Source organism: Acinetobacter sp. ANC 4173 (assembly GCF_004331255.1).
Classification (GTDB): Bacteria; Pseudomonadota; Gammaproteobacteria; order Pseudomonadales; family Moraxellaceae; genus Acinetobacter.
In genome coordinates, this window is sequence record NZ_SJOF01000012.1 from 1 (window position 1) to 115,343 (window position 115,343).

At 40.4% G+C, this 115,343-nt stretch carries 105 protein-coding genes (1 of these 105 running past the window's edge); 32 read left to right on the plus strand and 73 right to left on the minus strand.

The window, feature by feature from the left end; translation table 11 throughout:
• Both E0H94_RS13515 and E0H94_RS13520 read right to left on the minus strand, forming a co-directional pair.
• Positions 1 to 446: electron transfer flavoprotein subunit beta/FixA family protein (locus tag E0H94_RS13515; RefSeq protein WP_131326999.1), on the minus strand; the 446-nt coding region annotated here is incomplete at its 3' end.
• Positions 447 to 943: 497 nt separating this feature from the next.
• Positions 944 to 1,549, minus strand: a complete 606-nt coding sequence (locus E0H94_RS13520) for a LysE family translocator (protein ID WP_131327000.1) — start codon at positions 1,547 to 1,549, stop codon at positions 944 to 946.
• 115 nt (positions 1,550 to 1,664) lie between these two features.
• On the opposite strand from E0H94_RS13520, the gene E0H94_RS13525 reads away from it, so the two are divergent.
• Entirely contained in the window at positions 1,665 to 2,159 is a 495-nt protein-coding gene (locus E0H94_RS13525) for an Lrp/AsnC family transcriptional regulator (RefSeq protein ID WP_131263855.1), read from the plus strand.
• Positions 2,160 to 2,167: 8 nt separating this feature from the next.
• Positions 2,168 to 2,728: a GNAT family N-acetyltransferase gene (locus tag E0H94_RS13530; protein WP_131327001.1), complete on the plus strand. Its 561-nt coding sequence runs from the start codon at positions 2,168 to 2,170 to the stop codon at positions 2,726 to 2,728.
• Here E0H94_RS13530 and E0H94_RS13535 read toward each other — a convergent pair.
• The 9 genes from E0H94_RS13535 to E0H94_RS18930 all read right to left on the minus strand — a co-directional run bounded on the left by E0H94_RS13535 (position 2,708) and on the right by E0H94_RS18930 (position 10,749).
• Positions 2,708 to 3,076 (minus strand): hypothetical protein, encoded by a 369-nt coding sequence (locus tag E0H94_RS13535; protein WP_131327002.1) that lies wholly within the window; start codon positions 3,074 to 3,076, stop codon positions 2,708 to 2,710. The two genes, E0H94_RS13530 and E0H94_RS13535, sit on opposite strands and share 21 nt — an antisense overlap.
• A 224-nt stretch (positions 3,077 to 3,300) precedes the next feature.
• Positions 3,301 to 4,224, minus strand: a complete 924-nt coding sequence (gene xerA, locus E0H94_RS13540; protein ID WP_131327003.1) for a site-specific tyrosine recombinase/integron integrase — start codon at positions 4,222 to 4,224, stop codon at positions 3,301 to 3,303.
• A gap of 10 nt (positions 4,225 to 4,234) precedes the next feature.
• On the minus strand, positions 4,235 to 4,849 hold the full coding sequence (locus tag E0H94_RS13545) for an alpha/beta fold hydrolase (RefSeq protein ID WP_131327004.1): 615 nt from the start codon (positions 4,847 to 4,849) through the stop codon (positions 4,235 to 4,237).
• A 104-nt stretch (positions 4,850 to 4,953) separates the two neighbouring features.
• Positions 4,954 to 5,799 (minus strand): diaminopimelate epimerase, encoded by an 846-nt coding sequence (gene dapF / locus E0H94_RS13550; RefSeq protein WP_131327005.1) that lies wholly within the window; start codon positions 5,797 to 5,799, stop codon positions 4,954 to 4,956.
• Positions 5,800 to 5,812: 13 nt separating this feature from the next.
• Positions 5,813 to 7,057: a diaminopimelate decarboxylase gene (lysA, locus tag E0H94_RS13555; protein ID WP_131327006.1), complete on the minus strand. Its 1,245-nt coding sequence runs from the start codon at positions 7,055 to 7,057 to the stop codon at positions 5,813 to 5,815.
• A gap of 24 nt (positions 7,058 to 7,081) precedes the next feature.
• Positions 7,082 to 7,306 carry an LPS translocon maturation chaperone LptM gene (lptM, locus tag E0H94_RS13560; protein WP_131327007.1) on the minus strand — a complete coding sequence of 75 codons (225 nt, stop codon included), beginning with the start codon at positions 7,304 to 7,306 and terminating at the stop codon, positions 7,082 to 7,084.
• A 133-nt stretch (positions 7,307 to 7,439) separates the two neighbouring features.
• The gene (locus E0H94_RS13565; protein ID WP_131327008.1) at positions 7,440 to 8,843 is read right to left on the minus strand and encodes an amino acid permease; all 1,404 of its coding nucleotides are present in this window, start codon (positions 8,841 to 8,843) and stop codon (positions 7,440 to 7,442) included.
• Between the two features lie 297 nt (positions 8,844 to 9,140).
• Positions 9,141 to 10,649 (minus strand): alanine/glycine:cation symporter family protein, encoded by a 1,509-nt coding sequence (locus tag E0H94_RS13570; protein ID WP_131327009.1) that lies wholly within the window; start codon positions 10,647 to 10,649, stop codon positions 9,141 to 9,143.
• The gene (locus E0H94_RS18930; RefSeq protein ID WP_264757561.1) at positions 10,627 to 10,749 is read right to left on the minus strand and encodes a hypothetical protein; all 123 of its coding nucleotides are present in this window, start codon (positions 10,747 to 10,749) and stop codon (positions 10,627 to 10,629) included. The genes E0H94_RS13570 and E0H94_RS18930 overlap by 23 nt, the downstream gene beginning before the upstream one ends.
• Positions 10,750 to 10,999: 250 nt before the next feature.
• On the opposite strand from E0H94_RS18930, the gene radA reads away from it, so the two are divergent.
• The 3 genes from radA to tehB all read left to right on the plus strand — a co-directional run bounded on the left by radA (position 11,000) and on the right by tehB (position 14,486).
• A complete protein-coding gene (radA, locus tag E0H94_RS13575; protein ID WP_131327010.1) occupies positions 11,000 to 12,382 on the plus strand; it encodes a DNA repair protein RadA in 1,383 nt (460 codons plus the stop codon).
• Positions 12,383 to 12,510: 128 nt separating this feature from the next.
• Positions 12,511 to 13,485 (plus strand): TIM44-like domain-containing protein, encoded by a 975-nt coding sequence (locus E0H94_RS13580; RefSeq protein WP_131327011.1) that lies wholly within the window; start codon positions 12,511 to 12,513, stop codon positions 13,483 to 13,485.
• A gap of 137 nt (positions 13,486 to 13,622) precedes the next feature.
• Positions 13,623 to 14,486, plus strand: coding sequence for an SAM-dependent methyltransferase TehB (gene tehB / locus E0H94_RS13585; RefSeq protein WP_131327012.1), 864 nt, complete (start codon positions 13,623 to 13,625; stop codon positions 14,484 to 14,486).
• 50 nt (positions 14,487 to 14,536) lie between these two features.
• Here tehB and cysN read toward each other — a convergent pair whose 3' ends face one another.
• The 8 genes from cysN to glnA all read right to left on the minus strand — a co-directional run bounded on the left by cysN (position 14,537) and on the right by glnA (position 22,457).
• On the minus strand, positions 14,537 to 16,153 hold the full coding sequence (cysN, locus tag E0H94_RS13590) for a sulfate adenylyltransferase subunit CysN (RefSeq protein ID WP_131327013.1): 1,617 nt from the start codon (positions 16,151 to 16,153) through the stop codon (positions 14,537 to 14,539).
• 83 nt (positions 16,154 to 16,236) lie between these two features.
• A complete protein-coding gene (cysD, locus tag E0H94_RS13595) occupies positions 16,237 to 17,145 on the minus strand; it encodes a sulfate adenylyltransferase subunit CysD (protein WP_171065359.1) in 909 nt (302 codons plus the stop codon).
• Between the two features lie 214 nt (positions 17,146 to 17,359).
• Positions 17,360 to 17,572 carry a hypothetical protein gene (locus E0H94_RS13600; protein WP_116759408.1) on the minus strand — a complete coding sequence of 71 codons (213 nt, stop codon included), beginning with the start codon at positions 17,570 to 17,572 and terminating at the stop codon, positions 17,360 to 17,362.
• A 101-nt stretch (positions 17,573 to 17,673) separates the two neighbouring features.
• On the minus strand, positions 17,674 to 19,110 hold the full coding sequence (locus E0H94_RS13605) for an alpha/beta hydrolase (RefSeq protein ID WP_131327014.1): 1,437 nt from the start codon (positions 19,108 to 19,110) through the stop codon (positions 17,674 to 17,676).
• A 108-nt stretch (positions 19,111 to 19,218) separates the two neighbouring features.
• Complete coding sequence (gene ubiA / locus E0H94_RS13610; RefSeq protein WP_131327015.1) at positions 19,219 to 20,100, minus strand: 4-hydroxybenzoate octaprenyltransferase; 882 nt, start codon at positions 20,098 to 20,100, stop codon at positions 19,219 to 19,221.
• Positions 20,101 to 20,118: 18 nt separating this feature from the next.
• Positions 20,119 to 20,589 carry a chorismate--pyruvate lyase family protein gene (locus E0H94_RS13615; RefSeq protein WP_131327016.1) on the minus strand — a complete coding sequence of 157 codons (471 nt, stop codon included), beginning with the start codon at positions 20,587 to 20,589 and terminating at the stop codon, positions 20,119 to 20,121.
• Positions 20,590 to 20,677: 88 nt separating this feature from the next.
• Positions 20,678 to 20,953 carry a hypothetical protein gene (locus E0H94_RS13620; protein WP_016165895.1) on the minus strand — a complete coding sequence of 92 codons (276 nt, stop codon included), beginning with the start codon at positions 20,951 to 20,953 and terminating at the stop codon, positions 20,678 to 20,680.
• Between the two features lie 88 nt (positions 20,954 to 21,041).
• Entirely contained in the window at positions 21,042 to 22,457 is a 1,416-nt protein-coding gene (glnA, locus tag E0H94_RS13625; protein ID WP_171462080.1) for a type I glutamate--ammonia ligase, read from the minus strand.
• 901 nt (positions 22,458 to 23,358) lie between these two features.
• Here glnA and E0H94_RS18730 point away from each other — a divergent pair.
• The 3 genes from E0H94_RS18730 (at position 23,359) to E0H94_RS18740 (ending at position 24,044) form a co-directional block, all read left to right on the plus strand.
• Positions 23,359 to 23,538 (plus strand): hypothetical protein, encoded by a 180-nt coding sequence (locus E0H94_RS18730; protein WP_227548634.1) that lies wholly within the window; start codon positions 23,359 to 23,361, stop codon positions 23,536 to 23,538.
• Positions 23,519 to 23,716, plus strand: coding sequence for a hypothetical protein (locus E0H94_RS18735; RefSeq protein ID WP_227548635.1), 198 nt, complete (start codon positions 23,519 to 23,521; stop codon positions 23,714 to 23,716). Before E0H94_RS18730 ends, E0H94_RS18735 begins: the two co-directional genes overlap by 20 nt.
• Before the next feature lie 118 nt (positions 23,717 to 23,834).
• Positions 23,835 to 24,044: a hypothetical protein gene (locus E0H94_RS18740; protein WP_227548636.1), complete on the plus strand. Its 210-nt coding sequence runs from the start codon at positions 23,835 to 23,837 to the stop codon at positions 24,042 to 24,044.
• 54 nt (positions 24,045 to 24,098) lie between these two features.
• Here E0H94_RS18740 and yddG read toward each other — a convergent pair whose 3' ends face one another.
• The 13 genes from yddG to E0H94_RS13695 form a co-directional block, all read right to left on the minus strand.
• Positions 24,099 to 24,986, minus strand: a complete 888-nt coding sequence (yddG, locus tag E0H94_RS13635) for an aromatic amino acid DMT transporter YddG (protein WP_131327018.1) — start codon at positions 24,984 to 24,986, stop codon at positions 24,099 to 24,101.
• A 248-nt stretch (positions 24,987 to 25,234) separates the two neighbouring features.
• On the minus strand, positions 25,235 to 25,501 hold the full coding sequence (locus E0H94_RS13640; protein WP_131327019.1) for a PAAR domain-containing protein: 267 nt from the start codon (positions 25,499 to 25,501) through the stop codon (positions 25,235 to 25,237).
• Positions 25,502 to 25,522: 21 nt separating this feature from the next.
• Positions 25,523 to 26,269, minus strand: a complete 747-nt coding sequence (locus E0H94_RS13645; protein ID WP_413773019.1) for an OmpA family protein — start codon at positions 26,267 to 26,269, stop codon at positions 25,523 to 25,525.
• Between the two features lie 25 nt (positions 26,270 to 26,294).
• A complete protein-coding gene (gene tagF / locus E0H94_RS13650; protein ID WP_131327021.1) occupies positions 26,295 to 27,254 on the minus strand; it encodes a type VI secretion system-associated protein TagF in 960 nt (319 codons plus the stop codon).
• Positions 27,255 to 27,288: 34 nt separating this feature from the next.
• Complete coding sequence (tssM, locus tag E0H94_RS13655) at positions 27,289 to 31,116, minus strand: type VI secretion system membrane subunit TssM (protein ID WP_131327022.1); 3,828 nt, start codon at positions 31,114 to 31,116, stop codon at positions 27,289 to 27,291.
• Between the two features lie 25 nt (positions 31,117 to 31,141).
• Positions 31,142 to 32,548, minus strand: a complete 1,407-nt coding sequence (locus E0H94_RS13660) for a hypothetical protein (protein ID WP_131327023.1) — start codon at positions 32,546 to 32,548, stop codon at positions 31,142 to 31,144.
• Between the two features lies 1 nt (position 32,549).
• Positions 32,550 to 33,542 carry a type VI secretion system baseplate subunit TssG gene (tssG, locus tag E0H94_RS13665; protein ID WP_131327024.1) on the minus strand — a complete coding sequence of 331 codons (993 nt, stop codon included), beginning with the start codon at positions 33,540 to 33,542 and terminating at the stop codon, positions 32,550 to 32,552.
• Positions 33,506 to 35,314, minus strand: a complete 1,809-nt coding sequence (gene tssF / locus E0H94_RS13670; RefSeq protein WP_131327025.1) for a type VI secretion system baseplate subunit TssF — start codon at positions 35,312 to 35,314, stop codon at positions 33,506 to 33,508. Before tssF ends, tssG begins: the two co-directional genes overlap by 37 nt.
• Positions 35,315 to 35,331: 17 nt before the next feature.
• Complete coding sequence (gene tssE / locus E0H94_RS13675) at positions 35,332 to 35,805, minus strand: type VI secretion system baseplate subunit TssE (protein ID WP_131327026.1); 474 nt, start codon at positions 35,803 to 35,805, stop codon at positions 35,332 to 35,334.
• An 82-nt stretch (positions 35,806 to 35,887) separates the two neighbouring features.
• Positions 35,888 to 36,391, minus strand: coding sequence for an Hcp family type VI secretion system effector (locus E0H94_RS13680; RefSeq protein ID WP_131327027.1), 504 nt, complete (start codon positions 36,389 to 36,391; stop codon positions 35,888 to 35,890).
• A gap of 48 nt (positions 36,392 to 36,439) precedes the next feature.
• On the minus strand, positions 36,440 to 37,921 hold the full coding sequence (gene tssC, locus E0H94_RS13685; RefSeq protein ID WP_131327028.1) for a type VI secretion system contractile sheath large subunit: 1,482 nt from the start codon (positions 37,919 to 37,921) through the stop codon (positions 36,440 to 36,442).
• On the minus strand, positions 37,914 to 38,423 hold the full coding sequence (gene tssB / locus E0H94_RS13690; protein ID WP_131327029.1) for a type VI secretion system contractile sheath small subunit: 510 nt from the start codon (positions 38,421 to 38,423) through the stop codon (positions 37,914 to 37,916). The genes tssC and tssB overlap by 8 nt, the downstream gene beginning before the upstream one ends.
• A 26-nt stretch (positions 38,424 to 38,449) precedes the next feature.
• Entirely contained in the window at positions 38,450 to 39,133 is a 684-nt protein-coding gene (locus E0H94_RS13695) for a hypothetical protein (RefSeq protein ID WP_131327030.1), read from the minus strand.
• Positions 39,134 to 39,491: 358 nt separating this feature from the next.
• Between E0H94_RS13695 and tssH the strand changes: the two genes are divergently transcribed.
• The 6 genes from tssH to E0H94_RS13725 are packed head-to-tail and all read left to right on the plus strand — an operon-like array spanning position 39,492 to position 47,051.
• Positions 39,492 to 42,158, plus strand: a complete 2,667-nt coding sequence (tssH, locus tag E0H94_RS13700) for a type VI secretion system ATPase TssH (RefSeq protein WP_413773020.1) — start codon at positions 39,492 to 39,494, stop codon at positions 42,156 to 42,158.
• Positions 42,159 to 42,183: 25 nt separating this feature from the next.
• Positions 42,184 to 43,296, plus strand: a complete 1,113-nt coding sequence (gene tssA / locus E0H94_RS13705; protein WP_131327032.1) for a type VI secretion system protein TssA — start codon at positions 42,184 to 42,186, stop codon at positions 43,294 to 43,296.
• Between the two features lie 5 nt (positions 43,297 to 43,301).
• Positions 43,302 to 44,666, plus strand: coding sequence for a type VI secretion system baseplate subunit TssK (gene tssK, locus E0H94_RS13710; RefSeq protein WP_131327033.1), 1,365 nt, complete (start codon positions 43,302 to 43,304; stop codon positions 44,664 to 44,666).
• A 12-nt stretch (positions 44,667 to 44,678) separates the two neighbouring features.
• Positions 44,679 to 45,482 carry a DotU family type IV/VI secretion system protein gene (locus tag E0H94_RS13715; protein ID WP_131327034.1) on the plus strand — a complete coding sequence of 268 codons (804 nt, stop codon included), beginning with the start codon at positions 44,679 to 44,681 and terminating at the stop codon, positions 45,480 to 45,482.
• 14 nt (positions 45,483 to 45,496) lie between these two features.
• The gene (locus E0H94_RS13720) at positions 45,497 to 46,081 is read left to right on the plus strand and encodes a hypothetical protein (protein WP_131327035.1); all 585 of its coding nucleotides are present in this window, start codon (positions 45,497 to 45,499) and stop codon (positions 46,079 to 46,081) included.
• Position 46,082: 1 nt separating this feature from the next.
• Positions 46,083 to 47,051 carry a M15 family metallopeptidase gene (locus E0H94_RS13725; protein ID WP_131327036.1) on the plus strand — a complete coding sequence of 323 codons (969 nt, stop codon included), beginning with the start codon at positions 46,083 to 46,085 and terminating at the stop codon, positions 47,049 to 47,051.
• A gap of 135 nt (positions 47,052 to 47,186) precedes the next feature.
• Here E0H94_RS13725 and E0H94_RS13730 read toward each other — a convergent pair whose 3' ends face one another.
• From E0H94_RS13730 to E0H94_RS13770, 9 genes are all read right to left on the minus strand, one after another.
• Positions 47,187 to 47,336, minus strand: a complete 150-nt coding sequence (locus E0H94_RS13730; RefSeq protein WP_319922776.1) for a zinc ribbon-containing protein — start codon at positions 47,334 to 47,336, stop codon at positions 47,187 to 47,189.
• A gap of 362 nt (positions 47,337 to 47,698) precedes the next feature.
• On the minus strand, positions 47,699 to 47,842 hold the full coding sequence (locus E0H94_RS13735; protein ID WP_205679301.1) for a zinc ribbon-containing protein: 144 nt from the start codon (positions 47,840 to 47,842) through the stop codon (positions 47,699 to 47,701).
• A 515-nt stretch (positions 47,843 to 48,357) separates the two neighbouring features.
• A complete protein-coding gene (locus tag E0H94_RS13740) occupies positions 48,358 to 49,104 on the minus strand; it encodes a PP2C family protein-serine/threonine phosphatase (protein WP_131327038.1) in 747 nt (248 codons plus the stop codon).
• Positions 49,101 to 49,865, minus strand: coding sequence for a protein kinase domain-containing protein (locus E0H94_RS13745; protein WP_131327039.1), 765 nt, complete (start codon positions 49,863 to 49,865; stop codon positions 49,101 to 49,103). Before E0H94_RS13745 ends, E0H94_RS13740 begins: the two co-directional genes overlap by 4 nt.
• A 70-nt stretch (positions 49,866 to 49,935) precedes the next feature.
• A complete protein-coding gene (gene acnD, locus E0H94_RS13750) occupies positions 49,936 to 52,560 on the minus strand; it encodes a Fe/S-dependent 2-methylisocitrate dehydratase AcnD (protein WP_131327040.1) in 2,625 nt (874 codons plus the stop codon).
• Complete coding sequence (gene prpC, locus E0H94_RS13755) at positions 52,560 to 53,711, minus strand: 2-methylcitrate synthase (RefSeq protein WP_131327041.1); 1,152 nt, start codon at positions 53,709 to 53,711, stop codon at positions 52,560 to 52,562. Before prpC ends, acnD begins: the two co-directional genes overlap by 1 nt.
• 97 nt (positions 53,712 to 53,808) lie before the next feature.
• Positions 53,809 to 54,693, minus strand: coding sequence for a methylisocitrate lyase (prpB, locus tag E0H94_RS13760; protein ID WP_131327042.1), 885 nt, complete (start codon positions 54,691 to 54,693; stop codon positions 53,809 to 53,811).
• Positions 54,694 to 54,716: 23 nt separating this feature from the next.
• Positions 54,717 to 55,400 (minus strand): GntR family transcriptional regulator, encoded by a 684-nt coding sequence (locus E0H94_RS13765; RefSeq protein WP_131327043.1) that lies wholly within the window; start codon positions 55,398 to 55,400, stop codon positions 54,717 to 54,719.
• Between the two features lie 430 nt (positions 55,401 to 55,830).
• On the minus strand, positions 55,831 to 58,788 hold the full coding sequence (locus E0H94_RS13770) for a heavy metal translocating P-type ATPase (protein WP_131327044.1): 2,958 nt from the start codon (positions 58,786 to 58,788) through the stop codon (positions 55,831 to 55,833).
• 82 nt (positions 58,789 to 58,870) lie between these two features.
• Here E0H94_RS13770 and E0H94_RS13775 point away from each other — a divergent pair, with 82 nt between their 5' ends.
• The 4 genes from E0H94_RS13775 (at position 58,871) to E0H94_RS13790 (ending at position 63,017) form a co-directional block, all read left to right on the plus strand.
• On the plus strand, positions 58,871 to 59,266 hold the full coding sequence (locus E0H94_RS13775; protein WP_131327045.1) for a MerR family transcriptional regulator: 396 nt from the start codon (positions 58,871 to 58,873) through the stop codon (positions 59,264 to 59,266).
• Between the two features lie 70 nt (positions 59,267 to 59,336).
• Positions 59,337 to 59,927, plus strand: coding sequence for a 5-formyltetrahydrofolate cyclo-ligase (locus tag E0H94_RS13780; protein WP_131327046.1), 591 nt, complete (start codon positions 59,337 to 59,339; stop codon positions 59,925 to 59,927).
• A 148-nt stretch (positions 59,928 to 60,075) separates the two neighbouring features.
• On the plus strand, positions 60,076 to 62,505 hold the full coding sequence (gene lon, locus E0H94_RS13785; protein WP_131327047.1) for an endopeptidase La: 2,430 nt from the start codon (positions 60,076 to 60,078) through the stop codon (positions 62,503 to 62,505).
• A 131-nt stretch (positions 62,506 to 62,636) separates the two neighbouring features.
• On the plus strand, positions 62,637 to 63,017 hold the full coding sequence (locus tag E0H94_RS13790; RefSeq protein WP_131327048.1) for a VOC family protein: 381 nt from the start codon (positions 62,637 to 62,639) through the stop codon (positions 63,015 to 63,017).
• Positions 63,018 to 63,300: 283 nt separating this feature from the next.
• Here the strand turns inward: E0H94_RS13790 and E0H94_RS13795 are convergent, their stop codons facing one another.
• Positions 63,301 to 64,239, minus strand: coding sequence for a M20/M25/M40 family metallo-hydrolase (locus E0H94_RS13795; protein ID WP_131327049.1), 939 nt, complete (start codon positions 64,237 to 64,239; stop codon positions 63,301 to 63,303).
• 153 nt (positions 64,240 to 64,392) lie between these two features.
• On the opposite strand from E0H94_RS13795, the gene rlmH reads away from it, so the two are divergent.
• The 3 genes from rlmH to E0H94_RS13810 all read left to right on the plus strand — a co-directional run bounded on the left by rlmH (position 64,393) and on the right by E0H94_RS13810 (position 66,654).
• Positions 64,393 to 64,875 (plus strand): 23S rRNA (pseudouridine(1915)-N(3))-methyltransferase RlmH, encoded by a 483-nt coding sequence (rlmH, locus tag E0H94_RS13800; protein WP_131327050.1) that lies wholly within the window; start codon positions 64,393 to 64,395, stop codon positions 64,873 to 64,875.
• A 115-nt stretch (positions 64,876 to 64,990) separates the two neighbouring features.
• Complete coding sequence (locus E0H94_RS13805; RefSeq protein WP_131327051.1) at positions 64,991 to 65,767, plus strand: DODA-type extradiol aromatic ring-opening family dioxygenase; 777 nt, start codon at positions 64,991 to 64,993, stop codon at positions 65,765 to 65,767.
• A 116-nt stretch (positions 65,768 to 65,883) separates the two neighbouring features.
• Positions 65,884 to 66,654: an META and DUF4377 domain-containing protein gene (locus E0H94_RS13810; RefSeq protein WP_131327052.1), complete on the plus strand. Its 771-nt coding sequence runs from the start codon at positions 65,884 to 65,886 to the stop codon at positions 66,652 to 66,654.
• A gap of 65 nt (positions 66,655 to 66,719) precedes the next feature.
• Here E0H94_RS13810 and gdhA read toward each other — a convergent pair whose 3' ends face one another.
• Positions 66,720 to 68,063: an NADP-specific glutamate dehydrogenase gene (gdhA, locus tag E0H94_RS13815; protein ID WP_131327096.1), complete on the minus strand. Its 1,344-nt coding sequence runs from the start codon at positions 68,061 to 68,063 to the stop codon at positions 66,720 to 66,722.
• A 341-nt stretch (positions 68,064 to 68,404) separates the two neighbouring features.
• On the opposite strand from gdhA, the gene E0H94_RS13820 reads away from it, so the two are divergent.
• Both E0H94_RS13820 and nth read left to right on the plus strand, forming a co-directional pair.
• Complete coding sequence (locus E0H94_RS13820; RefSeq protein ID WP_131327053.1) at positions 68,405 to 69,196, plus strand: RnfABCDGE type electron transport complex subunit B; 792 nt, start codon at positions 68,405 to 68,407, stop codon at positions 69,194 to 69,196.
• Between the two features lie 2 nt (positions 69,197 to 69,198).
• Positions 69,199 to 69,897 carry an endonuclease III gene (nth, locus tag E0H94_RS13825; protein ID WP_131327054.1) on the plus strand — a complete coding sequence of 233 codons (699 nt, stop codon included), beginning with the start codon at positions 69,199 to 69,201 and terminating at the stop codon, positions 69,895 to 69,897.
• Positions 69,898 to 69,948: 51 nt separating this feature from the next.
• On the opposite strand, the gene E0H94_RS13830 is transcribed toward nth, so the two are convergent.
• The 4 genes from E0H94_RS13830 to E0H94_RS13845 form a co-directional block, all read right to left on the minus strand.
• Complete coding sequence (locus E0H94_RS13830; protein ID WP_131327055.1) at positions 69,949 to 70,131, minus strand: hypothetical protein; 183 nt, start codon at positions 70,129 to 70,131, stop codon at positions 69,949 to 69,951.
• An 85-nt stretch (positions 70,132 to 70,216) separates the two neighbouring features.
• On the minus strand, positions 70,217 to 70,876 hold the full coding sequence (adk, locus tag E0H94_RS13835; RefSeq protein ID WP_116759750.1) for an adenylate kinase: 660 nt from the start codon (positions 70,874 to 70,876) through the stop codon (positions 70,217 to 70,219).
• An 85-nt stretch (positions 70,877 to 70,961) separates the two neighbouring features.
• The gene (locus tag E0H94_RS13840; protein ID WP_116759752.1) at positions 70,962 to 72,278 is read right to left on the minus strand and encodes a hypothetical protein; all 1,317 of its coding nucleotides are present in this window, start codon (positions 72,276 to 72,278) and stop codon (positions 70,962 to 70,964) included.
• Positions 72,279 to 72,337: 59 nt separating this feature from the next.
• A complete protein-coding gene (locus E0H94_RS13845; protein WP_131327056.1) occupies positions 72,338 to 72,862 on the minus strand; it encodes a hypothetical protein in 525 nt (174 codons plus the stop codon).
• Positions 72,863 to 73,113: 251 nt separating this feature from the next.
• On the opposite strand from E0H94_RS13845, the gene mrdA reads away from it, so the two are divergent.
• The 3 genes from mrdA to E0H94_RS18510 all read left to right on the plus strand — a co-directional run bounded on the left by mrdA (position 73,114) and on the right by E0H94_RS18510 (position 75,962).
• The gene (gene mrdA, locus E0H94_RS13850; RefSeq protein WP_131327057.1) at positions 73,114 to 75,159 is read left to right on the plus strand and encodes a penicillin-binding protein 2; all 2,046 of its coding nucleotides are present in this window, start codon (positions 73,114 to 73,116) and stop codon (positions 75,157 to 75,159) included.
• Positions 75,159 to 75,713: a 16S rRNA (guanine(966)-N(2))-methyltransferase RsmD gene (gene rsmD / locus E0H94_RS13855; RefSeq protein ID WP_131327058.1), complete on the plus strand. Its 555-nt coding sequence runs from the start codon at positions 75,159 to 75,161 to the stop codon at positions 75,711 to 75,713. The genes mrdA and rsmD overlap by 1 nt, the downstream gene beginning before the upstream one ends.
• An 87-nt stretch (positions 75,714 to 75,800) precedes the next feature.
• Positions 75,801 to 75,962, plus strand: a complete 162-nt coding sequence (locus E0H94_RS18510) for a hypothetical protein (RefSeq protein WP_165495613.1) — start codon at positions 75,801 to 75,803, stop codon at positions 75,960 to 75,962.
• 240 nt (positions 75,963 to 76,202) lie between these two features.
• On the opposite strand, the gene E0H94_RS13860 is transcribed toward E0H94_RS18510, so the two are convergent.
• Together E0H94_RS13860 and E0H94_RS13865 are read right to left on the minus strand one after the other, a co-directional pair.
• A complete protein-coding gene (locus E0H94_RS13860; RefSeq protein ID WP_131327059.1) occupies positions 76,203 to 76,406 on the minus strand; it encodes a hypothetical protein in 204 nt (67 codons plus the stop codon).
• Between the two features lie 272 nt (positions 76,407 to 76,678).
• A complete protein-coding gene (locus E0H94_RS13865; RefSeq protein ID WP_131327060.1) occupies positions 76,679 to 76,987 on the minus strand; it encodes a hypothetical protein in 309 nt (102 codons plus the stop codon).
• 639 nt (positions 76,988 to 77,626) lie between these two features.
• On the opposite strand from E0H94_RS13865, the gene E0H94_RS13870 reads away from it, so the two are divergent.
• Together E0H94_RS13870 and E0H94_RS13875 are read left to right on the plus strand one after the other, a co-directional pair.
• Positions 77,627 to 77,836 (plus strand): hypothetical protein, encoded by a 210-nt coding sequence (locus E0H94_RS13870; protein ID WP_131327061.1) that lies wholly within the window; start codon positions 77,627 to 77,629, stop codon positions 77,834 to 77,836.
• Between the two features lie 328 nt (positions 77,837 to 78,164).
• Positions 78,165 to 79,790, plus strand: coding sequence for a bifunctional 3-(3-hydroxy-phenyl)propionate/3-hydroxycinnamic acid hydroxylase (locus E0H94_RS13875; RefSeq protein ID WP_131327062.1), 1,626 nt, complete (start codon positions 78,165 to 78,167; stop codon positions 79,788 to 79,790).
• 77 nt (positions 79,791 to 79,867) lie between these two features.
• On the opposite strand, the gene E0H94_RS13880 is transcribed toward E0H94_RS13875, so the two are convergent.
• The 12 genes from E0H94_RS13880 to E0H94_RS13935 form a co-directional block, all read right to left on the minus strand.
• Positions 79,868 to 80,479, minus strand: a complete 612-nt coding sequence (locus tag E0H94_RS13880; protein ID WP_131327097.1) for a glutathione S-transferase family protein — start codon at positions 80,477 to 80,479, stop codon at positions 79,868 to 79,870.
• 117 nt (positions 80,480 to 80,596) lie between these two features.
• Positions 80,597 to 81,490: a LysR substrate-binding domain-containing protein gene (locus E0H94_RS13885; RefSeq protein WP_131327063.1), complete on the minus strand. Its 894-nt coding sequence runs from the start codon at positions 81,488 to 81,490 to the stop codon at positions 80,597 to 80,599.
• Entirely contained in the window at positions 81,490 to 82,689 is a 1,200-nt protein-coding gene (locus tag E0H94_RS13890; protein WP_171462081.1) for an MFS transporter, read from the minus strand. Before E0H94_RS13890 ends, E0H94_RS13885 begins: the two co-directional genes overlap by 1 nt.
• 6 nt (positions 82,690 to 82,695) lie before the next feature.
• Entirely contained in the window at positions 82,696 to 83,277 is a 582-nt protein-coding gene (locus tag E0H94_RS13895) for a TetR/AcrR family transcriptional regulator (RefSeq protein WP_131327065.1), read from the minus strand.
• Between the two features lie 164 nt (positions 83,278 to 83,441).
• Complete coding sequence (locus E0H94_RS13900; RefSeq protein WP_116759774.1) at positions 83,442 to 83,966, minus strand: acyl-CoA thioesterase; 525 nt, start codon at positions 83,964 to 83,966, stop codon at positions 83,442 to 83,444.
• 479 nt (positions 83,967 to 84,445) lie between these two features.
• The gene (locus E0H94_RS13905) at positions 84,446 to 85,375 is read right to left on the minus strand and encodes a patatin-like phospholipase family protein (protein WP_227548641.1); all 930 of its coding nucleotides are present in this window, start codon (positions 85,373 to 85,375) and stop codon (positions 84,446 to 84,448) included.
• Positions 85,376 to 85,698: 323 nt separating this feature from the next.
• Complete coding sequence (locus tag E0H94_RS13910; RefSeq protein ID WP_131327066.1) at positions 85,699 to 87,174, minus strand: alanine/glycine:cation symporter family protein; 1,476 nt, start codon at positions 87,172 to 87,174, stop codon at positions 85,699 to 85,701.
• 78 nt (positions 87,175 to 87,252) lie between these two features.
• On the minus strand, positions 87,253 to 88,494 hold the full coding sequence (gene gltS, locus E0H94_RS13915; protein ID WP_131327067.1) for a sodium/glutamate symporter: 1,242 nt from the start codon (positions 88,492 to 88,494) through the stop codon (positions 87,253 to 87,255).
• 142 nt (positions 88,495 to 88,636) lie between these two features.
• On the minus strand, positions 88,637 to 89,947 hold the full coding sequence (locus E0H94_RS13920) for a DcaP family trimeric outer membrane transporter (protein ID WP_131327068.1): 1,311 nt from the start codon (positions 89,945 to 89,947) through the stop codon (positions 88,637 to 88,639).
• Positions 89,948 to 90,249: 302 nt separating this feature from the next.
• On the minus strand, positions 90,250 to 91,605 hold the full coding sequence (locus E0H94_RS13925) for a DcaP family trimeric outer membrane transporter (RefSeq protein ID WP_131327069.1): 1,356 nt from the start codon (positions 91,603 to 91,605) through the stop codon (positions 90,250 to 90,252).
• 776 nt (positions 91,606 to 92,381) lie between these two features.
• A complete protein-coding gene (locus tag E0H94_RS13930) occupies positions 92,382 to 93,293 on the minus strand; it encodes a neutral zinc metallopeptidase (protein ID WP_131327070.1) in 912 nt (303 codons plus the stop codon).
• A 39-nt stretch (positions 93,294 to 93,332) separates the two neighbouring features.
• A complete protein-coding gene (locus tag E0H94_RS13935; RefSeq protein ID WP_131327071.1) occupies positions 93,333 to 94,259 on the minus strand; it encodes a DUF808 domain-containing protein in 927 nt (308 codons plus the stop codon).
• A gap of 198 nt (positions 94,260 to 94,457) precedes the next feature.
• Here E0H94_RS13935 and trpS point away from each other — a divergent pair, with 198 nt between their 5' ends.
• From trpS to E0H94_RS13955, 4 genes are all read left to right on the plus strand, one after another.
• Positions 94,458 to 95,471 (plus strand): tryptophan--tRNA ligase, encoded by a 1,014-nt coding sequence (trpS, locus tag E0H94_RS13940; RefSeq protein ID WP_016165833.1) that lies wholly within the window; start codon positions 94,458 to 94,460, stop codon positions 95,469 to 95,471.
• Positions 95,472 to 95,852: 381 nt separating this feature from the next.
• On the plus strand, positions 95,853 to 96,494 hold the full coding sequence (locus E0H94_RS13945) for a YqiJ family protein (protein ID WP_131327072.1): 642 nt from the start codon (positions 95,853 to 95,855) through the stop codon (positions 96,492 to 96,494).
• Positions 96,495 to 96,518: 24 nt separating this feature from the next.
• Positions 96,519 to 98,228, plus strand: coding sequence for a flotillin family protein (locus E0H94_RS13950; RefSeq protein ID WP_131327073.1), 1,710 nt, complete (start codon positions 96,519 to 96,521; stop codon positions 98,226 to 98,228).
• A gap of 118 nt (positions 98,229 to 98,346) precedes the next feature.
• Positions 98,347 to 99,168, plus strand: a complete 822-nt coding sequence (locus E0H94_RS13955; RefSeq protein ID WP_131327074.1) for a VOC family protein — start codon at positions 98,347 to 98,349, stop codon at positions 99,166 to 99,168.
• Between the two features lie 22 nt (positions 99,169 to 99,190).
• On the opposite strand, the gene E0H94_RS13960 is transcribed toward E0H94_RS13955, so the two are convergent.
• The 12 genes from E0H94_RS13960 to sdhD all read right to left on the minus strand — a co-directional run.
• Positions 99,191 to 99,553 (minus strand): hypothetical protein, encoded by a 363-nt coding sequence (locus E0H94_RS13960; protein ID WP_227548638.1) that lies wholly within the window; start codon positions 99,551 to 99,553, stop codon positions 99,191 to 99,193.
• Between the two features lie 255 nt (positions 99,554 to 99,808).
• A complete protein-coding gene (locus E0H94_RS13965) occupies positions 99,809 to 100,564 on the minus strand; it encodes a TorF family putative porin (protein WP_131327075.1) in 756 nt (251 codons plus the stop codon).
• Positions 100,565 to 100,634: 70 nt separating this feature from the next.
• Positions 100,635 to 102,935, minus strand: coding sequence for a primary-amine oxidase (gene tynA, locus E0H94_RS13970; RefSeq protein WP_131327076.1), 2,301 nt, complete (start codon positions 102,933 to 102,935; stop codon positions 100,635 to 100,637).
• A 121-nt stretch (positions 102,936 to 103,056) separates the two neighbouring features.
• On the minus strand, positions 103,057 to 103,740 hold the full coding sequence (locus E0H94_RS13975; RefSeq protein WP_131327077.1) for a response regulator transcription factor: 684 nt from the start codon (positions 103,738 to 103,740) through the stop codon (positions 103,057 to 103,059).
• A gap of 134 nt (positions 103,741 to 103,874) precedes the next feature.
• Positions 103,875 to 104,765, minus strand: coding sequence for a succinate--CoA ligase subunit alpha (gene sucD, locus E0H94_RS13980; protein ID WP_116759804.1), 891 nt, complete (start codon positions 104,763 to 104,765; stop codon positions 103,875 to 103,877).
• 11 nt (positions 104,766 to 104,776) lie between these two features.
• Entirely contained in the window at positions 104,777 to 105,943 is a 1,167-nt protein-coding gene (gene sucC / locus E0H94_RS13985; RefSeq protein ID WP_131327078.1) for an ADP-forming succinate--CoA ligase subunit beta, read from the minus strand.
• A gap of 175 nt (positions 105,944 to 106,118) precedes the next feature.
• Positions 106,119 to 107,552, minus strand: a complete 1,434-nt coding sequence (gene lpdA, locus E0H94_RS13990) for a dihydrolipoyl dehydrogenase (protein ID WP_131327079.1) — start codon at positions 107,550 to 107,552, stop codon at positions 106,119 to 106,121.
• 60 nt (positions 107,553 to 107,612) lie between these two features.
• Positions 107,613 to 108,827 carry a 2-oxoglutarate dehydrogenase complex dihydrolipoyllysine-residue succinyltransferase gene (gene odhB / locus E0H94_RS13995; protein ID WP_131262489.1) on the minus strand — a complete coding sequence of 405 codons (1,215 nt, stop codon included), beginning with the start codon at positions 108,825 to 108,827 and terminating at the stop codon, positions 107,613 to 107,615.
• Positions 108,828 to 108,843: 16 nt separating this feature from the next.
• Positions 108,844 to 111,666 carry a 2-oxoglutarate dehydrogenase E1 component gene (locus E0H94_RS14000; RefSeq protein WP_131327080.1) on the minus strand — a complete coding sequence of 941 codons (2,823 nt, stop codon included), beginning with the start codon at positions 111,664 to 111,666 and terminating at the stop codon, positions 108,844 to 108,846.
• A 749-nt stretch (positions 111,667 to 112,415) separates the two neighbouring features.
• The gene (locus E0H94_RS14005; protein WP_116759813.1) at positions 112,416 to 113,126 is read right to left on the minus strand and encodes a succinate dehydrogenase iron-sulfur subunit; all 711 of its coding nucleotides are present in this window, start codon (positions 113,124 to 113,126) and stop codon (positions 112,416 to 112,418) included.
• A gap of 14 nt (positions 113,127 to 113,140) precedes the next feature.
• Positions 113,141 to 115,039: an FAD-binding protein gene (locus E0H94_RS14010; RefSeq protein ID WP_131327081.1), complete on the minus strand. Its 1,899-nt coding sequence runs from the start codon at positions 115,037 to 115,039 to the stop codon at positions 113,141 to 113,143.
• A gap of 12 nt (positions 115,040 to 115,051) precedes the next feature.
• Positions 115,052 to 115,343, minus strand: partial view of a succinate dehydrogenase, hydrophobic membrane anchor protein gene (gene sdhD / locus E0H94_RS14015; RefSeq protein WP_004695554.1) — the 3' portion only. Its footprint extends 74 nt past the window's final position; the window shows 292 of its 366 coding nt (coding positions 75–366); its start codon lies off the right edge, out of view — the gene reads right to left on this strand; it ends in the stop codon at positions 115,052 to 115,054.

The following is a 115,343-nucleotide window of genomic DNA, read 5'->3' on the forward strand; positions in this document are numbered from 1 at the left end:
ACTTTCACTTCAGATGCGAACGTACCTTGACCTGCACCCAATAGTGCACCAAGCATTTGACCAACTTGGTTAGAGTCGTCATCAATGGCTTGTTTACCAAGAAGAATTAATTGTGGTTGTTCAGCAGCAACAACACCTTTCAGGATTTTAGCAACTTCCAAAGCACCGAGTTGGCTGTCATCAGCTTCAACCAAGATACCGCGGTCAGCGCCAAGTGCCATTGCAGAACGAATTTGTTCTTGCGCTTCTTTAGGACCAATAGAAACAACGATGATTTCTGAAACAGTTCCTTTTTCTTTTAAGCGAACCGCTTCTTCCACTGCGATTTCACAGAATGGGTTAATTGACATCTTAACGTTAGTAAGGTCTACCCCACTATTGTCCGGTTTAACGCGAACTTTAACGTTGGCATCAACCACACGTTTTACAGCAACAAGAGCCTTCATGTAATCCTCGGCTGTTTTAGCAAAAGTAAATGTTGAGAAAAGTTATATTAACTCTTCACTTAAAATTTTTTAGGTGTCCTATCTTGCAATTGTATGGCATTTCGGTCAAGTCACAATTACTCAATCCACTGTAAAAATGCGTAAAAAGGGCTGAACGTTGCGTTCAAAGTTTTATTTGCATGAATTTTGATTCTAAAATAGCGGTTTTAGTGTACTAATTTTAAACGTTGATTTTTATTATTTTTTTACTTTATTTACTACATAATTTTTTCTGATCAACTGCTTCAATTGCTGTCTGTAATAAGCATCTGATATGTAGTGCAATACTTTAAAACAGCACCAATGACTTGTCAGTTTTGACAAAAACTGATTAAGTTTATCAATTTTAGAGTTGCACAAACATAATCATTAAATTTAAACATCCTGTGAAAAGGTACTACTCAGGATTGTCTGAATATAAAAAGCATGCCCTTTTTTAAGCATGCTTAATACGACCATCAATTTGCGATTAACCAAGTCGCAGCTATCATCAATAAACCACCCGATCCTGCATCAATCCATTTTTGCTTTTTGGCATCTAATTGCGCATTTTGTGTAATTTTGGCCACCACAAAACTTAACCCGCTATACACCACTAAACATAAACCAATAAAAATAGATGACAAAATAAGACCTTGGGCAACTGTATTTCCCGACTGGTTTATAAATTGTGGCAAAATTGCAAAGTAAATGAGCATGCCTTTAGGATTCAGTAGTGCTGTAAAAAAACCTTTGGTAACTGGGCTACCCGCTTGTGCTTTTGGTACTTGCAACGATTTAGTATTAAAAACTGACTTTAATAAGCTTAAAGCAAGATACAACAGATACGCGATACCTAACCAACGAATCGTTTCAAACAATAACGGAAAAGAAATAAGAATTGCCGCAATACCGACTGCGACCAAAACTGAATGTATTAAATACCCCATGCAAATACCAAGGGTTGCCATAATTCCAGCCTTTACCCCTTTCGACATGACTTGTGAAAAGATAAATAGTATGTCGGGACCCGGGGTAAAAACCAGAGGCAAAACGGTCAGTGCAAACAATAAATATACAGACATATCCTTTTTCCCTTTCGAATAGGCTGAAAGTGAAAATTAGTATCTGCGAATTTATACAAAATAGGATTGCAAATATTCTATAATTAGGTTTAATTTTCGAATTTAATTCTATTTTATGAAATCATCTTCCAAGAATATTTTAATCAAACTCGATCGTATTGATAAAAGTATCATTCGTGCTTTGCAGCAGAATGGTCGTATTCAAAATAATGACTTAGCCAAAGAAGTTGGGCTGTCGCCTTCATCTTGTTTAAGAAGGGTCAAACTACTGGAAGAAGCCGGGGTAATCCAGAATTACACCACCGTGGTTGATCCACAAAAGATTGGTTTTCAACTGATTTTGTTTTCACGTATTTGGTTGGTGGGACAAGATGCTGAAACCATTGATCGTTTTATTGAAGCCATGAAAGAACTGCCCCAAGTCATGGAGTGTTATATTATTTTGGGCGAATGTGATGCCATGCTGAAAGTGGTGGTACCGGATTTAGAAAACTATCGAAAATTTCAGTCTACACATTTGACCAAGAAAAATGGCATCACCAGTGTCAAAACTGATTTGCCTAGCCAAATTATTAAGCAAAGTTTTCAACTTCCGCTTGAAGATTTATAAAAGATGCTATGCAGAATTCTCTAGAAAGTACGCGCTTAATTTTACGTCCATGGCAAGAGGCTGATCGGTTGCCATTTTCTCAACTGAATGCTGATCCTGCCGTCATGCGTTATTTTCCGAAATGCTTGTCTCATGCTGAAAGTGATCTGCTCATTGATAAATGCCAAGCTTTAATTGAACAGCGTGGCTGGGGATTTTGGGCGGTCGAATTAAAATCTGAACACCGTTTAATTGGCATGACAGGATTGCATGATCAACCCGATCAATTCAGCTTTTCACCTTGTACCGAAATTGGCTGGCGTTTGCACAAAGACTATTGGGGTCAGGGCTATGCGACTGAAGCAGCGCAACTTGCATTGAATTTTGCCTTTCAAACACTCCATCTCAATCAAGTCGTTGCTTTTACCGCATCCATTAACCACCCCTCTCAAGCCGTTATGCAACGATTGGGCATGCAATATCAACAAAAATTTCTACATCCCGCACTAAGCACCGATAGTATTTTGCAGAAGCACGTACTGTATTGCATTGATTCAAGTGAATTTAGCTCAAATATGCGCGTTCACTAGAAAATCTCGATGTACATGACTCAGTTCAATCAACTCATAAAGGGACAAATCAAAAATTTCCCAGACCAATTGAAAGTCATCGGTCGTATCCATAATTGGAATAGAGCTTGCAGACACATTCCACGTTGTGCCGTCCCAGACATAGCACTTGAGGGTCTTCTGTTGCAGAGCTTGCACCATGCCAGACGTATTAATCCCTTCAATCACTGAATTTTCAGGCAATAGAGGTTGTACTTCAGGTAAGCAATATTCAATAAAATGTTTAATCTGGCGCAAACCATATCCTGCAAAAATATCCTTTTGCACTGAATTTAATTGATTATATTTTTCTTGTATGTTTGAAATCATGGCTTGCAATCCTCTTTCATTCTACGTTCAAAACTCACAATCGGTATATTGATGTTCAATACCGCATGCCAAACGATACTTATACTGCATCTTTTGATTTTTTATTATTCTACAATAGTACAAATATGCTCTTTTGCATTTTACTTATGCCATGACTAGAGCAAGTTTTGTACCAAAATAAAAGCCTTCATCGAAATGATAGGCCTATATTTATACTGAAATTGTTACTGATTTTTGAATTGGGCACGTGGATGTGCTTGATCGTAGACATTGGCCAGCCGATCAAAATCGACATGGGTATATATTTGTGTGGTACTTAAATTACTATGCCCCAACATTTCCTGCACAGCTCTTAAATCACCACTATTTGAAAGCATATGACTGGCAAAACAATGTCTTAACAAGTGTGGATGTAAATCGACACTGACCCCCGCGCGTTGTGCCTGAAACTTCACCCGATTTTCAATTTGTCTGGCGCCCAGTGGATTGCCTTTACGACTAATAAAGACATGCGCATCGGGGACAAAATCACCTTGCCACAGTGGATACAACTTTAGCCATTCCATTAATGCATTTTTGGCTTTGGTACCAAAAGGCACTACACGGGTTTTATTACCTTTCCCCGTAATCCGTAATAATAGCCGATTAAAATCAATGTCTTTAATTTTTAGACTTTGTACTTCAGCGAGTCGTAATCCACTCGAATACAGTAATTCTAAAATTGCCTTATCACGCAGCCACAATTCTTGATCTGGCTCTTTTTCAGGCTTCGTCTGATCTAAAATTTGCTGAATGGTTTCAATATCCACCATACCCGGCAAGGGTCGCGGTTGGCGCTTTAATTGGAAATCATCAGATGGATTAAACGTCAAATAATTACCTTCTTTTGCCCACTTCATAAACTGACGAATCGCAGACAATAATCGCTGTAAACTACTAGAACTCAATTGCTGTTGTTCTACTTTGACTGCCAAATATTCCCGTAAATCTGACGTTTCTATATCTTGTAACAGCAGTTTTTTCTGATCACAAAACTGTAAAAAATCGCCAACATCACGCTCATACGCCAGTAAAGTTAATTTAGACTGATTTTGTATTTCCCGTGCTTTCAGCCACATGGCGAGTAATTGTTGGGACTCTACAGACATAATGCCCATCCTAAACTTCAAAATTAAAGTGAGTTAAATACTGCTGAATGTGTGCTGCAACTTCTTTGGCATGGTGTTCCCCGAAGGCATGATCACCCCCATGAATCAGATGTAGCTGCGCTTGTGGCAGTTTTTGTTGCAAAGTCTGTCCAACGGCAATTGGGCTAATCGGATCTTGATCTCCCCACAATAACAATACTGGCATTCTAATCTTTTCAAGTTGCTGTGATAAATCTATCTGCGTAGCCATAAACCAGTCTGGATAGTTAAGATATTGTTGTTGATAAGCGGTTCGCCAATCTTGTACCTGAAATGGGGCTAAATCAATTCCACCCGAAGTTGCCAAAAGCACTAATCCCTTGACCAAATCTGGACGTGCTATTGCCGCCTGTACAGCAAAAATCCCGCCCATAGACTGTGCAATCAAAACAGATTCAGACTGAATCTGTTGCAAAACATAATTCGACAAACTGGCAAAATCATAAACACTCTCTTGGCTTGGTTCCTCACCAAAACTCGGATAAGCAATGACCTGGTTAGATTCTGCATGAGATAATTCATTGATTAAGGGATTCCAGAACGTAGTACTTCCCGATGCGCCTGGTAGAAAAATTAAATTTGGCATGTCTACACTTTATATCTATTTATCTTTGGCTTCAGCATAGCCGATTTTAATCCATAAAAAAGCACCATCATGAAGACAGTGCTTTTTTTAACATCAATGCCGATTTAGCCTTGGAAATAACGCAGGTCAATACGTCCTTCATAAACGTTGGCTGTCGGACCTGTCATCCAGACCACATCGCCCTCACGCCATTCAATTTGTAATTTTCCACCCGCCAACTCAATTTCAACCTGATTCGCCAATAAACCACGACGGATACCTGAAACAGCAGCAGCACATGCTCCCGTGCCACAGGCTAAAGTTTCACCAACACCACGCTCGAATACACGTAAACGTGCATGTGTTTCATCAATAATCTGCATGAATCCTGCATTCACACGCGCTGGGAAACGAGCATGTGACTCGACTTGTGGTCCCATCATTGCCACATCAGCCGTAATCACATCTGGGACAATAGTCACCGCATGTGGATTCCCCATGTTCACCACATCAATTTGAATCTGTTGTTGATTTGCCAACTCTAGATCATACAGACTTGCTGGTTCATCGACCAAAAATGGAATTTCCTGTGGCAGGAACTTTGGATACCCCATATTGACGCGTACCCAACCATTCGAACCCAATTCAGGTTCGACGATCCCAGCTTTGGTTTGTACCTTAATTTTGGTTTTCGTTGTCAATTGTCGTTCATGTACAAAACGAGCAAAACAGCGCACGCCATTCCCGCATTGTTCCACTTCTGAACCATCGGCATTAAAAATACGATATTTAAAATCCGCTTCTGGCATATCAGGTGGTTCAACAATTAACAATTGATCAAAACCAATGCCAAAATGTCGATCGGCAAGACGTTGGATGGTCAGTGCATCTAAGTAAGCACGCTGACTAATTAAATCCACAACCATGAAGTCATTGCCTAGACCATGCATTTTAGTAAATTCTAAAAACATTTTTAGTGACTCCTTAAGGCAATAAACGCTCTTTTTCCCAAAGTGATTCGATTGTTTCACGCTCACGAATCAGATGTGAGTTCGCGCCATCAACCATGACTTCAGCCGCACGTCCACGCGTATTGTAATTTGAACTCATGACAAAACCGTATGCACCTGCCCCCAACACTGCAAGTGTATCGTTTTCACGGAGTGCTAAATCACGTTCTTTCCCCAAGAAATCGCCCGTTTCACAAATTGCACCCACCACATCCCATTGCAAAGTTTCGACATCGTGTCGTGGCGTTACAGGTTGGATATCCATCCATGCTTCATACAAAGCTGGACGAATCAAATCGTTCATTGCTGCATCAATAATGGCAAAGTTACGATGATTGGTCGGTTTCAATAAATCTACTTTGGTCAGCAACACACCTGCATTGGCTGAAATACTGCGTCCCGGTTCCATATACACTTTTAAACCTAACTTTTCTAAAGCAGGTTTCAACGCATTGGCATATTCTTCAACTGTTGGAGGAACTTCATCTTTATAAGTCACTCCCAACCCCCCCCCAATATCGACATGCTTTAATTCAATACCAAGCTCTTTGAGTTTTTCAATCATGAACATGACACGATCAAGAGCATCAACAAACGGTTTGGTTTCAGTTAACTGTGAACCAATATGACAGTCGATGCCGATAATTTCTAGATTCGGTAGACTGGCTGCATATTGATAGGTTTCAAATACCGTATCCGAAGGAATACCGAACTTGTTTTCTTTTAATCCCGTTGAAATATAAGGATGCGTTTTTGCATCGACATCTGGGTTAACGCGTAATGAAATTGGGGCTTTTTTGCCTAATGCTGCCGCCACTTTCTGAATACGATCTAATTCTGCATAAGATTCAACATTAAAACATGCAATGCCGACTTCCAATGATTTTTGAATATCTGCTTCAGTTTTACCTAAACCCGAAAAGACAACTTTAGATGCATCACCACCTGCAGCCAACACACGGGCTAACTCACCACCCGTCACAATGTCAAAGCCACAACCTAATTTGGCTAACACGCTGAGTACTGCAATATTTGAGTTAGACTTTACCGCAAAACAAATTTGATGATCGATAAAACCAAAAGCACGGTCCATATCTAAAAAATGCTTTTCAAAAGTTGCTTTTGAATACACATACAGTGGCGTGCCATATTGCTGCGCAAGCTGTTCTAGGGAACACTGCTCTGCGTACAATACCCCATTAATGCGGGTAAAACTCATGGAAGATGTCCTTTCAATGACAAGTTAAGGAGTAGAAGATTTTGATTCTGTAGTTGTCGGTTGTTCAACCGATTCAGTCGTTTGAACTTGCTCTGTTTTTTGAGCAGACTCTACATTTGGATATAACAAATATTTTGCACGTTTGTCATAATTTGAATCGCTTGGTAATTGTAATGCACCCGATTGACCACAACCGACTAATGAAGATCCCAACACCAATACACTTATGCAGCAAATGACGTGACGCATCTGACCACCTATCTCAAATTTTAACAAAGTATAACCCGATCAACGCATTGACCAAAGCATTAAACGCTAGAGATTATCGCCAGACATAAAAAAACGCCAGTTCTAAACTGACGTTTTTCTGTATACGCAGCGATTATTTATGTTTTGGCTTATAAAAACAGAAATAACCAATGGCAAGAATGATAAGCCAAATTGGACTCACCATTAAGGCTTTCATGGTATCTGGCTCTAATGACAACACGTAAATCATGCCAATGAAGAACACAATCACCACCCAACACGTCAAAGGACCACCAGGCAATTTAAAGGTCGATTTCGCATGTAAGTCTGGACGTGTTTTGTAGTAAACCAAATAGCTCCACAAAATAATCAACCACACCAAAATAAACAGAATCGTGGATAAAGTCGTTGCCAGAGTAAAGGCTTCAACCGTATTTGGTACAAAGTACTGTAAGGCCGCACCACCCAACAAACAAATTGCAGAGAAATATAAAGCATTTGCAGGAACTGCACGCTTATTCAAATGACCAAAAGCTTGTGGTCCTTGCTTCTCACGCGATAAACCGAACAACATACGGCTGGTCGAGAATACCCCACTGTTCATAGAGGACATCACAGAAGACAACACCACAAGGTTCATGATAATCGCAGCGGCTGCAATACCTGCCTGACTAAACAAATTCACGAATGGGCTAACTTCTGGGTTGATCCTGTTCCATGGTGTCACCGACATCACAATCACCAATGCCAGCACATAGAAAATGATAATACGGATTGGAATTGAATTGACTGCTTTAGGCAAGTTACGCTCAGGATCTTTGGTTTCCGCTGCTGTAGTCCCAACCAATTCCACCCCGACAAAGGCAAAAATTGCAATTTGGAAACCGGCCAAGAAACCCCCCATACCCGTCGGGAACATGCCGCCATTGGCCCACAAGTGCGTGAACGATGCCACTTCACCCGTAGTGGAAGTAAAGCCTGTAAAAATCATCCACAAACCAACGGCAATGAGCACCACAATTGCAATAATTTTGACCAATGCAAACCAGAACTCAAGCTCACCAAACAGCTTCACCGTCATGAGGTTTAAACCCATAATAAAGACGATGGCAGCAACGCTGATCATTGCACCTTCAACTGGGCTAAATGGTAGTCCATTGTTGAAGAATTGCAGATAATAAATAATGGCGGATAAGTCCGCGATACCAATGGTGATCCAACACAACCAATAGGTCCAACCCACGAAATAACCCGCCCAAGGACCAATCAGGTCTGTCGAGAAGTCAATAAAAGACTTATATTTCAGGTTAGATAATAGTAGCTCTCCTAATGCACGCATTACGAAAAACACCATTAAACCGATGATCATGTAAATAAATAATATTGATGGGCCCGCCAAACTAATGGTTTTACCGGACCCCATGAACAAACCAGTACCAATTGCACCACCAATCGCAATTAGTTGTAGATGTCGATTTGACAAACTACGATGGAGTTCGCCTTGTGCAGCTGACTCATTCGTGTTTTGATTTAACATCGCTATAAAAACTCTCTATTAATCCTTTAAGATTTTTTAACCAAATTAATCCAAATTACACATTTGTACTATTCTTAAGCACGCCTTCGCCATGTAAGTTTTTGGGTCAATCCAAGCTAAACAACTCTATCTGTATCGTTCAGCATTCAAGCCTTATACAATTGGGGCCGATAATACGCACTACATCAATGCAATACAATGCACCTTTTGGACACATCAGTTCATATAAATCTTATACCATTCAATAAAAAAAGCAGCCGCCGTGGCTGCTTTTTAAGTTCTACTTCACACTAAAATTCAATTACTTTGTTGATTATTCTGTTGTTTCTTTAAGCGTTCTTCCCAATAAGTTGCATTACGGATCCCTAGTTTTACAGGATCAAAGGTATATTCTGTTACTCCTGCTTTTTGTTGCTGCTCATAATCTTTCAATGCTTTGATGGTTGGTTTCCATACAAAGTAGGTCACAATAATACCCACAATATTAATCCAAGCCATTAAGCCAACACCTATATCGCCAATTCCCCAGATATAGCCTGTTGCACTAATCACACCGTAAGCGACTGAAATCATGATAAAACATTTCGTAACGAACAATAATGATGGAGATTGAGTGATATAGCTCAAATAAGTGATGTTGGTTTCTGCGATATAGTAATAAGCAACAATTGTGGTAAATGCGAAGAAGAACACCGCCAAGGCAACAAAAATTTGTCCAAAACCACCAAATACAGTGCTCACCGCCATTTGGGTAAATGCTGGCGAACCAATTTCGACAGTACCTGCAACGTTTTGAACAATAAATTGCCCTGCTTCTAATGTGCCTTGTACGTTATACATACCTGTAATTAAAATCATGAAGGCTGTAGCAGAACAAACAAATAGCGTATCAACATAAATTGAGAAGGCTTGTACAAAACCTTGTTGCGCTGGATGTTGTACTTCTGCGGCTGCCGCTGCATGCGGTCCAGTACCCTGACCTGCTTCATTCGAATAAACACCACGTTTAACGCCCCAACCAATTGCAGCACCCAGTCCTGCCATTGGGCTAAACGCATCGTCAAAAATAAGTTGTAAGACACGTGGTAATTCGTGAATGTTGATTACAACAATCACCATCGCCATTAAAATATAGCCTAGCGCCATAAATGGAACGACAAACTCTGCAAAACGTGCAATACGCTTAATACCACCAAAAATAATGATGGCCAATAAAGATAGAATTACAACCAAAGCAACTAATTTGAATACACCCACATTACCAAAGACGATGGAACCTTCACCTGTAATTTGCGTAAATGCATTCCCCACCGCATTGGCTTGAATACCTGGTAGGAACAAACCACAAGCCACAATTGCGGCAACTGCAAATACCACTCCCAACCAACGTTGCCCTAAACCTTTATCAAAATAAAAAGCAGGTCCACCACGGTACTGACCTTGGTATTCCACCTTATAAATTTGACCCAAAGTAGATTCTACGTAAGCTGTACTTGCCCCTAAGAAAGCCACAAGCCACATCCAAAATACTGCACCCGGACCACCAAAACCAATTGCTGCTGCTACCCCTGCAATATTACCAACACCTACACGCCCCGAAAGTGATACGGCTAATGCTTGAAATGAAGAAATTCCTTGTTCTGAAGAACCACCATGTATTAATAATCTTGCCATCTCTTTCATTTGGCGAACTTGAACAAAGCGCGTCAGAATAGAGAAAAATAAACCTGCTCCCAAACACAAATAAATAAGAGCCTTGCTCCAAATAATACTATTTACCCAATCAACAATTTCTGCTGCACTCATAGACATCAACCTTTTTTATATAATTTGAAAATGTTGCAATTGCTTTATTTTCATTTGTTTGAGCAAGAGCAATATCTATGCCATCAAACTGCTGTGTCATGACAAGAAACAACCAAACGCTCAAACTCCTTGCATGGAAAAAGTGAACTGAACAAATCACTTGACTCAAAACACACTGTTTCTTACTTGTAAAAGTCTTAGATCATGTTATTTTTCTGAGCAATTCCCTTTAACCCGTAATTACGATAAACAGCGACACTTCTTATTCCTTAAGAATTGCATTCACTGTATTTAATTGTTTTCGTAACTATTACTTTTATCTAATTTACAGATTATTTTCAATTTTATTTATGGCAAAAATTAAAACCGTATATCGCTGTGAGCAGTGTGGTGCAGACCATTCAAAATGGGCTGGACAATGTATTGAATGTGGCGAATGGAACAGTCTGGTTGAAGTCCGTATTGAACCTGTAGTGACGCATCGTGCCCAGCCTAAAATAGGCGGAGGTTATGCAGGACAGGCAGCCAATATCACGACTTTAAATCAGGTCTCCGTTTCACATGAAACCCGTCTTGCAACAGGGATTGGTGAATTTGACCGCGTACTCGGTGGGGGGTTGGTGACAGGTTCTGTAGTATTGATTGGTGGTGATCCCGGCATTGGTAAATCAACCATTCTTTTACAGACAGCAACTTACATGGCGGCGGCTAAAAGTTCTGCACTTTATGTTACAGGCGAAGAATCACTATCACAGGTTGCACTGCGTGCACAACGTCTAGATTTGCCCACCGACCAATTAAAAGTTATGGCAGAAACCTGTGTAGAACGCATTTGTGAAGTTTTAGCACAAGCACGTCCTGCTGTTGCCATTCTCGATTCTATTCAAACCCTTTACACAGAAACCTTACAATCTGCTCCAGGTGGAGTCTCGCAAATTCGAGAATCGGCTGCATTACTCACGCGTTTTGCTAAAAATAGTGGCACCGCACTTTTTCTGGTCGGTCATGTTACCAAAGAAGGTGCTTTGGCAGGTCCACGTGTGCTTGAACATATGGTCGATTGTGTTCTGTACTTTGAAGGACAGTCCGACTCACGTTATCGCATGATTCGTGCAGTTAAAAACCGTTTTGGTGCGGTGAATGAATTGGGGGTTTTCGGCATGACCGATAAAGGTCTACGTGAGGTCGCCAACCCTTCGGCTATTTTCCTGAGTCGCTATGACGAAGCCATTCCGGGTTCAATCGTCATGATCAGTCGTGAAGGCACACGCCCACTGTTGGTTGAAGTACAAGCCTTGGTCGATGATGCACATGGACAACCGCGCCGCGTTGCATTGGGCTTAGAGCAAAACCGCTTAAATATGTTGCTCGCCGTTATGCACCGTCATGGTGGTGTGCAAACCTCTGGACAAGATGTCTATGTCAATGTTGTGGGTGGTTTGAAAATTACCGAAACAGGCTCGGACTTAGCCGTTCTGCTCGCTTGTGCTTCTAGTTTAAGAGGTAAAGCGTTACCACAACAATTGGCTGTCTTTGGTGAGGTTGGATTATCTGGTGAAATTCGCCCCGTACCTAACGGTCAAGAACGTTTGAAAGAAGCCATTAAACACGGCTTTAAATACATTATTGTGCCGCGCGCCAATGCACCACAAAAAACGATTGCAGGCGTACAGATTATTGCGGTGGCACGACTACATGAAGCATTAACCGAAGCGATGAATCTATCAGAATAGCCAAACGCTGATGTTAAAATTTAACTGTGCAAAATTAAACAAAAAAATTGCTTTTTCTTATTGAAAAAATTGACAAATGCCTGCATAAATACAGGGCTATTTATCATTTTTTATTATAGGAAAATTGAATGGAAGTTCGACAGCGTAGTTTAGTTGCAGGTATTTTAGCAGCGATGTTATTGGTAGCACCTTTGGCAGAAGCTAAACGTGCAGGTGGTGGAAAGAGTCATGGCATGAGCCGTTCTGCGACACCAACCCAGTCTTATCAACAGCCTCGTCAAGCAACACCTGCTCAACAACCTGTTGCCCCTGCAACTGCACCACAAAAATCTGGTCCAGGTGTAGGTAGTATGGTTGCTGCGGGTGTTGCGGGTGCTGCCGTAGGTGCTGTTGCTGCAAATGCACTTGCAGATGACCGTCCAGCAAGCCAAGCTCAAGCCGCCCAAGAAGAAAAAGGTGGAATTCCGAGTTGGATCTGGATATTACTCGCTGCTGCTGTTGCCTTCTTCATTTTCCGCAAGATGGGCGCAAAAAAAAAACTAACATCCACTAACCCGTATGCACCAAATAATGGCGGTCAAGCTGCATCGCCATTCGGTCAAGCACCTGCGGCACCACGCGCATCTACTGACAATACCAACATTTTTGGTCAATCTGTAGCTGGCGGTGCTGCAACGCAAGCACCAGTGAATACTGCACCCTTTGGTTCAGCCTACACCAACAGTGGTAGTCAACTCCCTGATGGTACAGAACCTGCTGCGTTCTTACGTATTGCGCGTCAACGCTTTAATCATATTCAGTCGATGAATACCTCAAGTAACATTGAAGAAATCCGTCGTTACCTCACGCCAGATTTATATCAATCAATGTATAACGACATTATGACCAACCGCGATCAAGATGTTGCTGAGTTCTCCAACTTAAATGCAATGGTGACAGATTCTGCAACTGAAAATGGTCAATATGTGGTAAGTGTTCGCTTTACAGGTACAGTCAGTGAAGACCTCAACAGTTTGCCGCAACCATTTGCAGAAATCTGGCATTTTGTTAAACCTACGGGTTCAACCCAAGATTGGTTGGTTGCTGGTATTCAGCAGGCTTAATCATTGAAATATTTAAAAACAGCGACTTCGGTCGCTGTTTTTATTTGCCATTGAATCAAGCTAATATTGAATGAAGAACATGATTGAATAGAACCTATTTCTAGCCAAGATCAAGCACCAAATAGAAGGATACCCATATGCAACCACTGCTTTGCTATAAAACTCTTCCCATTTGGAAGCATGACACCATTCCACAAGCATTTCAGCAAGCTCACAATACCAAACAAGGCACATGGGCAAAACTGAATATTTTAAAAGGCAAATTAGACTTTGCCATGCTGAATGAACAAGGAGAAATTCTTTCTGAACTTCATTTCAGCCCAACCCAACAACCGCCACTCATTGAACCACAAGCTTGGCATCGTATTGTGGCATTCAGTCCTGATATTGAATGCCAACTCAGTTTCTATTGCCAAGCCGATCAATTATTCACTCAAAAATATCAACTTACACCGACCCATTCCGAAATTTTAGCAGCCCTTCCTCATCTTCAAGGTGGCAAAGCACTTGATGTCGGTTGCGGTTCAGGACGTAATGCACTTTTTTTGGCTCAGCATGACTTTGAAGTTGATGCATGGGATGTAAATGTACAAAGCATACAACGCTTGGAACAAATAATTACAGCTGAGCAAGTACAACAAGTTCATACCCAACTCCGTGATTTAAACGAAAATCAGCAGATTCAAGATCAATATGATTTTATCTATTGCACCGTGGTGATGATGTTTTTACAAGCACATACAATTCCACCGCTCATCGCACAAATGCAGCAAGCGACCAAGTCTGGCGGTTATAACTTGATTGTCTGTGCAATGGACAGCGAAGATTATCCAGTGCAGTCCGACTTCCCTTTTAGCTTTAAGGCGGGCGAGCTGAAAGCATATTATGAAAGTTGGACCATCCTTAAATACAATGAAAATGTTGGTGAGCTACACCGTACAGATGAACAAGGACAACGCATTAAACAGCGCTTTGCCACGATTTTTGCTCAAAAAATCTAATGTTAGAGCATAAAAAACCCGCCAGATGGCGGGTTTTTTAGCATTGGATCTTATAAACGAACCAATTTCACAATTTGTTCTGCAAGTTCTTCCACTTGTTCAGCAGTAAAGCTCACATCAGTTGCATCAGCAAGGTCTGTAATTACAACCACACCCGTTTCACGCAATAAAGTAACTTGTTCTGAGGTTAAACCTGCTTTAGCAATTGCTACAACACCTTGTTGAATCAACAAGCTTTCTAAGATTTGGGCTTGCTCAAGTGCTTTTGCTGTTACAGTCACAACTGCCGGTTTTTGACCTAAACGTGCAGCACGGTCTTCCGCAGAAACAGGGTTTGCATGCGCAGACCACTCAACAGATTCTTCCACCATACCCGCACCAATCGTTACGTTATTCAAACGATCAATGAAGATAAACGAACCTGTATAACGGCTGTCTTGGTAACGATCAAACACCACTGGTGCATCAAATTCAACAGTCACATTGGCAATCGCATTGAGATCAAGATGATCCACTTGCATTTGCTCAAGTGTGTTCACGTTCGTACGGAAGTTAATGGCAGTCACTTTCGCAGGAACAGTTTGCGTGCCCACTTTTAAGTTATACAACTTGCCAATCACGAGTGGCTGATCCGCCATCCATACCACAGTCGCTTTTACAGAACGAGAAATTGCAGGAATACCCTGATCCGCACGTACCAACATATTACCGCGTGATACATCAATCTCATCGTTTAGCGTTAATGTCACCGCTTGACCTGCAAATGCATGTTCAAGGTTGCCATCAAAAGTTACAATTTCTTTAACTGTTGAAGACTTACCTGAAGGTAAAGCAACAACTTTATCGCCCACGTTAATTTCACCTAGGGCAATCGTTCCCGCAAAACCACGGAAGTCGAGGTTTGGACGGTTTACATATTGCACAGGGAAACGGAAATCACGTTTCGCGGTATCACGGTTAATTTGTACCGACTCTAGCGTCCCCATTAAGGTTTCGCCCTTGTACCACGGTGTGTGTTCCGAAACATTCACCACGTTATCGCCATTCAATGCAGAAATAGGCGTAAAGATGATGTTACTTGGCTTACGGTCACCCAATTGGCTGACGAAGTTGCCATATTCCGCTTGAATTTCATTGAAACGGGTTTCAGAGAATTCAACCAAGTCCATTTTGTTGATCGCAACAATAATGTTCTTAATACCCAACAAGCTCGCAATATATGTGTGACGACGTGTTTGCGTTTGTACACCATAACGCGCATCAATCAAAATGATCGCAAGGTCACAAGTAGACGCACCTGTTGCCATGTTACGCGTATATTGCTCGTGTCCTGGCGTATCAGCAATGATGAATTTACGTTTTTCAGTCGAGAAATAACGATAAGCCACATCAATGGTAATACCCTGCTCACGTTCTGCCTGTAAACCATCTACAAGAAGTGCCAAGTCAGGTGCATCACCCGTCGTACCCACTTTTTTAGAGTCGCGGGTAACGGCTTGCAATTGATCTTCATAAATCAATTTTGAATCATAAAGTAAACGACCGATTAAAGTACTTTTACCATCATCGACATTACCGCAAGTCAAGAAACGTAATAAGTCTTTATTTTCGTGTTGTTTCAAATATGCCAAGATATCTTGGCTAATCAGTTCAGATTGATGAGACATTGCTCAAACTCCACAAATTCGTTAGAAATCGGTTTTAATCTCCCTAAATCCCTCTTTAATAAAGAGGGACTTTCATCAGGAAATTAGAAATAGCCTTCTTGCTTTTTCTTTTCCATCGAGCCTGCTTCATCATGGTCAATCATACGACCTTGACGTTCAGAGCTTGTGGCAAGCAGCATTTCTTGAATAATTTCCGGTAAGGTATTGGCAGTTGATTCAACCGCGCCCGTAAGTGGGTAACAGCCTAAAGTACGGAAACGTACCGATTTCATTTGTGGAACTTCACCTTCTTTTAAAGGCATACGCTCATCATCAACCATGATGAGTGTACCGCTACGTTCAACCACAGGACGTTCCGCAGCTAAATATAAAGGTACTAGTGGAATACTTTCCAAATAAATGTATTGCCAAATATCAAGCTCAGTCCAGTTTGACAATGGGAACACACGAATACTTTCGCCTTTGTTCACTTTACCGTTGTAAAGATTCCAAAGTTCAGGACGTTGGTTTTTAGGATCCCAACGATGCTTGCTATCACGGAAAGAATAAACACGTTCTTTCGCACGTGATTTTTCTTCATCACGGCGTGCACCACCAAAGGCCGCATCAAAACCGTATTTATCCAGTGCTTGTTTTAAGCCCTGAGTTTTCATGATGTCGGTATATTTTGAACTGCCATGATCAAATGGATTGATCCCAGCATCTTTACCTTCTTTATTTTGATGAACGATCAAATCGAAACCATGGGTTTTTGCCATGTTGTCACGAAATGTGATCATCTCTTTGAATTTCCAGCCTGTATCGACATGCAATAGTGGGAATGGAAGTTTTGCAGGATAGAACGCCTTCAAGGCAAGATGCAGCATGACAGCTGAGTCTTTACCAATAGAATACAACATCACCGGATTTTCAAATTCGGCAGCTACTTCACGAATAATGTGAATACTCTCAGCTTCAAGCTGTTTAAGATGAGTAAGTCTTTCCTCATTTATTGACATCGACAACACCGATTACTAATTCGTGCTTATTACACATTCAACAATTGATATTCATTATAGAGATTTACTATTCACAGCTATTGCTTGTTTTATTATATTGATATGCAAAATTATCATATAGAGCATAACTAATAATAACTATAAGTTTTCAAGCTATAGTAGATCTCTACCCTTTCAAATTCATTGCAAAAACTTTCAAGATTTTAGCCTATTCACTTTTTGCTTGCGCGGCAGCTTCGCGCTGTTGCCTTAATTCAACACGCTTTTGAATTTCTGCACGCTCTAGATCATATTGCTTTTTATTCTCTGCATCACTTTTTGCAGCTAAAAGTGCCATTCCAAGAATAAACACTGGAATGAACAGTCCAAATGCCATTAATTTCCAAGGTATGGGCTTTTTGTTCACTTCTGGTTGGCTCATAGCTGATTTAACTCAAATCTTGCATTCTTCACTACGTAACAATATAACAAAAAGAGCCTCAATAATGAGACTCTTTTTCACAAAAATGATCTAAAAATGACTTAGAAATTGCCCGTACATTGCGGATTTTGACTTGCATCTTTCTGTGCGTCGGTTAACACGATACCCGTAGCCGCTGACATATTTGATTGTATAAAATCGACAGCATCCGCATTTTTACAGACGATTGCTTGCGTATGTGTTGCATTCGGCACGATCGTCAATTTATATCCATCAGCATAATTATTTTGCGGGAAATACTTTGTGGCATTCGCTTGCATATTTGCATACAAAGCTTGCGTGACGATCGGCAATACTGCTTGATCTTTCTCCCCCTGAATAATAAATACAGGGGTTTTAATCACTTTTGCTACAGTTGCATTGGTAGCGGGTTGGTTGTCTACCAAGAACTTTTGAACCAAAGGATCGGTTTTAATTTTATTTAAATCAATGCCATATTGTGCAATTAAATGGGTAGGGTCTTTCAAGAAGTCAAGTACGCCAACTTTGAATAACTCTTGTAAACCATTCGCACTATTCGGGTCAGCATAACTTAAACATGCGCCATCATCGCCCGTACGGCCATAGGCTTTTTCTGCGATATCCGCTGCACCCGCTGTAAAGATATTTTTTAAATCGTAATCAGGTTGATATGCTTTAATACCTGAACTGGTCAGTGCCGCATAAGCCAACAATTCAGCATAACCATCTGCAATTTGATCAATTGCCGCTTGTCCTTGTTCTGCTGTAATGATGTTGTTTGCAACTGCATATCGAACTTTTAGTAATTGCTCATCTAATCTATTCACACCCTTAGATTGATTATTTTCATCAAGATTCAACTGCGGATCGAGATAAATTTGAATAATTGTTCCTAAGCTTGACGCTGGTGCACCAGCGACTGCTCCTTTATAACTATTATCGGTATTAGCAAATTCAGCAGTGCCCAAGGACGCATGTCCACCTTGTGACTGACCAATCGACATCCATGCGCCATTTAACTGTGTACCGTAATGATCTTTCGCTGCTTTTACCGCTGCAATTGCGGAATTAGCCTGACTGGATAGGTTCAAATAAGGATGTACGCCTGGTGTCCCCAATCCTTCATAATCTGGTGCAATGATTACATAACCCGCGGCCAATAAGGTATCTGCGAGAATTTTAAAGCGAGGGTTAAGTAGATTTTTACTTGGAGCACAGTCATCGCCACCACCAACTGTTCCATGCTCCCAGACCACAACTCGGTAGCCATCTTTAGGCTGAATGACTTTTGGAAACAAAACCATGGCAGTGGCTGTTGCGGTTTTCCCTTGAACATTGGTCATATTATAGGTCATAACTTTAATCGATGAGCTATTCTCTACTGTATCTAAAGTATAATTCCCTTCAGATAAATAGGTTTTATTTGAATCGACCACCGTATTATCATCATTACAAGCTGTTAAAAATAGACTGGAAAGTGTCAATGTAAGTGCCAAAGCTATTTTTGTACGCGTCATAAAATATCCTTTTTTAATCTTTATTTTTTAGGCATGAACCTACATGCAGGATGATTAAGGCACAAAAAAAGTGCCCTGTATAGGACACTCTTTAACCATATGGTCATTTTAAATTGTTAATTCTAAAAAAATTCCCATAAAAATTACTAATCCTACCCAACGATTGTGACGGAATGCCCAAAAACAAATCTGAGGATCACGATCTTTGGTTTTAACTGCTTGATAAATAAAATCACCAGCAACTAAAACTAATGCAAGCACGCCAAATGGCATCAATAATTGTTCTAGAAATAAAGCAGTCGCAATTAAAATCAGACTTAATATCTGCAACGCACCAATAATTTGAATATCGTAACGTCCAAATAAAATCGCGGTTGATTTCACCCCAATTTTTAAATCATATTCCCGGTCAGTAATGGCATATTGCGTATCATAGGCAACCGTCCAAGCTAAATTACCAAAATATAATAACCAACAGGTTAATCCCAAAGATTCACCCACTGCAGTATAGGCCATAGGAATAGACCACGAAAATGCAGCTCCCAAAAATACCTGTGGCAGATGGGTATAACGCTTCATAAAAGGATAGATAAAAGCCAGAAATAATGCACCGAATGAACAATAAAAAGTTTCTATCGGTAAAAAAAACAGCATACAGGCACTGGCAAAAACCAGGATTAAAAAAACATAAACCGCTTCTTTTGCACTAATCACCCCTGTTGCCAAAGGCCTATTTTTGGTTCGCTCTACATGAGCATCGACTTTGCGATCTGCGAAATCATTAATCGCACAACCTGCAGCACGCATAAAAATAGTGCCCAAAATCATTGGAATTAAAATTCCTAAACTTGGCATGCCTTTATTCGCAATCCATAAAGCCCACATGGTTGGCCAAAAGACCAATTCGGTACCTATGGGTTTATCAAAACGACATAAATAATAATAAGCTTCTAAGCGTTCACGCCAAGTAATATGTTGCACCGTAGCCATGAAAATCCTTTAACAATTTCATAATTTGGTTTTGCGTAGATACTGCTCGAATGCAGGTAAGAACGTTTCTTGCACAATAAATTTACAACCGTGCCAAGTATAACAACTTTGGCGTGTCCAACCATCTTCTAACCAAATCACACGGCGTTCACAGGCTGGATTGGTACGCTGGAACAAAAACCAGCCTATAGGTTTTGTGCCAATATGTTTAAAAAGCCGTGCTCGACCTTGCAAACTTAGAATCGGAAAAATGCTTTTCGCTTTAACCCAAGGCTGCGTATCATTGCCGTATAAAAAACTTTCTCTAACCCATGAGGTATGCTGATGTGACATTCTCATCCATTTCGCATCAATAAAATGCAGGCGCTGAAAATGTTCTTTAATAGGTTGTACCCTAAATTTTCCACCCGCCAAATCCGTGAGCTGCTGCGTCAATGAACCTGAAGCATACAACCATGTTTTCAGTTCAGTTGGAATCTGCTGCTGCATAACCTTACCTGTTTAATTGATCTACTTTACGTTCAAACCCTTTTAGAGTTTATAAAGAATGTTATTGATTCAATTTAAAGATCAATTATTAACAATTATCTGTTTTTGCAATGACTTCAAACTTTCCTTGTGGCGTTTTCACCAATATGAACCCTTCAGCACTCAGAAAAAAACTTTGGGGATAATCATAATCGAGTGCCAATTCTGGGCTTTTCAGGGCAACAAACTCTGCCTGTTTATAACCTTCTGGCGTACGCCCAACTTCAATATAGGTCACCATTGAAAAATTCAGTTTAAAACCTTTGTCATGGTCTTTGGGATCAATCCACGGATAAAAACTGGTATGTTTCTTACGTTGTGCCATAAAGCTGATCTATTTTTTAAATAAAACAGATAATACAAAAAAAACCCGCGACGAGCGCGGGTTTTTTACAGTGGAATTCAGTTCAGAATTACAAGCTGTAGTACATATCGAATTCAACTGGGTGAGTTGTCGTATTTAAACGACGAACTTCTTCAGTTTTAAGTTCGATGTACGCATCAAGCATTTCTTTAGTGAATACGCCACCTTTCAATAAGAATTCGTTATCCGCTTGAAGTGCTTCAAGGGCCATATCTAGGCTATGAGCAACTGTAGGGATTTTTGCTTCTTCTTCTGGAGGAAGGTCATACAAGTTCTTGTCAGCAGCTTCACCTGGGTGAATCTTGTTTTGAATACCGTCGATACCCGCCATGAGCAATGCTGCGAAACCTAAGTACGGGTTCATCATTGGATCTGGGAAACGTGCTTCAATACGCTTGCCTTTAGGGCTAGAAACATAAGGAATACGGATAGAAGCAGAACGGTTACGTGCTGAGTAAGCCAACATAATCGGAGCTTCGAAGTGTGGAACTAAACGCTTGTACGAGTTTGTAGAAGGGTTTGTAATTGCGTTCAATGCACGAGCATGCTTGATCACACCACCGATGAAGTAAAGCGCCATTTCTGAAAGACCAGCGTATTCATCACCAGCAAACAAGTTCTTGCCATCTTTAGAGATTGACATGTGAACGTGCATACCAGAACCGTTATCGCCAACCATTGGCTTAGGCATGAAAGTTGCAGTTTTTGCATATTGGTGCGCAACGTTCCAAACAGCATATTTAAACTGTTGTACTTCGTCCGCTTTACGAACCATGGTGTTGAAGCTCACACCAATTTCTAATTGGCAAGATGCAACTTCGTGGTGATGTACTTCTACACGACCTGGGCCCATGATGTCTTCAATTTTTGCACACATTTCTGCACGCATGTCGTGTGAAGAATCAACTGGAGGAACTGGGAAGTAACCACCTTTAACACGTGGACGGTGACCAGAGTTTCCGCCTTCGTAGTCTTTGTTTGTTGACCAAGCAGCTTCTTCAGCGATTAATGTATGGCGCGCGCCAGACATATCGATTTCCCACTTCACTTCGTCAAATACAAAAAATTCTGGTTCTGGACCAAAGAATGCAGTATCACCAATACCTGTAGATTTTAGGTATTCTTCTGCACGGCGAGCAATAGAACGTGGGTCACGGTCATAACCTTGACCAGTTGATGGCTCGATGACATCACAAGTAACAACTACTGTAGGCTCAGCGAAGAACGGGTCGATAAAACCAGTTGCAGCATCTGGGCGTAAAATCATGTCAGACGCTTCGATACCTTTCCAACCAGCAATTGAAGAACCGTCAAACATTTTACCGTCTTCAAAAGTATCTTCATCAATTGTATCTGCTGGGTAAGTTACGTGCTGTTCCTTACCTTTAGTATCAGTAAAGCGGAAATCGACCCATTTTGCGCCACTTTCTTGGATGAGTTGAAGGACCTTGTTCGCCATGCTCATTTTGCTCCGATGATTTTTTGTTGCACCTGTGGAGTGCGTGTTAGTAGTTGGCAGTTATAAAGCAATTCTCATACCAACTTTTAAAAAACAAAGCTAAAACATTGAATTATTTATCAGAATACAAGATTTATAAACTTTGCTTCCACCCTATTATACTGTTTGAAAAATGAAATGCACCATATTCAATCATTTTCATTATTAAGAAATTAACCAAACCACAAAAGGAACCAAAATAGTGCATTTAAATACAAATGACATAATCCAGTGCATTTTTTAGCGCATTTTTTAACACTTATGTCTTTTTTATTTATCAACCACAGATTTTTTCATCAGAAATGCTTATAAAAAATATAAAACGCTATCAATGTAACAATAAAAACTCATGCTTTTGAGCTTATCGAGCAGTACACATCATTCATCCGACCATTTAAAACTGCGCTTATATCTCAAAAGATGCACCACTTTATTGCTACTCAGGACTCCCCTTGCTCGGACTCACTAGGTGCACCAAAAATCCCCCAACCTCATTAGAGATAGAGAACATGCTTAATCTCTAGTAAAAATCAGTCACGTTTTATAGGCAGTTTCTATTTTTTGATCAACAATCTAACAAACTGTGATCAATTCAGATCTATATAACTACAACACTCTCCTAACATACTTTGCCGTTATCAAAAAAGGATCCTTTTAATATTTAAGTCAACAACAAATTAATACTGCGTTCTTCATCTAACCCCACTTAATACCTCGTGAGAAGATAAAAATATAGGCAGGTTAACCAGAGGTAGAATATGAAAAAAGTTTGTTTTTAGGGTTTTGTTCTCTATTTGCTGCAATCAGCCAGATCCATGCTGCCGATACTGCTGATTTAGCAAAATAACGTTCTAATCCAGTAGCCAATATGGTTGGCGTACCTTTTCAGTTAAATCATGATGAGAATATTGGTGCCGATGAGAATATTGAACGCTACCAACTCAATATTCAGCCTGCCATTCCAATCAGTTTAAATGAGGTTTGGAATCTAATTTCACGTGCTGGTCTTCTCGTGGTTTATCAAACTTATGGTGATCGCGCTATATGATGACTGGAGCACTGGGGATATCGTTCAAAGCCTATTCTTCTCTCCAGCTGAATCTGGTCTATGTAGAATTATTGGAGGTATTGAACCTGCAATGTTATTACCAAGCGCGTCTGAAAAAATCTTAGGTGCGGGATCAATGGGGGACTCGGACCAATCGCGGTTGTACTTAAACAAATAAATGGTTGGACCTTTGGGGCGTTGGCCAATCCTATCTGGGTGGTCGAACATAAGGACTATATGAAGGTGGCAGCAGTACATTCTTACAACCTTTCGTCAGTGATACCTATCCAAGCAGTTTGACCATTGCACTCAATAGTGAAGCCACTTACGACTGGAAGAGTGAGGATGCAACCGTACCAATCAATTTAATGGCAACAAAAATTGTGAACTTAAATGGGCAGTTGATCAATGTTGTTAATGGTGTGCGTTACTGGACGGATGATACGACGGGGAGTGCCAAAGAATGGGGTGTCCCCTTAATTGCAGCTTTCATTTTCCCGAAATAATTTTGCATAACAATTGCTGATAAACTGAATAGAATCTGCTGACATCTCCCATTTTTACGACCTAGTCCGTGTAGACCACCAACATAAAAATGAACCTAAAGTGACCAAAGTAGCACCTTGCCAAAATGACCATGACAGCTCTAAATCAAGCAACAGCATAGCAATCAATGAGGAAATAATCGGTGTGAAATAAGATGCGGCTGTCAGTAATTGAATATTGCCATGCAAGATTCCAATGTTCCAAGCTGCATAACCCAATCCAAATGCAGTAGCACTAACAGCCAAATAAATAAAACTTTGCACGTGAAGATCAGGGATTTCAAAATCACCTATCCAAAGATATTTAAGCCATAATGCAAAAGCTGTTAAACAAAAAAATAGAGCAATTGCATTCTGACCATTGCCAATTTTCTTCGTGAGGATGCAATACGCTGCCCAAATAAAAGCTCCAAAAAATGCTAAAGCATAGCTGATGGGGTTAAGCGTAATATTCTGTATAATCTGGTTTACACTAAACTCGCCACTTCCAATTTGAACTTGAATAATGCCAAATAAAGTCAGTAGCATTCCCACAATCACTAAAGGATGGAACTTTTGCTCTTTGGTTAAAATTAAAAGCAATACTGTCAAGCTTGGCCACAAATAATTCAGAATACTCACTTCAACGGCTTGTTGATTGTTTTGAGCAAATGCTAAAGAAAGTGATAGGCATAACTCATAAGCCACAAACAAAATAGAGCCAAGAATCAGATAAGATTTAGGGAATAAATGCAGTTTTGGTGGTTTAAATAAGATCAGTAAAATAATAGAACTTAAGCTGTAAATTAAACAGACACCCAAAATTGGACCAAATCCATCCGTGACTTGTCTTAATAACCCGACAATGGAAGCCCAGAACAAAATGGCACACAGCCCAATCGTAGTGGCGAAACGATGTGACATAATCTCCGACTTAACCCTATAAAGTTCATGTGAATGTAGCAATAGTCAGATGATGCGACAAGGTATTTATGACCAAGACTCACCAATATCATTTAATCAAAGCCCTACCCCAATCGGACAGATCATACTAGACACGCAGTTTAAAATTACATGCTTTGCATTATCCTCGCTTACTCCAAAGAGATGTCATACCATCACTGCTTATATGACAGCAAATCATCATGAACTATCAATATTTACTTGATTGTTTAATTCGCACCTTGCACCAAATTCTGCTTGGGTAATAACTTGCAACCACAAGATAAAGCATCGTTGACCCGTGCAACGGCTTTGCCCATGACCAACATATGCATATTCCCTGACACAATAGTCGCGACCACTTTATGTAAAGGGCAAGTTGCTTTATCTCCGATACAAGCAACAGCAATTCCCTCGACCAAGAAACTAGAATTGCCAGAAATGACTTTTCCGCCACCTGTTGTTGGACATCCAACTGTTATATAAGGCATCGCCATAGCCTGTCCCCTTATAGCCAATTACAATACTTCAAACTCAATTCTGCGATTTTTTTTACGCCCTTCAATGGAAGCATTATCCGCGACAGGTTTCTCTGAACCCAATCCAGCAGTACTTAAACGTCCTGCAATAATTTCTTTTTGAATCAAGTACATTTTAACGGCTTCTGCACGAGCCAAGCTCAATGCCACATTCTTTTTAGCATCACCTGAACTGTCAGTATGACCAATAATTTTGACGTTCTTATCACGTACTTTATTTAATGCCACAGCCATCTCATCCAGAATTTTTGTTCCTGTAGCAGTTAAAATTGCACTCCCTGATTCAAATTCAACAATTCGGTCTTTCAAGGCATCATCTACGATTTTTTGTTCGGATTGATTAATCGAAAAACTCGTATTTACCCGATAAGGTGGTAGTACAAGGGATTGGAACATAGATGTAACTGGTTGAATTTCTGTTGGATTCATCAATTTTCCTGTTAATTCAACTTGTGTTCCTTTTACGGTTAACTTACCAGCTGTGATTTTTTTTAAATCCGTAGTAATCACCCGTGCCACAGTATCATCCCAATTTTGCGGTGTGGCGACAGGTCTTATCTGGATTTTATCAATAACCTGATCCTGCCCGTAAACAGCATACAATTTCTGTAAAATTGCCTGTTTACTGGTTTGATTAGCAACCACACCTTCAACAATAACAGGCTGCGCATAAAGTAATGCACTAGACAAAAACCCACATGCCAAGATGATATTTTTGCAAATCATTCTATTTTTAAGATTCATTTTTATATTAGCCACGAATAAATGTTTGTTTAAAAAATTTAATACCTTGATTGAGGCTCAATTGCCGTTCACACAAAGCTTGTTCCAATACAGCTAAACCTGCATTTTGTTCTAAATAGCTGTCTATCCATTCTGCATGAATCAGCGAAACCCAGCGTTCAGTGGTAAAATTCTGCATAAAAATATCACTGAGTGCTGAAATATCAGCACCTTGAAAACCAAAAAGTAAAATAGGCTCTTCAGCATGAAGCAGTCCAATCAAGACCTCTGTATTTTGGCTGCCAATGAATAAATAAATTAAATTGACCCAGAATGCCGCGATTTCATAACGATAACGTGCATTATGTATGGGTAGAATCAAGACTTTATTTAAATTGGCAACACCAAAACTAAGAATAGGCTGCAATAATAATCCTAAGCCAATCATACTTTGAGCCAGCTGATAACTATTCATTTTCATTAAACTGGCAAATGAATACATGGTCTGATTGTCAAAGAAATCTAGACTGAGATTAAGATTACAGTACAGCTTGTCACGACCAAAATTGGATAATTGTTCTAATAATTGATCGGGTTCCTGAATCGCTTGTAGCTTTTTATTGGTTTGAAATAAATCAATTAACAAAGGTTTATACACAACTGGTGCATAAGACAAATTCTGTATTGGCTTAGGAACTTCAAGTAAATGGCACAACACCATTGGAAACTTTCGCCCCGAAGCATCTTCACTGGCTTCTAAGTTGGCAAGTAACAGCGGTGATTCCATTGGATTCGCAATGAAAAAGTCTAAGCTCGGTAAAGTTTGATATGCCTTTTCGAAATCAGGTTTTTGCATCGCCAACTCCAATGCTTCCGTCATCCAGCGATCAATCATTTGAATCACGTTAGACTGCCCCTTACTTTTTAAGAAGTCGCCACGTGCTGGACTCTTGCCAAAATAAAATGATGCCGTTTTACTTATTTGCATTGAGTCTCTCCCTCACTCCTTCTCAAGCGTCGTATCATTGTGGTTTTACTCCTGATAAAACTTGTGAAGTAGACGTCAAATTTTGAGGTTCTGCTTTTATATTGACTTGAGTCGGTGCAACCTGTGCAGCAACAACCCGTACAGCTTTGTCCATAACCACTTTATCAACCAGTTGTAATCCTGCATAACCTCGACCAGCGCCAACATTACTGCCACTATTACCACTAATCAGGCGGAAATTTAGCTTCACAAAAAGTGATGGATCTTTCGGGCTTGACCAAGTCATTTCAAAACTACCGTTTTGTTGTTTTCTTTGTGCAGAATCAATCAGTCGGTTAATTCCATATTCACCTGGTGCCTCAAAAATTGTATGGGTTTGCCCTGCCAAGTCGACGGCAGTAATTCTGACCCCAGGAATTGCACTTTGATTTGGCCAAATAAAATTCACCCACTGCTGTATTCCATTTTCATACACCATTCTTTGACCATCAATATCGATGCTATAAGACAGCAATTGGGGATTCGGTAATGGATAGAATTGGAAATTCGATTGACTCGCTGCAGCAGCTGGCGCTGTTTGATTTAAATCACCTGTCGCTACGCCATTCGCTGGCGCAACATAACTTTGAAAATTCATTACAAACTGCGGATTTAGACCAATACCTAAATCCTTCCATGTTTTGGATGACAGCATATATCCGCGACGAATGACCAAAGGATCAAGACTTTCTTTAACAAAACGAGCAATACTGCCTGTTTCACCAAAAATCTGTGCAATTTCTGCACTGGTCGCTTGTATCGTCGCGCCCTGATTAAATGGGTATTTTTGCCCCAAGGTCTGACTAAAAGGTTGATAGGCCTGCATCACCCATAATTTATTCAGTTCATTTTGTGCAGGTGGCAATAACGCATTAAAAGCTTGGGTTAATGGGCTTACCAATAGACGTTGTAACACCTGCTGATCTGTCGCATTCAGCCCAACCATTAACTTTTCATCGACAATTTTCTGCGTGGTATTAAAGACTGAAGTTTGTTCATTAATGGTTTGTTTAACAACGGTTAACGCGCTTGGACCAATATCACCCGCATTTTTTAAATCATTAAACTTACTACGCACCTGAGAAAGATTGTTTAAATACTCATCCAAAAGTGACTGATTTTGCTGATCATCGCGCTTACGTACCAATTGGTAGAAAAATACAAACTCTTGGGATATTGGCCCTTGAGCCTGATTGATGGCTTTCTTCACAGCATCTTCGTTATTTTGTCTTAATACCGTACGCTTAAACCATGCGACAAAACCTGTTTGTGGTGCTGCCAACTCTGCTTGTACAACAGGGTTATCCCAACTGGTTTCCTTAGTCACACGTTCGATCAATATTCTGATTGGTGAGTTTTGCGGTTCACCTAAGATTTCGACAATACGAGCATCACTTTTAAAATCTGTTCCTTTCGCATAATGTACGGCATTCAGGAACTTTTTCCATTCTGCAATATATTCCTGCTTATACAGCTGCGTAAGTTGTTTTCGAATTTGATCTGGACTTCCAGTAAAAGTTAAATCATCCGACTGAGTCGTATTCAGCACCCAATCTTTTGTATCAGTCGGTTTATTTGCGGCATCTTCAATCGCTTGAGCAACGTAATCATCCCACGCCTTATAAGTGAATACGCCGGGCAGCGCGTAGCCTCCCATTAATGTGGTCTTGTTACTTTCCCCGACAATCTGGCCAACAGTCAGTGCAGAAAAACGAACTGATGCCCGCATTTTAATTTCATTATAAACTCGGTCTCGTGCTGGCATACCACGCACTACAGCCACCATCACCTGACGAGTTTGATCCACCAATTGGGTATCTGCTTCTAATACAGGGAACTGTTTTTGATTTGCTAAAGACATTGCATAAGTTAAGACTTGCTCTGCTTTTTGCGTCAACTCACTTTGCGGCATGGCTCCACGATTTGCCAATAACCAAGAACGCCAGAATTTTGTCACCTGATCACTGAGATGACTTGCATCCATATACTGTGGATTACTCAGCATGATATACGCCTTTAAAGCATTATAAGCATCTTGAGGATTGGTATCAGACGGTTCGAAGTACTGTTGATTTTTATTGGCTGCCAATTGCTGAATTTGTACATTGACATGATTCGCCTTCAACGTTGCTTCATTGCTTTTAACCCTTTGCAAATATTGTTCGATATTCTGTTGCGAAGGTTCGAGTACAATCTGCCGAACACCTTTCAGATACTCACCTTGAAGCTTCTCACCTAATTCATCGCCTTGATATAAACCAAATGAAAATTTGAAAGGATGATCTTGATCAAAGGTATCTAATTGCTGCAATCGATTTTGTAGAATTAAAAGAGCTTCTAATTGTGTCGCCAAATCCGTTTCAGATGTTTTTTCCAACTGCTGGACTTTGTTAAGATCTGCTTGCACATCGAGAATCAATTGCTGGTTATTACGATAAGACCAAACCCATACGCCAAGTACCATAGCGACAGTCATCAGACCCACCATAAAGCCCAAGTAACGTTGGCGTTTACGCAAAGGGTTGATATGTTGCTTTACTAAATTCTTATCTTTCAAAATCACATTTGAAAATAAGCCTTTTAAGAAATAACCATGATTTTGTGCATTGGGTTTTTTCGACGAATCTCCAGAATGCAGCAAGTTCAGATCAAATTCTTGTGCAATTTGCTCCGTCATCGGGCTTTCAATGATGCCCTCCTGTAATGCACTGGTAAAATAGAAGCCACGAAATACAGGTTTAAATTGATAAGGATTGTCTTCAAACAATGCGGCAATAAAGGTCTTTACCGCTGGTTTTAATGTTTTAAACTCAAGCGGAAATGTCATTACCCCAGGTGAAATATTTTGTGCATGGCGACGACTTAAATGCGTGGTGCTCACGCTTTTTAAGCCATCAAACAGCGTATTATAATGTTGCTCAAATAAGTCTGACGCATTGGGCGAAGAGTCTGCATGATACGGAAGTGTTGCCCCCCACACTTGATCGAATTCCTGTCCTTCATAACATTCAAAAAACTCGGTAAAACCCGCGATCAAATCCATTTTCGTAAACACCACATAAACTGGTGCAAATACTTCTAATCGCTCTGTTAAGTCTTGAATACGTGCTCTTAAATTTTTGGCCAGTTTTAATGATTTCTCAGGACTCTGACTAATCAGTTCGGCAATACTAACCACCACAATTAAGCCATTCACTGGTGCTTTCGGTCGATTTTTTTTCAATAGTTTTAAAAAACCAAGCCATTCACCATGGTCCTCTGCATACACAGAATAACGACCTGCTGTATCTAATAAAACACCATCTGTGGAGAAAAACCAATCACAGTTTCGGGTTCCACTTAGCCCCGCAGACACCACTTTTTGATGGGATTCTTCAAATGGGAACTTCAAGCCAGAATTATAAATCGCCGAACTTTTACCTGCTGCTGGGTTACCAATGACCATATACCAAGGCAGTTCATATAAAGCAGCATTACCTTTTTTATCCCCTAACTTTGATTTACGAATCAGTTGAATGGATTCTTTCATCTGCTGTTGAATCAGTCTTAATTCTTCATTATTTTGAGTTTGACTGTACTCAGATTCAGTTTCCTTACCAATTGCTTCTGCAAGTTGTTCACCTTGCTGTTCATGTTTTCGACGTTGAATCCACCAATAAACACCATAACCAATCAAACCTAAAAGATAGGCAATGCACAGCATCATAAAGATATGCCGTGGCACAACATTAAAGGAAGATATCAGAGCAACCAATAGGGAAAGTGCAATCATTGCTTTTGGATTGGTAATGTACTGCCACAAGTAGCCTAAAATTGTATACATTGTTATCTCGTCAATTTTAATATTCTTAAGTATTTAATTCTGATAGTAATTCTTCAGACTGAAATATCACATGTGTGTGTGGAGCATCCAGACTGAACATAAAACTATGCATAGATTCGGGTGCTTGAAGCCCAAGAAGAAATCCGAAAATCTTAGCCAAACTTTGCGTATGTCCTAAACTGTAATGACTATATAAGCAGTGATACGACTGTATGTTTGATGAAGCAATATGGGTTGCTATTTGTTGAGCAACTTTGATTTGAGCAATATTGTCTGGCACCACAAAAAACGGAGTTTCGTTGGCATATTGTTCTAATTTTTCAATGCCTAATTTTCTAATAAAGTTCATTACATTGGTTTCATTTTCAACCAGTTCGATCACCTTGACTTTGGATAATTCAGACACTTGTACTGATTCGGCTGCAATACAACAACTGCCAATGAACTCAGCAGGAATATATTGATCAATTGTCCATAGATGTTCATCAATAATGTCCTGATCTATGGCTGAATCAACCACAGTGATATATGAAATTTCATCCTTTTGATGCTGAATGGCTTTAAGTAGTTCAATCCATTCCGCATAGGCATTTTCGGTGCCCCAATAATGGTAATGCACGTTTATTTGTTGCACTAACAGCCCTAAACTCTGTAAATACTCTTCAATCAATGCATCACTCGATTGTTCATTCCAAACATGCAATAAGTAATCGGAAAGTACGACATGAATATTCAACATATTGAGGCGCGGAATATCCATAACCACTGTCTGTTCTTCTTCATCTTCCTGATAGTCGGAGCGAATCCAAGCAGGATGCATACGATATTCATAAGCAAGTTGCTGATCATAAAACATCGCTGAATTTTTTAAATGCTCTACAATACTCAATAAGGGTGCACAATTTTCATTAAGTTCTGCCTGCATCAATGCCTGTATGCGTTGTTGAATTTCGCTTATCTCAGGGCGATCTATTTCATGGTCTAAAGACTCATCAACAGGATCAGGCATTCGGTAAGATAAAATTGGGTTACCCATCTGATTCACAAGTTTGGAATCCAATGCAGGTGCAGGCATCTCAGCCATTTTTGCGAACACTTCTTGGTTTTGCCCCAAAGCCGATTGCAGCGAAGTTGCATAAACATTTAAACGTAGATATTCAGGATTGAGCTGATTTTGTGTGTTTTCACTTTCAGAGGATGGATGAGCTTCAATCAGTTTTGAATCTCTCTGCTTATTTTGTATAAATTGGTATAGCTTCCATATGAGATAAGGACTGAGTACTACCAATGAAATCAAAAAAGGCAGCAACACAAAATAAAGCAATAAATCTTGTGCTGTCGGTTCAAATTTAGCATCGCGCCAGTAATAAATAATCAGCGTAGAACTTAAAATAAAGATACTTAAAACTGTACTGAATATAATTTTAAGCATTTTAGATCTCTCGTATTAACGCATAACAAAATTCGTTATGATCTTCTGTCAATGTCGGCATTAAGAAGGTTCCCTGCCCCAAACCCAATGATTGATTTGTACCAATTTGAACTGCTTTTTTTTCTGTATTTTTCAAAATTAAACGAACATCGACATGCAGTGTCGGATCACACCAACTCTTGAAAATCTTTCTAAGTTGTTCGCTTAAACCTTTCCCTGGCAAATAATCTAAATAATGTGGGTAAGTTAAAGGTCCAATTTGAACTTCAATTTTTCCATCCACCTGACGGACTTTTTCACCACAAAAAGTATTTAAACCCAAAGCATTTTTAGCCAAACCACCCAAACTGGTTTTCTGAACATCATTAAGCTCAAAGGTTTCCACAATAAATTCTTTAATTTCGATCTTTTGCTTAAACACACAATGCAACATCGTTTTCAAGGCATGGACATTATTATTCTGTCCTTGCATTAATCCTGAAAACTCAGCAAAAAAATCTTCCAATTCGGAAGGCTGATGTTGCTGCCGTACAAAACCATTTAATGCATGTAAAATTGTTAAATAGTGATTATTCTGATCAATTTCGTAACGAACAGGTAAGTTATATACCAGACTGGAATCGACAAACTGAGCAGTCAACTTATGATTAAAAAGTCCAATAAACTTCTGTACTTCATCACGTTGCTTGCGCGGTGATAACTTAATTTTCTGCGTATAGCTATAGGGTAATGCCCCTTGTATCCCGAGCAATCCCACCATCAAGTTTTTGAGTTCAATTTTATCTTCTGCTAAATTTAAGGACTCAATCTCTGAAATAGGAAAGTTGAGCTGAATTGAACTCTCAAAACTAAAACGATCAGCCCAATGTTGAACTTGATTAAAAATCGGATCATGCCGTAACAGCCGAGTCGTTTGGACAAACTCATAAGCCGTGGGTGTATGAAACAGACCATCAATTACAGAAGCTTCTTGCCACCAACGTTCTGAACGCATTGGTATAACTCCTGTTCTGATTGATGATCAAAAATAGTCAAATCAACAAAACTATTCATTTGTACTTTTAAGTTGAATACATAGCTCAATAACTGGCTAAAAATATATAAACTATGCCCCCGAAAAACTTCCGCTTTGATTGATACTTTGACTTTTATACCGCGGACAAAAGCTGGGAATGGCTTGATATTCATCATTTTGTGCATTGATTCAAATTCAATGCCCTGAATGGCATCAATCAATAGATGATTTTCTTTGGCATTTGATAAATTATATAAAACCAGTAATTCTTGAATATGAGGTACTGCATTTTCTTGCATTAATGTCATCAAATTCAAAGACAAGTGTGAAATCAGTCGCCACTGCTCTTCTTTATTTCCATTAAAGACATAACATGGGGTAGGTCGTTTTAAGACCTGTGCACGCCGAACCAAGCCTGTACCATTCATATTTAAAGTATGCTGACTCAAACTCATGCTCTCGTAAGGCAAATTACCATTCGAGCACAGTAAGTTTATACTAATAAAATCAGACTTGATTTCATGAGGATTCAAATGCCGAGAGATAATGGAATAACCCAATTCAATGTTTTTATGTTGATACTGTTTTTGACTCAATGCATAAAAATATCGTGCATCCTCTTTATGCGTATGACTCATGGCAAAAAATGGTGTGATCGGGTAAGTCACAGCATCCTGTTCATGTTTTTCTCTCATCATTTGCATATTAAGAATTGAATAAACACGATAAAATTCAGGGTGATGCGCATCCGTTAAAATTGGATATTCTAATTTTTTATGATCAATCTTCTGTGGCTCAGCCTTTTTCTCAAATAGATTAACGGCAGGGCTACTAAATAACTTGAAATTTGCAATATTCAAAGCTGAATAATTATGAACAATTGCAGGGTCAGTCAAATTGAGTTTTAAATGCACATGTAATTCAAATTGGCTATTTCGCTGTGTAAATTTTTTTAGCCCCTTTAAATTCAATTTAAGATAGTTGAATTTTTCTGAAAAGCAAAAATACTCCATTAAAAGCCGATAAGCATGATGAGTATGCTGATCAAGAGGCAATAGGCTTTCATTTTCAGCAAAGCCCATCACTTCAAATGGATTCTCAATTGCCAAAGTATGCTGACCTGATTTCAAGCTAAAACTGGTTTCAGATTTAAAAACTGCATCTAAAAACTGCAAAGGAAAATTAGAAATTGCATCTAAATATATTGGGATAACTTCATTGTCTAACCATGTTTCAGCTCCATTAAACGCTTCAAAAAAAAACACCAAAGTGGCATTTTGGTTCAAATGCAAATGCGAGCTTTGATTGGTCTGAAATTCTAGGGATTTAAGTTGTATCGGTAATAGCCGAACAGCCAAGCTCGTTTTAAACTCACACTGTACGCCTTTTACACTTCGTGATTTCAGTGTAGTTTTTTCTGGAATAATTGTGACTTCTGTTAGCTTCTTTTGCTTTTCAATATCTTCAAAACTCACCACAGTACAAGCAGGAAAATGTCTTAAATATTGAGGAAACATCACCTCAAATAATGACCGTGTAAACACGTCATAACTGTCTTCTAATTTTTTATCAATTCTTGCTGCAATTAAAGAAAAAGCTTGGATCAGTCGCTCAATGTGTGGGTCATCAATTTGCTCTTGATTCAGTGATAACCGTTGCGCAATTTTAGGATACTTTTTCGAAAACTCTCTCGACTGTAGTGCAAATTCTTGCAACTGCTTTTCGTAATAAGGTAAAAGTTCTTCAATCACAGCGTTGTCCTTGTCCCTTAAGATTGCGCAGAAATAACATATTGTTGCGTCGTTGGTTTTAACAACGCATCAAAAACGACAGGCTCATATAAAGGATGAATATTTAAATAAGCCTGAATGGTTAAACACAATGCTCCCATATTGTGACCATCTAAAAGCATGTCCACTTTGACTTGTTTTAAGCGCGGTTCATGTGCAGAAATTGATTGCTCTATGGACTGACAAATTTTATCGCGATCGAGCGGGTTTGCTGTAGAAAGTCCAACAAAATCAATAATGCCAAATTGCACTATCGATTGTTTAGACAATGGATAAGCATCAATAAGATGATCTAATTTTGCCATACGGCTATTGAGTAAATCTTCAAGATCGTGAGCGACTGACTGTCTTAATTCTTGAATTGAAAGTCCTCTTATACTTTCAGTTTCAGGAAGTAAGCGATCAAACAGCGTGGACTGAAAACCGTAGGGATGTAACTGTTCTAAACTCATGCTCATTATCTAAGTCAATTTATTCTGCATTCAAAAATAGAGGACAACGATGGTTATCCTCTATGTATTGATCTGAGTTCAGTTATGCAGCATAAGATGCTGTGTTATTCGACAATGACCATTTCTTGGTCACTGCACCTTTCGCAGTACCATTAATATCCTGTTGATTATAGGTCCACTCAACAGCAGCATATTTCAAGCCGAAAGTTTCAGTTGGCACACCTTCTTCATTGACAATCGGCGCTACACTTGAAACGAGAACATGCTTCAATTTAATTTGAAGATATTTAATACGCTTATCGCCATTGGCACGGTAAAAATCAATTTGCACTTCATCAAAAGTGTAACCTGCTGAACATGCTTCCCATAGTTTCGGGCTAGTTGCATCAAGGTCTTTTACAAACTGCATATCTGCATGCTCAACGCGCTCAGCGGTGTGACCACCCACGCTAGATGAAGTTGCGGACTTGGGCTGACGAATATTGTGCGACCAAGAGTTTACTTCTAACCAACCCTTGTGCTCTGAGTCACGAGACTCACCATCAACTTTGTATTTACCTCGAAATTCGACGTATATATCTTTCATGAAATTATCCTATATTATAAAGTTCTTAATTATTGAGCTGTTCTTAATTTAATTAGAAGACTGAGGCAACTCAGTGACGAGCCGCAAAGATACGGACAACTCGTCCAGCTGGAAATGTGGTCTTAAAAAAACCACAGACTTGTAGTGACCAGGCTCTGCTGGATTTTCTACAACTTTCACGGAAGCCTCTCTTAATGGAAATTGGGCTTTTGCCTCTTGAGAAGCTCCATCATCCAAGAGCACATATTTTGCTAACCATTCATTTAAAAAGGCTTCGACATTACCTGCTGATGCAAAACTACCCACTTTGTCACGCATCATGGCTTTTAAATAATGTGCAATGCGAGAAACTGCCATAATGTATTGAATCTGGCTCGATAATGCAGAATTTGCATTTGCAGTATCGCTGTCATATTTCTTTGGCTTTTGCGCTGATTGCGCACCAAAAAATGCGGCATAATCCGTATTCTTACAATGAACCAATGGAATAAAACCAAGGTCACTCAACTCTTTTTCGCGGCGGTCTGTAATCGCGATTTCAGTTGGACATTTAAATGCGACTTCGCCATCGTTGGTTTTAAAGGTATGTACTGGTAAACCTTCAACCAATCCCCCTCCTTCTACACCACGAATTGCCGCACACCAACCATGCATATCAAAAGCATTGGTTAAACGTGTACCAAATGCATAAGCAGCATTCATCCATAAATATTCATCGTGGTTTTGACCCGAAACCTCTTCTACAAAATTAAAGCCTTCGGTTTGCATGCCTTGCTTTGGATCATAGGGTAAACGCCCTAAAACACGTGGCATGGTTAATGCCACATAACGGGCGTCATCACTTTCACGGAATGAACGCCACTGCACATATTCAGCGGTTTCAAAAATTTTTGATACATCTCGTGGTCGGTCAATATCGGTAAACGATTCCAGACCTAACATATTGGCACTGGCAGCAGAGATAAACGGAGCATGAGATGCCGCAGCAACATGTGAGATTTGCTCTAACAAATACATATCTGCTGGAGTACGATCAAATTCAAAATCACCAATTAAAGTTGCATACGGCGCTCCACCAAAGGAGCCATATTCTTCTTCATAAATTTTCTTAAATAAGGTACTTTGATCAAAATCTGTCGCACTTTGAAAATCTTTAATCAACTCTTTTTTTGTGGTGTTTAATACCCGAATTTTAATGAGCGGATTTGAAGGTGATTCTTGACAGAAGTAATATAATCCGCGCCATGTCGATTCAATTTTCTGAAACTCGGCATGATGCATAATTTGGCTTAATTGTTTAGAAATTAAATCATCAATTTCGGCAATCCGCTTATCAATCGACATCGACATATTGTCTGAAACCGTAATCGTTCCAGCCATCACTTCTTTAGCTAATTCAGCAATGAGACTTTTCGCACGATCATGCTCTTCATCATTTCGAGCGATGCGACTTTGTTCAACAATAGAATCAAGTAAAGTCAATTCAGCAGAGTTATCTTGTACAGCAAGTGCCGATTGCATGTTATTCATTGTCCGCTCCTACTTCTTGACTAAGCTGACGGACTTGTTCGGTATTTTTTAAAACATCATCTAACAAATCTTCTAAACGTTCACTATTCGATATTTTGTTACGCAAATCTGTTAAACGCTCACGTGCCTCAACCAATTTACGCAGTGGTTCAATTTGCTGTGCAATGTTTTCTGGTCTAAAGTCATCCATTGATTTAAAGGTTAAATCGACCCCAAAGCGCCCCCCCGTTTCTGAAAGCGTATTTGGCACCTGAAAAGTCGCGCGTGGTGAAAGCGATTCCATGACTTCATCAATATTTTCTAAATCGACGTTCACAAACTTTTTATCTTTGAGTTTGGTTTTTTCCTGCTCCGAAGCAGCAGAGAAGTCCCCTAAAACACCCACTACAAAAGGGAGCTCTTTAATTTCTTTCCCCTCACCCACTTCCACGTCATAAGTAAGTTGGACACGCGGGGGACGGATACGTTGCAATTTTTTTTGCACGCTTTCTCGTTTAGCCATGATTTAAAGCCTTGTATTTTAAATTTTTATAAACCCGCAAAAGGGTTACTGCTGCTATTCGCATTACTATTGGTTGTATTTACTTTAACCGTCGTTGTACTTGTCTTAGCCTTATTGGTTGTTGTCGCTGCGGATTTGGTTTTAGCCTTAGTTTTTGCAGCTGTTGTGACTTTTGCTGATTTTGCTGATTTTGTTTTCGATGATTTCGACGTTGATTGATTCTTTTCAGCCGTATTTAAGGCAGTTTCTAATAAAACTGAGGCTGGTTTTGCTGAATCAATTGATCGAATGAGTTCATTTGCAGCAGGATAAGTAATGTCCGAGCTAAGATAGCGCATTTCTTTCTGACGCATTTGTTTTAACGCATCATTTGCAATATCAGTCGCCGCGAGGAACTTAACATCAGTCAAGGTATTGCCCTGTACTTTTTCAGCTTCAAGTTGCTGTACCAATGCTAAAGCTTTTTCACTTCGGCCAATTTGCTGAAACCGTTGTGCCGCTTGAACCAAATAACCATTTTTATTATCTGCATTTTTTTTATCGCAGATTTGGCTATATGTTTTTAATAAAACAGGGTCATTTTCACCAGAAACTAAGGGATTTTTCTTGATGCAACTCCGAGAAATATCAATATCTGAATTACTCGCAAATGCACTCATAGATAAACTAGACAGCATTAAGCCTGCCCATAAGAGAATATTTGTCTTCAAAACAACCTCTATTATTAAGTATTTGTCTAAAGTTTTAACCGTTTATTTTCTGGTTTTTACTTTATGTATTTTTAAAGTAGGCAGATTTAACTAAAAATTAACTACAATAGTCAAGACAAATTTTGTCAGCTTATGGCATTTAATAACCTTAAATAACACTTTTTTTCTTAAATTTTATGATATATGATTCGCACAACTTTATACCAATTACTTAAAAACATAATTTTTCATGCTAGAAAGTTATGATTTTTTTGACTAAGAAAATTTGATTATTACTTTATTATTAATAACTTAACCAATAAAAATATTCGTATTAAAGTAGTGATTCAAATCTTAGTCTCAAAAGCTGAGATCCATAATGAATAATTTAAAAGTTTTAATTACAAAACTCTCTATTCCTACACGTGAAGCTTTAGAGAAGGCAGCGAACTTTTGTGTTTCTCAACAAAATTTTGAAATAGAGATTGAGCATTTACTAACTGAATTGATGAAACAAAATTCAGCTAATGATCTGCAACTCGTCTTAAAAAAATACAAAATCTCACATGAAAAACTGCTAAATGACTTAAGCCAAAGTATTGCATTATTGCCTAAAGGCAACACACGTACCCCTATTTTTGCTTTGTCTATCGTTCGCCTATTCGAACAAGCTTGGTTAGTGGCGTCCGCAGAGAAAATACCCGTCATTCGAACTAGTCATTTATTGATTGCATTACTTACCGCGACTGATTTACATCAGATTGCAACCCGAGCATCTGCACATTTGATCATGTTGCCAATCGACACGATAAAACATCAGTTTTTAGAGATCTGTCGGAACAGTACCGAATGTCATACAACGCCAACAGCCCAGTCTGAAACTGATCTTCTACCTCGCCCCACCCAACCATCAACTTCGCAAACGCCTGCCTTAGATCAATACACCGTCAACTTGACGCAAAAAGCACAAAATGGGCAAATTGACCCTGTAATTGGGCGCGAACATGAAATTCGCCTCATGCTCGATATCCTGATGCGACGTCGACAAAATAACCCGATTTTAACTGGCGAACCAGGCGTCGGAAAAACAGCGGTTGTTGAAGGACTGGCTTTAAAAATTGCACAAAATTCCGTTCCAAATGCGCTCAAAAATGTACAACTTCACACCTTAGATATGGGGTTATTACAAGCAGGAGCCAGTGTAAAAGGCGAGTTTGAAAATAGACTGAAACAAATTATTCAGGAAGTTCAACGTTCAAGTCATCCTATTATTTTATTTATTGATGAAGCACATACACTGATTGGTGCAGGAGGACAAGCGGGGCAAAATGATGCTGCAAATTTACTTAAACCTGCACTAGCTCGTGGTGAACTGCGCACTATTGCCGCGACCACTTGGGCAGAATATAAACAATACTTTGAAAAAGATGCTGCGTTAAGTCGTCGCTTTCAAGTCATTCAGGTTGAAGAACCGACCGAAGCCGTCGCAATTGATATGCTACGCGCCATGATTCCAGTTATGACTGAACATTTTAAGCTGCAAATTGATGATGAAGCGATTGTGACTGCCGTTCATGCATCACATCGTTACATCACTGGGCGTCAACTTCCCGATAAAGCCATCAGTGTTTTAGACACTGCGGCTGCACGTGTCGCACTGACTCAAAATGCTCAACCCGTTCAATTAGACCAATTTCAAGCCCAATTACATAATCTGAAACTAGAGCTGCGTATTCTACAGAATGAACACCAAAGCAATCCAATTCATGAAGAACGTCTAAACAGCATTCAAGAAACCATTCAGTCTTTAGAACAAAATATTCAAGCTATACAACAAAAATGGCAACAAGAATTGGCTTTGGTCAAACAAATTCAAGCTTTACAAGATAGCCAAGCGGTTAACTGCAATGAACAAATTGCTGAACTAAGATTCAAACTGCTCCAATTACACAACCATAATCCGCTCGTTTTTGACCGTGTAAATGCCACCATCATCAATGAAATTATTTCTGATTGGACGGGTATTCCTGTTGGAAACATGGTCAGTGATGAAATTAAGCAAATACTTAGTTTAGAAAGTAAACTTGAACAACGTGTCATGGGTCAAGATTATGCGTTAAAACTCTTGGTTCAGGGGATTAAAACAGCAAAAGCCAAACTTGAAGATCCCAATAAACCACAAGGTGTGTTTATGTTAGTGGGACCAAGTGGTGTAGGTAAAACTGAAACAGCACTGGCACTGGCACAGGAATTATATGGTGGTGAATCGCATCTGATTACCATCAATATGTCTGAATACCAAGAAGCCCATACTGTTTCCTCGTTAAAAGGTTCGCCTCCGGGTTATGTAGGTTATGGTCAAGGTGGCGTATTGACCGAAGCTGTACGTCGAAATCCGTATAGTGTGGTTTTACTGGATGAAATTGAAAAAGCACATCAGGATGTGCAAGAATTATTTTTCCAAGTCTTTGACAAAGGCACACTTGAAGATGGTGAAGGGCGTGTCATTGATTTTAAAAATACAACGATCTTACTGACTTCAAATACAGGCTCCAGCAGCATCATGCAAGCCTGTCTCAATCATCCTGTCGAGCAATGGCCTACTGCTGAGCAACTACTTGATAAATTGAAACCAAGTTTATATCAGCAATTTAAACCTGCATTTTTAGGTCGCATGCAAATTGTTCCGTATTTCCCCTTACATGATGATCTTTTAATTCAAATTATTGAGCATAAATTAGGAAAAATTATTCAACGCATTGAACAGCAATATCAGGTGCAGGTTCAGTATAGCGATGATGTCAGTGAGCTATTACTTAGCCGTTGCACTGAAGTCGATAGCGGTGCCAGAAATGTAGATCATATTTTAAATGCCTCGATTCTGCCGGCTTTAGCGACAGAAATTTTACTGGCTTTAAGCGAACAAAAGCTACCAAACCAAATTTGGATAGACGTACAGAATGACGAGTTCATCTATGTTCTTGATCCTAAAATGAAACCATCTAAAAAGAAAAAAGCCAAAGCAGTCAAAGCTGAAACTGTATAAAACGTAAATTGGATTATTTCGTACTATGAATATAGAGTTAGACAAGTTACTCGAACCCATTTCGGGTGCAAAAGCATGTGGGGAAGATTTATCCTTTTCCAATGAATTTCATGCGATAAAAAAGGCCAAGACCGAGGATGATCCATCTTTGATCTTAGGCGACTGGATTACGGAACCGAAACAAGCAGACTGGAATTTTGTTGCAGAACAAAGCTGCCAACTTCTGATTGAAAAAACCAAAGATATTCGACTGCTCACTTGGTTATCTGAAGCATGGGCAAATTTATATGGTTTTCATGGCTTAGCGAAGAGTCTGGAACTATCACACCGCTTATTAGAACAATTCTGGCTCAAATTACACCCTGCAATTGAAGAAGATGACTTAGATCAACGCTTGGGATTATTAAAAGGTTTAGTCAATCAACTCCCACTATTAATCAAAAAAACACCGCTCATTGAAAGTTCGCCAGCTTATTCTTTATGTGATTATGATAATTTTCTTTATCAAAATAACAATCAAAGAAAACAAGCAGATGATGATACGGTATTTTCGAATCAACTTGAGCAATTTGACCTCGCGCTAGCGCAGAGCTCTCGAACAGTACAAGTACAGAATTACCAAAGTTTTGAACAACTTTTATTGCATTGGGAAACCTTAAAACAGGTACTAGATCAACTCATGCAACTGGAAGCTCCGAGCTTTGCGCATATCGATTCACAACTTGAAGATATTCATAAATCCTTAAAGAAAATTTATAAAGCCGATCAATTTCAACATGGATCTGACACTTTAGACACTTCATCTACGCTTGAAGTATCAACAGATACCAGTCAATTACCTCAAACCGAAACAGCTTTCGCTATGCCCCTGCATTCACAACAAGGTTTTCAACCTTCCCCGCAAAGTCATTTACAGAATCGGGAACAAGCCATCAAAGTTTTACAAGACATTGCCGATTATTTCCAAACCCATGAACCGCATAGCCCAGTGAGTTATATGCTGCAAAAGACGGTTAAATGGAGCCAAATGCCTTTACATGAATGGTTAGCTCAGGTCATTAAACAGGAAAATCCACTTGAATCTGTTCAAGAATTATTGGGCATCTCATCAATCAACAATGAAACAAGTAACTGGTAATTGACATGTTTAAAGCAGAAAAAATTCTTTGGGGCGAAGGTTTGTTTTTACGTCCTCAGCACTTTCAATTACAAGACCGTTATCACGAACAGCATCTAAATCATACTATTCGCGCGACCATCCCTTTTGCCTACGGTATTCAAAAAATTACCTTCGATGAAAGCCAATTGACCTTAAATGTTTTGGCTTTAGAAGCTATTGAAATGATCTGGCAAGACGGGGAAATTTATGCCGCTCCCTCACGTGACCTTTTACCTGAACCCATTTTATTGGACCATTTAAACTTGCAAGGTGAAATGCAAATTTATTTGGCGATTCCGATTGTACAAGCCAATAAAAAGAATGTGTCATATGAGAAAAGTACCCAGCCGAGTCGTTATCACTGTTACTTGACTGAAACCCATGACCTGTTTACCGATGCATCTCCTGCTGAGATTTCTCTGCTACAACGTCGTGCAGAATTTAAGTTATTAGAACCACATATAATGCCAACCCATGAAATGGATGGTTTCTTGTATCTACCCGTTGGCATGATTAAACGCCAAAGTTCGGGACATTTTGAACTTGACCCGAAGTTTATTCCGCCGTTATTACATATTGAATCGAATGCGGCATTGTTAAACCAGTTGAAACGCCTGCTGAATATCATCCGTGCCAAGATTAAAACTATTCAATCTAATAATCGTGAAAATGAACAAAAACTGATTGAATTTCGTTCTGGCGATATTGTGTCTTTTTGGTTGGTCAATGCACTTAATACAGCATATTCCAGCCTCAACCACATTTTTCAACACCCTCAGATTCACCCTGAACGCTTATTTTCTGAACTGTTACGATTAACTGGTTCTTTACTGACTTTCTCCTCCGTCTATGAAGTAGATCAACTGCCCAAATACCAACATCACCAGTTGCAACAGAGTTTCAGTGATTTAGAACAAATTTTACGTGACTTACTCGATACGATTATTTCAAACCGCTACATCAGTATTCACCTCAAAGAAACACGTCCATCGTACTGGGTCGGTAGTCTTGAAACTGACAAAATTACCCGAGATACCCGACTGTATGTTTCTGTCTCTAGTAGCATGATGCAAACGCATGAACTGATTCAAATTGTTCCTTTACGCTTTAAAGTAGGCAGTACCATTGACGTCGAACAACGTGTGGTTGCAGCACTTCCTGCGATTCCATTACATCACTTAATGCAGGTTCCTACGGCCATTCCTGTACGTTCAGGGGTGAGTTATTTTGAAATTGAACCTCATCATGAGCTTTACCAGCAGATGTTGTCTTCTGAAACCATTTGTATTTATGTCCCATCTGGTTTCCAAGACATTAGTATTGAATTAATTGCTGTGATGAATAGCTAAGGAATAATAAAAATGAATTCTTCTAGTCAGGCACCCTCTTTATTTGATGATGGTCAAATTGGTTCAAATACCTTGCCTTATCACTCTGCGATTGTGAAGCCGACATCCTGCCTCATTGATTTACTCTATGATGGCTTTTATGTGGTTTTTTTATTAAGAAACCAATATGTCCCCCAACAACCAGAACAATTTAGACAAAAAGTTCTGGATTTATTACACCGCTTTGAACAGCAGGCACGCAAATTACAATTTTCTGCCGAAGATATTCATGATGCCAAATATGCCTATTGTGCCTTGTTGGATGAAACCATTGTCACGCAGCAAAACGATGCATTTTTTAATTTGCAAAATCTATGGTTAATTAACCCACTGCAATTGAGTCTGTTTGGTTCACAACTGGCAGGTTATCAATTCTTTGAACTTTTGGAGCAACTGCGTAGCAAAGGTAAAGACCGACTCGCCTCACTCGAAGTTTTCCATTATTGCTTGCTGTTGGGCTTTCAAGGTAAATATCGGATTGAATCGATTGAAAGTCTAAACCATTTGGTGGCACGAATTGGAGATGAAATTGATTACTTAAAAGGGAAAAAAGCAGCGTTCTCGCCTTTTTCGGCTCTACCTGATCAAATCAAAAACATCATTCATCGTGAACTTCCTTTCGTCTGGATTATCCTATTTTTATTGATTTTTAGCCTTTTGGCTTTTGCAGGTCTAAGGTATTCGCTTAACCAGCAAACGCAAAAGTCGCTTGTACCATTTAACAATGTAATTAGTACGCCTACAGAACAGGCCAACATTACGATTTATTTACCTTAAATTGTTGGTGGCACATGGCTCAAGAAAAACAAAATAACCTACGCATTTTAAAAGCGAACCCTGCAAAACCACAAAAACGTTCAAGCATTTATGTGATTGCAGGGTTTGTGGGTGGCATTATTTTAAGTTGTGGATTTTTCGGTTTTTATCTTTATGCTCAAAATGCTGAAAAAACCGTACCGTCTGAGATAGAGCGTGATCACGTGGAGACCGTTACAGATTCATCTTCCCTCGAAACGAAGCCAATCGAAAATGCGACCACAGCAGATGAGGATATTGATTATCCGAATCAAATCAATGAACAAGAAATGTCCGCACTGTTTAAGCACTCCGTGAATACTACGACCAATCCAAATACGCATACTCAAAACAGCTCACCTTTTGCCAATCTGGGTCAGCAACCGGAATTAGCGAACAAAGAAGCGAGCGCAATCGAAAGAAAAGTGCAGAAACATCAACCTGTGTCCCCAACGGCAAAGCCACCAGCACAAGGCGTAGTGAAACCTGCGCTATTAAATCAGTTGGATAAAGAAGTTGAATTGGCTCAGCCTCAAGTATCGACCTCACATCCATCATCACCTGATGTACAGTCAAACTAAGATGATTATTTTTATTGGCTGTAGCTTTCTGGCGTTGGTGATTGGTTTGAGCTTGTTAATGTCTTACGAGCTTCGGCTGCGAACCCTAAATTATGTACGGATGATTCTACCCAGCAGCAAACAAAAGCTTGGGCACGCACGTCAGTTTGCGCAAGAAATGAGCTATGCTGCTTCTGCCGAACAAACTCAAACCCATTGGCATTTACAACAATGGTGGATTTTAATTGCTGGATTCTTTTTATTGGGCAGTATTCTGCTTTTTGCCTTTACCCGTCCCATTGATCCCACCAAAGTCGAGGCCAATTATCTGGAACAAGTCGACCCACAAATTTATGCCTTATTGAATGGTGAAATACTGACACCGCCACCAGAGGTCGATGAACAGTTGGTAGATGCTGCAATTGTTGAAGCCATGCAACTAGAACAGCAGTATCAAGCACAGAACAATAGTGTCACGGCTCAACCGTTCTCTTTAGAACGTGATACGACATTTGAACAAAGTCATGGGCATTTTGATAGTTCATTGATTGACCGTAAATGGGATCGAATGAATTTACGCTACAAGCAACGGCTATTGATGGTGTTTAAAATCATGCAGGAACGTTATGGTTATGAACTGGTATTGTTAGAAGGTTACCGTAGTCCTGCACGTCAAAATATGCTTTCTGGCAATAAAAATACCACGCGTGCTAAAGCCTTCCAGAGCTATCACCAATTTGGCTTGGCTGCGGATGTAGCATTTAAACGGGATGGCAAAGTGGTAATTTCTGAACGTGACCCTTGGGCTTGGAAAGGCTATCAACTATATGGTGAAGTTGCCGAATCGGTCGGTTTAACTTGGGGCGGACGCTGGAAGTCCATTCATGACTATGGTCATACTGAATTCCGTATGCCAGGTTTGAAAAAAACGGCGGAAATGGCAGAAAAACTCACCACAGAAGGACAGCTTTTAGCACAAGAGTTCAATTAATAATGTGCCCAATTGAGATGACTGCATACCGAGTCATATATCTTTATATTGTTCATGACAACAAAAAGCCCTATGGATGAATAGGGCTTTTTTTAAAACAGGGATATCTGTTTTAATGTTGTTGCTTAATCACTTTTATTTTTGAAATTGAGTGCAAGCGCATTTGGTACACGGGGGTAAACGATCAGTACCAATTTCTAAGTAGACTCGACGTCCGCATTGAACACAAAAATAGAAGCCTGTTCCAGGTTTAGAGCCAGCAGTAACCATTTTTGTCCTCCTTATGTTGTTTTAGAAATGGTGTACCTAGTATAACGCACTTATGCCCAATGTCTATTGATCATTTTTAAAAATAATGGCGTCATAAATGTAAGAAATGATGTATTCAAAAAATTGGTGAGCCAAATAAAATTTAATCATTTAAGCGAAACTTTGATTACTTTATGAACATAAATAATGCTTTAGATTGCATATGCCCTGTTCTTTAGAGCCATTGATCGTGAACTTACTCTCATAGCGGTAGATATACTTGAAAGCGTAAATCAGGTTTCGTTCCCTTCAACCCTTTTCTTGATGTAAATAAAAAGCCCTATCGTGTGTGACAGGGCTTGATTCAAAACAGCGGATCACTGTTTGCAGTGAGCAGCTTAGGCAATCTTGTTGTTAAATTGATTGCCAAGGCATTTGGTACACGGGGGTAAACGGTCTGTACCAATTTCTAAATAGGTGCGGTGTCCGCATTGAACACAAAAATAGAAACCTGTTCCAGGTTTAGAGCCAGCAGTAACCATTTTTGTTCTCCATGTGTTTTAGAAATGGTGAACAGAGTATAGACAAGCTTTTGAGATTGTAGAGTCTATTTTGTGACCGCAGGGGTCAGTAAATAATTAATGACTAACTCACCGAATACTTCAACAATGCCAAGTTAATCAATAAAGATTCTATATCTATACATCAAACATAGAAAATATAATACTTAATATAGAAGTGCACCACAGTTATAAAATGTGTAATGGACTTTAAAAAGTGAAATCCTCTTAGAATAAAAAATAATAACTATCCAAAAAATTATTATAGCCTTTATGCCAAAGAATTTTGAAAAAAATTTATATCTAACTGCTCATTTCAATTGTAAGAATTAAAATAATATATACATATTCAAAACGACTGTGTCATAAATCTACCACTATAAAGTAAAAAAACGAATGATAGGTATTTTTTAAATAAAAAACTAACACCTATCAATTCTAAAAAATAAAGACCTAAATCTTTTAAAATTCAACTCATAATTATCAAAACCTTAATACTATATTTTTTCAGCAACTATAAATTCTGCACCAACAAATGAAGAATCATCTATTAAACCCTTATTTAGTATCCTATTAGATAAACTATTACTGAATCTCAATATATTTTTCATTGTGTTGATAGAGAATCTCGGACGCTCCTCCCAATAATGATGAGCTCCATCCGACATTAAAAATAAGGATAGTTTTCCATCATTTTGAACTAAGTCAGACAAGGAAATACTAAAAAAGTCATATTTACGTAAAAATTTTTCAGAAATAGCAGAGGTTATAATATTTCCGCCATCCAATTCTTTTAGCTCTTTCTTTGTATAAATTTTTTCATCTAAGAATTTTTGATGTTGCGTATGATCTTTTGTTAAACACTGTAGCTTATTATCAATTAAAACATATAAACGACAATCACCAATATGAGCAATATATAATTTATCTTTATTTAAATAGGCAAGGGTAAGAGTAGTTGCTGCATTCTTATAATTCTCATTATTAGTTGTTATTTTTCTGAGGCTATCTTTTAACTCAGAAAATAAAGTTTCACCATCACTAAAATCAAAGCTTTTTAATTTATTTAAATATTCAATAGTGTTAGATGATGCATGATAAGCTCCTTCATACGAACCAACTCCATCAGCTACAGCAAGAATAAAGCCATCATTAACTTTTTTTGCAACTAAAATGCTATCCTCATTTTGCTTTGAATCAATCTTTGGATAAGAAAAAGCTGCACTTCTAAACAAACTAATCATTCTTCTACCCCAACTAATGAATCTAATTCCGTAAGTATTTCATCTATATTATTGTATCGTTTTGATGGACGACGATTTGTAGCTTTTTCAATCATTGAGTCAAACTCATTATCTATCGCTAATTCCTCTAAAAGCACCCCTATAGCAAAAATATCACTTTGTGGACTGTATTGCTGTCCACCACATTCAGGTGCTATATATCTTTCTGTCCCCATCGCAGGATCGTTAATTCGAGTTAATACAATTGAATTAGGATCTTGCATTAAATTCTTAACCAACCCGAAATCACCTATTTTATAAGTATCATCAAACTTTAAAACATTTCTTGGTTTAATATCTCGATGTAACAAATCGTTATCATGGATACATTTAACACCATTCAATACACATCTAAAAGCATGTATTTTTTCTACCTTATTTAATCTATTTGCTTTAATCTCTTTACTCAAATCTTTGTCAGCTAAATCCATTAGATACCATGGATTATTATTGTCTATAGAATGCAAATATATTGGTACTATATTTTTATGAGGACACTTTTCTTGATAAAGAATTTCACGTTCAAATCTTTTAATAATATCAGCGCGTACTACGCCTTGACTCGTATATATATATGGATCTGCAGCAAGACTTTTTCTAGCAAACTGACCAGGACAGCGCTCCATTTTAGAATTATAAAGCTCTACCCGCTCAACTAATCCAAAGCCACCACTACCTATCTCTTCTTTTATATCAAGAAGATAATTCCCATGTTCAATCATTATTTTTCACATCAAAAAACCCCACATAACTGTAGGGCTTTTTTTTAACAAATTCAAATACTTTTAATAATTAAGCTCTTAATTGCTCTTTCTCTTCTTGGCTTTCCAAAAAGTCCTGAGCAAAACGCTGAAGCACACCACCCGCTTCATATACAGAAACTTCTTCTTCTGTATCTAAACGGCAAGTGACAGGCACTTCCACAATCTCACTCTTACCTTCAGCCGTTGCACGCTCAATCACTAAAGTTAAAGTCGAACGTGGCGCGATATTACCAATCACGCTATAAAGCTCTGTACCATCTAATTTTAAAGTCTTGCGGTTTACACCTGCTTTAAACTCAAGCGGTAACACACCCATACCCACCAAGTTAGTACGGTGAATACGCTCAAAACCTTCTGCTACAATGGCTTCAACACCTGCAAGGCGTACACCTTTCGCAGCCCAGTCACGGCTTGAACCCTGACCGTAGTCAGCACCCGCAATGATGATCAGCGGTTGCTTACGGTTCATGTAGGTTTCAATCGCTTCCCACATCCGCATCACTTCGCCTTCTGGCTCTACACGCGCTTTTGAACCTTGCTTGATCGTACCGTCAGAACGACGAACCATTTCATTAAACAATTTCGGGTTGGCAAATGTTGCACGTTGTGCAGTCAAGTGATCACCACGGTGGGTTGCGTATGAGTTGAAGTCTTCTTCAGGTACGCCCATTTTATGAAGGTATTCACCCGCAGCCGAATCCATCATAATCGCGTTTGAAGGCGATAAATGGTCTGTGGTGATGTTGTCACCCAAAATGGCAAGTGGACGCATGTTCGCTAAAGTACGAGGTGCAGCCAACGCCCCTTCCCAATATGGCGGACGGCGGATGTAAGTACTTTGTGGGCGCCAGTCATAAAGGGGACTTTCGGCTTCTACGCTTACGCCTAAGTCAAACATTGGAATGTAGACTTTACGGAACTGTTCAGGTTTCACAGCTTCTTTAACGAGTGCATCAATTTCAGCATCCGATGGCCAGATGTCTTTCAGGTAAATCGGGTTACCGTCTTTGTCATGACCCAAAGCATCTTTTTCGATGTCAAAACGAATGGTCCCTGCAATTGCATACGCCACGACAAGCGGTGGAGATGCCAAGAACGCTTGTTTTGCATATGGATGGATACGGCCATCAAAGTTACGGTTACCCGAAAGTACCGCTGTTGCGTACAAGTCACGGTCAATGATTTCTTGTTGGATGACTGGATCTAACGCACCCGACATCCCGTTACATGTCGTACAAGCATACGCCACAATACCAAAACCCAGTTGCTCTAAGTCTTTTAGAACACCCGCTTCTTCAAGATATAAAGCTGCTGCTTTTGAACCCGGTGCAAATGATGATTTCACCCAAGGTTTACGCACTAAACCTAGCTCATTTGCTTTACGCGCCAATAAACCTGCGGCCACGGTGTTACGTGGGTTTGAGGTATTGGTACATGAAGTAATCGCAGCAATGATGATTGCACCATCTGGCATTAAGCCATCCGTACGGTGCTCAACCACGCCTGCAATACCTTTCTCTTTCAAGTCAGCAGTAGATACACGTGCATGTGGGTTTGATGGACCTGCAATGTTACGCGTTACTGTTGAAAGATCAAAACGAAGTACACGTGGGTACTCGGCTTTGGTCATGTCCGATGCCCAAAGACCGATTTCTTTTGCGTACTGTTCAACCAATGCCACTTGAGCATCTTCACGGCCTGTTAGGCGTAAGTAGTCAATCGTGTTCTGGTCGATGTAGAACATTGCAGCCGTAGCGCCATATTCTGGGGTCATATTGGAAATGGTTGCGCGGTCGCCCACAGACATGCTGTCAGCCCCTTCACCAAAGAACTCAAGGTAAGCACCGACTACACGCTCTTTACGTAAGAACTCAGTGAGTGCCAACACGATGTCTGTTGCGGTGATGCCTGCTTGACGCTGACCCACAAGCTCAACACCAATAATGTCGGGTAGACGCATCCAAGATGCACGACCCAACATGACATTTTCAGCTTCTAAACCACCGACACCGACAGAGATTACGCCCAAAGCGTCTGTATGTGGTGTGTGTGAGTCTGTACCTACACATGTGTCTGGGAACGCCACGCCATCACGCGCCTGAATCACTGGAGACATTTTCTCCAAGTTGATTTGGTGCATGATACCGTTCCCCGCAGGGATCACATCGACATTTTTAAATGCTGTTTTGGTCCACTCAATAAAGTGAAAACGGTCTTCGTTACGACGGTCTTCAACAGCACGGTTTTTTGCAAAAGCGTCTGGGTCAAAACCACCATATTCCACGGCCAAAGAGTGATCCACGATGAGCTGGGTTGGCACCACTGGGTTGACTTTAGATGGATCTCCCCCTTTGTCAGCAATTGCATCACGCAAGCCTGCAAGGTCAACCAATGCTGTTTGCCCCAAGATGTCGTGACACACCACACGCGCAGGGTACCAAGGAAAGTCCAAGTCCTGACGGCGTTCAATCAACTGCGTTAAATAATCAGTTAAATTTTCTGCATCAGCTTTACGTACAAGCTGCTCTGCCAACACTTTAGAAGTGTAAGGCAGTTTTTCGTATGCGCCTGGCTGAATATCTTCTACGGCTTGACGCACGTCGTAATATTCAAGCTGAGTACCTGCCAGCAGTTTACGGTATTTTGTGTTCATTAACCACGCTCCGCCAATGGTTTAAATTCGAGGTTTTCAGGGCCTGTGTAGTTCGCGCTAGGACGAATAATCTTGCCATCTTGACGCTGTTCGATTACATGTGCAGACCAACCCGCAGTACGTGCAATCACGAACAATGGGGTGAACATAGCCGTTGGAACGCCCATTAAGTGGTAGCTCACCGCACTGAACCAGTCAAGGTTCGGGAACATGTTTTTCACTTCTTTCATCACGGCTTCTAAACGTTCCGCAATCAAATACATTTTTTTGTTTTCTTGCGTATTGGCCAATTCAAGTGCGACTTGCTTAATCACTTCGTTACGTGGGTCAGCAATGGTGTAAACAGGATGGCCAAAACCAATCACCACTTCTTTATTTTCTACACGCTTACGAATGTCTGCTTCTGCTTCGTCTGCGTTGTCGTAACGCTGTTGAATCACGAATGCAACTTCGTTCGCACCACCATGTTTCGGACCACGTAATGCACCAATTGCACCTGCGATAGTTGAGTACATATCTGAACCTGTACCTGCAATCACACGTGAAGTGAAGGTAGATGCATTAAACTCATGCTCTGCGTACAAAATCAACGACGTATGCATCGCTTGAATCCATTGTTCACATGGTTTTTCACCGTGTAACAAATGCAGGAAGTGCGCACCAATTGAGTCATCATCGGTTTCCACTTCAATGCGTTTGCCGTTGTGGCTAAAGTGGTACCAGTAAAGCAACATTGAACCGAAAGATGCCATTAACTTGTCTGCGATGTCGCGTGCACCCGCATAGTTATGGTCTTCATGTTCTGGGGTTAAGCAACCAAGAACCGAAACACCTGTACGCATCACGTCCATTGGGTGTGCATACGGTGGGAGCTGTTCTAAAGCTGCTTTAAGTGATGCAGGTAAACCACGAAGTGCTTTCAGTTTATTTTTATAGGCTTTGAGTTCCGCTTTATTCGGTAATTTGCCATGAACCAAAAGGTAAGCCACTTCTTCAAATTCGCTTTGACCGGCAAGGTCTAAAATGTCATAACCACGGTAGTGCAAGTCGTTACCGCTACGTCCAACAGTACACAGGGCTGTATTGCCCGCTACTTGCCCGCTAAGTGCGACTGATTTTTTAGGCTTGAATCCGTTTGTTGTTGCATTCATGAGATCTTCCTTCTTCCATTGGGTGGATCAATTCGTTTTTATGCTTTGCGTCAGTTTTATTTCCTAGACTGACACAAAGATTTTTATGGTTAAACTGTTATTTATTTTTAACAAAAGAGGCATCAAGGTATTGTTCAAACGCATGGTAGTTAATGCGGTCATACAATTCTTGACGCGTTTGCATAGTATCGACCACGTTCTTTTGTGTGCCTTCTTTACGTAAAGTGGTGTAGACATTTTCCGCTGCCTTGTTCATGGCACGGAAAGCCGACAGTGGATAAAGCGCAATGCTGACATCCGCAGAAGCCAATTCCTCTGTGGTGAATAATGGCGTAGAACCGAATTCAGTAATGTTTGCCAAAATTGGAACATGCGTTGCAGCAGCAAATTGTTTATACATCGCCAATTCGGTAATCGCTTCTGGGAACAACATGTCCGCGCCTGCTTCAATATAAGCACCTGCACGGTCAATTGCAGCTTGCAAACCTTCTACCGCCAAAGCATCGGTACGCGCCATAATCACGAACTTGTCATCACCACGTGCATCAACCGCCGCTTTAATACGGTCTACCATTTCTTGTTGTGAAACAATGGCTTTGTTTGGACGGTGACCACAACGTTTCGCACCGACTTGGTCTTCAATATGCATAGCCGCTGCACCAAACTTGATGAGTGCTTTTGTAGTACGGGCAATGTTAAATGCTGAAGCACCAAAACCTGTGTCGGCATCAACCAATAAAGGCAAGTCACATACATCGGTAATACGGCGTACATCCGTCAGTACATCATCGAGGTTACTAATACCTAAGTCAGGCAAACCCAAAGAACCGGCTGCTACACCACCGCCAGATAAATAAATGGCTTTGTAACCTGCACGCTTTGCCAATAAGGCGTGATTAGCATTGATGGTTCCGACCACTTGTAGTGGATGTTCACTTGCAACCGCATCACGGAATTTCTGCCCTGCTGATAACGTTGACATACGTCCTCCCTCTCTCTTCATCATTAAATTAGGTTTTGTTCAATGTTTTGATAAGACGCAGCAATGTGGCGCCGCATCAGTAATTCCGCCAGTTCTGCATCACCATCGGCAATGGCATCTAAAATACGGATATGTTCCGACAAGGCTCGATGCGGACGATTGGGCGTTTTGGAATACTGAATTCGATACATCCGAATCAGGTGATACAACTCATCACATAACATCTTTTCCAAAGTTTTATTGCCACAATTCTTGATGATGCAATAATGAAAATCGTCCTGACCTTCTTGTAAGTAATAGCCCTTACCTTCTTTAAAATTCGGGTCTTGCGCATGTAAGTGCAGCACTTCACGCAAATTTAAAATCTGCTGTTTGTCGATGCTTTGTGCAGCCAAACGGCAAGCCAAACCTTCCAAGTTTTCACGAATTTGATACAGCTCAAACAATTGTTGATGCGATAAAGACACGACGCGTGCACCAACATGAGCGGTGCGCTCCACCAATTTTTGCCCTTCTAAGCGGTGGATCGCTTCCCGTAAAGGACCACGACTGATGCCATACACACGCGCCAGCTCAGGTTCAGAAATTTTACTCCCCGCTGCAATTTCACCACTCACAATCGCAGTTTGAATTTTTCTGAAAATCTGGTCGGTTAAAGTCGCTGTAGCGACTTGTTTTGTCTGTGGAGACAGCTCGTCAATTTGCATATTGTCAACAATCAGATCAATTATTAGCTAAAATAAGCACAAATAAATTAAAATGCAACAAGATTGTCAACAACTTTGGTATTAGAGTTGCAAATGTGATGGACGAAGACTTGACAACGTTTAAGTAAAATCATATCGGGTATCCGTTCTGAAGATGTTTCCACACAACACTTATAAAATTTATTTTAATTCAATATCTTAAATCTTATTTCCATGCTTATTCTGTGATAGAACTGCAATTTTTATATCCATGTCGTGACCTGCTCTATCAACACTTGGGTTGAGTCCAATCACGACGTTGTCCTGAATGACCCTTGAGTTTTATTGTCGACACTTCAGTTTTTGTTTTGTTCTATCTGTTATGCCGTAAACGGAAAAAAGCCTCAAGGAAATGCTTGAGGCTTTTGTTACCATTTATATGCTGCTGGACTTATTTCGCCTTTTGCAAACGCAAGGCATTCAAAACCACAGACAATGAACTGAGCGACATCGCCACTGCGGCTAACATCGGGGTGAGTAACAAACCCGTTAATGGGTAGAAAATCCCTGCTGCAACAGGTACTCCCAAACCGTTATACACAAAAGAAAAAGCTAGGTTCTGTTTCATGTTACGGACACCGAGTTTCGCCATATGCAGGGCATCGGCTGCTCCACGAATATCACCTTTGACCAACGTCACTTGTGCCGTCTGTTTGGCAATATCAGTTCCATTGCCCATCGCAATCCCGACATTGGCTTGGGCAAGCGCTGGCGCATCATTAATCCCATCACCCGCCATGGCCACAATCTTACCTTGGGCTTGATATTTCTTCACAAGCTCCAATTTTTCGATTGGGGTACAATTGCCATGCACATGCTGAATGCCTAACTCTTTTGCCACCAATTGCGCATTTTTCTCATGGTCACCTGTTGCCATCACCACTTCAATGCCATCATCAATCAATTGCTGAATCACTTGCTGCGCATTGGCTTTAATCGCGTCGTGGATAGAAATATACGCCAGTACCTCTTGGCTATTGCTTAAGAAACTGATGACATTACCTATCGCACGTTGCTGGTCTAACTGGCTTTGTAAAGTAGTGTCTATCGTAATACCGAGTTGCTCAAGCAACTTTTGACTGCCGATATACAGGGTTTTCTCGCCAATCTGACCTTTGACGCCAAAGCCAGTGACATCTTCAAAGTCTTCTACTTTTAGCAACTGCTGTGCAGGAACAATTTGAGTCAGAGTTTGAGCAATCGGGTGACTTGAATATTGCTCAATCGAGGCAATCCACTGTTCAACTTGCATTTGTTCCACATTTGGGCTGAGCAACTGAATTTCTTTAAGGCTTGGTTTACCTTCCGTCAAGGTTCCAGTTTTGTCGACAATCAGCGTATTCACTTTACTTAACGCTTCAATCGCTTCCGCATCTTTAAACAGTACCCCTTTTTGTGCTGCACGCCCTGTCGTGGCCATCACCGACATTGGCGTCGCTAAACCAAGCGCACATGGGCAGGCAATAATCAGTACTGCCACCGCACACATCAATGCCAAGTCAAACTGCGCACCACCAAACACCATCCATGCAACGAAGGTCAGCACACTAATCAACAACACCACAATCACAAAATACTTGGCAAATACATCGGCCAAACGTTGTAACGGTGCTTTAGAACGCTGTGCTTCTGCCACCGTTTGAATCATTTTGGCTAAAGTGGTATTCGCCCCGACTGCCTTGGTTTGTATACGGATGCTGCCTTGCTGATTCACTGTGCCGCCAATGACTGTGTCATGCACTTGCTTTTTCACTGGCACAGGTTCACCCGTCATCATGGCTTCATCGACATAAGTTTTGCCTTCTACCACTACGCCATCCAGTGGAATCTGATCACCTGAGGAAATCTGTAAAATATCGCCTTGTTTGACCATGCCAATATCTACTTCAATCACTTGATCGTTTTGAACCAACTTGGCGGTGTTGACTTGCAATTTGAGTAAAGCTTTCAGTGAATCTGCGGTCTTGGCACGGGCTTTCAGCTCCATGATTTGACCAAGCAAACTCAGAGATACAATCATACAGGCCGCTTCATAATACACCGCGACGCCATGCCCTGTTTTGGCTGCCATCGGAATCAGGCTTGGGAAGATGGTCGCCACGACACTATAAATATAGGCGGCTAATACCCCAACCCCAATCAGGCTCCACATATTCAAGTTGCGGGTTTTATACGAGGTCCAGCAACGTTCAATAAACGGTTTACCCGCCCACAGCACCACAGGAGTCGCGAGGACCAGCTCAATCCACGGCTGAATATGCGGTGAAATGAAACTATGAATATGTGAACCCATCGCCAAAACAAACACAATCAACGTCAGTGGTAAAGTCATCCAAAAGCGATGGCTAAAATCCACCAATTCAGGGTTGGGTGCATCATCTAAAGTCGGTTGCATCGGCTCCAGCGCCATACCACAAATCGGACACGTGCCCGGTCCTTTTTGCACAATCTCAGGATCCATCGGACAGGTATAGTCCATATCCGCAGCCCCTTCAGGCACAGGACGCTGATCGGGTGGAATCAGATAAAGCTCAGGGTCAGCCTTAAACTTATCTAGGCAGGAAGGATTACAGAAATAATAGGTCTGTTGCTGATAATCTGTTTTTAACTCTGTATTCGGATCAACGGACATACCGCAGACGGGGTCAATAAATGTGGATGACCCTGATGGAGCAGGATGTTCATGCGTTCCTCCCCCACAGCAGCTACTTTTGGCAGCTTCTGCTTTAGGTTTGGGTGCACAACAGCTGGCTTTGCTGTCTGGTTCTGTTTGCGGTTTGGGCGCACAACAGGACGTTTTTTCCTCAGCCACTTTCGAGGTCGAACCACAACAGCCCGCAGTAGAAGTAGACACCGATACTGCATCTTCAGTTTTTACATAAGCCTCTGGATTGGCAATGAATTTTTGCTGACATTTTTCACTACAAAAATAGTAGTTCTGATTCTGCCATTCAGTATGCGGTTTAGTTAAATCTGTCACGGTCATGCCACACACAGGGTCAGTAAATGTGGTCTTCTCTGCATCTGACACAGCTTTTGATCCGCAACCACAAGCTTTGGAAGTCACTACAGCACTTTCCTCTTTCACCTGCGATGAAGCATCGCTTATCTCTGTTTTCGGTTTACTGCAACAAGTGCTTGCTTGTTTTTCTGAGCTTAAGTAAGCCTCAGGATTAGCCGCAAATTTCTTTAAACAGCCTGAGCAACAAAACAAATAACGAACTGATTGATGCTCATACACATGTGGAGAATCCTCTGCTACCGTCATACCGCAAACAGGATCAATATTCACCACCATCGGCGCCAATTTCTGTTTGGAACAGCAAGACGTTTTGTGTTGCTCACTCATTCTGACTCACCTTTTATTTTTTGATTGTGTTAGCATAAAGTCTGTACCTAGGTACTGAGTCAAGCCTTTTGGAGATTATTTTATGCTCACTATCGGCAAACTGGCAAAACACTGTCAGGTCAATGTAGAAACCATTCGTTATTATCAACGGATTGGTCTGATGCGCATTCCTGAAACCACACAAAATTATCGCTATTACAGTCAGCAAGACATTGAAACCTTAAGTTTTATTCAAAAAGGCAAAGATGCAGGCTTACAGCTCAGTGAAATTCAAGATCTACTACATTTACAATTGAATGATCGTGAAAAAGTACGTGACGTGATTCAGCAACGACTGGAAAAAATTGATCAACGGATTCAAGAATTAAATGCACTGAAACAGCGTCTTTCAAGTTGGGTGGATGAATGTAAAACCACCACCGACAGTTGCTGCCCAATTTTGCAAGAACTGAAAAAAGGCTCAACGACGGCATCATAAATAGAAGCTGTCTTTTAATTTGGCGATCACTTTAACACTCACCTTTTCGATACTCAGGACTGCGTTCACCATGTCGATTGAACTTGCCCAACTTAGAAAACAGCTTCGCAAACAACGTAGACAAGTTACCGCCTATCAACAGCAGCAGTCCGAACTGCAAATTTTACAACGTCTAAGACGTGTGCCCGAATTCAAACATGCCACGCGTGTCGGGATCTACCTACATGCTTTTGGGGAAATTCAGACCCGTAAAATCATTGAATATTGTTTTCATCAAAAAAAAGCAGTGTATTTACCAATGATTTGCAATATGAACCAGCGCTTGGTGTGGGTCAAAGTTTCACGCAATCAATTTCAAAATAAACGCTTTTCCCACCATCCGCTGGGTATGCAAGAACCCATGGCAACACGTGGACAGCACGTTTCACATTTAGACCTCCTGCTCATGCCGTTATTGGCTTGTGACCCCTATGGCACACGCATTGGCATGGGGGGTGGTTTTTACGATAAAACCCTAGCTACTGCGCCGTATCACCGTCCGTTTCGCCTCGGTTTGGCCCATCACTTCCAGTTAGTACCACAGCGCTTAATTCGAGAAAAATGGGATCAACCTTTAGATGGGCTACTTACCGCTCAGCAACATTTACGCTTCAAACGCTAAAATTGACATTTTTGACTGTTGCGAATACTCAAAAATCAAATGTTTAGTCATTTTTTATACAATTTGTTTTGACCGACCCTTGTATTTTTTAAAATACCCATCACTATAAAAAACATGGCAACATCGTTGTCACTCATTAGGAGTGCCCATGTCTGAAATTATTATGAATCAAGAAACCTTAGAGCCTCAGGTTCCAAGTGTATTACCACTTTTAGCGTTACGTGATGTGGTGGTGTATCCACACATGCAAATCGCGCTATTTGTAGGTCGTGAAAAATCGATCAATGCAGTTGATGTGGCTCGTAACAGTGACAATCTAGTATTTGTGGTTGCTCAGAAAGATTCTCTTTCAGAAGAAATTGATCACGACAACTTATATCAATACGGTACTGTCGCGAAGATTGTGCAAGTTGTGAATCATGAGAATGACGAAAACTGTATAAAAGTATTAATTGAAGGTTTACATCGTTCAAAGCTAGAAAAAATCATTGATGAAAATGATTATCTAACTGCTGAACATGCCCTCAGCCCAATGTCTGTTCAAATTGATGAAACAACCCAAGAAACGCGTGTTCAAGAGTTACGTGCCCTATTTGCTCAGTATGCTGAAGCGAAACTGCGTAATGCACGTGAACTGATTGCTGCTGCGAACAAGATTGAAGATTTATTGCAATTATTGTTCTTTGTCGCAACACGTGTGCCTTTAAATATTGATGTGAAACAAAAATTCCTCGAGCACGATGAATTTGAAGCACATTTACAAGAACTGATGACGTATTTATTGCAGCAATCTGAAGAACAACAGATTGAGCAAACTTTACATGACTCAGTGAAGCGTCAAATGGAGAAAAATCAACGCGAATACTTCCTCAATGAAAAGATGAAGGTGATTCAGCGTGAGCTTTCTGACATGAATGGCGGCGCGGAAGATGACGTTGCTGAAATTGAAAAACGTCTTGCTGAAGCCGACTTGCCTGAACACGTGCGTAAAAAAGCTGAAAGTGAATTCCGTAAACTCAAAGCAATGCAACCTGCGTCTAGTGAAGCGGCTGTGGTGCGTAATTATATCGAGGCCATTTTAGATACGCCTTGGAATAAAGCCAGCAAAGTCAGCATTAACTTAAGCAAAGCGCAAGAAATTCTCGATGCAGATCATTACGGCTTAGACGACGTGAAAGATCGTATTGTGGAATATCTCGCAGTTCAATCGCGCGTGAAAAAACTCAAAGGTCCGATTCTATGTTTAGTCGGTCCTCCAGGGGTAGGTAAAACTTCACTGGGTGAATCGGTTGCCAAAGCAACAGGTCGTGAATTTGTCCGTATGGCGCTGGGTGGTGTACGTGACGAAGCGGAAATCCGTGGTCACCGTCGTACTTATATCGGTGCGATGCCGGGTAAAATTGTGCAATCGTTAACCAAAGTTGGCGTAAAGAACCCATTGTTCTTGCTCGACGAAATTGACAAGATGGCGCAAGACTACCGTGGCGACCCTGCTTCTGCGTTGCTTGAAGTACTCGATCCATCACAAAACAGTAAGTTCAACGATCACTATTTAGATCTTGATCTGGACTTGTCTGAAGTGATGTTCATTTGTACTGCCAACAGCATGAATATTCCTGAAGCTTTACTGGATCGTATGGAAGTGATTCGTCTGCCGGGTTATACCGAAGATGAAAAAATCAATATTGCTGAACGCTACCTTGTTCCGAAAGCAATGAAGAACAATGGTCTACGCGCGAAAGAATTGACTGTTCATGAAGAAGCAATTCGTGACATCGTACAACGTTATACACGTGAAGCTGGTGTGCGTAGCTTAGAGCGTGAAGTCTCTAAAATTGCCCGTAAAGTTGTAAAAGAAGCGGTCAGCAAGAAGGCGAAGAACCTGCAAGTTGATGTGACTTCGGCCAATCTTCCAGACTACTTAGGTCCACATAAGTTTGACTTTGGTATGGCGGAAGATGAAGCACAAGTGGGTCGTGTCAACGGTTTAGCATGGACTTCAGTCGGTGGTGAGTTATTGACCATTGAAGTTGCAGCGGTCAAAGGTAAAGGTAAATTCATTACCACGGGTTCACTTGGTGATGTAATGAAAGAATCGATTACTGCAGCCATGACCGTCGTGCGTACGCGTGCAGATGAATTAGGCATCGAGTCGACACGCTTCGAAGAAACCGATGTTCACGTTCACTTACCAGAAGGTGCAACACCAAAAGATGGCCCTTCTGCTGGTTTAGCGTTAACGACGGCATTGGTTTCTGCTTTCACAGGCATTCCAATTCGCCCTGATATTGCCATGACAGGTGAAACCAGTCTCGGTGGTCGTGCAATGCGCATTGGTGGCTTGAAAGAAAAACTTCTGGCTGCACACCGTGGTGGAATTAAGCTGGTCTTCATTCCTCAAGACAACGTCCGTGATTTATCTGAAATCCCTGACAATGTTAAAGAAGGTTTAGAGATTAAAGCGGTGAAATCGATTGATGAAATTTTACCACTAGCGTTGACATCTATGCCTGAGCCTTTGGTCAAAGCACCAATAGTGAAAGCGGTCGATGAAGGCAAAAAAGCTGCACGCCACTAATTTAATATCATAAAAAAAGAGAGCTTCGGCTCTCTTTTTTTTATTACAATTTACTGTAGAGAACACCACACATCTTTATGCTTTTATTTCCTACAATAATTCGATCAAGGGATAGATGTAGGACCATTAAAATGAAAAACCCTGTCGGATGGTTTGAAATTTATGTCGATGACATAGCCCGAGCCAAACAATTTTATGAAGCAGTATTTAATATTCAACTCTCTGAACTGACTCCTCCTTCTGAGGGTAACTCGCTTCAAATGTGGGCTTTCCCATCGGATATGCAAGCCTATGGTGCTTCTGGCGCTTTGGTGAAAATGTCAGGTATCGCCGCGGGTGGGAATAGCACATTAATCTATTTTTCATGTGAAGACTGTGCAGATGAAGCTGCTCGAATTGCTGATGCGGGTGGCAAAATCCATGAAACAAAAACTTCCATTGCTGAGTACGGATTTATTGTTTTAGCTTTTGATACAGAAGGAAATATGATTGGTTTACATTCCATGAAGTAAACCAGCGTATCATAAATACGTTAAGATTATCGTGTGTTGCGACTTTGAGTATTAAGCAAGTTTCCTTTCACAAATTAGACTTGAAAAAAACAGAAAAAAGCCCCATATATATTAGTAAGAATGCATATGTGCTGTATGTTTCTTATTCCTAAAGGTTATCTGTTTCTCCAGGCAGATAATCTTTTGATCGCAGTCCTTACACTATTCAAGGACTGCGTTTTTTATTGTTATTCTTTATCTTTTCTACACAAATAATGATCTAGCCCACTTTATCTTAAATCACTTACTTCAATATCGTTTGCACCAACCCATCAATCACTTGGGTCATCTTTTCAAGATTTAAAGTCTTTAATGTGTCCGCAGCCGTATGATAATTCTTATTCCGATAAAAGGCCGTATCGGTCACCATAATGGCAGGAATATCATAATTCCAATAATTGCTATGGCTGGAAAAATTTAGTCCTGGAGTAAATGATGGTGCGACCAAACGCTGACATTCCAATTGCTGCATGGCAGCACAAAAATTCTCACCAAGCCCACGCGAATCGATATCACTTACCGCTGCAATAAAGTTGCCATGGCTTGGATAAATCCATTTCAATCCAACAGGATATTCCTGCGCCTGTGCTGCATCGTAGAAGCCAATCATTTCTAGAATATAAACCCCTCGAATCTTATCCCGCTGTGCTTGTACCGACTTGGCATGTACATAACTGCCCATATATTCAGTATTGGTATACGGAGGCTCTTCAAGTGTGTAAAAAGCAAATTCTACATTATGGTTCAGGTGGCTTTTTTCCTGTGACAAAATACGAGCCGCTTCAATCACTCCTGCGACCCCAGATGCATTATCATCTGCTCCCTGTAATTGACCGAATACATCATAATGCGCGCCAACAATGACTTTTTCGGCAGCGCCCACATTTAATGAACAGACCACGTTGCGATAATTCTGCCGATTCACAATATAATTCTGGAATTGACAGGGAATACCAAACAGACGCATTTGCTCTTTAATCCAAGCCGAAACGCGATTTAATTCGGCAGTATTTTGATGATTCCGAAATGAACCAGTACCAATAATCTGTTGTAAATAGACTTGTACATTCTGGACGTCAGCTTGTTGGCTTATGGCGGAATTGGCCTGACTCTGCGTAACCATCGAAATAGTTACTATCAGTAACCCCACCCAACCTACTTTTAAAAATTTATTCCTTTTCATTTATTATTATTCCACCGTCATCACAATTTTTTTCATTCTTAAAGAGCATTAATGCAACAGCCAGTAATTATTTTCAACTGCAAAATGTATATCCACATTGGTTTGTGCTATTTCGACGCTATAATTCTGCTGAATTAGCATGTGATGCCAGATATGAAAATACGAATTCTGACCATCGGTCAAAAAATGCCAGCTTGGGTTCTGACGGGTTTTGAAGATTATTTCAAACGAATTCAACCCTTTGTACAGACTCAAATTATTGAGCTACCAATGGCAAAGCGTGGAAAAAATGATTCTGAAGCAGATATTTTAAAATATCGACAAATTGAAGGTGATTGCATTTTAAATGCGCTCAAACAGAATGAAACCCTCATCGCACTTGAAGTGGGTGGTCGTGAGTTCAGCACTGAAAAACTGGCCGATACCATGAAGTCTTGGATGTTGGAAGGCAATGATGTTGCCTTAGCGATTGGTGGACCAGATGGTCATTCTGAAGCGGTACGTAAAGCAGCCGCATGGCATTGGTCGTTATCAAAACTGACCTTGCCACACCCATTGGTGCGTGTCATGCTGATTGAACAGTTATATCGAGCTATGAGTATTAATCACAATCATCCCTATCATCGAGCAGGTTAAACTCACCTCGCATCATTCTATAATTGCAACAATACGTTGAATAGAAACTCTTTATTCAATTATTCGTATTTGGCATGATGAACATATTCTCTTATTCAAATTTAGGCGCAAGACTATGAATCTACAAACTTTACCAGGTTTATTTATTTCACATGGATCTCCCATGCTTGCGCTTAATCCTGAACAAGTCGGCCCAGCTTTACACCGTTTAAGCTTAAATCTCCCGACACCCAAAGCGATTGTCGTGATGTCTGCACACTGGGAAAGTCAGGCACTTGAAGTTAATACGGGCATCCGACCAGAAACATGGCATGATTTTCGTGGTTTTCCCCCTGCACTATATGAAATTCGCTATCCTGCTCCGGGTGACCCTCAACTTGCCGAAGATATTTTAAAGCGCCTGTCCGATGCAGGATTTGATGCGCATGCCAACAATAGCCGTCCGCGTGATCATGGCGTGTGGATGCCATTACTCCACATGTTCCCAAATGCAGATATTCCAGTGGTTGAAATTTCACTACCCATGCACATGTCCGCAGAACAGATTTATCAAATTGGGCAAACCCTTTCAGCATTACGGGAGCAACAAGTTTTGCTGATTGGTTCGGGCAGTATTACCCACAATTTGTCTGAATTGTCATGGCATGGGGAATCGCAGGATGTACCTGTATGGGCTTCCACCTTCCGTAATTACGTGGTTCAAAAACTGACGCATCAAGACTATGACGCTATATTAGATTGGAACAGTATTCCTTATGTACAGCGCAATCATCCAACCCTAGAACATTTTGCGCCTTTATTTTTTGCAATGGGTACGGGCACACGCTTTAATATTGTGCATAGCAGTTTCACAATGGGTTCATTGGGAATGGATATTTACCGTTTTGACTAATCCTTTCCAAACATTAAAGAAATGAATACAAATGTTGTACATGTATTCATTTCTTTTTTTTATTAATCATTTAACCTTTAGTTTTGTATCTATCTAACTTAAGTGTTAATTCTAAAATGAAATTGAAATACCTTTTACTTGCTTTGTTGCCTTTTTCTCTTGCTGCTTGCCAATCAATTCAAGCACCATCAAATTTGGATCAAGCCGTGAATGTACAATCGATTCCTGATCAAAATAAAACACTTGCTGCCTATGAATGGATCAGCACCACATCGACCACGCCAAAACCTTTAAAGCTGTCGTTTAATGCTCAAGGACAGTTGTCCGTAAAAACTAGCTGTAACGGTTTAGGTACGAGCTGGAAAATTGAAGGTGACAAAATTGTCACAGGTGCAATGATGGGCACGCAAATGGCTTGTGCTGAACCCGCGATGCAACAAGAACGCTTAGCCGCAGATTTACTCGGTCAACGTTCAATTCAATTTACGTTGAATAGCCAAAATGTAGAAGCACCTACCTTGACACTGGTCTCTGCGAAAGGAGAAAAACATGTCTTTGTTGGGAAAATGACACCTGAAACCAAATACCAATCTCAAGGTGAAACCATCTTTTTAGAAATTTCACCAGAAACAAAGACCTGTTCCGCAGGTGTCGCTCGTATTGAATGCTTACAAGTTCGTGAAATCAAATATGATGACAAAGGTATAAAAACAGCTGTCGATAAAAATTGGACTTTATTCTACGACCATATCGAAGGCTATACTCACGATTCTAAAACCCGCCAAATTGTTCGCGTAAAACGTTTTGAACGTCGAAACCCTGCTGCGGACCAATCTAAATATGCTTATGTGAAAGACATGGTTATTGAAACCGAAACTGTAAAATAAGCACATATAAAAAAGCCGATGCAATTGCATCGGCTTTTTTTATCTAAACTACTACTTATTCAGTCTTAGAACACACCCTGTGACAGCATCGCATCGGCAACTTTTACAAAGCCTGCAATATTGGCACCATCCACATAATTAATGCTACCGTCTGCTTTCGTGCCATATTTAACACAATTGCGGTGGATGTCTTTCATAATTGCATGTAAGCGCTCATCGACTTCTTCGAAACCCCAACCTAGACGCAATGCATTTTGTGACATTTCTAGACCTGAAGTTGCCACACCACCTGCATTGGATGCCTTACCTGGTGCATACAGAATTTTCGCTGCAACAAATTTTTCAACAGCATCGAGGGTTGAAGGCATATTGGCACCTTCTGCAACACAGAAAACACCATTAGCCAATAATACCTCTGCATCTTCACCCGTCAATTCATTCTGAGTTGCACAGGGTAAAGCGATATCACAAGGAATCCCCCAAGGGCGTTTGCCTTCTAAATATTCAAATCCATGCTTAGAGGCAAATTCAGAAATACGTCCACGGGCTTCATTTTTCAAATGCATCACTTCTGCTAGAAGTTCGTCAGTAAAACCATCTTTGACATAAACGGTACCATTCGAATCAGAGAGTGATACGACTTTTGCACCCAAGAACATGGCTTTTTCCGCAGCAAATTGCGCGACATTGCCTGAACCTGAAATGGTCACGATTTTCCCTTGAAAACTGTCACCACGTGTTTTTAGCATTTCTTCAGCAAAGTATACTGTGCCATAACCCGTTGCTTCTGGACGTGCCAAAGAGCCACCAAATGCCAAGCCTTTGCCTGTAAATACACAAGAGGTGTCATTACTGAGCTTTTTCATCATCCCAGCCATATAACCCACTTCACGACCGCCAACACCAATATCTCCAGCAGGAATATCAGTGTTAGAACCTAAGTGACGGTATAGCTCAATCATTAATGCTTGGCAGAAACGCATAATTTCGCCTTCTGACTTCCCTTTAGGGTCAAAGTCAGAACCGCCTTTTCCGCCACCCATAGGCAACGTTGTTAAGGCATTTTTAAAAGTCTGTTCAAAACCCAAGAATTTCAAAATGGATAAATTGACAGAGGGATGGAAACGCATCCCCCCCTTAAATGGACCAATTGCTGAGTTGTATTGAACACGAAATGCTCGATTTACATGGGTGTTGCCTTGATCATCTACCCATGACACGCGGAATTGGATGGCACGTTCTGGTTCAATTAAACGCTCAAGTAATCCATGTGCTGCATATTTTGGGTTCTTTTCAATGAATGGCCACAGACTGGTCATCACCTCTTCTACCGCTTGTAGAAACTCGGGTTGGTGTGCATCACGTGTTTTTACGTAATCCAAAAAGTCGTTTAGGCTACTGTATTTCAACACTTCATCCTCAGCAATTTATGAATCAAAATAGGTCAAAATTAAATTAAGTGATAAATTTTGGCGCAAAACATTAAATACTTTTTATCTACCTTCCACAATATTTATTTAAAATAACGTGATATTTTCAATATATAACAAATAATTATTTCAACTATTACTCATAGTTAGTCATTTTCATTTATCAACTCAGACTTAATAATCCACCTTTTTTTGCACCATATAAACACATTTAATGCATTAATTTGGAACACAAGATTAATCACCTGAATCATGCTAAAATTCAGGAAAATTTGACTCTATCTCTCTAATCCTGTTCTAAAGACAGGCGTGGTTTTCGCATGATTTCGCAAATTGCTCTCATTCAACGCATCGACGCGCTACTTCCCCAAACTCAATGTGGTTTATGTGGTCATCGAGATGGTTGCCTTCCCTACGCCAAAGCGATTGCAGAAGGAGAAACAGCCAATAAATGCGTCCCAGGTGGACAGCCTGTGGCTGATGCTTTAGCTGAATTGTTACAACGTCCATCGCTAAAAGCTGAGGAAAGCGTATGGCCACTTCAATCGGATGGTCGTCCACAACGAATGAAAGCCATTATTCGAGAAGATGAATGTATTGGTTGTACCAAATGTATTAGTGCATGCCCTGTCGATGCGATTATCGGATCGGGTAAACTCATGCATAGTGTGTTGACTGATTTGTGCACGGGCTGTGAACTTTGTATTCCGCCCTGTCCAGTTGACTGTATTGATTTAGTCGAAGACTTGAATAGCTTACCCAACGAAATTGAGCGTACAACTGAACAAAACGATCTACGCCAGCGCTACTATGCTCATATTCAGCGTGAAGAAACTCGTCGCTTGCAGCGTAAGGGTCCTGTAGTCCGTGCCGAAATTGATACAGCATTATTTGCTCAATTCTCTACTCAACTTGACTCTGTACCCGTGATTGAAGTTGCCGATAAAACACCTACTGTCACTCAACAAGATGCCAAATCAACTATTGAGCTAGCAAAATTACGAACACAAATTAAAAAGTTAGAAAAACAACTCAGCGTTCGTGAAGATGTAACCAAGCGCGCTCAATTGCTGACATTGACCGAACAACTCAATGCATGGCAAGGGGTTTAAACATGACAACTAAAACGCCTACCGTTAAAAACATGACCAAGAAGCAAATTCAAACCTTCTTTGAACGTTTACGCGATCAACGTCCGAATCCAACCACTGAATTAAACTTTTCTACGCCGTTTGAGTTATTAGTTGCGGTAACCCTTTCGGCTCAGGCCACTGACGTGAGTGTCAATAAAGCCACGGATAAATTGTTTCCCGTTGCCAATACTCCTGAAACCATTTTGGGACTGGGTGTCGAAGGGCTCAAGCAATATATCAGAACCATTGGTTTATATAATTCCAAAGCTGAAAATGTCATTAAAACCTGCCAAATTTTAATTGAACGACATAACAGTCAAGTGCCGAATAATCGTGCCGACTTAGAAGCTTTACCTGGCGTTGGACGTAAAACTGCAAATGTGGTGTTGAATACTGCATTCGGACATCCCACCATGGCGGTTGATACGCATATTTTTCGATTAGGCAATCGGACAGGTTTGGCAGTAGGAAAAAATGTTCTCGAAGTTGAGCACCGACTGGTCAAAGTTATTCCTAAAGAATTTATGGTCGATGCGCACCACTGGCTGATTTTACATGGTCGTTACTGCTGTATCGCACGTAAACCCAAGTGTGCCGAATGCGTGGTGTCAGATGTATGTAATTGGCCAGAGCGTTTTGAATTTGGCGCAGCACGCGCAATTCCTGTTAATAACGTTTAAGGAGCACAGCGCATCTAGCACAAGATACGCTGTCATCTCAAAATCACGCTCTTATTTTTTAGGCTGTTTTTGTTTCAATTTCGGATGTAACTGATATTGAGGTTTTTCCGCAGTTTTACTTTCTTCTTTTTGTTTTTGTTGGGTTTCTTTTAACATTTTAAAGCTGATATACAACAAACCAAACAACAGTGCTAAGCAAGCCACCACTAAAATGAATAAACCAATTTTTAACAAAATCGTATCCTCAAAAAGTTAGGACAAATAAAAAGAGCCCTAATATGACTTAGGACTCTTTTAAAGTCAAAAACTCAGGCTTGAATTATTTTGACTGATCTAAAATAGCGAACAAATCTTTTTGTACGTCTTCAATTGCACGTAAACCATTTAATTTGTCATAAGTCGGGGCATTTTCACCAGAAGCAGCACGACCTTGGTAGAATCCAACCAACTGTTCAGTTTCTGTATGATATGAACCTAGACGCTTACGAATAGTTTCTTCTTGGTCATCTGGACGTTGAACCAAATCTTCACCAGTTTCGTCGTCTTTGCCTTCAACTTTCGGTGGGTTGTAAACAACATGATAAACGCGACCAGATGCAGGGTGCTGACGACGACCAGACAAACGCTGAACGATTTCTTCGTCAGGAACTTCAATTTCGATCACATGATCGATATTAATGCCTTCTTTTTCCAAAGCTTCAGCTTGTGGAATCGTACGCGGGAAACCATCAAAAATACAGCCGTTCACACAGTCAGGTTGAGCAATACGTTCTTTTACCAGACCAATGATCAGTTCATCAGAAACCAGACCACCGCTTTCCATTACGCTTTTAGCTTTAAGACCTAATTCAGTACCTTCACGAATTGCAGCACGGAGCATATCACCGGTTGAAATTTGTGGGACATTGTAGCGCTTACAGATCAACTGAGCTTGTGTACCTTTACCTGCTCCAGGTGGTCCGAGTAAGATAATGCGCATAAAAAAACATCCTCATTTAAAACAATATGTATGATACTTCGAGCCAACAATTCTGCAGATCTAAACAGTCAGCATGAGTATCTAATTATAAGAAAGCCACAAACAAATGTATTGTACCAGCTATAAATCCAGTGACCCCACCTAATACAATCAGAATCCATTCGTCTTCCTGAAATGCAGGACGTAACAGGTTCTGGAACTCTTTCGGCGTTAACTCTCGAATACGCTCTCGGAACATTTGAAAGATTTTCTGTGCACGGCTCGCATTGAACGCAGGGTCGCATACTGGCACCATCGTAATTTCAATTGAGCGATCAATCAAGTCCGTCTTGAGTTTTGCGTACTCTTTTGGCCCTAAAGATAACTGTAATGACGTTCTAACCAGTGGAGTTTCCATAATTTGGTTAATATGACGTTTGACGATACGACGCGTTTTGTCTTTTTTACTGCCATACATCATTTCAGTCATGATGGATTTTAACGTAATCAGGTCTTCTGTGACTACACTCGCAAATACATCCGATACTTCTTCCTGACGTTTCATGAACGCACCTTGGATATTATACGTTCCGATTCTAGGCCAAACAGGTTTAACCCAAGGAAACTTACGATCTTTAGTTAATTCAGTCAGTTGTGGGTAACGTACATAATGTGGCTCTATCGGGTTAAAGACCATCCAGATTGCAATCCAGTTGGTTAAAAAACCCCAAACCGATGCCCAAAATGGAACTGTCCAGTGCCAAGGTACCACAAACCATACAATCATTTGGAACACGCCAAAAAACATTCCAATTAGGGCACTAATGTGCCAAATGAAATTGATTTCTTTCTGTCCCACTTTTAAGAACATACGCACCATTAAACGACGATCACCCTCCATTTGGCTGACCACCATTTCACGCATGTTAACCAATGACTCGACGTTCACAGTTAATTCTGTTACCAGTTCTCTTAACACTTCTGGAAGTTGCTTGTGCGCCTGCGCATAGATACGGCGTTTAATCGAATAAGGTAGATTTTCCCAAAGTACGGCGTTGCGATCGACCATGACTTCATCAATCAAATGTTCCAGTTCAAAGCCAACCTGCTCACCAATAATACGCGCCATATCTTCTGGATCCATGGCATCTAGAAATTCGCGCAAGGAACCCAATTTAGACAAGGTGTTATCGGTAATGATGCCTGAGATGCGTCCTGCTTTACGTGGCACAATCCCCTGCCAACCCACAGGCAATGGACCTAAATGAAAGCCCCAAAAAGTAATTGGATAGAACACCATTTTGAGCGCCATCCAAACATGTGCCCAAGTCACAAATGCAGTTACAGGAATAATGCTCAGCACAGCCCAAAAATCGGGACGATTCAAAAAGGTTTGCCACAACTGATTGATGTACTCAAGCATGCATATTTTCCAAAATAATGACCAAATAACAGAGATTAATTCTTAATTTTTTAAACAGGTTATTTTCTGCCTAAGCCCATACTTAATGTATAAGAGAATTGTATTTTCGGTTCTATGTGTTCCACAACCTCACCCTCACGATTTTTTAATTCTTCTCCTGCCCCAAGCCCGACACTGAATGTGCTAATGCGATCTTTGTTTAATAAAACATATGCAAGATCTACACCTGCACCTAAGCGAGTTTCATCTTTATTGTCTACTTGCTTACTGGCAATGTGACCTGCATAAGCCCCCACATAATACCCGTTTTTATCCTTCCCCGTGAAATAGTAAGGATATCTAAAACCAATTTGTGTTCCAAAAGGCGAATCATCAGTTAGAAAAAAACCCACTTTGGCATAAGCGATACCATAGGGATTAACCCATTCTGTATTTAAGTGAATCAGTTGTTGGGTTACCCCTGCCCCCAGATTCCACATACTGGCACTTTCAGGCGTCAATTTCGCATCTGGTAAATAATGATCTTGTGCGTAAGCTGTATTGAATAATGTTATCAATGCTAACAAGGGATAAACTCTTGTCATTATTGTCACCTTTGTCCTTATTTTAATTGTGTATGCATTCCAAATTTTTTGCATGTTTTTGACTTTAACAGAATTGTTTCTATTCTTATATACAACGCCTGATCTTTTTACTGTCTATAAAGTCAAAACACCCTGTTGCAATAAAACAACCTCGCCCCGCCCACTTCCAACAGATAAGCATTATCAAAGCCTGTGACTTGAGTTAGAATAGCGCCTTCCTGATTCTCCCCCACAGTGTAAGTCAATCGCGTATGAAGCAGCACTTTCCTTTAAAAAATGTCCAACAAGAAAAGCGCATTTATCGCAATCGAGTGTTTATCTCTGTCGGGATCGTCAGCTTTTTTATGTTGCTGTTGGTGGCACGTTATGCCTACTTGCAAATTATGCAATACCAACAGTTTTCAACGGCATCAGATCAAAACCGTATTCGACTTCAACCGCTTGCACCTGCTCGTGGCTATATTTATGACCGTAATGGTATTTTATTAGCCGATAACTATCCTGTCTTTACCGCGACCATGAGCCGTGCCGATGTGGAAGATATTGAAGATACCGTCCAACGTCTTACCCCAGTTTTGGGTTTGACTAACGAAGATATTGAACGCTTCCTGTCTCGGATTAAAACCTCGAAGAAAACCGAACGTGTCTCGATCAAACTCAATTTAACTGAAACCGATATTGCCAAATTCAGTGAAGTTAAATTCCAATTCCCTGGGGTCAATATCGAGACCCAAATGACCCGTTATTATCCACATGGCGAACTGTTTGCCCACGTGATTGGTTATGTGGGTCGTATTAATGACAAAGAACTGAAAAGTATTGATAAAGACTTGTATGCAGGCACCAACCTGATTGGGAAAATTGGGGTGGAAAAGTCTTATGAAGAGCTACTACACGGTGTACCCGGCAATGAATCTGTCGAGGCCGATGCACATGGTAATGTCCTGCGTCATTTAGGACGTAAAGAACCCGTTCGTGGCAATGATTTATACCTTTCTCTGGATTATGGCTTGCAGACTGTTGCGACTGAACAACTGGCAGGTCGTCGCGGTGCCATTGTCGCCATGGATCCCCGTACAGGAGAAATCCTTGCGCTGGTTTCTAGCCCAAGCTTTAACCCAAACTTGTTTGTGACAGGGATTAGCCATACCGACTATAGCGGTTTACGCGATAACCTTGATCAACCACTTTATAACCGCGCAGTACAAGGGGCTTATCCACCCGGTTCAACCATTAAACCGATGTTTGGTTTAGGGGGGATTCACTACGGCTATATCGACTGGGGTACCGCCATTTCGGATCATGGCTACTTTACCCTGCCGGGTGACTCCCATAAATTCCGTGACTGGAAAAAATCGGGGCACGGCGTAGTCAATCTGCATAAGGCCCAAGTCGTTTCCTGCGATACCTTTTATTACGTGCTCTCTTACCGTATGGGTATTGAGAAAATGAACTCATGGATGCGCCAATTTGGTTTCGGTCAAAAAACAGGGGTAGATTTACCGAGCGAAAGTGAAGGTCTATATCCAAATCCTGACTGGAAAATGCGTACCCGTAAAAGTAAATGGCTGAAAGGTGAAACGATTTCAGTCAGTATTGGTCAAGGTGCATTTACCGCTACACCACTGCAATTAGCTATGGCTACAGCAATCACTGCCAATCATGGTGCACATGTCATCCCACATGTATTGCAAACCAGTAAAGGGGCTAAACCACATAAAGTTTTAAATGCACCCGATGGGCATATTCAGTTTAATGGTAAAGATGAAGACTGGGTACAAATGCGAGATGCCATGGTAGATGTCATTGAAACTGGTACAGGTCGTGGCATTCGGACACCAATGTATAAAATTGCAGGAAAAACAGGTACAGCACAGGTCAAAAGTATTGCTCAAGGGAAAAAGTATAATGAAGCTTTACTGACTGAACGTCAGTTAGATCACGGTCTCTTTGTTGGTTTCGCACCTGCTGAAAATCCTGAGATTGCCATTGCTGTAGTTTGGGAAAATGGTCGTCATGGTGGTTCTGCGGCACAATTGGCACGACCTGTATTTGACTATTGGTTGATGCAACGTAAAAAGAACCTGATTAAACCAGAAGGTCACCAAATTAGTGGTGGCTTAATGACTGCTGGAATTAAACCGGGTGAATTGCCAAGTGGTTCTGGCACAGCTCCAGCGCCTTCAATGACAGGCTCTCAGACACAACCAGCAAGCTCAACTACTCATACAACTCAGCAAGCAGCTACTCCTACCACCCAAGCTGCTCCTGCGGCTGTAGCGGATGATGTCGAATAATGAAAAATCAACTCAGAATTATTGGCGGAGAGTGGAAACGCCGCCAACTCGCTTTTGCCAGTATTGAAGGATTACGCCCGACCCCTGACCGCGTCCGCGAAACACTGTTTAACTGGTTAATGTGGGATATTCAAAATGCCCAAGTCCTAGATTTATGTACAGGTTCTGGGGCTTTAAGTTTTGAAGCCCTATCACGTGGTGCAAAACATGTCACGATGATTGAACCTAACCCAACTCAAGCACAATTTCTAAAGCAGAATATTCAATTATTAAAAGCAGAAAATTGCCAATTAAAAGTGACCACGGCTCAACAAGCGCTCGTGGCACTCAAGTCAAGTTTTGATCTGGTGTTTTTAGATCCACCCTATAGCTTAAATCTTTGGGAAGAACTGGCAAAACTGACTGATCCGCTGATTGCTGAAAATGGCTTGATTTATATTGAGGCCGATCGCGAACTCAACACACTAAATTTACCGCACAGTTGGCAATCTATAAAGCAAACCAAAGCTGGTACAGTCCGAGCAGCCTTATATAAAAAAGTGACACGTTCTTAATGCATATGTAATTTTAAGCCAGTTATGCACACCCTGCCTCGACTGGCTTAAAATGATAAATGCAACAGCTCAACACCATACGCTCACATGAACGTGGTGGTGGTTAGTTATGATCATCATGCTGATTATTCGAGTGATCATGCTGATCAGAATCAGGTCGATGATCTGAATGTTGATGATCTGAATCATGATGTGGAGGTGGTCTATTGTGCCGATGATCCCAATCATCATGCCATAGACATCCAGTGAATAAACTCGTGGTTAAAACCAATAACACAATATTTTTAATCATTATTTTTTCCTAAGCTTTTGATCCAATTTTTATTATTTCTGATTCAAAGATCCTAAATAGCAATATGTTGTCTGCTGCTTATTCCTACTCCAAAATGCTCAGACTTGAAAGATCATCCTGTTCAATAATATATAAGAAGTTGGTTTTTAAATAAAAACCAGATGGAAAAAACTAATCTCCATCTGGTGCATTGATACTCATAAATCAATTAAAGGGTATCGGGTAAAGTCAACTTTAGGAGATGAACCATTATTGTCATTCATATATTTTTGATGAGATGGTTCTGGTTGATAATCAGTTTGTTGAAGCATTGGACTTGAATGATCCATGCCTGGACTATGTGACATACAACCCATCATCAAGCCTGTACTTAGTACTAGCAATAAGGTTGCTTTTATCATTTTCCTTCCCCTTTTTACTAGGGTCGAATCTTTATTATTCTCCTTTAAAGTAATTTAGAGGTTTTCGGTTTGTGCGTTTTTTGTACTATTTTTTAAAATATGTCTACTCTATCACTCATAGAAAAATTGCGATAAATAAAACCTGTACTAAAACAATTATATTCTTGTCTTCAATTTTTCGAAAATTATCTCCTACAACTCATCTAGCACAAAGTTAAATAAGAAGAACATCCTCTTATTTAACGAGATATTCAGCATCCTTGAATATTCAGCTAATGTGGTAAAGGTTTAGTCTGCTTGTAGTTTGGTCGATGATCAGGAGGTCTATCTTCAGGCGGACGGTGCTCTGGTGGCCTATTTTTTGGAGGGCGATGCTCAGAAGGACGATCATGCGGAGGATGATAAGTTGGACGTCCATCCCATCTATAACCATAAGATGGTCGATGATCATAGTCATATGAATAGCGGTGATTATGGTCATATGAATAGCGATGATCATGGTCATACCAATCATCATCATACCAAACACAACCCGACAACATAATGACCGACAAAGTGGATAACACGATTAGTTTTATCATGATGTTCCCCTTGCAAATGGGAGTACTTCTTCATTATTCAGGACAAGCATGGATAAAAAACAAGCAACTTGTTATTTTTTTGTTATGGCAGAATAAATGTACTTTTATGACTTAATGCCTATATTTCCATTCATTAAAAATAGATGTAATTCCATCACCTTAACGCTTTTTATCGAACAGTTATTCTTCTAGGCTGAAGCAATATGACCTACCTATTCACATCACGTTGATGAATATTCTCAATTAAAATGCATTTAAATATATTGTACTTTTTTAATATATTGAATTTTTGTGCAATAAATCACAACTAGAAATATTTTCTTACAAGTCTTGCTTAGCTCATCAAGAGCTAAAACAACGTTTGTCGCACAGGTTTGTGTGGTTTAAGTAAGCAGAAATTGTCTGATGAAGTGCTGTTGAAATATTTAAATACAAATCCTGATGAGCATTTCACCTCGTTGTTACCCGAGCTACACAGTGTGCACATTATTGTATTATTCACGTAATTCATTTTGTTTCGCTTTGTTGTTTCAATTGATTGAACCCCTGTGAATACTTAGCATGAGTCCTGTTCTGACTTAAGTGATGATAAGTAGAACCGCTTTAATTTTATCTCGTTAATAACACAGGATGCCTATTATGAAATTAACTCATATCCTACTTGCAACAAGCTTTGCTGCTGCAGCAACCACAACTTTTGCTGCAACGCCGAAACAACCTCAAACAGAAGAAAAAGTGATTGTTTCAACCCAAGAACAACCTGAAACGTCTGTAATTGAAGGGACTGCGGCTCAACCAAGCACTCAACCTGCTGTAGATTCTGCAAGCGAAGCAACACCTGCACAATAAAGCATAATGCACCAGTTTTCTAAGACCTTCACTCCACCTCATTCACTCGAAGGTCTTAGAAATTCTCAGGTGATTCAGCGTATTCTGTCTCACCTGAATTTTCCAAGAAATGGATAATTATCTAAAATTCATGAATAATAAATATAGTTAATTATGATGATTCCCATGACATCAACTATGATTGAAATTTAAATAAATTTAATAAAATCATATAAATATTAAAAATACTAAACCTAACTCGAAACCTATTTATGCTAGCTATCCACTATGGCATAGCTTGTTTACAGTCATGACTTCACCGTTAATAGCCTCATTGTGAATGGATTGAATGGAATTCGCTGTGAGCACAAACAATACTGATTTTGCCACTGAAGTGGCAATCCTTGGCGCTGGTCCTGTAGGGCTTACGCTTGCAAATTATTTAAGCAAGCAAGGGGTTCAAGTCACCGTCATAGAACAACTGGATCAACTAATCGATTATCCGCGTGCCATTGGTATTGATGATGAAGCATTGCGCACGATTCAGTCTCTTGGGCTAGTAGAGCAAGTTTTACCCCATACGACCCCAAATCATGCCATGCGCTTTTTGACCCCTAAAGGGCATTGCTTTGCGGATATTCAACCTTTAACACGTGAGTTTGGTTTCTCGCGTCGTAATGCTTTTATTCAACCGCAAGTCGACAATGTTTTACTACAAGGGCTAAAACAATATCCACAAACTCAAGTTTTATTTGCACGTCAACTGACTGAGTTTAGCCAAGATACGCAATCAGTCACCTTGAATATGCAAAATAAGCAGGGAGAAGCTGAGGTTGTAAAAGCCAAATATCTGATTGCTTGCGATGGGGGCAACTCTGTCGTGCGTCGTACCTTAAATATTGGTTTTGATGGTAAAACTGCCCCGAATCAATGGATTGTGATTGATATAGAAAATGACCCATTGGCCACCCCACATATCTATTTATGCTGTGACCCCGTGCGTCCTTATGTCTCGGCTGCATTACCGCATGGTATTCGTCGTTTCGAATTTATGGTGATGCCTGGTGAAACCCAAGAAGAGCTCAGCAAACCCGAAAGCATTAATCAACTGTTGGCAAAAGTTTTACCGAATACCCAAAACATCGAAGTGATTCGTCAACGTGTATATACCCATAATGCTCGCATTGCAGATAAATTCCGTGTAGATCGTATTTTACTTGCAGGTGATGCCGCCCACATTATGCCCGTCTGGCAAGGTCAGGGCTATAACAGCGGTATGCGTGATGCCTTTAACTTAGGCTGGAAAATAGCATTGGTTGTACAAGGCAAAGCAGGACCTGAACTCTTAGATTCATACCAAATTGAACGTAAAGATCATGCCAAAGCCATGATTGATCTTTCGGTGATGGCGGGTCATGTCCTCGCTCCACCGAAAAAATGGCAAGGTTTTGTCCGTGATGGGATTGCTTATGCGCTTAATTATATTAAGCCAATTAAACAATACTTATTGGAAATGCGCTTTAAACCCATGCCGCAATACCATGATGGCGTGTTGATTCAAAATAAGCTGAAAAACTCACCTGTCGGTAAAATGTTTATTCAGCCCAAAGTTGAATTGGTCTCTGGTGAACAGGTGCTATTGGATGAAATCATTGGCAATGACTTTGCGATTCTGGCTTGGGGCGTAGACCCGCAATGGGGCTTGTCAGATGCTACCCTGCAACAATGGAAAAAGCTGGGGGTAAAATTTATTCAAGTTTTACCTGCGGTTCAGTTGCAAAATGAAAAGCGTAAACAATTCGATGGTGTGATTTGTGTCGGTGATATTGGCACAGAAATCCGTAGCTGGTTTGGTCGTACCAACGACTCGATGGTGATTTTACGCCCTGACCGCTTTGTAGCAGCACTCGCGATTCCACAAAGTGTAGATCAAATCAGCCAAGCACTATTTGCTAAATTACACAGTAAAGCTTAAGTTATTTGGATTAGCTAACCCCCTGTAAAATGACAAAGCCCAGAACATCTTCTGGGCTTTGTTATCAGACTAAATCATTATTCAAAGGCATCAAACCAAGCAATACCCTGTAGCGAAGCGCGAGTTTTCATCTGTCTTAAAAAGGGTTTCGCTTCTTCAAAATATGGAATCAACTTAAACGACATGGCATACACCAACCAATACGCCAAATATAAATCTGCCGCGGTGCACTTTTCCCCAAGTAAATAAGGTTTTGCCTGACTTAAACCTTGTTTTAAAAATTGAAATAACCGCTGTTCATCGCCAAAACTTAAGCCCATTTTCTTACTTTCAATCAAATCCTCAGCCACATTCAGATTTTTGATGTCCATATATTCGGTTAATGGACCATGAATATAGAACAGCCATTTTAAGTAAGCACCACGCTTCGGGTCATGCAGTGCGGGAGCAAAATCTTGCTCGATATACTTATCCGCTAGATAAGCAATAATTGCGGGCACCTCAGTGACGACAATGTCTCCATCTTTCAAACAAGGTACTTTTGCCATGGGATTAATGGCTAAATATGTTGCCTGATGCATATCTTCATAGCTGATATTAATCAGTTCTACCTGATCTTCAATCTTAAGCTCTTTGAGGAAAGGCAAAATGATATTGCCTCGTGATTGCGGATTGGTATAAAGCTGCATCATTGTTATGGTTTCACTGTTGTTATTTTGCGCTACCTTAGCATAGCTTGCCTCACACCTGCATGGTGATTCTGTCACCCATGAGCCGAAATGCTAGAGCACCTGCTGCACGAAGAACTAGAAAATTCCAGTATAGAATTGCTCTTTTAAGATTTTTAAAATGAGGTTAATCGCCTCATTACTTTGCTCTTTGCGATAGCTGGCATACAAACCAATGGTCGGTAATGGCTCAATGGTATTTTTCACTACGATTTTATCGCCCAATAAGGGAATCACATAAGCAGGCACCAAACTCCATCCTACCCCCATCCCGACCAAATTTACATTGAGTAGAATGTTGGTAGAATGCTGCACCACATTCACATTGAGTTTAGATTTTTTGAAAAAATCCTGAATAATTTTATACAGTTGAGGTGAGGCACCTTCATCACTGATAATAAAATCTTGCTGATTAAAACTTTTAATACTGACATGGCGCTGCGCTGCCACAGCCGAATCTTTCGGCACAATCAGCGCCAAAGGTTCATTGAAAATTTGTACAAACTCCAATTCACTCGATTCATCAATATAGCGGGTGAAAGCAATATCAATATCGCCTTTTTTTAAGGCTCTAAACTGATCTGCATCGGTCAAACTATGAAAATGAATTTTTAAATCGGGAAAATGTGCCCGAATGTTGGGCATGATATAAGGGAATATCTTCATCTCAGCCACAGGTACAAAACCAATATGTAATTGGTCTTTACTCATATTTGCCACTTTGCGTGCATCGTGAATGGCTTTTTCCGCATGTTCCAAACTAAGTAATGCTTCCTTTAAAAAGGCTTTGCCTTCTTCGGTCAACTCCACTTTTCGGTTAGAGCGAACCAGTAACTGTACGCCAACCTCTTGCTCCAGATCTTTGATTTGCTGACTTAAAGAGGGTTGTACCGTACACATGCGCTGCGCAGCTTTGGTAAAATTTAACTCTTCAGCCACTGCAACAAAGTAACGTAAATGACGTAATTCCATCAGTGTTCTCCTTCCTGTTGAACGGATACAACTTTAGCTACCACTTTTAATCGATACACCGCAAGCGTGACTAAAGTCATCATGGCACAAAACAAATAAGTCATGGCATAGCCCCAATAGGCAATTAAAATTCCCATGAACACTGAACCGACCGCCAAGCCTAAATCAAACAAGGTAAAATAAGTCGAAATGGCATGTCCAATCCGTTGCTTAGCTACACTCTGAATGGCAACCGTCTGCAAACATGGAAATAAAGTGCCATATCCAATCCCGATCAGTACTGCAGATAACCAGAGTACCCACGGCTGATTCAACTGACTTAGCACAGCTAAACCAATCGCAAACAGAATAAAAGATGGATAAATCACCACGCTAGCACCTTTTTGGTCAAACCACCGTCCCACCCAGGGTCTAACCAAAATCATGGAACAAGCGAAGACCAAAAAGAAGGTACTGGTATATGCCATCAGTTGCTTGGTTTCGGTATATGCCGCAATAAAACTCATCACACTCGAATAAGAAAATGCTGTCAACAGTGCTACCGAACCCACGGACAGAACTCGAAACTCAATAATATCTTGCACTTTTAAACGGGAAGATGATGGCTCGACTAAGGATCGGCTGTCTTCATCATCAATAGGAATACACAGACAAAAAATAAATCCTAGCGTCATCAGTCCCGATAAAATGGCAAATAACACGGTAAAACTGGCATATTGCGTAATGGTTAAAGCCAATAAGGGGCCAAACACAACCCCTAAATTGGTCGACATCACAAAATAGCCCATGCCTTCGCCTTTGCGATGTTCGGGAATAAACTCATTGGCAACAGGTACCGTAACTGTCGTTAAAATACTGAACCAGATGCCATGAATAAAACGCATCAATAACAGGCTCCACATGCTGTCGATCCATAAATAACTGAATGCAAACAACACAAATAAAATTTCTGAGCCACGAAAACTAAGCTTCTTGCCTATTTTTTCCGAAATTAGTCCAGAAAAAGGACGTACCATAATGGATGAAATTAAAAACAAGGTCAGTGCTAAGCCTGCCTCTTGAATAGACCCACCCAAATCTTTCATGATGTAGACAGGTAAAATAGCCAGTAAGGCAAAATAATAAGTAAATAAAAACAGGTTATTCAGAACGCAAAATACAAATGCCCGATTCCATAGTTTGTCTACACATAGTGCCAATTTCATTTATGGACTCACTTTCTTGTCAGCATTCACACGGGCAGGTTGCAGCACCATGTCCAACAATGCCTGAATATAAGCGTCATCAGGCTGATGATTAAAGAAGATCATCTGATAATGAATGGGCGCATATAAAGTATCCAACATCAGTTCAAATGGATAATCGGCACGAATCTCTCCATTTTGAATGGCCAATTGAATCAACTTTCGGGTCGCTTCACGGCGGGGTAATAAATACTGGCTAAAAAACTCCCCTGCGGCTTCACGATGCTCGGATAACACCACCAATAAGGCTCGTCCTATTGGGCGATTTAAAGCATGTGATAACTTGAGTAATTGTTGCTTCAAATTAAATTCAAGACTTTGTGCATAGTCCAGTTCGAACACCGAAGCCGTTTCCTGCTTGAAGGCTTCAAAGACCAAATCTGATTTATGTTTCCACCAACGGTAAATGGTGGACTTACCTACACCCGCCCGAGCAGCAATCTCTTCAATCGTCAATTTACTGTATTCATAATCTTCTAAAGCTGCGATCACAGCATCTAAAATACATTGCTTGCGACGCGAAGATTTTTCTAACTCAGACATGGCTCACCATAAAACGAAACGATACGTATCGTTTTATACTAATGTAATTTTACTGGCTAAACTAGAGGATTAAGACCAAGGACTATAAGTTCATATCATTTAGCCGCATAAAAAAACCCGTGAGTTAGTTACACTCACGGGTTTCGCTTGAACACAGCTAAATTTTAGCTTGGTGTCGAAGACTTTTTATAAATGCTGCAAGATGGGTGATGGTTTTCTTGCAAACGAGCCACTTTACGTTGTTCTGCAGCCTCAAAACGACAACGCTTCCATTCATTGGTTAAGTCCAATGGTGGAATTTGTTTAGGTTGACCTGTTTCATCTACCGCAACCATGGTGAAATAGCAGCTATTGGTATGACGTACAGTCCGTTTTTGAATATTTTGTGCTTCTACACGAATACCGATTTCCATAGAAGTACGGCCCACATGGTTTACGCTGGCAAGAAAAGTGACCAACTCACCGACATGAATCGGTTCTTTAAAGTTCACTTTATCAACCGATAGTGTCACAACATAACTACCTGAATAGCGGCTTGCACAGGCATATGCCACCTGATCCAGCAGCTTTAAAATAGTTCCACCATGAACATTACCCGAGAAATTTGCCATATCTGGAGTCATCAATACAGACATGGTCAACTCCGACTGATCATCTAAAATTGGAGTAATTTGATCTAATGGGGACATCGCGTTCTCTAGACTCTTGTAAAGATAGTAGAATATGTACGCATTATTATATAACTTTTGTCATAAATAACATGTTCAAATCGGCAATTAAGTCATCACTATTATTTATAGTGATTACCATATCATTCAGTAAAATATATATTAATACACTCAACTTTAATATAAGCCCATAATTTCATTATATTTATCATAAATTATTCAACAATATCTAAAACAGCTTGTAACTTCACTCATCTCTACCCAAAACAATTTTAATTATGGAAATGCTCTGTCAGAACTGAACAGTCATTTAAAATACGGCTGTTTGAAGTTTTTTTTAAATGTCGTTTAGCTAAATTTGGGTATATCAATTGGAAGAGTCATCTGGCTTAAATTGAGTAATTTCTCCACAATAAACCACCCAACCGCTATCCTCTTCTTCGTTCTCTGGAAAGAATGAATGGAGGCTATAAGCTCTAATATTCCTTACGGCTACAGCGCTAGTTTTGAACAGAATATTGAGGAATTTTATAACCGCGTGAATAATTCTGCTGATCAAAAACTTTCAGGATATTACTCAACTGTTTATCTGCAGCATTCATGCCTGCTTGCATGGTTTCTTCACGCCCTTTGACATCAAAGATATGCGCTTTTTCACGTAAATCTGGCTGAATGACAATATCGGCATGTTTTAATTCTTCTTGAGCCAAATGATTCTGCATAATGTTGATATTTTGGTTAAATAGGCCCCAAACATTCTTGGTTTCAGTATGTTCGGGTTGTGCCAGAATATCTACAGCTATCACAATATCTGCACCTAATTCCCGAGCAACATTCACAGGTACAGGGCTGACGAGTCCACCATCGACGTATTCCTCTCCTGCAATTTTTGTGGGAATGAACATACTGGGGATAGAAACTGAGGCGCGGACTGCTTGTCCAGTGTTACCATAATTGAAAACTACTTTTTTACCTTCTTTTAGCTCGGTCGCCACTACATACATTGGCGTTTTTAAAAGTTCCAACGGTGTGTTGAGCACTTGTTCATTGACATAATTTTCAACTTTTTGACCATCAAAGAAACCCGTCATTGCCAGTTTTACATCACGGACATCATTGGCTTTCATATTCAGCGCAATCTCACGTAATTGTTGGGCATTTTTCCCACTGGCATAAATTGACCCCACTACGCTGCCTGCACTGGTGCCCACAATCAAATCTGGATGAATCCCGTATTGCTCCAGCACCTGAATCACGCCAATATGTGCATAGCCACGCGCGCCACCACTGCCTAAAACCAATGCCACAATCGGACGATGTTCTGTTTGTTTAAGTTTTTTGAAGTCGATACGATTCGCCTGCACTTGAGCTTCAGCAACTATAGGCGTAGTTGTTGGCTGGACAGAGGGCAATAATGATGACTGAGCCATACTCTGACCCGAGAACATTCCCCAAATAATGCCAATAACCAAACTAGATTGAAGCGGTTTCAAGGTAGGTAAACTCTCTGATCGTAACTAATAGTTATTCTATGCAAAATAGATGGTTTCACTGTTGCAATTCGTAAAAATGAAACCTAAGTTCATTAGCATAACGAACAAAAACCGTAAAATTATGAAGACTAGGCTGCATTTTCGAAAATTTTCTTCTTGGCTTGTTTTTAAATCAATGATCCATGCAGGTCAAAAACCAAATAAAAAAGCCAGTATGATTCAGACACACTGGCTTTTTCAAAATTCAGATTTTCAAGTGATTACCAAATATCAGAATTCACTTTGTCTTTAAATTTTGGATGGTTATCTAACTTAAATTCAGGCTCTTTAATCCCCTGTTTAAGCTGTGAGGTATAGTCTTTTAATAGCATCAAAGCAAAAGGCGTTAACAATAAAATTGCAAACAAGTTAATGGTTGCCATTAAGCCCATAGATAAATCCGCCATTGACCACACCAACGGTACACTGGTAATTGCACCGAAGTACACCATAAACAGCACCAGTAAACGGAATACCAACATCACTTTACGGTTATTGTTAATGAACTGCATATTACTTTCGGCATAAGCATAGTTCCCAATAATCGATGAGTAAGCAAACATGAACAAAATGATGGCAAGGAAGTCATCCCCCCAGCTACCAATCTGACTCACCAAAGCCATTTGTGTTAATTGTACCCCCGCAAAACCTGCATCATGGTACATCCCTGAAGACAAGATAATAATAGCTGTACATGAGCACACCACGAAGGTATCCACAAATACACCTAGCATTTGTACCAAACCTTGGTTTACAGGATGTTTAACATCCGATGCTGCTGCCGCGTTTGGCGCAGAACCCATCCCCGCTTCATTCGAGAATAAACCACGCTTAATCCCCATCATCATAGCCATAGAGACCATCGCACCGAAGAAACCACCGGCTGCGGCATCAAACTGGAAAGCATGGGTAAAAATGAGCTGGAAAATTTCAGGTAACATTGAAAAGTTCTTCACTGCAATGTATAGCGCTACGGCCAAATACATCACTGCCATGAGGGGAACAAAGCTTTCTGCCACCTTGGCAATACGCTTAATTCCACCAAAAATAATGACTGCCGTTAAGATCACTAGAACAATACCCACCCAAGAAATTTCAAAAGAGAAAAGTCCTAAGTTCAGCATAAGATTGGCTTTATCCCAGCCCCATGCGTGCGAGGTTGCATCAATAATTGAGTTGGCTTGCACTGCATTGAAGACAAAGCCATAAGCTAAAATCAACGATAACGCAAAAAATACACCCAACCATTTTTGTTTTAAACCTTGAGTAATATAGTAGGCTGGTCCACCACGAAATTGCTGATTTTGTGTATCACGAATCTTAAAAAGCTGAGCCAAAGAAGACTCGACAAATGCTGAACTCATCCCTAAAAATGCGGTTAGCCACATCCAGAACACTGCACCAGGACCACCAATCGCAATCGCAATCGCAACACCTGCAACATTACCTACACCTACGCGACTCGCAAGACCAGTCACAAAGGCTTGGAATGGTGTAATACCATGATCATCATCGCCTGCTTTACGACTCGATTTCATGACTTTAATACTGTGAAAAAACAGTCGAAACTGCACGGCACCAGTAATTAGGGTATAAAACACTCCAACCACCACCAAAAATACCACCAAAAAGTTCCATAAAGGATCATTCAGCATTTGCACCCAGGACATTAGGGTGGTATTTAGTTGTTCGTTCATTTTCTTATTCCTTAAGACTCAGCAGATAGTATTTCGCAATTCAAAAAAGGCCTTGTGACCAAGACCTTTTGCTTGCTCTTAAGCAAAGAACTTAAGAATAATTTGAATAACAGTTGCATTGATTAGGTCAACGAAGAATGCCCCACAAAGTGGAACAATCAAAAATGCTTTATGTGAAGCACCATACATGTTCGTGATGGCTTGCATATTGGCAACAGCAGTTGGTGTTGCCCCCATACCAAAACCACAATGACCTGCAGAAAGTACGGCTGCATCGTAATTTTTACCCATGACTCGGAAGGTCACAAATGCCGCGTAAAGCGCCATAGTAATAGTCTGCGCACCCAAAATTACAACTAATGGACCAGCAAGGTCTGCAAGTTGCCATAATTTCAGCGAAAGTAATGCCATTGCCAAGTACAGAGAAAGTGAAGCATTACCAAAAACATCAATCGCACGGTCAAAAATATTTACTTTGAACACACTCTCAAGAATGTTACGTAAAATTACACCACCACCTAATGTCCACACAAAAGTTGGTAATTCAAACCATGTGCCCTTACTAAAACCTGTCATGAACTCGGCAAATGCAAGACATGCGGCGAACATTCCTAATGTCGTGATTGCATTATCCGCAGTAATTAAACGTACCTGATGCGGGTATTCAAAAGGTGCAGAATGCTCAGCCTCCTGATCTGTCATTGGCGTATGATCACGCTTCTCGATCTGAGCATTGGTTTTAGGCTCAGCAAGTTGATAACGATTAATCAACATCTTCGCCAATGGACCACCAATTAAACCGCCGATGATCAAACCAAAAGTGGCACTTGCCATACCCAGAGCTAATGCACCTTGAATCCCATGCTTAACTTCTAGAATTTCACCCCAAGCACCCGCAGTACCATGACCACCGGTTAAGGTAATTGAACCTGCGATAAGACCAATCAGTGGATCAATACCCAATAAAGTCGCCAGACTCATACCAACAAAATTCTGTACTACAATGAATGAAGCAACAGCAATCAGGAAGATCACCAAGCCCATGCCACCTTCTTTCAATTTTGAGAAATTTGCACTTAAACCAATAGAAGCAAAGAAAATAAGCATAAAGCTGGTTTGTAATTCACTACTGGTACTGATGCTAAAACCCCAAATGTTGTATACAACTAGGGAAAGAAGCGCTGCAATCAAACCACCTGCTACTGGTTCAGGAATATTATAACGACGTAAAAAATCGATGCGATTCACAAGGAATCGACCCAATAACAATACAATGACTGCCGCAATCAGCGTATAGAATGCATTAAAAGTAAGTGCCATAATTCTTGTCCGTCAATTTTATCTGTTGTTATACAGATAAATAATAACGCTCTATGTAAGAAAAGCTGCAAGAAGCTTTGTACAAACAGTGAAACACGTGGCTTGTACAAAGCGCTTGCGGTTTGACTTTAGAGCAAGAGTTTTAGAAGTTGTAACGTGCCATAGCACCTACGCGATTATCTTTCCCTTTTTTGCCAGAGAAAGTCTCTCGCTCACCATAGACATATTCCACCCCTAGCGTGACTGGAGTCACTGGGCTAAACATCACATTGAGCCAACCTTGTTGCAAGGTCTTGTTCTGTACTGTATCTGTAGATGTTAGATTGTCAGCAAAATCATTATTATCATTTGCCAACATAAGACCATATCCCAATGTACTGCGTACTTTAGGATTGAATTGATAAGTTGTACCTACCGTTAAGGCATCAAACTCATTTAAATTAATGTCCGTTGTCGCTGGACTAATGTTATAAGCCGTATTGGTATATAGCAAAAATTTGTCGTCGCCCTTAACGTGGGAATAATCTCCCATCACGCGAAGTTGTTCAGACAACTTATAGCTTGCACCTAAACCTAAACCCCAACTCAATGCAGTTTTATTGTCGGCATCTGTAGCACGAAATTCCTGTGCTAGAGCACGTAAAGAAGTGGTTCCCTTATCTGCTGAAAAATTGTGTTTCACTTTTGTAGTTAATGCAGGGAAACGATTGTCATCACGCCCTTTTTCTAAACCTAGAAAAAATGATGTGTCTGCATTGAATTTATCGCTATAACGTACCATTGAGGTACGGAACGTACCAATCCCTAAGGGTGCATTAAAATCAAGCATTTCAGGTTGTAAGTCAGTGGCTAGAAAGGTGGAGGTTGTTTGACCCAATAACCAGTTATTCAGGGTTAAATAAGCATGGCGAATACGTAGTGAATCATTACTACCACGAAAATCGACTTCAACTTTCCCCCCAATATCTTGATCTTCAATCGGTGCTTTAAAATCTAAACCTAAACGAGTTGTGGTCGCGGTACTGTAAAAACGATCTTCTGTTTTATTTGTATTTGTTATATCACTCAAAGCAACCGCATGAATACGGTTAAAAATCGCATCGCCACCATCAAATTGGTAAGAGACATCGCCACGGACAAATCCGTAGAGCTTAACTTCAGAACCACCCGCGGTTTTGACCTGTAACGGTGATGCTTTTTCTGTACTTATATTAGAATGAACAGCTATAGATGTTGTCGTTTGCGGTTTTATTGTAGGACTTACCGCTGTTGATTGTTGTACTTGTGGGAAATTTTGCTGAATCAAAGCTTTTAATGCTTCAACTTCTGCTCGTAATTGTGCAATTTCCTCTTGCTCAGCAGACGCTGCGTGAGTCACTGTCATCATCAAAGTTGCAATGGTAACTGCCAAGCTTTGACGAATTGCAGGCTTCTTCATGAGGGATAAACTCATTCTAAGCTCCTTGTTCGTTTGGTAATTTGCAAGTAATAAATCTATTTACATTGGGTAAACACAAATAGAGCTATACGACAATATCAATTTTTTAATCAATATCTATCGAAAACGAAAGCGCAACATTATGCTGAATTTTTACTAAAAAGCTTATTATTATTTTTTAACTCTATTTTAAGTGTCTCTAATTTAATCTACTTTTTGTTCACCGATCCTCTTTTTGTAACTTTTAATTTCAGCCAAACAATTTTTTAAATAAATAAAAAAAGAGGCATAAGCCTCTTTTTATTTGAACTGAATATTTAGAAATTATACAGTGCAACCACGTTTACACGATTTTCTTCACCCGTTTTACTGGTTAAAGGCGTTGTTGCATTTGGTGCAGAGAAGGTTTCACGTTCACCATAGGTATATTCAAGACCCAAACTGATTGGTTTGACTGGGCTATAAAATACATTCGCCCAAGTTTGCCATAAGTCTTTATTCAAAGCACTTGGGCTTTTAGATGCGTTGATATAATCCAAATCTGTATCATGCTTCATATAACCATAACCCAACGTACCACGCCACTTTGGATTAAACTGCTGAGTAATGCCGACCGTAATTGAGTCAAATTCACTTTGTTGAATGTTTTTATTGGCATCAATTGCATAGCCTGGGTTTGACCAGGATACAAAACTACTATCCCCTTTGACATGGTAGTAATCTGCTTTTAAGGTCGTACTTGGCGTTACATTGTATTTTGTTCCTAAGCCTACGCCCCAAGCCACTTTTTCATCGTCAGAAGTTTGCTTGTCTGCCACCATGGTACGAGCTGAAACAATACCAGCATTGTTGGCAAATTTATGATTCAGACGTGCTGTCAATGCTGGAGTTCGCATTTGGTTATCTGGATCTGAACCCAAGGTCCACGCGGTTCCTGAAACCGAATCCGAACTATATTTAGAATCTTCCAGCGCAAAGATTAAATTGGTTTCTGGCGTAAAAGTACTGGTGTAACGTATTTGTGGTGTACGCTTAACAGCACCACCTACATAGCCCAAAGCATCAATGGTTTCTGGCATATAATCAGGCACAGCAAAGTTTGACCATGTTTGACCAATGAGCCAGTTGGCATAAGTTAAGTATGCATGACGAATACGTAAAGTATCATTGCTGCCCAAAAAGTCGACTTCAACTTTACCAGCAACATCACCCGCCTGAGTTGGCGTCTTAAAGTCAAAACCTAAACGTGTTGCAGCTAAAGTAGATTTGAATAGATCACTATTTCCTGTCGCTCCGTCTAAAGCAGCCTTATTGATTTGGTTATATGGATGTGCTCTGCTTGGACCGCCATCAATCTGATAAGTTGCATCTGCCCGAACATTGCCGTAGAAATTAACTTCTGCACCACCGACCGTAATGCCTAAGCCTTTTTTCTCTGGTGCTGGTTTTGCTGGTGAAGTTTGTGTAGCTGCCTGAACCTGATAATTCTGTTGCTGCGTGTTCATTTGCTTTTGCTGCTGTGCATATTGCTCTAACATGCCTCGCAACTCTTGAACTTCTTTACGTAATTGTTCAACTTCCGTATTGGTATCTGCCTGTACAGTTCCCGCTGCAACCACACCCATCGCTAATACTAACGTTTTTAAACGCACAGACATCTTTTGAGTCGTCATCCTAAATTCCCTATCCATCACCAGTACAAATTATTGTTTGTTCATTCCACTGAACATTTCTTGATCCAAAATGTGACAGATAAGTCTTATATCGACTATATATGCTTTAGTCGAAGGCTATTTTTTTGTTTTTTATACAGATTACCATTCCGTTTGCAATGAAATTAAGACTAAGTCTTTGTCTTTTCAATATAAGTATCGAATTATTATTCATAAATAATGAATTATAATTCATTATTTCAAAAAATGGGTTGAACTAAGCTTATGATTCCCACCAGAAATAATACCTTTAAGGTATTGAAATCAACCTATTAGATGTAATTTTTTCTTAAATTCATACCTATAAATTTCTTATTCATCTGTCTCATTATGATATTGTTGTACAATCTTGAGTATTCACTCAAACCCAACAACACCGAAAAATCAAAAAAGAGACTCAGTGATTATCCAAAGTACAGACTTTAATTTTTTATCTTTACACTCAATCTTTCCAAATTTTCTCTGTGGCTTCGCTACCTAATCTTACGCAGCAATGCTAAGCAGTTTTCATTTTAAGCCATAACAAGTAGGTCAATTACCGTCGCTTTAAATCAAATATGCCGGGCTGTATGATGACAGCATTTTCATCGATTTATATTCAGGTTCATACTTTTTAATCAGTCATTTCAAGCAAAACTTGGTCAGTAAAATTCATGCTGAATCTAGGCAGGCTGTGCATAAAACACACATAAAAAAGGCGTAATTTAAATTACACCCTTTCACAGTCAGCTTAAAAATTAAATCGCTTGATTAAAGGTATCGCAGTCTTTTAAGTTGCCTGATTTAAGACCTGCTTGAAACCATTTCATCCGCTGCGTACTCGAACCATGCGTGAAGCTATCAGGAACAACTTGTCCTGTTGATTGCTTTTGTAAGTAATCATCCCCAATTTTGTGCGCAGCATCCATCGCTTCTTCAATATCACCCTGTTGCAAAAATTGAGTGCGCTGTTGGTTATGATAGGCCCAGATCCCTGCTAAACAGTCGGCTTGTAATTCTTGGCGCACAGACAGTTGATTGGCTTCAACTGTCGAAGTCTGTGTGCGTGCTTTATGCACCTGATCAGAAATTCCCAAAAGGTTCTGCACATGGTGTCCAACCTCATGTGCAACCACATAGGCTTGAGCAAAGTCGCCCGCTTGATCTTGGCGAGTTAATTCAGTCTGGTTTTGTTCACCACTAATGCCCATTTGCTGACGCATATCTTTAAAGAAAGTGGTATCAATATAGACTTTCTGATCGACTGGACAATAAAACGGCCCCATCGCCGCTTGCGCCGCACCACAACCTGAATTCACAGCTCCAGTAAACATCACCAGTTTCGGTGCGGTATACTGCTGATTCAACTGCTGCTGAAACACCGCATTCCACGTATCTTCAGTATCTGCCAATACGGTGCCAATAAAATCCATGGCTTCTTGCTGCTCGGGGCTTGGATTATCCAAACCTTTGGTTTCCGCACCGACCGAAGCTTGCTGTGTCACTTGCTGAGTCGCTTGATACGCCTGCTGCGGATCTACTCCAAAAAATTTCCATGCGACAAATGCAACCACCAAGCCAAGAATACTGAAGCCACCCATTTTGCGACCTGCACCACCGCCACGGCGGTCTTCAATATTGCTACTGACGCGACGACCTTTCCAACGCATAGCCTTATTCCTTATTTTTATGAAGTAGACCTTTTAAGCTTAAGCCTGTTTTGAGTTCGGCCAAATCTTTTTAAACACAGTTAGTACAAGAATCACTGACAAGCCTGCGGCAATACCAATCATCAAGTTAATTAGAGTTGGCGTTAATGCCCCAACAATACTGCCAAAGTTAGGAATTACCGCTAAGTGATCTACAGTATCTTCGGTAAAATGATGAATCAGTGGAACAGCATGGTTAATAATCCCACCACCCACCAAGAACATTGCAATTGTGCCAACTACAGTTAATGTTTTCATGAGCTTAGGTGCAAAAGCCAATAAAAAGCGTCCCACTTTCTGTTTCGCATTCGAGCCTTGTTGAGTGAAGTACAGCCCAATATCATCAATTTTGACAATCAATCCAACAAAGCCATAAACTCCAATAGTCATTACAATTGCAATAATACTGAGTACCGTCAGTTTACTGATAAACGTAGCTGTCGCTACTGTACCCAAAGAAATCACCACAATTTCTGCAGACAGAATAAAGTCGGTACGAACCGCACCTTTGATTTTCTCTTTCTCATAGGTAACGAGGTCAGTTTCAATGGCGTGAAGCTCTTCTTCTGCTTCCTGCTCATTGCTCGCTTTGCGATGTTGCAAACTGTGTAAAACTTTTTCTACACCTTCATAGCATAAGAATAAACCGCCAATCATCAATAAAGGATTAATTAGCCACGGCGCCACTACACTGATCAATAGTGCCAGTGGTACCAAAATCAATTTATTCACAAAAGAACCCTTGGCGACCCTCCAGACTACAGGCAATTCACGTTCTGCACGTAAACCGCTGACCTGTTGTGCATTGAGTGCCAAGTCATCTCCCAAAACACCCGCTGTTTTCTTGGCAGCCACTTTGCTCATGACGGCAACGTCATCTAATACAGTCGCAATATCATCTAATAATATTAATAAGCTACTTGCCATTATATTTATCCTAAGAAATTTGCTCTATTTTAATGGGATCTGAAGAAAAAAACCGTATTTACCTGATGATTTATGTTCGGATTTAAATTTTTTCTACTTCTATTTTTTTCTGACTGACATTAAAAAAAATTATGCCGTACAATGTAGCCCATTAATTGACTGCAGATGTAGTAAATACACTACTTTTTGGAAAAGAAAATGAGTAATCAAGATAATCGTCCAGTCATTTTGACTGGCGACCGTCCGACTGGGCAACTTCACTTAGGTCATTTTGTTGGTTCGTTACGTTCACGTGTGGGTCTACAAGATTCACATCATCAACATCTTTTATTGGCTGATGCGCAAGCATTGACTGACAATGCCGACAACTTTGAAAAAGTGCGTCGCAATATCCTTGAAGTTGCAACAGATTACTTAGCCGTTGGTATTGACCCAACCAAAACCACCATCTGTGTTCAATCTTGTTTGCCTGCATTAAATGAACTTACGATGTTGTATCTCAACTTCGTGACCGTTTCACGTTTAGAGCGTAACCCAACCATTAAATCTGAGATTCAGATGCGTGGTTTTGAACGTGATATTCCAGCAGGCTTCCTATGCTATCCAGTGGCTCAAGCTGCTGACATTACCGCATTTAAAGCCACGGTTGTTCCTGTTGGTGAAGACCAAATTCCAATGATTGAACAAACCAATGAAATTGTTCGTCGTATTAACCGTCAAATTGGTCAAGACCTATTACCAGAATGTAAAGCACTGCTTTCTAATATGAGTCGTTTACCCGGCTTTGATGGTAAAGCAAAAATGTCAAAATCATTAGGCAACACCATTGTGCTTGATGCAAGCGATAAAGACATTAAAAAAGCCGTAAATGCAATGTATACTGACCCGAACCATCTGCGTATTGAAGATCCAGGTCAAGTCGAAGGGAATATCGTATTTACTTATTTAGATGCTTTTGACCCAAATAAAGAAGAAGTCGAAGAGTTAAAAGCACATTATCGTCGTGGTGGTTTAGGCGATGGTACTGTGAAAAAACGCTTGGAAGGTGTCTTGAAAGAATTAATCGGACCAATTCGTGAACGTCGTATCGAGCTTGCCAAAGATCCTGATTATATTATGGACATTTTAAAGGCTGGCACAGATAAATGCCGCGATATTACCCAACAAACATTAGATGAAGTTAAATCAGGTTTAGGTGTATTCCACTTCTAAGCTCATTTGAACTACATCACAAATTAAAGGTCTTTTATAAGGCCTTTAATTTTTATAGCATAAAAAACAACCAATTAAATCACAAGATCCTCTCATTATTAACGTGATTTAACATGAAGTAACGTGATTGCTCATGACCTTGAAACTCATTACGATTAACATTACCCCATGATTTAGGAAATCCTAAATTTATAACATTTCTCCTTAACCGAACTGTGTAAACAGATTCGTTGTTCTACGCAATGATCACCCCAATCATTGCGTATTTTTTTGTCTCAAAGTTTTTTAGACTTATTCTCATTTCGGTGCTATCTTAGACAATAAAGAACAAATTTGTATTTTATTTGTTATAAATAACATTAAAAAAAAGAGAATTCGATCATGTGGGAACTTGTGACGCACCCGTCAAATCTCATTTTTAGCATTTCTATATGCCTACTCTTTCTCTTCACCTTTTTTGAGCTGACTTTATTGCTATTGGGCGGTGGCACTCAAGGTATTCTCGACCAACTTTTACCCGCTGATCTGACTTCACCTGAAGTCGATATAGACACTGAAGCCAGTTGGTTATTACTAGTTCTGGATTGGTTATATTTGGGACGCGTACCTTTATTAATTTGGTTTATTATCTTTCTTACCATTTTTGGTCTATTCGGGCTGCTATTACAAACCGTTGCTCACTTATTTACAGGAACCTATTGGAGTGCTTGGCTCTTAGCACCTGCCAGCTTGTTCTTGTGTATGCCATTGGTACGTTTCACCGCGAAAGTTGTCTCAAGAGTTTTACCGCAAGATGAAACCACAGCAATATTTAGTGAAGAATTGGTTGGTCGTACTGCCGTAATTGTCATTGGTATTGCGAAACCCCATTCCCCTGCCCAAGCCAAAGTCAAAGATCAATTTGGACAAATTCATTATGTTTTGGTTGAACCTGAACAAGAAGATACTTTTAAACAAGGTCAGCAAGTGATTCTGACCCAAAAAACAAAAATTGGCTTTCAAGCCATACGTTCTGAAACTTAACAACACTTAAATTTTGAGTATACGATGCTAAATTCAAACCTTATCAATCTGTTCGTAATTGCAGGCATTATTTTTGTCGCAATTATTGCTATTGGCTTTATAGTCGCCCGCTTATATCAACGTTCAAGCAAAGAAATTTCATTTGTCCGCACAGGATTTGGTGGTGAGAAGGTCATCTTGAATGGTGGTGCCATTGTTCTTCCTGTATTGCACGAAATTATTCCAGTCAACATGAATACCCTTCGACTTGAAGTTGTTCGTGCAGAAGAACAAGCGCTCATTACACGTGATCGTATGCGTGTAGATGTAATGGCAGAGTTTTATGTACGGGTAAAACCAACAGCTGAATCGATTGCCACAGCTGCTCAGACTTTAGGTCGAAAAACCATGTCTCCCAATGAACTGAAGAATTTGGTGGAAGGAAAATTTGTTGACTCTTTGCGTGCGGTCGCTGCTGAAATGGCAATGGAAGAACTACATGAAAAACGTGTGGACTTTGTGCAAAAAGTTCAACAAGTCGTATCAGAAGATTTATTCAAGAATGGTTTAGAACTCGAAACGGTCTCTTTAACAGGCTTAGACCAGACCAGTTTTAAATACTTTAATCCGCAAAATGCATTCGATGCAGAAGGTCTAACCAAGCTCACAGAAACCATTGAAGACCGTCGTAAAAAACGTAATGTGATTGAACAAGATGCAGATCTTGCAATAAAAACTAAAAACTTGGAAGCCGAACAAGCACGTTTACAAATTCTACGTGAAGAAGAATATGCCAAATTACAGCAAGAACGCGAAATTTCAGTCCGTCGAGCAGAACAGCTTGCTGAAATTGCAGCACAAGAAGCAGCTAAAAAACGTGAGGCGGAAGAAGCACAAATTGCTGCTGAACGTGAAGTTGAATTAAAGCGTATCGCTTCTGCACGTGATGTAGAAAATGAAAATATTTTGAAAGCTCAACTCATTCAAAAAGCCCAAGTCGAGCAAAAGAAAACCATTGAATTGGCGGAGCAAGATCGCGCAATTGCCATTGCTGAAAAGTCCCGTGCAGAATCAGAAGCCAAAGCTCAGGCAGATCAAGCCCGTGCTCAGGCAGTTAAAGCCGAAGAAGAAGTTTTGACTGTCCGTGAAACACAACGTGCTGAACGTGAAAAAGCCGTTGAATTGGTTGCAGCAAAACAAGCAGCTGAAAAAGATGCGATTGCGATTACGGTTGCTGCCGAAGCTGGAAAAAAAGCAGCGGTGGACGAAGCTGAAGCAATTCGAATTGCTGCTGAAGCAGAAGCGGAAAAAGCCCGCTTACATGCAAAAGGTGAAGCCGACGCTAAAGTTCTACTGGCACAAGCCATGGAAAAACAATATCAGGTAGATGCTGAAGGAACTCGCGCCGTGCACGAAGCAAATAACACCTTGTCGTCCGAACAGGTTGAAATGCAAATTCGGTTAGCTTTACTCAAATATCTACCTGAAATTATTCGTGAAAGTGTTAAACCAATGGAAGGCATCGATGATATTAAAATTCTACAGGTGAATGGCTTGGGAAGTGTCGCGCATCCTCATGCTCATGAATCGACGCCTGAACATTCAACAGCTTCACTGTCCGATCAAGTTGTGAATAGTGCTTTACGCTATCGCTCTCAAGCCCCATTAATCGATAGCCTAATGAGTGAACTCGGGCTGCACGGGGGTGATATCAATGGTTTGACTCAACAACTCAAACCGCAAAGCAAAGTATAAATTCTCGTTTTAAGTTAAGCGCAACTTCTGTTGCGCTTTTTTCATCAAAATATTACATATTGCCAGATCAGACTCAGTTAAAATTCAACCCTATAGGACCTAAATACAAGGAGCATGCATGCATCTTACGATCTACCCTGCTTTGTGGTTTGACAATCAAGCGTTAGAAGCATTTGAATTCTATTGCTCAGTTTTTCCAAACAGCATGATCCTTGAACATAATTCGACTGTCGTAAAAGCATCTTTGTCCAATCAAACCTTTATTGGGATTAATGGTGGTCCCTATTTCTTACCTAATCCAGCCATTTCTTTTACTGTCATTTGCAATAGCCGCCAAGAAATTACTGCATTGTGGCAAAAACTTATTTTCGGTGGTGCAAGTCTTATTGATCTCGGGCATTATTCTTGGAATGCTTATTATGGTTGGGTTCAAGATCAGTTTGGCTATACATGGCAATTACAACTAGGTAACTGCAGTAAAACACAACAGCACATTCTTCCCAATTTATTATTTTGTGGTATCCATCAAAACCAGTGTTCGCAAGCCTTGCAATACTATCAAAAAATTTTTACAGAATTTCAACGTCATCAACTGCTCCGCTACTCATCTGGAGATTTGAAAGGAAAAATCCAAAACAGTATTTTTAGCTTGAACCAGCTGAAATTTATAGCAAAAGATAGTCCAGATCTGCATGTTTTTGATTTTAATGAATCTGTTTCTTTTGTCATCCCCTGTAAAACACAGCAGGAAATTGATTATTATTGGAATTATTTTACTGAACACGGTTCGGAAAGTTGGTGTGGTTGGTGTAAAGATGTATTTGGTATTAGTTGGCAAATCGTGCCTGAAAATATCAGTGAAATTTTAAAAAATAAACCAAAAGCATTATCGGCGCTCACCCGTATGAAAAAGATTATTCTGCAAGATCTACTTACGTAAAACGAAAAAATATTACGGCCTTTTAGAATAAACCGACCCAAAAGAATCGGATTAACTGTCCCCGATCATGGGGGAAATTTGACAGATATTCATAGCCGAGTTTATTTCGCTTATTCAGTTTAATTTCAATACCATACCCAAATGATATTTTTAAGGCATCCAAATCTGAACTATTGAACTGACCTGTACCCAGTTTGTTCGTGAAATTATCAGAATTATAAGCGGTATAATTAAACACCCGAATATATTCATTTTCATAAAAGTCATTGTTGACTACGCTGTAATTCTTTTCTTCTTCATTATGCTGCTCTGCAAGATGCTGATAATAATTGAAAATTTCATCACCAATAAACTCATCCATTTGTACATCTGCATTTTCAGCCATAGCAACATTCATCAATAGAAAAATCAGAAGGAGTACCCGAAAAAAGAACAAATGAACCCGTCTTAACATTTGCAATATTGTGTCTTGAAAATATAATTTTATGCGTAAATATAGCATAGTTAAACAGCATCACATACAACGCCAAATTAAACTATAACCCTGATTTTGCAGCGAATAAAATTTCTTTTTTCAAAAGAAAAAGGCTTCATAAACATGAAGCCTTTTCTAACTTTAAAATAATTGAATTTATTTAGATTAGAATGGTTTGGTCAAAGAAAATACGACACTTCCTTTCATGATATTGGCATCATTATCGATATTATTATCAATCCATACCAACTCTGAATTTAGCCCCAAAACTTCCGCACCCAAACCAATTTTATAATCGAAATAATCGTCTTGCTGACCATCGCCACCAAATGCTTTAGCAAACTGTTCATTATCTTCCAGTTTGGTATAACCCAAGCTCGAAACAAGTTTAATGTTCTTATACACAGGGAACTTATAACTTGTATTTAAATAAATTTCTGTGCCTGATTTAAATGCAAATTCTGGTGAATAAAACACGCCCGCTGTGAAATAGTCACCACCTATCATTAAATCACTATGGTTGTAGTTCACACCAAATTCACTAAAATCGGTATGAAATTCTTTAATCGTGCCAGGATAATTTACATCGGCATAGTTAATATCTAGGAATGATTTTTCCGTGAGAGGTAGAATATAACCGACAAAAAAATCTGCCTCTAAATTTCCACCCGCCCCTACATCCGCATTCGAGGCCCATAAGCTTAAATATGCCCCTGATTTGTGCGAAAAAGTCAAAGCGCCTTGAATAGCAGGATCACGATTTGACATTGAAACACCGCGGAAACGATAGTCTGTTGCCATAGTCAGCGAGCCAGAAAGACTGACCGCAGGAACTGCTTCTGGTGCATCTTCAGCAAAAGTCGCTGCCGAAGCCATTAAAAGTGACACTGTCAACAACTGTTGAGCACATAATTTAAACATAGATTCCCCCAAATCTTAAGATTTGCCACATCAAGGTTTTGATATGGCATGTTTTATTGCTGTCCTAGCATTAATGTTGATGGGTCGAGCTGTCTTTTGATGTATTTAAATTTAATGTCGGTGTTTCATCGAAGAAGTTCCAAGGTTTAAGCAACACATTCACCCACTCCGTTGGCATGATTGGCCATTCTTCTGCACGAGCAACGTGCGTTGTACCCGTGGTTAACCAGACCACCAAGTCTTTGTTGTCAATATTGTCGTTATTTTTAACAAATTGCCCCAAGCCTGTATCTTTGTCAGAACGGTTTGGATATGCACCCTCAGGATATAACTCTGTCGGATTATATTTGGTCACCCAAATTTGCTTGTCCATAAAGTTCAAACGCTTGAATAACCATTCATCTGGACTAAAGTTTGCACCTTTGGCAATTGGGTGCGTGCCACCAGCAAATGGAATCAGTTGATAAGAAACTGGATTGCCAACTTTATTCTCTTTCGAATAATTACTGATTAAACGAATGGTCGATGGATTAAATTTCTCTGCTGCTTCTTGTTCGTTATTCACAACATGTTTTTCGATTTCCATCGCACTTTTACGAACACCTTTTTTATTGACATTCACAACAGGGTTCATGTGGGTCAGTGTATTGTTCTCACCATCTACATCTAAATCTAAACGGAAGTTATAAATATGCTGATGGGTTGTTCCCACAATATTATGATCAATCAAAGTACCGTAACGAGTATCTTCTTTGGCTGTTGCATCATGCATAGTTGACGCTTTTACCCCTTTAACTGCTTCAATACCTGTTGCACCTGCATTAATCCCTATGGTGCCATTGTCCGAGAAGACCCAGTCAAACATGTAGTCATAGTTACCGACTGTACTAATCCAGCGCACCACAAGCTCACGGCGCTCGGCACTTACATTGCTTTGTCCCATTTCCTGATGTTTAAACTCTGGCCCGGCATAGCGTTCGAATACGGCAATTGCATTTGGAATAGTAATCGGATTGCCTTGATAGTCAGCAATCACCGCATCCAATAACACCGCATTTTCAGGTACATCTTTACCGCGCTCAATGGATGAGGTTAATGTTCCCATTCCATATTCACCAGAGTCGAGATAAGACTTGAAGTACCAACCCATATCTGGATCGCCATAAGGAACGACCATGCCGCCAAGGTTTCCTTGGTACATGACCTTACGCTTGACACCTTTATCTTTAAAAGTGACTGTGCCAACTTGTAACCCTACACGTGAATCCAATCCTACGTGGAAGCACCAGTTACCCCAATGAATATACTGCCCCGTGATGCTGTAGTTTTTACCCTCAGGCTCTACAATATTTAAAGGCTTACGTGTTTCTGCCTTTTTATCACGACCGTCATAAGGACGTGGTGTCATAGGTACAGGCACTAAACTGCCCTCTTCAATTTTGACAATTTTCTTTTTGTCTAAATCGACGACAGCAACCAAATTTTCAATTGGATGTGCCCAATAGTTGCCATCACCGACATCAAGATAGCTCACAATTTTCAGTAGGCTAAGTTCTTTGTTTAAACCATCTTCACCGCCAAAGTATCCTACAGTCAGAGGTGTACCCACGACTTTAGTGACATCTGTAATGCCACGTTTTGCTAACGCAGCTTTGTACTCTGGACTCTTCTGAATGACCTCTTGTACCATCATAAAGTCATCCAGCAACACCATACCATGCGTTGCAGGCAAGACCTTCCAAGCCGTCACTTGTTGTGTATTCAGATCAACGACACCCTCAATAATATTATCGCTTTGCAATAAGCTAAACTCGGCTAAGCGTGGACCTTTATATTCAGTATGATTCAACACACTATTCCAAACCGCATTTTTCTCAGGCTCTTGCAAACGAATACGACTGAAACGTAATGCTTTTGGCGCGCGTTGATCTGCCTGAATAATTTTAGTCACTGACTGAATTTCTTCTGTCGTTAAGGTATTTAACGGATGCTTTACCGTTTCAACTTGAAAGGTTTGATCAAGTCCAGATTGGAAAATCTCATTTGCCAATGTTTCCGATGCCATGGCTTGACCATCTTTTACAATGATTGGCGCTGAAATTTTTAATGGCTTGCCATTCACCATAATGGTGGTTGAATTGGGTTTTGCTCGGACTAAGGTCGAGTTTTTGCTGATGGTATAGACATTGGCATATTGGTCTTGCTGTACCGTTGCACCAACCGATTGCATGGCTTGTTGTAGCGGTAACATTTTCGCCGCTTCACCATGCGCCATTGCTTGAGTTGCACATGCACCAATTGCCATTACACCAACAACATTTGATATTTGTTTAAGATATTTTTTCAGCATTTGTGAATGTAATGTTTTCATCTCGGATTTCCTTAGCCTTACAAACTGTTTTTCTATGCTGAAAAATTACGCTGTTCCCTATACAAAAAAATCATCCCAAAGGATGATTTTTAAAATTGAAAATGGATTGCACTTTTATCTATTACGGATGTAAGCCAGACAATACTCGGCTCATTAATTCCTGACGGCTTCTGACCTGTGTTTTTTGATAGATATGCTGTAGATGAGTTTTTATGGTTGATATTCCGCAATGCATTTCATTGGCCAGCGCTTGATTATTTAGACCTTTGCATAACAAGCCCAATACTTTAGATTCTTGTCGCGTCAGTGACTCTGTTAAACCTTCATTAAACAGGCTGACCTGATGGCTAGAAACATCATAAATTTGATTAAAACAACATGTAGTCAAATCATAAAATGACTCAATCATTTTTAACTCTTGATCAGAAAATTCGGCATAAGCTGAAGAGCGGACCAAACTCATACCGCGTACAGGAACCCCATTCTGCCTAAAAAAAAGCTCAATCGTGTCTTTTACATTCCATTTTTTTCTAAAGTCATCATACTCATCATTAGAAGTCACGGCTTGTAATACACTAAACTTCATATCGGTTTGATGGTATGCAAAACGAAAATGTACAGGGTCAAAACATTGCATACCTCCCAAGTATTCATCGACTGCTTGACGAGATATGCCCTTGAACGAGTATTGACTTGCTGTTGTTTCAGCGTCGATCTGAAATGCAACCAATCCATCAAATGGCAGCACTTTCTGGATATTACGGGTGAACTCTTCGCTGAACTGATTCCAATTTACCGCTTGCATCGTATCAAGACACTATTTTGAATGAATATACTTGCTCAGAGCAATTTATATACCAAACATAATGCGATAAACGTAAAAAAGCGCATGCTACCTAAGTAACACACGCTTTCTATAGGTAATAAGTCTGAAAAAAATTAAGCTAAACCTTTTTCTTTCAATACTTGTAACATGGTAGAACCGAGCTCGGCAGGACTGCGTGTATACGCCATTCCAGCGCGTTCAAAGGCTGCGAATTTTTCTTCAGCAGTTCCTTTACCACCTGAAATAATCGCACCAGCATGTCCCATACGCTTACCTTTTGGTGCGGTTACACCTGCAATGTAACCAACTACAGGTTTAGTCACATTCGACTGAATATATTCAGCTGCTTCTTCTTCAGCCGAGCCTCCAATTTCACCAATCATGATAATGGCATCTGTGTCTGGATCATCTTGGAACAGTTTTAACGCATCAATTTGGTTCATCCCTGGAATTGGGTCACCACCAATACCGATACAGGTCGATTGTCCTAGACCCAGTTTAGTGGTCTGAGCAACCGCCTCATAAGTCAATGTTCCTGAACGAGAAATAATTCCGATACGACCCGGTTGATGAATATGCCCTGGCATAATTCCAATTTTACATTCACCCGGTGTAATCACCCCTGGACAGTTTGGACCCACTAGACGCGTACCATTGCCATTGGTTTCTAAATAGCGCTTGGCTTTTAACATATCTAGCGTCGGTACGCCTTCGGTAATCACCACAATCAGCCCAACCCCTGAATCGACAGCTTCAACAATCGAATCAAGGACATAAGGCGCTGGCACATAAATCACAGATGCATCTGCTTGCGTTTCACGCACAGCATCTTTCATGGTATTAAAGACGGGTAAATCTAAATGAGTCGTGCCACCTTTACCTGGGGTCACACCACCCACAACTTTGGTTCCATAGTCGAGTGCTTGTGCAGAATGGAAAGTACCATTTTTACCTGTGAAGCCTTGTACCAATACTTTTGTGTTTTTATTAATTAATACGCTCATGATGGCACTCCTTATGCTTTTACTGCTGCAACAATTTTTACTGCTGCATCAGCCAAGCCATTTGCAGAAGTTAATTTCAAACCTGATTCATCTAGAATTTTTGCACCCAATTCCGCATTGTTGCCTTCTAAACGAACCACGACAGGAACACTCACATGGACTTCCTGCACCGCAGCAATAATGGCTTCAGCAATCATGTCACAACGAACAATACCGCCAAAAATGTTAATTAAAACGCCTTGTACCGAGGTATCTGCCAAGATTAACTTGAATGCTTCAATCACGCGTTCTTTGGTTGCACCACCACCAACATCTAAAAAGTTTGCAGGTTGCCCACCATAAAGTTTAATGATATCCATGGTGGCCATTGCCAAACCTGCACCATTGACCATACATCCAATATTACCTTCTAAAGCAACATAGTTCAGATCAAATTCCGATGCTTTTAATTCACGTTCATTTTCTTGTGATTTATCACGAAGTGCAGAAACTTCTGGCAAACGATATAAAGCGTTTGAATCAATACCAACTTTGGCATCGACACATAAAATTTCACCATTTTCGCGGACCGATAATGGGTTAATCTCGAATAAGGCAAAATCATTTTCAATAAATGCTTGATATGCAGCTGTCATAATTTTGACAAATTGTGCAATCTGGCCATCTTTTAATTTCAATGCAAATGCAACTTCACGTGCTTGAAAAGGCTGTAAACCCACCAATGGGTCAACTTCTACTTTAATAATTTTTTCTGGGGTTTCTTCTGCAACTTTTTCAATTTCTACACCGCCTTCGGTCGATGCCATAAACGTTACACGGCGACTTGAACGATCAACGACCGCACCAAAATATAGCTCACGTTCTACTGGATAGACATCCTCACAAACCAAGACACTATTCACAGGCTGACCATTGGCATCAGTCTGATAAGTAACTAAACGAGTACCGATGATATGGTTTGCGTAATCTGCCGCTTCAATACTGGATTTTACAACTTTAACACCACCAGCTTTACCACGACCACCAGCATGCACCTGCGCTTTCATAACCGCAAATTTTCCACCAAGTTGCTCGAAGGCTTTCACAGCTTCTTCTGCATTGGTTGCCAATACACCTTCTTGAACAGGCATACCATATTTTTTTAATAACGCTTTGGCTTGATACTCATGTAGATTCATTGACTAACCTTCTACTACTTCTTTGCTTTGTTATGGACTGACTAATCCCTAGACTCACGTCTTATTTGGTATTAGTCCTTATTACATTTTTTCTTTCTTATTTGTAGTAGATTGTTCTGGTAAAAACAACCTTTAATCAAAAAAAAAGAGCGGTTAAAACCGCTCTTTTCTTGTCTTACTTACGCTTACGCTGAATTGCGTGAATTGCTCTGCCATCGACAGCCAATGCAGCTTCATGAACAACTTCAGAGAATGTTGGGTGACCAAAAGTCATCAACTGTAGATCTTCAACCGAAGATACAAACTCAAGTGCGATCATACCTTGGTGTACGATATCAGACGCAGCAGGTCCAATTACGTGCATACCGAGTAAACGATCTGTTTTCGCATCAGCAACAAACTTCACAAAACCTGCATTTTCACCAGCAGCCATTGCACGGCCATTTGCAGCAAAACCGAATTGACCGGTTTTCACTTCATGACCTTTCTCAACAGCTTGCTGCTCTGTTAAACCTACCCACGCCGCTTCTGGGTGTGTATAGATCACAGAAATAATGGTGTCATAGTTCACTTGAGCTGCATGACCGTGAATACGTTCAACAGCCATTACGCCTTCTTCCATTGCTTTATGTGCAAGCATTGGGCCGCGTACTAAGTCACCAATGGCATAAACGCCTTCAACAGACGTTGCGCACCAATCGTTTACTTCAACTAAACCGCGTTCAGTCAGTTTAATACCGCAATCATCAGCCAATAGACCTTCAGCGTATGCACGACGACCTACACAAACGATCAACTTGTCGAAAGTTTGAGTTTTGTCTTCGCCACCTTGAGTGTACTGAACAGTAACTTCTGAACCATTGACTTCTGTACCAGCAACTTTAGCACCAACACGAATATCAAGACCTTGTTTAGTCAAAAGTTTTTGATAGTCTTTTGCCAAAGCTTTATCAGCCATTGGTAAGAATGCATCCATTGCTTCAAATACAACAACTTCAGCACCCAAACGACGCCAAACAGAACCAAGCTCTAGACCAATCACACCAGCACCAATCACACCTAAACGCTTAGGTACTTCTTGGAATTCTAGTGCCCCAGTTGAATCAACAATAATGTTTTGATCAACTGGTGCTGATGGAATGTTAATTGGCACAGAACCCGTCGCAAGGATCACGTACTTAGGCTCTAAAACTTGAGTTTCACCTTCGTGAGATACAAATTCTACTTTTTTACCTGCAAGTAATTTACCTGTACCTTTTAACCACTCAATACCGTTACCTTTTAGAAGGCCATCAATACCCATGGTAAGTTGGTCAACAATTTTGTCTTTACGTGCAAGAAGTTTAGACAAATCAAAGTTCACATCACCTGTGGTAATACCATGATCAGCTAAGTGATGCACTGTATCTTCATAACGATGTGAAGAGTCAAGTAAAGCTTTAGAAGGAATACAACCCACGTTTAAGCAAGTACCACCCAAAGATGGTTTGCCTTTGTGAATACGTTTTTCGATACACGCAACTTTAAAGCCTAATTGTGCTGCACGAATCGCTGCTTCATAGCCACCTGGGCCACCGCCAATTACAACAAGATCAAATTGTTGAGACATGTTTATCTCCAAATACAGGCTTAGAGGATCGCTCTAAGCCTGTTATTTTTATTCTATCGATTAAAGGTCAAGGATCAATTTAGCTGGTTCTTCTAACAATTCTTTGATTGTTACCAAGAAACCTACAGCTTCTTTACCATCAATTAAACGATGGTCATAAGAAAGCGCTAAATACATCATCGGTAAGATTTCTACTTGACCATTCACTGCCATAGGACGCTCTTGGATTTTATGCATACCCAAAATTGCAGTTTGTGGTGTGTTCAAAATTGGCGTAGAAAGTAATGAACCGAACGTACCACCGTTAGTAATGGTGAATGTACCGCCAGTCATGTCTTCGATGCCCAATTTGCCATCACGCGCTTTGTAAGCAAAGTCACGGATACCATTTTCAACTTCAGCATAGTTCATACGATCTGTATTACGAAGCACAGGTACAACTAGACCACGCTCAGAAGATACCGCTACACCGATGTCGTAGTAACCGTGGTAAACAATGTCATCACCATCAATTGAAGCATTCACTGCTGGGTAGCGTTTAAGCGCTTCAGTTGCAGCTTTAACAAAGAAAGACATAAAGCCAAGACGCGCACCATGACGCTTCTCAAATGCGTCTTTATATTGTGCACGCATTTCCATAATTGGCTTCATGTTCACTTCGTTAAACGTCGTCAACATTGCTGTTTCTTGAGTTGCCGCAAGCAGACGTTCAGCAACACGCTTACGAAGACGTGTCATAGGAACACGTTTTTCAATACGCTCACCCACTGCAACGCTTAAAGGTGCTGCTGTGGTAGCTGGTTTAGCTTGGTGATTTGAAACATCTTCTTTGGTGATACGACCACCACGACCAGTACCTGCTACGTCAGCAGCAGCAATACCAGTTTCCGTTAATGCTTTACGCACAGCAGGAGCTTGATCTTGAACTTGTTGAGCACGTTCAACTACTGGTGCAGCACCCGCTTGAGTGTTTGCAGCAGCTTGTTCAACTTTCGCTTCACCTTGAACTGCTTCTGTTGCAGCAGCACCAGAAACTGCACCTTCCTCAAACTGAGCAATTACTTCAGCAGAAAGAACTGTGTCACCTTCACCTTTAATGATTGTAACGATTGTACCGTCAGCAGGAGCAACAACTTCTAAAACAACTTTGTCTGTTTCAATGTCACAGATCACTTCATCACGTGATACTGCTTCACCTGGTTGTTTGTGCCAAGTTGCGATTGTTCCATCAGCAACTGACTCTGGGAATACCGGTGCTTTAATTTCGGTTGCCATTACTTAGAATCTCCTGTTATTCAGCTACGATCGCTAAAGCGTCATTAACCAGCTGAGCTTGTTGTTTTGCATGCAAATATGGTGAACCACAAGCCGGTGCAGCAGAAGCTTCACGACCTGCATAACTGATACGTACTGGTTTAGCCGACTTCATTACGTCATCATATAAACGAGGAGCAATAAATAACCAAGCGCCTTGGTTCTTCGGCTCTTCTTGCGTCCAAACGATGTCTTTTACATTTGGATATTGAGCAAGAACTTCAGCAATACGTTGTTCAGGGTATGGATACAATTGTTCAATACGAACAATTGCAGTGTTATTCAACTCTTGCTCACGACGTTTCTCAAGCAAGTCGTAGTAAACCTTACCACCACAAAGCACTAAACGTGTTACGTCTGCTTTGTTGATGTTATCGATTTCATCAATCACAGTTTGGAATGTACCGTTTGCAAGTTCACTTAAAGTAGATGTTGCAAGTTTGTGACGAAGTAAAGACTTCGGCGACATGATGATCATTGGCTTACGGATTGGGCGAATCGCTTGACGACGTAAAGCATGGAAAATCTGTGCAGGCGTAGTCGGTGTCATCACTTGCATGTTGTCTTCAGCACATAGCTGTAAGAAACGCTCTAAACGTGCAGATGAATGCTCTGGACCTTGACCTTCAAAACCGTGCGGAAGGAGTAAGGTTAAACCACACACACGCTCCCACTTAGTTTCACCTGATGCAATGAACTGATCAATCACAACCTGTGCACAGTTTGCGAAGTCACCAAATTGTGCTTCCCAAATCACCAGGCTCTTAGGCAGTGTAGTTGCATAACCATACTCAAAACCTAACACCGCCATTTCAGACAATAATGAGTCATAAATAGCAGTACGTGGTTGATTTTCTTTGATGTGGCAAAGCGGAATATAGGTTGAACCATCCACTTGGTTATGCAGTTTTGCATGACGGTGTGAGAAGGTACCACGACCTACGTCTTCGCCTGTTAAACGGACCAAATAACCATCATCTAAAATAGATGCATAAGCCAAAGTTTCAGCTGCACCCCAGTTTAATGGCATTTCACCAGTTTGCATTTTCAAGCGATCATCAATCACTTTTGCAACTTGACGCTGCATCACGAAGCCTTCAGGAAGCTCACGCATTTTACGACCAAGTTCTTTCAAGCGATCTTCAGAGAACGTTGTATCCCAAATATCTGTGTATTCATGACCTAAGTACGGCGTCCAATCTACAAACATTTTTGTATTTGGCTCAAGTACCAGCGCATTCGCAACATGCTTACCTGCTTCTAAATCAGAACGGTAATCTTCAACCATCTGATCCGCTTTCGCACGGTCTAACACATTTTGTTGAACCAATTGGTCTGCATACAATGCACGTGTCGTCGTTTTCTTGTTGATGACTTGATACATCATTGGCTGTGTTGCAGCCGGTTCATCCGCTTCGTTATGACCACGACGACGGTAACAGAACATGTCAATTACAACGTCTTTACGGAAGGTATGACGGAAGTCATGCGCCAATTGCGCAACAAACAATACTGATTCAGGATCATCACCATTCACATGGAAAATCGGTGCTTGGATCATTTTCGCGATGTCCGTACAGTATTCTGTAGAACGTGCATCACGTGGATCAGAAGTTGTGAAACCGACTTGGTTATTCACCACAATGTGAACTGTACCACCAACGGTATAGCCACGAGTTTGTGACATTTGGAAGGTTTCTTGGTTAACACCTTGACCTGCAAATGCAGCATCACCATGCACAATCACTGGCAATACATCATCACCGCCAATGTCTCTACGACGTACTTGACGTGCACGTACCGAACCTTCTACTACTGGTCCAACGATTTCTAAGTGCGATGGGTTAAATGCCAATGCCAAATGAACTTCACCACCTGGAGTCATGACATTCGAAGAGAAACCTTGGTGGTATTTAACATCACCAGAACCTTTCTTATGGATGCTTTTACCTTCGAACTCACCAAATAGGTCTGCTGGGTTTTTACCCATGATATTCACAAGAAGGTTCAAACGACCACGGTGTGGCATACCAATGACCACTTCTTTACAACCTACAGAACCTGCACGTTGAATCAAAGCATCAACCATTGGAATGAAAGATTCACCACCTTCAACACCAAAACGTTTTGCACCTACGTATTTATTACCTAGGAATTTTTCTAGGCCTTCAGCCGCAGTTAAACGCTCTAATACGTGTTTTTTCTGGTCTGCTGTGAAGTTAAATTGCCCACGTGCACCTTCAAGGCGTTGTTGAATCCAACGTTTTTCTTTGGTATCAACAATGTGCATGTATTCTGCACCAATCGAAGCACAGTAGGTTGCTTCCATGGATTGAACCATTTCACCTAAAGTTGCTTCGTCTTTACCAATCAAAAGATTACCTGTATTGAATACAGTGTCTAAATCTGATTGAGTTAAGCCATGTGCAGCAAGATCAAGATCTGGCACGATTTCACGTTTTGCCAAACCTAGTGGATCAAGCTTCGCTTTCTGATGACCACGGTTACGATACGCTGCAATAAGTTGTAATACGCCAATTTGACGACGCTCATGTTCAGTACTAACTGTGCTTTGAACCACTGCCTGAACACGGCTTGAATTGCGGCCTAATAAGAGGAATTGCTCACGTACATTGCTGTGTGGTTGATCACCTTTCGGGAATTTATCGAAGTATACACGCCAATCAGCACCAACTGATTCAGGTGACGTTAAATACTGCTCATAAAGTTCTTCAATATACGCTGCACTATCAGCGGAAAGTTCAGTGTCAAGACGCAGAGCGTCAGCAACTTCTTGCATTTGTGGACCCATTTCCTATTGCAAAAATATTTCAGGTGCCTTTTAAGCAACCCCATGATTGATAATGTCAAATTGGTAACATGACATTAGTCCCTAGCAGACATCAGCCTCAGGGCGTTATCACCACATTAGGAGTATCCTGATGTGAAAAATGAACAACAACACCCTCAATGGCATCATCACTCATCCATATATACTCGACCGAAACCGAGCAATTTTTTGCAAAATCGTTTTAGAAAAGATAAATTCTTGATTTAGCTTTTCTAAAACCACTTAGAACGTATGTAAGCACCCAATTTATATCAAAAAATGTGTATTAATTAACCACAGTTTTTTTCAATATAACGATGTATCAAATCGTAACATGTTCCTCTTTCACCAATTGATTTTTTTGACACATACCATTCATAAATCAGCGAAATACACATAATATTTTATGCTGTAAACTACTGTGATTTATCATCAATTGACCACAAATCTAGACCAAAGTCCTATTTAAATTTAGCGAATAATAAAAAAGAGCATCTTCTTACAAACTGCCCTTTTCTAACGTTATATAATAGCATTTATTCTACGCGACAAACGCTTTTTCAGCATAAATAATCCATCTGTTTTTACATGAATTGCACAAATTATATTTATGTTCTCGTTCCTTTCCAGCAAAACAGTTTTACGCACAATAATTTTCAGGTTTCATAAAAAAGCACACTTAAGAGTGTGCTTTTTTAATCATCTTTAATCTCTAAAGATTAGCCTGCCATATCTAAAAGCATGTTACGGATATGACCGATTGCTTTAGTTGGATTCAAACCTTTAGGACATACTGATACACAGTTCATGATGCCTTTACAACGGAACAACGAGAATGGATCGTCAAGACGAGCCAAACGCTCTTGAGTTGCTGTATCACGTGAATCGATGATGAAACGGTAAGCATTCAATAACGCTGAAGGACCCAAGAATTTATCAGGGTTCCACCAGAACGATGGGCATGAAGTTGAACAACATGCACAAAGAATACATTCGTATAAACCATCTAAGTGTTCACGCTCTTCAGGAGCCTGTAAACGCTCTTTTGGTGGCGCAGGTTGATTGTTGATCAAGAATGGATGAATTTTGTTGTACTGATCGTAGAACTGATTCATATCCACAACTAAATCTTTAACCACTGGCAAACCTGGTAAAGGACGAACAGTAATCACTTCTGGTAAGTCGTTTAGGTTCCAAAGACACGCTAAACCATTTTTACCATTAATGTTCACACCATCTGAACCACAAATACCTTCACGACATGAACGACGGAACGTTAAAGTTTCATCTTGTACTTTCAATGCAAGAAGCGCATCAAGCAACATACGGTGCTTATCAGTCAACTCAAGCTTAAAAGTTTGCATGTATGGTGCTGCATCCTTATCAGGATCGTAGCGGTAGATATTAAATGTACGAGTACCTCTACTCATCTTACTTCTCCCAATTAGAATGTACGTGGTTTAGGTGGAATTGCAGCTACAGATAACGGCTTGTAACGTACCGGCTTGTATTCAAGATGGTTATCGCTAGAGAACCATAATGTATGCTTCATCCACTCATCATCACGACGACCGTACGGGTATTCTGGATGATCAGGAGATTCTTCAAAATCTACAACCGTATGCGCACCACGGCATTCTTTACGTGCAGCAGCTGAAATCAAGGTCGCTTTAGCAACTTCATATAAGTTTTCAACCTCTAAAGCTTCAATACGTGCTGTATTAAATACTTTAGATTTGTCTTTTAAATGAATATTACGTACGCGTGGTTCAATCGCAAGAATTTCTTTCACACCCTTGTCAAGCAATGCTTCTGTACGGAATACACCAGCATGGTCTTGTACGATGTCTCGAATCGCATCAGCAACTTCTTGCGCATTTTCACCTGTTGTTGACTCATCCAATTTACGGATACGCGCAACAGTTTGCTCAAGTACAGTTGTAGGAAGTGGTTGGTATTCATCACCGTGGTGTTTAGTCACGTAATCGATGATGTGCTCACCCGCAGCCTTACCAAATACAACCAAGTCAAGCAGTGAGTTCGTACCTAAACGGTTTGCACCATGTACAGATACACAAGAACACTCACCAATTGCATAGAAACCTTTAACAGGTTTCGTAAAGTTACGATCACCAGCATTGGTAGAATAAACATCAGTTTCTTTGTTGTAGTTTGCTTCAAGCGGTGAAACTTCAGCACTTTCAGGCACAACAACTTGACCATGAATATTCGTAGGAATACCACCCATTTGGTAATGGATTGTCGGTACTACAGGAATTGGCTCTTTGGTGATGTCAACGTTCGCGAACTTCTTACCGATCTCAAATACAGACGGAAGACGTTTCATGATCGTGTCAGCACCCAAGTGCGTCATATCAAGCAAGATGTAGTCTTTCTTCGGACCGCAACCACGACCTTCTTTAATTTCTTGGTCCATCGAACGTGATACGAAGTCACGTGGCGCCAAGTCTTTTAAAGTTGGTGCGTAGCGTTCCATGAACGGCTCACCCGCATCGTTACGAAGGATCGCACCTTCACCACGACAACCTTCGGTTAACAATACGCCTGCACCCGCAACACCCGTCGGGTGGAACTGCCAGAATTCCATATCTTGTAATGGAATACCTGCACGAGCTGCCATACCAAGACCGTCACCCGTGTTGATATATGCGTTAGTAGATGCACGGTAAACACGACCTGCACCGCCTGTAGCAAACAATGTCGCTTTGGCTTGGAATACAGCAATTTTACCTGTTTCTTGGTCGTATGCAGTTACACCAAGTACATCACCCGCTTCATTACGGATAAGGTCAAGTGCAATCCATTCAACAAAGAATTGAGTACCCATTTTCACGTTGCTTTGATAAAGCGTGTGAAGAAGTGCGTGACCTGTACGGTCAGCAGCAGCACAAGCACGTGGAACGGCTTTTTCACCGTAGTTTGCAGAGTGACCACCGAATGGACGCTGATAAATTGTACCATCAGCATTACGGTCAAATGGCATACCCAAGTGTTCTAATTCATAAACCACTTGCGGTGCTTCACGCGTCATAAATTCAATCGCGTCTTGGTCACCTAACCAGTCCGAACCTTTAACAGTGTCGTAGAAGTGGTAGTGCCAGTTATCTTCTTGCATGTTACCAAGAGATGCACCAATACCTCCCTGCGCAGCAACTGTGTGTGAACGTGTTGGGAATACTTTAGTCAGAACCGCAACTTTTAAACCAGCTTGAGCAAGTTGGTAAGATGCGCGCATACCTGAACCACCACCACCAACGATGACAGCATCGAAAGTTTCGTGTGGAATATTTGTGTAATCTTCTTTAGGGGTTATAGCGCCCATGATCTCTTCCTATCAATTCGCCCAAAAAATCTGGATTGCCCAGATCGCATATGCAAATACAGCAATAATTACTGCTGAAGTTAGTACAAGGCGTAAACCTGAAGCTGAAGGCCCCATTTGACGAGTAGTCACATAATCCGTGAATACTTGCCACATACCAATCCATGCATGTGCAACAAGAGATAAGACTGCTAATAAAGATAAGATCTTCATTGGAGCTGTCATCATAAAGCCGTACCACTGTTCGTAGCTAAAACCGCCATTGCATAGGATCCAACCTAAAACAACAACAGTATAAACTGCT

Bases quoted from the DNA above. Each gene is read 5' to 3' on its own strand.
- E0H94_RS13520 (WP_131327000.1), bottom strand. From the start codon at position 1,549: ATGTCTGTATATTTATTGTTTGCACTGACCGTTTTGCCTCTGGTTTTT.
- E0H94_RS13525 (WP_131263855.1), top strand. From the start codon at position 1,665: ATGAAATCATCTTCCAAGAATATTTTAATCAAACTCGATCGTATTGAT.
- E0H94_RS13530 (WP_131327001.1), top strand. From the start codon at position 2,168: ATGCAGAATTCTCTAGAAAGTACGCGCTTAATTTTACGTCCATGGCAA.
- E0H94_RS13535 (WP_131327002.1), bottom strand. From the start codon at position 3,076: ATGATTTCAAACATACAAGAAAAATATAATCAATTAAATTCAGTGCAA.
- xerA (WP_131327003.1), bottom strand. From the start codon at position 4,224: ATGTCTGTAGAGTCCCAACAATTACTCGCCATGTGGCTGAAAGCACGG.
- E0H94_RS13545 (WP_131327004.1), bottom strand. From the start codon at position 4,849: ATGCCAAATTTAATTTTTCTACCAGGCGCATCGGGAAGTACTACGTTC.
- dapF (WP_131327005.1), bottom strand. From the start codon at position 5,799: ATGTTTTTAGAATTTACTAAAATGCATGGTCTAGGCAATGACTTCATG.
- lysA (WP_131327006.1), bottom strand. From the start codon at position 7,057: ATGAGTTTTACCCGCATTAATGGGGTATTGTACGCAGAGCAGTGTTCC.
- lptM (WP_131327007.1), bottom strand. From the start codon at position 7,306: ATGCGTCACGTCATTTGCTGCATAAGTGTATTGGTGTTGGGATCTTCA.
- E0H94_RS13565 (WP_131327008.1), bottom strand. From the start codon at position 8,843: ATGTTAAATCAAAACACGAATGAGTCAGCTGCACAAGGCGAACTCCAT.
- E0H94_RS13570 (WP_131327009.1), bottom strand. From the start codon at position 10,649: ATGAGTGCAGCAGAAATTGTTGATTGGGTAAATAGTATTATTTGGAGC.
- E0H94_RS18930 (WP_264757561.1), bottom strand. From the start codon at position 10,749: ATGACACAGCAGTTTGATGGCATAGATATTGCTCTTGCTCAAACAAAT.
- radA (WP_131327010.1), top strand. From the start codon at position 11,000: ATGGCAAAAATTAAAACCGTATATCGCTGTGAGCAGTGTGGTGCAGAC.
- E0H94_RS13580 (WP_131327011.1), top strand. From the start codon at position 12,511: ATGGAAGTTCGACAGCGTAGTTTAGTTGCAGGTATTTTAGCAGCGATG.
- tehB (WP_131327012.1), top strand. From the start codon at position 13,623: ATGCAACCACTGCTTTGCTATAAAACTCTTCCCATTTGGAAGCATGAC.
- cysN (WP_131327013.1), bottom strand. From the start codon at position 16,153: ATGTCTCATCAATCTGAACTGATTAGCCAAGATATCTTGGCATATTTG.
- E0H94_RS13600 (WP_116759408.1), bottom strand. From the start codon at position 17,572: ATGAGCCAACCAGAAGTGAACAAAAAGCCCATACCTTGGAAATTAATG.
- E0H94_RS13605 (WP_131327014.1), bottom strand. From the start codon at position 19,110: ATGACGCGTACAAAAATAGCTTTGGCACTTACATTGACACTTTCCAGT.
- ubiA (WP_131327015.1), bottom strand. From the start codon at position 20,100: ATGGCTACGGTGCAACATATTACTTGGCGTGAACGCTTAGAAGCTTAT.
- E0H94_RS13615 (WP_131327016.1), bottom strand. From the start codon at position 20,589: ATGCAGCAGCAGATTCCAACTGAACTGAAAACATGGTTGTATGCTTCA.
- E0H94_RS13620 (WP_016165895.1), bottom strand. From the start codon at position 20,953: ATGGCACAACGTAAGAAACATACCAGTTTTTATCCGTGGATTGATCCC.
- glnA (WP_171462080.1), bottom strand. From the start codon at position 22,457: ATGAGCATGGCGAACAAGGTCCTTCAACTCATCCAAGAAAGTGGCGCA.
- E0H94_RS18730 (WP_227548634.1), top strand. From the start codon at position 23,359: ATGGTTGGCGTACCTTTTCAGTTAAATCATGATGAGAATATTGGTGCC.
- E0H94_RS18735 (WP_227548635.1), top strand. From the start codon at position 23,519: ATGGTGATCGCGCTATATGATGACTGGAGCACTGGGGATATCGTTCAA.
- yddG (WP_131327018.1), bottom strand. From the start codon at position 24,986: ATGTCACATCGTTTCGCCACTACGATTGGGCTGTGTGCCATTTTGTTC.
- E0H94_RS13640 (WP_131327019.1), bottom strand. From the start codon at position 25,501: ATGGCGATGCCTTATATAACAGTTGGATGTCCAACAACAGGTGGCGGA.
- E0H94_RS13645 (WP_413773019.1), bottom strand. From the start codon at position 26,269: ATGATTTGCAAAAATATCATCTTGGCATGTGGGTTTTTGTCTAGTGCA.
- tagF (WP_131327021.1), bottom strand. From the start codon at position 27,254: ATGCAAATAAGTAAAACGGCATCATTTTATTTTGGCAAGAGTCCAGCA.
- tssM (WP_131327022.1), bottom strand. From the start codon at position 31,116: ATGTATACAATTTTAGGCTACTTGTGGCAGTACATTACCAATCCAAAA.
- E0H94_RS13660 (WP_131327023.1), bottom strand. From the start codon at position 32,548: ATGCTTAAAATTATATTCAGTACAGTTTTAAGTATCTTTATTTTAAGT.
- tssG (WP_131327024.1), bottom strand. From the start codon at position 33,542: ATGCGTTCAGAACGTTGGTGGCAAGAAGCTTCTGTAATTGATGGTCTG.
- tssE (WP_131327026.1), bottom strand. From the start codon at position 35,805: ATGAGTTTAGAACAGTTACATCCCTACGGTTTTCAGTCCACGCTGTTT.
- E0H94_RS13680 (WP_131327027.1), bottom strand. From the start codon at position 36,391: ATGAAAGATATATACGTCGAATTTCGAGGTAAATACAAAGTTGATGGT.
- tssC (WP_131327028.1), bottom strand. From the start codon at position 37,921: ATGAATAACATGCAATCGGCACTTGCTGTACAAGATAACTCTGCTGAA.
- tssB (WP_131327029.1), bottom strand. From the start codon at position 38,423: ATGGCTAAACGAGAAAGCGTGCAAAAAAAATTGCAACGTATCCGTCCC.
- tssH (WP_413773020.1), top strand. From the start codon at position 39,492: ATGAATAATTTAAAAGTTTTAATTACAAAACTCTCTATTCCTACACGT.
- tssA (WP_131327032.1), top strand. From the start codon at position 42,184: ATGAATATAGAGTTAGACAAGTTACTCGAACCCATTTCGGGTGCAAAA.
- tssK (WP_131327033.1), top strand. From the start codon at position 43,302: ATGTTTAAAGCAGAAAAAATTCTTTGGGGCGAAGGTTTGTTTTTACGT.
- E0H94_RS13715 (WP_131327034.1), top strand. From the start codon at position 44,679: ATGAATTCTTCTAGTCAGGCACCCTCTTTATTTGATGATGGTCAAATT.
- E0H94_RS13720 (WP_131327035.1), top strand. From the start codon at position 45,497: ATGGCTCAAGAAAAACAAAATAACCTACGCATTTTAAAAGCGAACCCT.
- E0H94_RS13725 (WP_131327036.1), top strand. From the start codon at position 46,083: ATGATTATTTTTATTGGCTGTAGCTTTCTGGCGTTGGTGATTGGTTTG.
- E0H94_RS13735 (WP_205679301.1), bottom strand. From the start codon at position 47,842: ATGGTTACTGCTGGCTCTAAACCTGGAACAGGTTTCTATTTTTGTGTT.
- E0H94_RS13740 (WP_131327038.1), bottom strand. From the start codon at position 49,104: ATGATTAGTTTGTTTAGAAGTGCAGCTTTTTCTTATCCAAAGATTGAT.
- E0H94_RS13745 (WP_131327039.1), bottom strand. From the start codon at position 49,865: ATGATTGAACATGGGAATTATCTTCTTGATATAAAAGAAGAGATAGGT.
- acnD (WP_131327040.1), bottom strand. From the start codon at position 52,560: ATGAACACAAAATACCGTAAACTGCTGGCAGGTACTCAGCTTGAATAT.
- prpC (WP_131327041.1), bottom strand. From the start codon at position 53,711: ATGAATGCAACAACAAACGGATTCAAGCCTAAAAAATCAGTCGCACTT.
- prpB (WP_131327042.1), bottom strand. From the start codon at position 54,693: ATGTCAACGTTATCAGCAGGGCAGAAATTCCGTGATGCGGTTGCAAGT.
- E0H94_RS13765 (WP_131327043.1), bottom strand. From the start codon at position 55,400: ATGCAAATTGACGAGCTGTCTCCACAGACAAAACAAGTCGCTACAGCG.
- E0H94_RS13770 (WP_131327044.1), bottom strand. From the start codon at position 58,788: ATGAGTGAGCAACACAAAACGTCTTGCTGTTCCAAACAGAAATTGGCG.
- E0H94_RS13775 (WP_131327045.1), top strand. From the start codon at position 58,871: ATGCTCACTATCGGCAAACTGGCAAAACACTGTCAGGTCAATGTAGAA.
- E0H94_RS13780 (WP_131327046.1), top strand. From the start codon at position 59,337: ATGTCGATTGAACTTGCCCAACTTAGAAAACAGCTTCGCAAACAACGT.
- lon (WP_131327047.1), top strand. From the start codon at position 60,076: ATGTCTGAAATTATTATGAATCAAGAAACCTTAGAGCCTCAGGTTCCA.
- E0H94_RS13790 (WP_131327048.1), top strand. From the start codon at position 62,637: ATGAAAAACCCTGTCGGATGGTTTGAAATTTATGTCGATGACATAGCC.
- E0H94_RS13795 (WP_131327049.1), bottom strand. From the start codon at position 64,239: ATGAAAAGGAATAAATTTTTAAAAGTAGGTTGGGTGGGGTTACTGATA.
- rlmH (WP_131327050.1), top strand. From the start codon at position 64,393: ATGAAAATACGAATTCTGACCATCGGTCAAAAAATGCCAGCTTGGGTT.
- E0H94_RS13805 (WP_131327051.1), top strand. From the start codon at position 64,991: ATGAATCTACAAACTTTACCAGGTTTATTTATTTCACATGGATCTCCC.
- E0H94_RS13810 (WP_131327052.1), top strand. From the start codon at position 65,884: ATGAAATTGAAATACCTTTTACTTGCTTTGTTGCCTTTTTCTCTTGCT.
- E0H94_RS13820 (WP_131327053.1), top strand. From the start codon at position 68,405: ATGATTTCGCAAATTGCTCTCATTCAACGCATCGACGCGCTACTTCCC.
- nth (WP_131327054.1), top strand. From the start codon at position 69,199: ATGACAACTAAAACGCCTACCGTTAAAAACATGACCAAGAAGCAAATT.
- adk (WP_116759750.1), bottom strand. From the start codon at position 70,876: ATGCGCATTATCTTACTCGGACCACCTGGAGCAGGTAAAGGTACACAA.
- E0H94_RS13840 (WP_116759752.1), bottom strand. From the start codon at position 72,278: ATGCTTGAGTACATCAATCAGTTGTGGCAAACCTTTTTGAATCGTCCC.
- E0H94_RS13845 (WP_131327056.1), bottom strand. From the start codon at position 72,862: ATGACAAGAGTTTATCCCTTGTTAGCATTGATAACATTATTCAATACA.
- mrdA (WP_131327057.1), top strand. From the start codon at position 73,114: ATGAAGCAGCACTTTCCTTTAAAAAATGTCCAACAAGAAAAGCGCATT.
- rsmD (WP_131327058.1), top strand. From the start codon at position 75,159: ATGAAAAATCAACTCAGAATTATTGGCGGAGAGTGGAAACGCCGCCAA.
- E0H94_RS18510 (WP_165495613.1), top strand. From the start codon at position 75,801: ATGAACGTGGTGGTGGTTAGTTATGATCATCATGCTGATTATTCGAGT.
- E0H94_RS13860 (WP_131327059.1), bottom strand. From the start codon at position 76,406: ATGATAAAAGCAACCTTATTGCTAGTACTAAGTACAGGCTTGATGATG.
- E0H94_RS13865 (WP_131327060.1), bottom strand. From the start codon at position 76,987: ATGATAAAACTAATCGTGTTATCCACTTTGTCGGTCATTATGTTGTCG.
- E0H94_RS13870 (WP_131327061.1), top strand. From the start codon at position 77,627: ATGAAATTAACTCATATCCTACTTGCAACAAGCTTTGCTGCTGCAGCA.
- E0H94_RS13875 (WP_131327062.1), top strand. From the start codon at position 78,165: ATGGAATTCGCTGTGAGCACAAACAATACTGATTTTGCCACTGAAGTG.
- E0H94_RS13880 (WP_131327097.1), bottom strand. From the start codon at position 80,479: ATGCAGCTTTATACCAATCCGCAATCACGAGGCAATATCATTTTGCCT.
- E0H94_RS13885 (WP_131327063.1), bottom strand. From the start codon at position 81,490: ATGGAATTACGTCATTTACGTTACTTTGTTGCAGTGGCTGAAGAGTTA.
- E0H94_RS13895 (WP_131327065.1), bottom strand. From the start codon at position 83,277: ATGTCTGAGTTAGAAAAATCTTCGCGTCGCAAGCAATGTATTTTAGAT.
- E0H94_RS13900 (WP_116759774.1), bottom strand. From the start codon at position 83,966: ATGTCCCCATTAGATCAAATTACTCCAATTTTAGATGATCAGTCGGAG.
- E0H94_RS13905 (WP_227548641.1), bottom strand. From the start codon at position 85,375: ATGGCTCAGTCATCATTATTGCCCTCTGTCCAGCCAACAACTACGCCT.
- E0H94_RS13910 (WP_131327066.1), bottom strand. From the start codon at position 87,174: ATGAACGAACAACTAAATACCACCCTAATGTCCTGGGTGCAAATGCTG.
- gltS (WP_131327067.1), bottom strand. From the start codon at position 88,494: ATGGCACTTACTTTTAATGCATTCTATACGCTGATTGCGGCAGTCATT.
- E0H94_RS13920 (WP_131327068.1), bottom strand. From the start codon at position 89,947: ATGAGTTTATCCCTCATGAAGAAGCCTGCAATTCGTCAAAGCTTGGCA.
- E0H94_RS13925 (WP_131327069.1), bottom strand. From the start codon at position 91,605: ATGACGACTCAAAAGATGTCTGTGCGTTTAAAAACGTTAGTATTAGCG.
- E0H94_RS13930 (WP_131327070.1), bottom strand. From the start codon at position 93,293: ATGCGTTGGAAAGGTCGTCGCGTCAGTAGCAATATTGAAGACCGCCGT.
- E0H94_RS13935 (WP_131327071.1), bottom strand. From the start codon at position 94,259: ATGGCAAGTAGCTTATTAATATTATTAGATGATATTGCGACTGTATTA.
- trpS (WP_016165833.1), top strand. From the start codon at position 94,458: ATGAGTAATCAAGATAATCGTCCAGTCATTTTGACTGGCGACCGTCCG.
- E0H94_RS13945 (WP_131327072.1), top strand. From the start codon at position 95,853: ATGTGGGAACTTGTGACGCACCCGTCAAATCTCATTTTTAGCATTTCT.
- E0H94_RS13950 (WP_131327073.1), top strand. From the start codon at position 96,519: ATGCTAAATTCAAACCTTATCAATCTGTTCGTAATTGCAGGCATTATT.
- E0H94_RS13955 (WP_131327074.1), top strand. From the start codon at position 98,347: ATGCATCTTACGATCTACCCTGCTTTGTGGTTTGACAATCAAGCGTTA.
- E0H94_RS13960 (WP_227548638.1), bottom strand. From the start codon at position 99,553: ATGGCTGAAAATGCAGATGTACAAATGGATGAGTTTATTGGTGATGAA.
- E0H94_RS13965 (WP_131327075.1), bottom strand. From the start codon at position 100,564: ATGTTTAAATTATGTGCTCAACAGTTGTTGACAGTGTCACTTTTAATG.
- tynA (WP_131327076.1), bottom strand. From the start codon at position 102,935: ATGAAAACATTACATTCACAAATGCTGAAAAAATATCTTAAACAAATA.
- E0H94_RS13975 (WP_131327077.1), bottom strand. From the start codon at position 103,740: ATGCAAGCGGTAAATTGGAATCAGTTCAGCGAAGAGTTCACCCGTAAT.
- sucD (WP_116759804.1), bottom strand. From the start codon at position 104,765: ATGAGCGTATTAATTAATAAAAACACAAAAGTATTGGTACAAGGCTTC.
- sucC (WP_131327078.1), bottom strand. From the start codon at position 105,943: ATGAATCTACATGAGTATCAAGCCAAAGCGTTATTAAAAAAATATGGT.
- lpdA (WP_131327079.1), bottom strand. From the start codon at position 107,552: ATGTCTCAACAATTTGATCTTGTTGTAATTGGCGGTGGCCCAGGTGGC.
- odhB (WP_131262489.1), bottom strand. From the start codon at position 108,827: ATGGCAACCGAAATTAAAGCACCGGTATTCCCAGAGTCAGTTGCTGAT.
- E0H94_RS14000 (WP_131327080.1), bottom strand. From the start codon at position 111,666: ATGCAAGAAGTTGCTGACGCTCTGCGTCTTGACACTGAACTTTCCGCT.
- E0H94_RS14005 (WP_116759813.1), bottom strand. From the start codon at position 113,126: ATGAGTAGAGGTACTCGTACATTTAATATCTACCGCTACGATCCTGAT.
- E0H94_RS14010 (WP_131327081.1), bottom strand. From the start codon at position 115,039: ATGGGCGCTATAACCCCTAAAGAAGATTACACAAATATTCCACACGAA.